The organism is Streptomyces sp. NPDC030183 (genome assembly GCF_055573455.1).
Genome location: NZ_JBVIBK010000029.1, coordinates 1 through 99,384, shown reverse-complemented (window position 1 = coordinate 99,384; position 99,384 = coordinate 1). Strand labels below are relative to the sequence as shown.

The following is a 99,384-nucleotide window of genomic DNA, read 5'->3' as shown; positions in this document are numbered from 1 at the left end:
ACTCTCGGGCTTTCCTCCGGGCGCTTCCCTTCGGTCTTGCGTTTCCGACTCTATCAGATCGTTTTCCGATCCGATTTCCTCGGTGCTTTCCAGGTCCTCGCTTTCGCGTTTCCCTTTCCGGCGGTTCCGACTCTATCAGATCCTTTCGGACCTGATTCCCAGTCAGCGGGAGCTGCCTTCGCGGCTGTTGGGCCGTTCCGACGAGTGAGACTTTAGCGGATTCCCGGCTCCCGAGCTAATCGGGGCCTGCGCCCTTTCGAACGCGGATTCCTCATTCTGCAAATACACATGCCAATGGCACGACGACGCATCGCCGATTGTTGGTGTTTACCTGCGGAATCGCTGTCCGGGGACCGACCGGGGTCGGCGCTCACGTCGGACAACCCGGAGAACACTACGGACGGGCCCAGGACGTGTCAACTCGCTGCGGGACCCTCCCCTCGCCGCGTAGCCTGACCTCCATGACTACGCGTACGTGTCACCAGCAGTGGTGGGCCGCCTGACGGCGGCCGCGCTCACGTACGCACTCAACGGCCGCCGCCCCCGGCGGCCGTTCGCGTATCTCCCTCCGAGGAGCGGCCGGCCGGCGGCGGCGGTCCTGACCAGGAGGATGAGAGATGACGCGGGTCTTCAGCGGGATCAAGCCGACCGGGCACCTGACGCTCGGGAACTACCTGGGGGCCGTACGGCGGTGGGCCGACGTCGATCAGCACCGGACGGACGCACTGTTCTGTGTGGTCGACATGCACGCCCTGACCGTGGACCACGATCCGGCGCGGGTGCGCAGGCTCAGTCGGCAGGCCGCGACCTTGCTGCTGGCGTCCGGGCTGGATCCGGAGCTGTGCACCCTCTTCGTACAGAGTCAGGTCGACGAGCACGCGCGGCTGTCGTATGTGCTGGAGTGCGTGGCCACCGACGGCGAGATGCGGCGGATGATCCAGTACAAGGAGAAGGCCGCGCGTGAGCGGGGCCGGGGTGGGAGCGTCCGGCTGTCGCTGCTGACGTATCCGGTGCTGATGGCCGCGGACATCCTGGCGTACGGAACGGACGAGGTGCCCGTCGGCGACGACCAGACGCAGCACGTGGAACTGGCGCGGGATCTGGCGGTGCGGTTCAACCAGCGGTACGGGCAGGCGTTCGTGGTGCCGCGGGCGACGCATCCCAAGGTCGGCGCACGGGTCATGAATCTGCAGGAGCCGACATCGAAGATGGGCAAGACGGACGATGTGGGGCCGGGCATCGTCTACCTGCTGGACGAGCCGGATGTCGTGCGGAAGAAGATCTTGCGGGCCGTGACGGACAGCGGGCGCGAGGTCGTCTACGACCGGGTGGCGCGGCCGGGGCTGGCCAATCTGCTGGAGATCCTCGCTGCCTGTGAAGGTGGGAACCCCGAAGACCTGAGCGGTGTATATGAATCGTACGGAGCTTTGAAGAAGGACACCGCAGAGGCCGTGGTCGAGCTCCTCAGGCCCGTACAGCAGAGGCACAAGGAGTTGTGCGCCGATCCTGCGTACGTGGAAGAGGTGTTGCGGTTGGGTGCGGAGAAGGCCAGAGGGATGGCTCGGCCGCGGGTGGACGCGGCGTACCGGGCGATCGGGTTGTCGGCCGGTTGACCGCTGTGCCGGGGGTGTGACGGCGGGGTCCCGCCCCCGGCTCTGCGGCTGGGTCGGCTGTCGCGGTCAGCTGCTGTTGCCCGAGGCCAGCTCGCGACTGCGGTCGCGGGCGGCTTCGAGCGCGGCGATCAGCGCGGCGCGTACGCCGTGGTTCTCGAGTTCGCGGATGGCACTGATCGTGGTGCCTGCCGGGGAGGTGACGTTCTCGCGGAGTTTGACGGGGTGTTCGCCGCTGTCGCGGAGCATCGTGGCCGCGCCGATGGCGGACTGGACGATGAGGTCGTGGGCCTTGTCGCGGGGCAGACCCAGGAGGATGCCCGCGTCGGTCATGGCTTCGACCAGGTAGAAGAAGTACGCCGGGCCCGAGCCTGAGAGGGCGGTGCAGGCGTCCTGCTGGGACTCGGGGACGCGGAGAGTCTTGCCGACGGCACCGAAGATCTCGTCGGCGTGCGCGAGATCGGCCTCGCTCGCGTGGCTGCCGGCGGAGATCACGGACATGGCCTCGTCGACGAGGGCGGGCGTGTTCGTCATGACACGGACGACAGGGGTGCCCGGGGCCAGGCGCTCCTCGAAGAAGGAGGTGGGGATGCCTGCCGCGCCGCTGATGACCAGGCGGTCGGCGGGGGTGTGCGGGGCGAGTTCGTCGAGGAGAGTGGCCATGTCCTGGGGTTTGACCGTCAGGATCAGGGTGTCGGCTGTCTTCGCGGCCTCCGCGTTGGTGACCGGGGTGACGCCGTAACGGGCGCGGAGTTCCTCGGCGCGCTCGGCGCGGCGGGCGGTGACCAGGAGGTCCGCGGGGGCCCAGCCGGCTCGGATCATGCCGCTGAGCAGGGCCTCGCCGATCTTTCCGGTGCCGAGGACTGCGACTTTCTGGGTCATGGTGCGGGTGCCCTCCGGGGGTGCGTCGTCCTGGGGCCATCCTCGCACCGGGCGTGGGGCTTCGGGTGGTGTGTCCGGTGGGCGGGATGCGGGGCTCGGGGGCTGCGGAGGGCGGTTACCTCGTCCGGCGCCTCAGGGTTGCCGCTCCCAGGGTCAGGACCAGGAGGGCGCAGCCGGCGACGATCGAGACGTCCCGGATGAAGGTGGCGGTCATGTCGGTGTGGAGGAGGACTTCGTTCATGCCGTCGACGGCGTAGGACATGGGGAGGACGTCGGAGATCGCTTCGAGGGCGGGGTGCATGTCCTCGCGGGCGGTGAACAGGCCGCAGAGGAGGAGTTGGGGGAAGATCACGGCCGGCATGAACTGGACGGCCTGGAATTCGGAGGAGGCGAAGGCCGATACGAAGAGGCCGAGGGCGGTGCCGAGGAGCGCGTCGAGGAGCGCGACGAGGAGCAGCAGCCAGGGTGAGCCGGTGACGTCCAGGTCGAGGAACCAGACGGCCAGGCCGGTGGCGAGGGCGGACTGGATGATCGCCAGGGTGCCGAAGGCGAGGGCGTAGCCGGCGATGAGGTCGCCCTTGCCCAGGGGCATGGCGAGGAGGCGTTCGAGGGTGCCGGAGGTGCGCTCGCGCAGGGTGGCGATGGAGGTCACCAGGAACATGGTGATCAACGGGAAGATGCCGAGAAGTGAGGCGCCGATGGAGTCGAAGACGCGTGGGCTGCCGTCGAAGACGTAGCGCAGCAGGAACAGCATCACGCAGGGGATGAGCAGCAGGAGGGCGATCGTGCGGGGGTCGTGGCCGAGCTGGCGGAGGACCCGGGCGGCTGTGGCCGTCGTACGGGAGTAGTTCAGGGCCCTGGGGCGGGGTGGGGGCGTGGCGGCGGTGGCGTCGTGGCCGGTCTGCGGGGCGGGGGTCGTGGTGGTCATCGGTTCGGCTCCTTCTGGGATGACGCTGTCGCGGCGGCCTCGTCGACCAGGTGCAGGAAGGCCGCTTCGACTGTTTCGGCGTGGTTGCGGGTGCGGAGGGCCTCGGGGGTGTCGTCGGCGAGGATCTCGCCGTCGCGCATCAGAAGGAGGCGGTGGCAGCGCTCGGCCTCGTCCATGACGTGGGACGAGATCAGGAGCGTGGCCCGGCGTTCGTCGGCGATGGCGTGGAAGAGGTCCCAGAGGTCTCGGCGGAGGACGGGGTCCAGGCCGACCGTGGGTTCGTCGAGGACCAGGAGTTCGGGGGTGCCGAGGAGGGCGACGGCCAGGGAGACGCGGTTGCGCTGGCCGCCGGAGAGGTTGCCGGCGAGGGCGTCGGCGTGGGTGGTGAGGTCCACGTCGGCGATGGCCCGGGTGACGTTCTCGTGGCGGCGGTCGGCGGCGGTGCGGCCGGGGTCGAGGATCGCGGCGAAGTAGTCGAGGTTCTGGCGGACGGTCAGGTCGTCGTAGACGGAGGGGGCCTGGGTGACGTAGCCGATGCGGGAGCGGAGGGTGGGGGCGCCGGCGGGGTGGCCCAGGACCTGGAGGGTGCCGGTGACCTTGTCCTGGGTGCCGACGATCGAGCGCATCAGGGTCGACTTGCCGCAACCGGAGGGGCCGAGCAGACCGGTGATCTGTCCGGGCGGGACCTCGAAGTCGAGGCCGCGGAGGACTGTGCGGGGGCCGCGGGTGACGGTGAGGTTCTCGGCACGGATGGCGGGAGCGGGCGGCGGGGCCGAGCGGGTCCTCTGGGGGCCGGGGGTGTTTGTCGCGGGGTCGGGGGGTGGGGGTGCGGACTTTCCGGGCGAGTAATTCATCATGTGATGAATAATGCTCCGCAGGGGTTCGGCCGTCAAGGCGCGGGGAGGGCGCGGAGGGGTGCGTCGGTGCGCGACGCTGTGCGGTGCCCTCCTGGGGCGCAGGCCGAAGGGCGCGCCGAGGGAACGCGGGGCGCGGAAGGACGTGCTGCTGGAAGCCGTGGGTGGGGCGGCGAGGGCGCCCGTGGTGTCGGTCTCGTCCAGGGGGCGTCGGCGTTCAGGCCGAGGGAGCGGCGGATGCGGGTGGTGGCGTCGGTGTTCCACCACAGGGCCAGGGCGTCGCCTGGGCGCAGGACGTGGAGCGCTTCCGGGACCGAGTGGGCGGGGTGGTCCGGTGTCAGGACTGGGCGTCTGTGCGGAAGTCGACGGAGGTGGTGGCGACCGGGAGGGCGTTGCCGTCGGCCCGGACGAGCGGGAAGTGGGCCGGCTGCTCTGGCTCAGCCTCGTGGGCGGCGCTTGGCCGGGTTGCCCGTTCGTTTGGTGGTGCGGCGGGTGTACTGGGTTAGGGCGGTGTCGTAGGTCTGGCGCTGGAGGGACTCGCCGGGGGCTTCCTTGAGGGAGCGAAGGAAGTAGGCGGCGAGGGAGCCTATGAAGCCGATGGCGAGGAGGCCGCGCAAGGAGGACTGGCGGTCGGGGTCGGGGCGCCGGGAGAACGAACCCCAGGTGTGGCCGAAGGCCAGGGCGCTGCAGACGGCGAACATGACGACGACCGTGATCGAGACGAAGCCGCCCACCGCCGCCAGTTGCAGGCCCTCGTAGGCGAGGCGCAGCACGAGGCAGGAGGCCGCCACGGCGGCGAGGGAGCCGAGGGAGACGGTCACGCGGCGTGCCGTGTAGGTGCCGTCGTGGTTCAGCCAGGTCGTCCCGAAGAACCGGATGGGTTCGGGAAGGGGGCCCTTGGGTGTCGCGGGGGCCTTGGCGGCGGAGGAGGCCCCGGGGGCCTCGGCGGTAGTGGGGGTCCTGGCGGGCTGCGGCTTCGCCCCGGTTCCGGTCTGCTTGTCGCTCACGGGTCGATTATGGCTCCGGCGCGGATGACGGCCACGGGCCGGTGAGGTTGTGCTCGGGCAGCGGCCACGGCCCGTGGGGCTGTGCCCGGACGGCACCGTGGGCCCCCGCCCCGCCTCCGCCGCCGAGCGCAAGGCGCCCCCGCCCCTATCCGTGGGCGAGGGCGCCCTCGTGTGGGCTCCGGGCCCCTTGCCGGATCAGCCGCAGCGGCCGGCCACGTAGCCGTCGGCGCCGGTGTAGACGTAGGCGTCGGAGATGTAGTCGCCGTCGCCGATGTTGTCCCAGATGTTCGTGGTGCCGTAGGGGCCGGAGATGGTCTGGCCCGGGGTCTGGCAGAAGATCGGGACCCTGGCGCCCTCGGCGAGGACGCGGACGATGCTGTAGCTGGTGCTCGGGCCGCTGCGGACGTTGACGCGGACGCCCGGGGCGACCGAGTAGTAACGGACGGCTGCCGTCGCCGTCGCGGCGGTCGCCGCCGTGGCCGTGGCCGTCCGCTCCCCCTCGGCGTCGCCCGTGATCTCGTCGACATGGTTGATGGACATGCGAAAACTCCCCCCGTTTCACCCCATGACAGCCATGGGGACCCCTTGATACCCCTGAATCAAGACACGTACACCTGTGCCTTCTTCGTACGCGGAGGCTAGCAAGCCGCCTCTGTCCCGTACGTGTCATCGACTAGGCTCCGTGCGTCGCGCGAGCGGCCGGAACAGCACGGGGGTGTGCCCATGGCGCCACAGCGGGACACCGGTTCGGGAGCGGAAGCGGAACTTCCCGAGTACGCCGGTCAGTACCGCCTGGAGTCATGCCTCGGCTCCGGTGGCATGGGCGTCGTCCATCTGGCCACCTCGACCTCCGGACTGCGGCTCGCGGTGAAGGTGGTGCACGCCGAGTTCGCCAAGGACCCCGAGTTCAGAGGCCGGTTCGAGCAGGAGGTCGCGGCGGCGCGACGGGTGAGCGGTGCGTTCACCGCGCCGGTCGTCGACGCCGACACCGACAGCGCCCGGCCCTGGATGGCCACCCTCTTCATTCCCGGTCCGACCCTCGCCGAGCACGTCAAGCGGAACGGGCCCATGGCGCCGGGGCAGTTGCGGCGGCTGATGGCGGGGCTCGCCGAGGCGCTGCGGGACATCCACCGGGCGGGCGTGGTGCACCGGGACCTCAAGCCCAGCAATGTGCTGCTCGCCGAGGACGGGCCGAAAGTCATCGACTTCGGCATCTCCCGGCCCAAGGACAGCGAACTGCGCACCGAGACGGGCAAGTTGATAGGAACACCGCCCTTCATGGCTCCGGAGCAGTTCCGGCGGCCGAGGGAGGTCGGGCCCGCCGCCGACATCTTCGCCCTCGGTTCGGTGACCGTCCACGCGGCGACCGGACGCGGGCCCTTCGACTCCGACAGCCCGTACGTGGTCGCCTACCAGGTCGTCCACGACGAGCCCGACCTCACCGGCGTACCGGAGAACCTCGCGCCGCTCGTGCGGGACTGCCTCGCCAAGGAGCCGGAGGACCGGCCCACGGCGGACGAGTTGATGCACCGGCTGCGGTCGGTGGCGGCCTCCTACGACACCCAGGCGTTCATACCGGCCCAGCGAGAGTGGCAGCGGGAGCGGGGTTCGGGTGCGGGCGGGCAGTGGAAGCGCTCCGCGCGAAACCCCCTGGCCGCTGAGGGGCCGGCGGATGCGGACGGAACGGCCGGGGCCGACGGCGGGGAGGCCGGCGGTGTTCCGGCCGACGCCACCGGGGCCGGTAACCCTCCGGCGGCTGCCAGCGGGTCCGGGAGCCCCCCGGCCGACGCCGCCGAGACCCGGGGCCGGCGTGGTCGGCCGCGCGGGCGGGCGCTCGTGGTGGCCGCCTCGCTGGTGCTGGTCGCGGGCGGGGTCCTCGGCTCGGTGCGGTGGCTCGGGGACGGCGCGGAGGCGGGCCGGGGGGAGGCCACGCCCCGGGCCACCGTGGCCGCCGCTCCCGCGCTCGAACCCTGGGCGACGAAGCCGGCGCCGAAGAAGGCGGGGGCGCCGCAGTGCGCGTACGGGGCGGGGAAGCTGGTGTGCGCGCGACCGGGGCTGGTCTCGGCGCTGGATCCGGCCGACGGCCGGGTGCTGTGGCGGCACGCCGTCACCGGGGACACCAGTGAGGCGCCCGTCGTGTCGGGCGGTCTGGTGCACGTCTCCACGGACGCGGGCGGGCGGTCGCAGGCCCTCGACCCGGCGACCGGCGAGGTCCGCTGGGAACGGGACCTGACCGCGTACAGCGGCCGGCGGTTCGTGGGCGGTGTGCTCCTGCTGACCTCGGCCGACGGCACCGTCACCGGCCTGGACGGCGCCACCGGCGACAGGCTGTGGAGCCGGGCCGTGCCGGGGCAGCGGGAGGCGTACTTCACCTCGTTCGGTGGGGACGGGCCGGCCTATGTGGCGAGCGTCACCGGTGAGGGGGCGCAGGCGCGGACGCGGGTCACCGCGGTGGATCCCGAGAGCGGGGACGTGGTGTGGGACGCGCGGCTGGACGGTGCTCTGAAGCCGGTGGGGGCCAGTGGCGGCGCCCTCTTCCTGGTGGCCAGCGGCGGGGTGTACGGCGACACGGTCGGTGTCGTCCGCCACGACCCCGGTACGGGGGCGACGGACCGGTTCACGTTGCCCGTGCGGCTGGAGCAGGCCCTCGCCGCCGTCCGCGGTGACGTCGTCTACCTGCTGGGCATCGGCGGGTCGGCCGTGGCCGTCGACATGGGGGCGCGCAAGCAGCTCTGGCGGGCCGAGACCGGGGTGGCGCAGGGTTCGGCGCCCGTCGCCGACGACCGGCACGTGTACTTCACCACCGCCGACGGGCGTCTGCTGGCACTCGACGCCCGCAAGGGCCGGCTCGCCGGGGAGACGTCCCCGCGGCTCGGCGACACCGACCGGGTCGCGGCCGCGCTGACCACTCCGGTCGTGCTCAAGGGGCGGGTCTGCGCGGGCGCGCCCGACGGCACGGTGTTCGGGGTGGACGCGGGGGACCCGGCGGGTTGGTGACCGCCCGGGCCGCCGTACCGCAAGACGCCCGAAGCCCCCCGGCCCGCCCGGCCTGCCTGGCCCGGCCTGCCTGGCCCGCCCGGCCTGCCCGGCCCGCCAAAGCTCCCCGGCCCGCCAAGCCGCCAGGGCCGCCGGGCCGCCGGGCCGCCGGGCCGCCAAGCTCACCGGCCCACCGAGCCCTTGAACCGCCAAGCCCCCCGGGCCGCCCACCGGATCTCGTCCCGGCAGCGGCCCTCCGTCGGGGTGGGTCAGCCGAGCTTGGAGACGTCGCGGACCGCGCCCTTGTCGGCGCTGGTGGCCATCGCGGCGTACGCCCTGAGCGCGGCGGAGACCTTGCGTTCGCGGTTCCTGGGGGCGTAGACGCCGTTCAGGGCCTGCTCGCGGCGGGCCAGTTCGGCGTCGTCGACCAGCAGCTCGATCGAACGGTTGGGGATGTCGATGCGGATGCGGTCGCCGTCCTCGACGAGGGCGATCGTGCCGCCGCCGGCCGCCTCGGGCGAGGCGTGGCCGATGGACAGGCCCGAGGTGCCGCCGGAGAAGCGGCCGTCGGTGATCAGCGCGCAGGACTTCCCGAGGCCGCGGCCCTTCAGGTACGAGGTCGGGTAGAGCATCTCCTGCATACCGGGGCCGCCCTTGGGGCCCTCGTAGCGGATGACGACGACGTCGCCCTCCTTGATCTCCTTCAGCAGGATCTTCTGGACGGCCTCCTCCTGCGACTCGCAGACGACCGCCGGGCCCTCGAACGTCCAGATCGACTCGTCGACGCCGGCCGTCTTCACCACGCAGCCGTCGACCGCGAGGTTGCCCTTCAGTACGGCGAGGCCGCCGTCCTTGGAGTAGGCGTGCTCGGCGGAGCGGATGCAGCCGTTCTCGGCGTCCTCGTCGAGGGAGTCCCAGCGCTCGGACTGGGAGAACGCCTCGGCGGAGCGGACGCAGCCGGGGGCCGCGTGCCACAGCTCGACGGCCTCGGGCGACGGGGAGCCGCCGCGCACGTCCCAGGTCTTCAGCCAGTCGGCGAGGGAGGCGCTGTGGACGGAGTTCACGTCCTCGTTGAGCAGGCCCGCGCGGTGCAGCTCGCCCAGCAGGGCGGGGATGCCGCCGGCGCGGTGCACGTCCTCCATGTAGTACGTGCGGTTCTTCGCGACGTTCGGGGCGACCTTCGACAGGCAGGGCACGCGGCGCGAGACGGCGTCGATCTCGTTCAGGCCGAAGGGGACGCCCGCCTCCTGGGCGGCGGCCAGCAGGTGCAGGATCGTGTTGGTGGAGCCGCCCATGGCGATGTCGAGGGCCATGGCGTTCTCGAAGGCCGCGAACGAGGCGATGGAGCGCGGGAGGACCGTCTCGTCGTCCTGCTCGTAGTAGCGGCGCGTGATGTCCATGACCGTGTTGGCCGCGTCGATGTAGAGCTGCTTGCGGGCCGTGTGGGTGGCCAGGACCGAGCCGTTGCCCGGGAGGGACAGGCCGATGGCCTCGGTCAGGCAGTTCATCGAGTTGGCGGTGAACATGCCGGAACACGAGCCGCAGGTCGGACAGGCGTTCTCCTCGATACGGAGGATGTCCTCGTCCGAGATCTTGTCGTTCACGGCGTCCGAGATCGCGTCGACCAGGTCGAGCGTGCGGACCGTGCCGTCGACGAGGGTGGCCCGGCCGGACTCCATGGGGCCGCCGGAGACGAAGACCGTCGGGATGTTGAGCCGCAGGGCGGCGTTCAGCATGCCCGGGGTGATCTTGTCGCAGTTGGAGATGCAGATCAGGGCGTCGGCGCAGTGGGCCTCGACCATGTACTCCACGCTGTCCGCGATCAGGTCGCGGGAGGGCAGGGAGTACAGCATGCCGCCGTGGCCCATGGCGATGCCGTCGTCGACGGCGATCGTGTTGAACTCGCGGGGGATGCCGCCGGCCTCGCGGATCGCCTCGCTGACGATCCGGCCCACCGGCTGGAGGTGGGTGTGGCCGGGCACGAACTCGGTGAAGGAGTTGGCGACCGCGATGATCGGCTTGCGGCCGATGTCCGCGCCCGGTACACCGGAGGCGCGCATAAGGGCGCGGGCGCCCGCCATATTGCGGCCGTGGGTGACTGTGCGGGACCTCAGCTCGGGCATCGTCGCTCGCCTCGCTCCTTCGGAGAGTTATGACTGAAGTCGAGCGTACGCCGGTCATCCAGTGGGCGGACACCTCGTCCGGATGACGGGACGGGCGTCTCGGTCTTCGGCGCCCTCGGCGGCGCCCTCCGGGGCGTCCGCGGCAGGGTGCCGTCAGGACAAGGATGCCGTCAGGCCAGGAGTGTGCCGCCAAGGCAAGGACGCCGTCAGGACAGGGGCGCCGTCAGATGGGCCTGCACCACGGGAGCCACTCGTCTGATGATCTGCTCGGCGTCCGCCGAAGCCAGTGGCTCGACCTTGATCACGTACCGGATCATCGCGATCCCCACCAGCTGCGCCGCCGCCAGCTCGGCCCGTAGTTCCCCGTCCGCGACGTCCAGCCGGCCGGCGATACGGCGGAGCACCTGGGCGGCGACGATCCGCCGGAAGACGGCGGCGGCGGTGTCGTTGTTCACGGCCGACCGCACGATCGCGAGCATGGGTGTGCGGGTCGCGGGGTTCTCCCAGACGCCGAAGAAGAAGCGGGTGAGCCGTTCGCCGACGGTGTCCAGAGGGCCGTCCTCGATAGCTCTGGGCGCCTCGACCGCCGGGGCGAAGGAGAGCGTGATGGCGGCCTCGAACACCTGCTCCTTGGTCCCGAAGTAGTGGTGCACCAGCGCCGAGTCCACCCCGGCGGCCTTGGCGATCCCCCGGACCGACGTCTTGTCGTAGCCGCGCTCGGAGAACTCCTCGCGGGCCGCGGCGAGGATGCGGTCGCGGGCGGCGGGGGCGTCGGCGGCTTCCGTACGAGGGGGCCGTCCCCGGCGGCGGGGGGTGGCCGAGGTCACGGCCGCGGGACCTTCGCGGAGGAGGCGAGGTGGAGCCGGGTGAAGGCCAGGGCCTCGGCGAGGTCGGCCTCGCGTTCGGCGCTCGACATGGCCCGGCGGGTGTTGACCTCGATCACGACATGGCCGTCGAACCCGGAGCGGGCGAGGCCCTCCAGCAGCTCGGCGCAGGGCTGGGTGCCGCGGCCCGGCACGAGGTGCTCGTCCTTGGCCGAGCCGCGGCCGTCGGCCATGTGGACGTGGCCGAGGCGGTCGCCCATGCGGTCGACCATGTCCAGCGCGTCGACGCGGGAGGTCGCCGCGTGGCTGAGGTCGATCGTGAAGTGCCGGTAGTCGTCCTTGGTCACGTCCCAGTCGGGGGCGTAGGCGAGCATCTCGCGGTCGCGGTAGCGCCAGGGGTACATGTTCTCGACTGCGAACCGCACGTCGGTCTCGTTCGCCATGCGCCAGATCCCGGTGACGAAGTCGCGCGCGTACTGGCGCTGCCAGCGGAACGGGGGGTGGACGACGACCGTGCTCGCGCCGAGCTTCTCGGCGGCCGCCCGGGCGCGCTGGAGCTTGACCCACGGATCGGTGGACCACACCCGCTGGGTGATCAGCAGACAGGGGGCGTGCACGGCGAGGATGGGGATCTGGTGGTAGTCGGAGAGGCGGCGCAAGGCCTCCATGTCCTGGCTGACCGGGTCGGTCCAGACCATGACCTCGACGCCGTCGTAGCCGAGGCGCGCGGCGATCTCGAAGGCCGTCGCCGTGGACTCCGGATAGACGGAGGCCGTGGACAGGGCGACCTTCGCATCCGGGATCCGCACCACATCTGCCACGCAGCACAGCCTAAAGGGTGGGGTTCGCCGTGTGGGGCAGGGTCGGGTTCTCGGCCGGGAGAAGGCGGCCCTCTCCGCGTCGCCCCGGGAGGCGGCCGGCGGGGGCGGCCGCGGGCCCGTCGTGGCTGCTCAGGCGCCTCACCACGTCCCCTGGGGAAGCTGCCGCCCCTCGGTTCGCGAGGGGCTCCTACGCCGTGCCCATGTGATCCAGGCGACGCAGGATGACGCCCTCGCGCAGGGCCCAGGGGCAGACCTCCAGGGTCTCCACCTCGAACAGGTCCATGGCGCCCTCGGCCACCAGCGCGCCGGCGAGGAGCTGGTTCGCGCGGCCCTCGGAGACGCCGGGCAGGGCGGCTCGCTGAGCGGTGGTCATCTCGGCGAGCTTGGGGACCCAGGACTCCAGGGACTGGCGCTTGAGGTCGCGCTGGACGTAGAGGCCCTCGGTGGAGCGGGCGGCGCCGCCGATGCGGGCGAGCTGCTTGAAGGTCTTGGAGGTGGCGACCACGTGGTCCGGGGCGCCGAAGCGGCTGAACTCGCCGACCGTGCGGGCGATCTGGGCGCGGACGTGGCGGCGCAGCGCGCGGACGTCGTCCGGGGAGGGCGGGTCGCCCGGGAGCCAGCCGGCGGTGAGGCGGCCGGCGCCGAGCGGGAGGGAGACGGCCGCGTCGGGCTCCTCGTCGATGCCGTAGGCGATCTCCAGGGAGCCGCCGCCGATGTCGAGGACGAGGAGCTTGCCCGCGGACCAGCCGAACCAGCGGCGGACGGCGAGGAAGGTCAGCCGGGCCTCCTCCGCGCCGGTGAGGACCTGGAGTTCGACTCCGGTCTCGTCCTTGACGCGGGCGAGGACGTCGTCGGCGTTGCTGGCCTCGCGGACGGCGGAGGTGGCGAAGGGGAGCATCTCCTCGACGCCCTTGTCCTCGGCGGCCTGAAGGGCTTCGTGGACGACGGCTATGAGTTTGTCGATCCCTTCGGGGCCGATGGCGCCGTCCTCGTCGAGCAGTTGGGCAAGGCGCAGCTCCACCTTGTGCGAGTGCGCGGGCAGGGGGCGCGCGCCGGGGTGTGCGTCCACCACCAGCAGATGCACCGTGTTCGATCCCACGTCGAGGACACCGAGTCTCATGTACGGAACGCTACTGCCAGTGAGGCCGTGCGCCGTCCTCGGTGCGGGCATCGGCGCCGTACCCTGGACGGGTGCCAAAGACGAAAAAGGCAAAGGCCGACAAGTCGGCAGCGGCGGGCGCGGCGGACGCCGGTTCTTCGCGGGCGAAGACGGCGACCAGACCCCCGAAACCGCGGACGGGCGCTCCGGAGCCGGACGAGAAGGGGCTCGATTTCGCGCGCGCGTGGGTGGAGTTCCCTGATCCGGCGGACGAGGAACAGGTCTTCCGCTGCGATCTGACATGGCTGACCTCTCGCTGGAACTGCGTCTTCGGCAGCGGCTGCCAGGGCATCCAGGCCGGGCGCGCGGATGACGGCTGCTGCACTCTGGGTGCCCATTTCTCGGACGAGGACGACGAGAAGCGGGTCGCCGAACATGTGGCGAGGCTCACGCCGGAGATCTGGCAGTTCCACGATGTGGGCACCAGGACCGGGTGGGTCTCCGAGGACGAGGACGGGGAGCGGCAGACCCGGCCGTACAAGGGTTCGTGCATCTTCCAGAACCGTCCGGGCTTCGCGGGCGGTGCGGGCTGCTCGCTGCACATCCTGGCGTTGCGCGAGGGGCGCGAGCCGCTGGAGACGAAGCCGGACGTCTGCTGGCAGCTGCCGATCCGGCGGACGTACGACTGGATCGACCGGCCCGACGACACCCGGGTGCTGCAGGTGTCGATCGGTGAGTACGACCGCCGCGGCTGGGGTCCGGGCGGCCATGACCTGCACTGGTGGTGCACGTCGGCGACGTCGGCGCACGGCGCGGGCGAGCCGGTGTACGTGTCGTACCGGCCGGAGCTGATCGAGCTGATGGGCAAGGCCGCGTACGACCGGCTGGTGGAGCTGTGCGAGGACCGGCTGGCGTCCCGGCTGCCGCTGGTGGCCCCGCATCCGGCGGACCCGGTGGTGCCGTAGGCCGGCCGTCGGCCGTACTCCCCCGCCGGCCTCAGGGTGCGGGCGGGGGGTCGCCGCCGCCGTCGCCCGGGGGCGGCGGGTCGGCGGGGCCGGTGGGGGCCTGGTCGGTGGGCGTCGGGGTGGGCTCCGGCTGGGCGGGGCCGGTGGGAGTGGGCTCCGGGTCGGGCTGCGGGGGCGGTGCGGTGGGTCTCGGCGGGCCCGGGTCCGGCGCGGGCGCGGTCGGGCGGGGGTCGTCCGGGGGCGCGGGGACGGGGCCGTAGCCCTCGATGGTGACGACGGCGCCCGCGGGGCCGAGGGTGACCTGCGCGGTCCAGTGGCCGGCGGGTTCGCTCAGCTGGTCCACGTACACCTTGATCGTCAGCGACTCGCCGGGTTCCAGGGTTCCCGAGGAGTGGCTGAGGTAGAGCCAGTCGGCGCCGGTGCGGGCGGACCAGGTGACCGGGGAGTCGCCGGTCGCGCGCAGGGTGATGAGGGTGGTCTCGCCGTCGTTCCCGGCGGTCACGGCGAGCGCGCCGCCGCCCTTGCCGCGGGTGACCTCCACGGAGACGTCGTCCGAGTCGTGCCGGCCCCGGCGGGCGCCGGGTTCGGCCCGGGCGCTGCCGGCGTTCTCGTACGCGCCGGAGCCGTCGCCGACGGTGCCGTCGCCGGCGCCCTGCTCCGCGCCGGAGGCGACCGCCCGGCCGTCGACGCCTTCGCCGATGAGGGGGGCGCCTCGGTAGGCGGCCCAGAGGGCGAGGACGGGGGCTGCGACGACGGTGGCGACGACCGTGGTGGTGACGGCACGCGCGCGGAGCCGGTCGCGGCGAGCGGCGCGGTCCCGGGGGTCCATGGGGAAGCCGCGCCGGTCGAACCGCGGGGCACGCGCGCGTGTGAGGTGTCCCATCGCGCCGTACAGGGCCGGGCGCGGGGCCTCCAGGACGGGCAGCGCGGCGGGGGTGACGCTGGTGCCGGGCCAGCGGCCGGGGACGGCGCGCTCGGCGGCGCGGCGGCAGACGGGGCAGTCGTCGACGTGTCGGACGAGCTCGCGGCGCAGGGTGGCGCTGAGGACGAGCTGCCGGTCGCCGGCGAGGAGGGCGACGCCGGGGCAGGCGCCGGTCTCCACGACGGCGAGGGCGGCGCCGGTGCGCTCGACCTCGCAGGCGGCGGAGGAGAGCAGTTCGCGTGCGGCGGCCGCGTCCATGCCGAGGACGTCGGCGACCTCCTGGGCGGTGAGCTGGTGGCGGACCGCGAGTTCGAGCGCCTCGCGCTGCTCGGGGGTGGTGCCGGCGGCCTCCGGCCAGGCGAGCCGGGCCAGTTCCCGGCGCCGCCGGCGCTCCTCTTCCTCGGAGAGCTGCGGTCCGGCGGTGGTCCGTGCGGCGCGCTGGGGTTCCGGGCCGTGCGGGGCGCGGCGGCCCTGGGCGTGGGTGCCGGGGCGGGTCTGCCGGGTCTCGGCGAGCTTGCGCAGACAGGACCAGCGGGCCAGCGCGTACAGCCAGGACCGGCGCCTGTCCTCGGCGTCCGGGCCGCGGCGGCGCTCGGCGAGGGCGAGGACGTCGCCCAGGGCCGCGATCGCCGCGTCGTGGTCGCACAGCACGGACATGCAGTAGGTGAACAGGCCGTCCAGGTACGGCTCGTAGCGCGCGGGCGGGCGCTGCGCCACCGCGCGCGCCGCAGCCCGATCGCGCGCCTCGCTGTGCGCCCGGTGGGCGGCGCCGGCGGTGCGGGTCGAGGTCTCCGGACTGATGCTCATCATTCGTGGACGGTAGGCGCCCGGAAGCAGCGCCTTCTCGCCTCTTGAGCACTTTTACTCCGTACGGGTGAAACGATCCCTCATAAGGGGACAGGAACCCCGGGCTCCGCCGTGCGCGCGACCGAATGTTGTGCACTTCGTTGACCGCTACAAGAAAACAGCCCTACATTCCCCCTCGGGTTCGAGTCACCCCCACGTACGAGCGCGCCACGCCCCCGTCCCCCTCCGCGTCGACAGGAGCCCCACCCCTCATGGCCTTACGCACGCGCCGCTCCACCCGCACCCTCACCGCCCTGGCCGCGGTCGTCGTCCTCTGCGCGACCGGCGCCTCCGTCTCCACCGCCGCGCCCCGCACGGGCGCCGGCCCCGTCGGGCGCCTCTCCGGCACCCTCCCCGACGGCGCCACCTGGATAGCCGACGTGCCGGAGGACTGGAACGGCACGCTGATCGTGTTCAGCCACGGCTTCGGCGTCACCGTGCCCCAGAACGCCCCCGGCGAGGCCGTACGCCTGCGCCTCCTCGAAGAGGGCTACGCGCTCACCGGCTCCTCGTACGACACCAGCGAGACGCTCTGGGCCCTGGAGAGCGCCGAGCGCGACCAGGTCGCCACGATCGCGGCGGTCACCGAGCGGATCGGCGAACCCGACCGCACCCTCTCCATCGGCCAGTCCATGGGCGGCCTGGTCAACGCCCGGCTCGCCCGCACCGGGGCCGGCGGCATCGACGGCGCGCTGGGCCTGTGCGGGCTGGTGGCCGGCGCGAACGACCTGCACGCCTACCAGCTCGACGCCGAGTACACGATCGCCCGCCTGCTGCTCCCCGGCACGCCGGTGAAACTGGTGAACTTCGCCTCCGAGGCCGAGGGCGCGGTCAGCGGCCGCCTGCTGACCGACGCCGTGGCCGCCGCACAGAAGACCCCCGAGGGCCGCGCCCGCATCGCCCTCGCCGCGGCCTACCTGAACCTGCCGACCTGGGCCGCCGGCAAGGACCGCCCCGCCGCAGGCGACCACGAGGACCAGCAGGCCCAGCAGGCATCGTGGCTGCTCCAGGGCGTCCTCAACCGGGTGGTTCCGGCCCGCCACCACGTGGAGAAGGCCCTGGGCGGCAACAACTCCGGCAACAAGGGCCTCGACTACGCGCGCGTGCTGGCGACCTCCCAGCACGCGCCGCTGGTCAAGGCCCTCTACCGGAAGGCCGACCTCGACCTGCGCGCCGACCTGCGCGAGCTGACCGCCCACGCGGACATCGCCGCCGACCCGGCCGCCGTGGCCGCCGGACAGCGCACGTCCTCCGCCGGCCAGGGCCTCGCGGTGCCGCTCCTCAACATCCACACCACCGCCGACGATCTCGTTCCCGTCGAGCAGCAGTCCCGCTTCGCCGCGCGTGTCCGTGCCTCCGGGGACGCCGCGCTCCACCGCCAGGCGTACGTGGAACGCCAGGGCCACTGCGCCTTCACCACCGCCGAGACGGTCGCCGCGCTCCACGCGGTCGAGTCCCGGCTGGACACCGGCCGCTGGGGGGCGACGGCGACGGCGGGGGCCCTCCAGAGCGCCGCGGTCGCCCTCGGTCTGGACGGCGCGGCGTACGTCCCGTACCGGGCGGCCGACCTCACGATCGGGCGGCGTCTGTAGGGGCGGGGTTCTGTGGGGGCGGGGTTCTGTAGGGGCGGGGTGGCCGTCCGTTCGGTGCCGCTTCGGTGCCGCTTCGGTGTGTGGTGGCTCGGGGGTGGTGCGTCGTTCGGACGGCGGCGGGTGCGGGTGCGTCGTGGTTGCCCGGGCGGTTCCCGCGCCCCTGGAGGGCGGGCGCCCCCGGCGGAGCGGGGGCTGTCAGTGGCCTGGGCTACGGTTCGTGCATGGCTGCCCGTACCAAGTCCGCGAAGGAACGCCCCTCCTACCGCTGCACGGAATGCGGCTGGCAGACGGCGAAGTGGCTGGGCCGCTGCCCCGAGTGCCAGGCATGGGGCACGGTCGAGGAGTACGGCACCCCCGCCGTCCGCACCACCGCGCCCGGCCGGGTCACGACCTCCGCCCTCCCCATCGGCCAGGTGGACGGGCGCCAGGCCACCGCCCGCCCCACCGGCGTCCCCGAGCTCGACCGGGTCCTCGGCGGCGGCCTCGTCCCCGGCGCGGTCGTCCTCGTCGCCGGTGAACCCGGCGTCGGCAAGTCGACCCTCCTCCTGGACGTGGCCGCCAAGTCCGCCAGCGCCGAGCACCCCACGCTCTATGTCACCGGCGAGGAGTCCGCGAGCCAGGTCCGCCTCCGCGCCGACCGCATCGACGCCCTCCACGACCACCTGTACCTCGCCGCCGAGACCGACCTGGCCGCCGTCCTCGGTCACTTGGACGCCGTCAAGCCCGGCCTCCTCATCCTCGACTCGGTGCAGACCGTCGCCTCCCCGGAGATCGACGGCGCCCCCGGCGGCATGGCCCAGGTGCGCGAGGTCGCGGGCGCCCTCATCCGCGCCTCCAAGGAACGCGGCATGGCGACCCTCCTCGTGGGCCACGTCACCAAGGACGGCGCGATCGCCGGCCCCCGCCTCCTGGAGCACCTCGTCGACGTCGTGCTGCACTTCGAGGGCGACCGCCACGCCCGCCTCCGCCTCGTACGCGGCGTCAAGAACCGCTACGGCGCCACCGACGAGGTCGGCTGCTTCGAACTGCACGACGAGGGCATCACCGGCCTCGCCGACCCCAGCGGTCTCTTCCTCACCCGCCGCGACGAGCCCGTGCCCGGCACCTGCCTCACCGTCACCCTGGAGGGCCGCCGCCCCCTCGTCGCCGAAGTGCAGTCGCTCACAGTCGACTCCCAGCTTCCCTCCCCCCGCCGCACCACCTCAGGGCTCGAGACCTCGCGCGTCTCGATGGTCCTCGCCGTCCTGGAACAGCGCGGCCGGATCGCCGCACTGGGCAAAAGGGACATCTACTCCGCGACGGTGGGCGGGGTGAAGCTCTCCGAGCCGGCCGCGGACCTGGCGATCGCCCTCGCCCTCGCGTCCGCGGCGAGCGACACCCCTCTGCCCAAGAACCTGGTGGCGATCGGCGAAGTGGGCCTCGCGGGCGAGGTCAGACGGGTCACCGGAGTGCAGCGCCGCCTCGCGGAGGCGCACCGCCTCGGCTTCACGCACGCGCTCGTTCCGTCCGATCCCGGCAAGGTTCCTCCCGGTATGAAGGTGCTGGAAGTGGCGGACATGGGGGACGCGCTGCGGGTCCTGCCACGATCCCGTCGCCGAGACGCCCCACGGGACGACGAGGACCGCCGGTAGACTTTGCCCAGGTCTCGCCCGTCCGTACGAACCACCTGTGCGAAACGGGAGCGCCCCAGAACCTGCGACCGGAGGAGTGCAGTGGCAGCCAACGACCGGGCAGCAGCTCCCGGAAAGTCCGGTGGGAGCTCCGGTGCCGATGGCCTGATGCGCGCCTCACTGAGCGCCGTGGCCCCGGGCACGGCGCTGCGCGACGGGCTTGAGCGGATTCTCCGCGGCAACACCGGCGGACTCATCGTGCTCGGCTTCGACAAGACCGTCGAGCCGATGTGTACGGGCGGATTCGTCCTGGATGTCGAGTTCACGGCCACGCGGCTGCGTGAGCTGTGCAAGCTGGACGGCGGCATCGTCCTCTCCTCGGACCTGTCGAAGATCCTGCGCGCGGGCGTCCAGCTCGTCCCGGACCCGACGATCCCCACGGAGGAGACCGGCACCCGGCACCGCACCGCCGACCGTGTGAGCAAGCAGGTCGGGTACCCGGTGGTCTCCGTCTCCCAGTCGATGCGTCTGATCGCCCTGTACGTCGACGGGCAGCGCCGTGTCCTGGAGGACTCGGCGGCGATCCTCTCCCGCGCCAACCAGGCCCTCGCGACCCTGGAGCGGTACAAGCTCCGCCTGGACGAGGTCGCGGGAACGTTGTCAGCGCTGGAGATCGAGGACCTGGTGACGGTCCGGGACGTCTCCGCGGTGGCCCAGCGGCTGGAGATGGTCCGGCGCATCGCCACCGAAATCGCTGAATACGTGGTCGAACTGGGCACGGACGGCCGTCTGCTGGCCCTCCAGCTGGACGAGCTGATCGCGGGCGTGGAACCGGAGCGCGAGCTGGTGGTCCGGGACTACGTCCCCGAGCCCACGGCCAAACGCTCCCGGACGGTCGACGAGGCCCTGTCCGAGCTGGACGCCCTCAGCCACGCCGAGCTCCTCGAACTCCCCACGGTGGCCCGGGCACTGGGCTACACCGGCTCCCCCGAGGGCATGGACTCCGCGGTCTCCCCGCGCGGCTTCCGCCTCCTGGCGAAGGTCCCCCGCCTCCCCGGCGCCATCATCGACCGTCTGGTGGAGCACTTCGGCGGCCTGCAGAAGCTGCTCGCCGCGAGCGTCGACGACCTCCAGACGGTCGACGGCGTGGGCGAGGCCCGCGCCCGCAGCGTCCGCGAGGGCCTGTCGCGCCTGGCGGAGTCCTCGATCCTGGAGCGCTACGTCTAGCCTGCGGCGGCGGCCGAACCGACCCGCCACCGGGCCCGCGACGGGTCGCGGCCTCACGCACGGCCCGCCGACCCGAAGGGTCAGTCCTTCTCCAGCACGAACGACGTCCGGCCCTTGGTGAGGCCGGGGGCCTTCGCCTCGACGAGGTAGGTGCCGGGCTTGGCCGAACCGGCGGACGGGGTGGCGCAGTTGGGTGCGCTGGGGTCGCGGTTCCACTGGACGGTGTAGGTGACCTGGTCACCGGCGGGGACCCGGAACAGCAGGCTGCCGGCGGTCTCGTGGCAGTCGTCGGACGACCAGAACGCGTCGTCCGCCCCGGTCGCCGTGATCGTCACGACCGTGTGGTCCGGCCCGAGGTCGAGCTTGCAGTCGCTGCCCGAGGAGTTGCGGGCGATCAGCTCGAACGTGGGGTCCGTACCGGGCGCGTAGGCGTTCCGTACGCTGCGCACGCTCAACTTGACCGCTGACGCGGTGCAGTTGGGCAGGCTGGACCCCGCCGGCACCTGCTCGCCGGAGCTGCTCCCCCCGCCGCTCGCGGTGCCGCCGCCGGACGAACCGCCCCCGGTGGCGCCCGAACCGCCGTCGCCGCCGCCGGACCCGGAGCCCGCCGACCCCGACCCGGACCCGGAGCTGTCGCCGCCGGAGCTCGACTCGTCGCCCGACTCGTCACGGCCGCCCGGCGCCTGGCTGATCGCGGGACCGGAACTGGAGGGCCCGGGGGTGATGGAGGGCGCGGGGTTCTTGCCGTCGGAGTCGCCCGCGTCGTTGTTGCCGTTACCGCCACCGCTGGTGACGACCCATGCGATCAGGAGGGCGAGCACGCCGAGGACGGCCAGCATGACGGCCCTCCGTCGCCAGTAGATGGTGGAGGGAAGCGGCCCGACCGGATTGCGCAGAGATCCCACGGCGCAAACTGTACGAGAGATCGAGGACTTAACCGGCCTCCCCCGCCGCCCTGAACGGCAACTTTTCCGGATCATCATCTCGGCGACCCGACTCACCGCCCTGCCAGGGAAGTTACTGGTCGCGGTCAGTAACCATAAGGGCAGATCGGACACCGTCCGTGATCACGGCGATCGGGGGTACGCAGAGTCAACTCCTGTTTCCCCGACACCCGTTCACAAGGCCGTCGCGCGATCGCTTCACACAGGCCGCCAACTCCTCCCCCTCCCAGCCCTGTTCGCGATCGCACCCCTTGCACCTCTGGCCACGATCCCGACCGCAGTCACCCCACGGCACCCGCCTGTCACAATCGACTGCGCCCCGGAGCATCTGGAGGATGACGATGGACCACACCGTGTCGCCGGTCTCGCGGCCGTTGCGAAGGCTGGGCTTCCTGACCATCGGGCTGTTCGACGAGGCGGATCCCCGGCGGGGCCATGAGTCGACCCTGGAGATCATCGAGCTGGGCGAACGGCTCGGCTTCGACAGCGCCTGGCTGCGCCACCGCCATCTCCAGTACGGCATCTCCTCCCCCGTGGCCGTGCTCGCCGCGGCCTCGCAGCGCACGAGCCGTATCGAACTCGGCACAGCCGTCATCCCGTTGGGCTGGGAGAACCCGCTGCGGCTGGCGGAGGACCTGGCGACGGTCGACATCCTGTCCGGCGGCCGGCTCAACCCCGGGGTCAGTGTGGGGCCGCCGATGCACTACGACACGATCAGGTCGGCGCTCTACCCCGACACCGCCGACGCCGAGGACTTCAGCTTCGAACGGGTCAGGCGGCTCCTCGGCTTCGTACGCGGCGAGGCGGCCACGGACTTCAGCGGCACCGAGGGGTTCGAGGTGTTCTCCGACCGGGTCCAGCCGCACTCCCCCGGGCTCGGAAGCCGCATGTGGTACGGCGGCGGCAGCCTGCGGTCGGCCCGGTGGGCCGGGGAGAACGGCATGAACTTCCTCACCAGCAGCGTGGTGAAGGCGGAACCGGAGGAGGGGGCCGGGGCCGGGTCGGTGGACTTCGGCGCGATCCAGCTCTCCCACATCCGGGAGTTCCGCGCGCATCACCCCGACGGGGAGCGGGCGCGGGTCTCGCAGGGGCTGGTCGTGATCCCCACGGACTCCGCGAGTGCGGAGCAGCGGGCACGGTACGAGGCGTACGCCGCCGCACGGCTCCCCCGGACGGCGGCGCCGCAGGGGCCAGGGCGACTGCTCTTCGCGCCGGATCTCGTGGGGACGGCCGAGGAGATCGCCGAGCGGCTGCACGCGCAGGTCGCGTTCCGCGAGGTCGACGAGGTGGCGTTCGCCCTGCCGTTCACCTTCGAACACGAGGACTATGTGCAGATCCTGACGGACATCGCGACGCGGTTGGCGCCGTTGCTGGGGTGGCCGGGCGCCCAGTAGCTCGGGTGTGCGGGTGCTTTGTCGGGTGGGGGTGCGTCGTGGTTCCTCGCGCAGTTCCCCGCGCCCCGGAAAAGCGACCGGGGCCGCGCCCCGTGCTTTTCAGATGAAGGCCGGGCCGCAGGCCCGTCCCCTTCAGGGGCGCGGGGAACTGCCCGAGAAACCACGAACCACCCGCACCCGGCGTACAACAGGTGCCCCCCACCCCCCGCCGCGCCCCCACCACCCCAGCGGAGCGACATGGCAGGATCGGACGTGCCATGACTGCACCCACCAAGCCCCAGAGCAACACCGTCGACCCGACCCCGTCCGCCTCCCCCCTGCACACCCCGGTGATCGCCTGGTTCGAGACGCACGCGCGGGACCTCCCGTGGCGGCGGCCGGAGGCCGGCCCGTGGGGGGTGATGGTCAGTGAGTTCATGCTCCAGCAGACGCCGGTCAACCGCGTCCTGCCGGTCTACGAGCAGTGGATGGCCCGCTGGCCCCGCCCCGCGGACCTCGCCAAGGAACCGCCGGGCGAGGCGGTCCGCGCCTGGGGCCGGCTCGGCTATCCGCGCCGGGCGCTGCGGCTGCACGGCGCGGCGGCGGCCATAACGGAACGGCACGGCGGCGACGTACCGAGGGACCACGCGCAACTGCTCGCGCTGCCGGGGATCGGGGAGTACACGGCGGCGGCCGTGGCGTCGTTCGCGTACGGGCAGCGGCACGCGGTGCTGGACACGAACGTCCGCCGGGTCCTCGCCCGCGCGGTCACCGGGACGCAGTACCCGCCGAACGCCACCACGGCCGCCGAGCGGAAGCTGGCCCGCGCCCTGCTGCCGGAGGACGAGGGCACGGCGTCGCGCTGGGCCGCCGCGTCGATGGAGCTGGGCGCGCTGGTGTGCACGGCGAAGAACGAGTCCTGCCACCGCTGCCCCATCTCCGCGCAGTGCGCCTGGCGGCTCGCCGGGAAGCCCGCGCACGACGGGCCGGCGCGCCGGGGCCAGACGTACGCGGGGACCGACCGTCAGGTGCGCGGCAAGCTCCTCGCCGTACTGCGGGAGGCCGTCGGCCCCGTATCGCAGGCGGTGCTCGACGGGGTCTGGGACGAGCCGGTGCAGCGGGCCCGGGCGCTCGACGGCCTGGTCTCCGACGGACTGGTGGAACCCCTCCCCGAGGGCCTCTACCGTCTCCCCCTCACCTGACGGTCGCCACAGCCGCCATGCGGCCGCACCGGGTTGCACAGCGGCGTCCGCGACGGGAATCCGTAACAGGAGTCCGTGACAGGAGTCCGTAACGGGAGTCCGTAACGGAAACCGGCGGACTCCGCTGGGGCAAAGCACCCCAGAACGGCCGCAAATCCCCCCTCGCCTTACCCCGTTCCTACTTCTGTTACACAACCGACGGACAGCCGAGCGTTCTCCGCAGGCTGCCTCGGACACCCCCGTGACAACAGCTCCGTAGCTTCTTCGACGTACCGCAGCATCACGCGGCACGAAGGAGCGGAGAACCGACGGCGCAGACCGCGCGCCGGTCGGCAAACGGGGAACGGAGGCGGTTGATCATGGCGCACGGCGAGGTGCTCGAATTCGAGGAGTACGTCCGCACCCGGCAGGACGCGCTGCTGCGCAGCGCCCGCCGGCTCGTCCCGGACCCCGTGGACGCCCAGGATCTGCTGCAGACGGCGCTGGCACGGACGTACGGCCGCTGGGACGGCATCGCGGACAAGCGTCTCGCCGACGCCTATCTGCGCCGGGTCATGATCAACACGCGGACCGAGTGGTGGCGGGCCCGGAAGCTGGAGGAGGTCCCCACCGAGCAGCTGCCGGACGCCTGCATCGACGACTCCACCGAGCAGCACGCGGACCGGGCGCTCCTCATGGACATCATGAAGGTGCTCGCTCCGAAGCAGCGCAGTGTCGTGGTGCTGCGACACTGGGAGCAGATGTCCACGGAGGAGACGGCCGCCGCCCTCGGCATGTCGGCCGGAACCGTGAAGAGCACGCTCCACCGTGCGCTGGCCCGGCTCCGCGAGGAGCTGGAGTCGCGGGACATGGAAGAGCGCGCCGCCCGCGCGTTCGCACCGAACAAGGAGCAGGAGCGTTGCGCGGCCTGAGCACAGCGGCCGGCCCCGACCGAGGGGCCAGGCAGGCAACGAAGGCGGTGATCACGGCGGTGGCCGTGCTCGCCGCCCTCGGCCTTTCCGTCTCCGCCTGCGGCACGGGCGGGACCGGCGCACGTGACGAGGGCCCGGCGGACAGCGACGCGCTGACCGGCGGCGCCGCGTCACCGGCCGTCTCCGCATCGGCCCGCGGCGACCAGCCGAGCGTGGACGAGGTCGCGCGGATGGTCCGGGCCGACCCCCATGTCGGCAAGGCGGTGAAGGCCGATCTGGAGCCCTGTGTGGCCGACAAGCCCCCGATCGACGTCATCTACGGCGATCTGACCGGCGGTTCGGCGGACGACATCGTGGTGAACGTGCTGTCCTGCGCGGACGCCGTAGGCGTGGCCTCGTACGTGTACCGCCCGGAGAAGGGCCGGTACCGCAGCGTCTTCCTCTCCGAACAGCCGCCGGTGTACGCGGAGATCGACCGGGGAGACCTGCTGGTGACCAGGCAGCTCTACGAGAACGACCGGTACGGCGACCCGTCCGCGTACCCGTCCAGCGAGGACGTGACGACCTACCGCTGGCTGAAGGACCGCTTCGTCGAACGGTCCAACACGCGCACGGAGTACAGCACCTCGGTGGGCGGCACGGAGACGGCCGCCCCCGACACACGCTGACCCGGGCCCGGCCCCTCCTCCCCCGTCACCCCCACCCCACCGATCACTACCGAGAGCGGACGAGAAGACCGGATGGCAGAGCAGACCCACGTCCTGTTCGTCGAGGACGACGATGTCATCCGCGAGGCCACCCAGCTCGCGCTGGAGCGGGACGGCTTCGCGGTCACGGCCATGCCCGACGGGCTGTCGGGCCTGGAGGCGTTCCGGTCGAACCGGCCGGACATCGCGCTCCTCGACGTCATGGTCCCCGGTCTCGACGGGGTGTCGCTGTGCCGTCGCATCCGTGACGAGTCGACCGTCCCGGTGATCATGCTCTCCGCGCGCGCCGACTCCATCGACGTCGTCCTCGGTCTGGAGGCGGGTGCCGACGACTACGTCACCAAGCCGTTCGACGGCGCCGTCCTGGTCGCCCGTATCCGCGCGGTGCTGCGCCGCTTCGGGCACGCGAGCGGCGGCGACGCCCGGGTCGAGGACGACGGGTCGGCCGGCACCGGCGGGGTCCTCACCTTCGGTGAGCTGGAGGTCGACACCGGCGGCATGGAGGTGCGCAAGGCCGGTGACCCGGTGGCGCTGACGCCGACCGAGATGCGGCTGCTCCTGGAGTTCTCGTCGGCCCCCGGCACGGTCCTGTCCCGCGACAAGCTCCTCGAACGCGTCTGGGACTACGGCTGGGGCGGTGACACCCGCGTCGTCGACGTCCATGTGCAGCGACTGCGCGCGAAGATCGGCCAGGACCGCATCGAGACGGTCCGCGGCTTCGGCTACAAGCTCAAGGCCTGAGCGGGGCCGCCGGTATGGCCATCAGGGTGATACGAGGACGGCGGGGGCCGGGAACGGGAGCCGCGGGCGGGGCCGGTTCGGACGCCGCCGGGCCGAGAGCGGGTGCGGCCGGCCGCGGGCCGGGCGGTGCGGGCATCCGGGGAGGTGCGGGCCACGGTGTCCGGGTGGGCGCCGGGGGCGGCCTCGGGGCGAGCGGCACGGATCCCGGTGCCGCCGACACGCTCTCCGGTGGCCCGGTCCCGGGCCTGCGCACCGGGCTGCGCTGGCAGCTCAGCGCCGCGATCGCGTTCGTCGGGGCGCTGGTGGCGGTCGCGCTGAGCCTGGTCGTGCACAACGCGGCGCGGGTGTCGATGCTGGACAACGCCCGGGACCTGGCCGACGAGCGCATCCAGGTCGCCCAGCGCATGTACGAGTCGGGGCGCCCGCTGAAGTCGGGGGCGTTCGGGGTGCGGATCAACGACCCCGGCATCCCTGAGGACCTGCTGGCCAAGGTGAGGGAGGGCCGCCGGGCCACGTACGTCTCGGAGGGCCCCGACGGGGTGCCCGACATCTGGGCGGCGGTGCCGTTGAAGGACAACCGGGTGCTGTCGCTGAACACGCACACGGACCACAGCTCCACGGTGCTGAGGGATCTCGACCAGGCCCTGATCATCGGCTCCATCGCCGTCGTCTTCGGCGGCTCCGCCCTCGGTGTGCTCATCGGCGGGCGGATGTCCCGCCGGCTGCGCAAGGCGGCGGCCGCCGCGAACCAGGTCGCCAAGGGTGAGACCGACGTACGGGTCCAGGACGCGATCGGCGGGGTCACGCGGGACGAGACCGCCGAGCTGGCGCGTGCGGTGGACGCCATGGCCGACACGCTGCGGCAGCGGATCGAGGCGGAGCGCCGGGTGACGGCGGACATCGCCCATGAGCTGCGGACCCCGGTGACGGGTCTGCTCACCGCGGCGGAGCTGCTTCCCCCGGGCCGCCCCACGGAACTGGTCCGCGACCGGGCCCAGGCGTTGCGGACGCTCGTCGAGGACGTGCTGGAGGTGGCGCGGCTCGACGGTGCCTCGGAGCGGGCGGAGTTGCAGGACATCATGCTCGGCGAGTTCGTGAGCCGGCGGGTGGCGGCACGGGACGCGGGGGTGCGGGTGCAGGTGGTGCACGAGTCGGAGGTGACGACGGACCCCCGCCGTCTGGAGCGGGTGCTGCTGAATCTGCTGGCCAACGCGGCGAAGCACGGCAGGCCGCCGATCGAGGTGTCGGTCGAGGGGCGGGTCATCCGGGTCCGCGACCACGGTCCCGGCTTCCCCGAGGAGCTGCTGGCCGACGGCCCGCGCCGCTTCCGTACCGGCGCCTCCGACCGGGCCGGCCAGGGCCATGGCCTCGGCCTCACCATCGCCGCCGGTCAGGCCCGGGTCCTCGGCGCCCGCCTCACCTTCCGCAACGTCCGCCCGCCGGGCGCCCCGGACTCCGTCCCGGCGGAGGGCGCGGTGGCCGTCCTGTGGCTCCCCGAACACGCCCCGACCAACACGGGCAGCTATCCGATGCTGCCGATGTCGGGGGAGCCGACGGCCTGAAGGGCAGGGGCGCGAACCCCTGCCCTTCACGAGACGGTGCCCGCGGCTTCGTCTACTCCCCCGCCACGGGCGGCGGCCCCCCGGCTCCCCGCAGCGGCACCTCCTTGACGAACACCGCGGCGACCAGCGCGAGCACGGCCACCACCGACCCCAGCAGGAACGCCGAGTGCGTGCCGGAGGCCACCGCGTACTGGTACGCCTCCCGCGCCGGAACCGGCAGCTTCGCCAGGCTCGCCGCGTCGAGCTGCGCGGACTGCTCGGTCACCTGGGAGCCCAGCGCCCCCGCCCGCTCGGCCATGACGTCCTGGACCCGGCTGTTGAACAGCGCGCCCATGATCGCGACACCGAAGGACGACCCGAGCGTCCGGGACAGCGTGGTCGTGGAGGACGCGACACCCATGTCCTTCATCTCGACGCTGTTCTGCGCCACGAGCATGGTGATCTGCATCAGGCATCCCATACCGGCACCGAGGACCGCCATGAACACCCCGGACGTCAGCCGGCTCGTGCCGGTGTCCATCTGCGCCAGCAGGAAGAGCCCCAGGATCATCAGGACGCTGCCGACGAGAGGGAAGACCTTGTAGCGCCCGCTGCCGGTGGTCACGCGCCCGGCGACCATCGACACCGCGAGCATCGCGCCCAGCATCGGCAGCAGCAACAGCCCGGAGTTGGTCGCGGACGCGCCCTGCACGGACTGCTGGTAGAGCGGGAGGAAGAGCACCGCGCCGAACATGACGAACCCGGTGATGAACCCGATCAGGGACATCAGGGTGAAGTTCCGGCTGCGGAAGATGTGCGGCGGCATCACCGGCTCGGCCGCCCTGGTCTCCACGAACAGGAACCCGACGAGCGCGGCCACACCGATCGCGGTCAGCTCCATGATGACGGCCGACCCCCACGCGTACTCGGTCCCGCCCCACGTCGTGACCAGCACGATCGCCGTGATGCCGATCGTCAGCAGCGCCGCGCCCAGGTAGTCGACGCTCCGCGCCGACCGTGCCTCACGCGACGGCTTCGGCAGATGCAGGACGACACTGACGGCGGCCAGCGCCACCACGCCGAGCGGCAGGTTGATGTAGAAGGACCAGCGCCATCCCCAGTGGTCGGTGATGGTTCCGCCGACCAGCGGTCCCGCGATCATCGCGAGGGCCATGACGCCGGCCATCATGCCCTGGTACTTGCCGCGCTCCCGGGGCGGGATCAGGTCGCCGATGATCGCCATGACCCCGACCATGAGACCGCCGGCGCCGAGCCCCTGGAGGGCGCGGAAGCCGATCAGCTGACCCATGTCCTGGGCCATGCCGCTGAGCGCGGACCCGATCAGGAAGATCACGATCGAGGTCATGAAGACGCTCTTGCGGCCGTAGAGGTCGCCGAGCTTGCCCCAGATGGGGGTGGAGGCGGCGGTCGCGAGCGTATAGGCGGTCACCACCCACGAGAGGTGTTCGAGCCCGCCGAGGTCCCCCACGATCGTCGGCATCGCGGTGCCCACGATCATGTTGTCGAGCATCGCGAGCAGCATCGCGATCATGAGGGCGAACAGCACGACGCGCACACTGCGCGGCTGCGGCCCGGCCGCGTCACCGGCCGCCCCACCGGGGGCGGCGTCACGGCCCGCGTCACGGCCCTCCTCGTCGGCCACGACGGCGGCACGCGCCGGCGCCGCGCCCGCGCCTCCCCCGGCCCCCGCGACCGCTCTGGTCGCTTCCTTCTCGGTGTCCGCGCTCATGACGGTCCTCCCATCCCCCCGGACCGCTTCCGTACTTACTTGCCGCCCGGCTAGTTGACTACACTAGGGGAAACTAGGCCCGCAACTAGCCGGTCGTCAAGTAAGTTTCGCGGGCTTGGCAGAGGCTTGACCCACCACCAGGGCCGTGGCGACGAGGAGCAGCAGGATGAGCGAGACGACAGCCGACGGCGAGACGCCTGCCGGCACCACGCCCGACGGCACGACACCTGCCGGCACGACGCCGAAACGGCATCGCCGCGGGGAGACCCGTCAGCGCATCCAGGACGTCGCCCTCGAACTCTTCGCCGAGCAGGGGTACGAGAAGACCTCGCTCCGGGAGATCGCCGAGCGCCTGGAGGTGACGAAGGCGGCGCTCTACTACCACTTCAAGACCAAGGAAGACATCCTCGTCAGCCTCTTCCAGGACCTCCAGCGCCCGATCGACGAACTGATCGAGTGGGCGGACCACCAGCCCCGCACCCTCGACACCAAGCGGGAGATCCTGCGCCGCTACAGCGAGGCCCTGGCCGACGTGGCGCCCCTGTTCCGCTTCATGCAGGAGAACCAGGCGACCGTGCGGGAGCTGAGCGTCGGGGAGTCGTTCAAGGACCGCATGTTGCGCCTGATCGACACCATCAAGGAGCCGGACGCCGCCCTGACCGACCAGGTCCGCTGCATCAGCGCCCTGTTCACCATGCACGCCGGGATGTTCGTGCTCCGGGACGTCGAAGGCGACCCCGAGGACAAGCGCAAGGCCGTCCTGGAGGTCGCCATCGATCTGGTCACCCAGGCACACACGGGCACGCCGGGCACCTGAGGGGTGAGGCGTCACACCGTCGGTCAGAGCGTGATGCCCTTGCCGCGCAGGAAGGCGACGGGGTCGACGGCGGAACCGTAGTTCGCGGTCGTACGGATCTCGAAGTGCAGGTGCGGCCCGCTGGAGTTACCGGTGTTGCCGGAGAGGGCTATGCGCTGCCCGGTCTTGACGATCTGCCCGACCTTCACCTGAACGCGGGACAGGTGCGCGTACTGCGAGAACGTGCCGTTGCCGTGCTTGACGACGACGGCGTTGCCGTACGCGGGGCCGTCGCCGGCGCCGTTGCCGCCGGCCTTCACGACGGTGCCGCCGTGCGCGGCGAAGACCGCCGTGCCGCTCTTGACGGCGAAGTCCTGGCCGCTGTGCGTGGAGTTCCACATGTTGCCGGCCTGGGCGTAGCGGGCGCTGAGCTTGTAGCCCTTGACGGGCGTGACCCACGAGGTCGCCTTCTTGGCCGCGGCGGCCTTGGCGACACCCGAGGTCTGGACGGTGCCGGCGCTCTGAGCACCGCCGGCCGCGGCCGCGACCCCGGCGCCCAGCACACCCGAGACTCCCACTCCGGCGGCGACGACGGCCGCACGGACACGAAGGACGGACATACGGGAACGGGGAGAGCGAACGCGCTGCGACATGGGGACCTCACGGGGGACGGAGACGGGGACCGGTGCCTCGGGAGGCACACGAAGACCACCCGGCGCTCAGCTGCGACCGCCGAATGGCACGTCCCTTGGTACCCGCACTTCCCCCGCCTCCCAAAACGCCCTATCTACGACTCAAGGCCGTACGAACGGCGAATCACCCCTCTCACTCCCCGATCGCCCCAAAACCGCCAAAGCCCTGCACGTCAGCCCACACCGTTCCCCACCATGCACGATAAGTCCGTTTTGCCCATTCGTGGGCCGGCCACTATTCCCTTTAGTACGTGACGCAGGCCCTATGCGGCATGTCACCGCGCCAGCGCCTCGCACCCCTCCCGAATGTGACCCGGGCTACGCCGTCCACTCACCGAATTCCGCGCGGAGTTGATTCCCCAGAAGCGCACTCAAGCGCACCGGTATGCGCGGACTCGGACAAGTGCGCTCAGGGAAGGCGCTGAGCCTTGCCCGACTTCTCTGGAAAGGCGGCTCGTACTTTCCCCGTCCGCGAGTTCCCGTGCCGCGAGTTCCCGTGCTTTCCAGGGCCCCCACGCCGCCTTCCCACGGAAAAAGGGGCTGCCCCGGGACCGAAGTCCCGGGGCAGCCCCTTTCGCTCTGATCCGCCGAGGCGGACTACGCGTCCTTGCTCAGGTTCGGACCGGCGCCGCCGGCCGCCTGCTCGATCGGCGGGACGTCGGGCAGTGCCGACTTCTCCTCACCGCGGAAGGTGAAGGTCTGGGTGTCGCCCTCGCCCTCGGTGTCCACGACCACGATGTGACCGGGGCGCAGCTCGCCGAAGAGGATCTTCTCCGAGAGCGTGTCCTCGATCTCGCGCTGGATGGTCCGGCGCAGCGGCCGGGCGCCCAGCACGGGGTCGTAGCCCTTCTTGGACAGCAGTTCCTTCGCGGACTGGGAGAGCTCGATGCCCATGTCCCGGTCCTTGAGGCGCTCGTCCACCTTGCCGATCATCAGGTCGACGATCCGCAGGATGTCGGCCTGGGTGAGCTGCGGGAAGACGACGACGTCGTCCACACGGTTGAGGAACTCGGGCCGGAAGTGCTGCTTCAGCTCGTCCGAGACCTTGTTCTTCATGCGCTCGTAGTTGGTCTTCGTGTCACCCGAGGCCGCGAAGCCCAGGTTGAAGCCCTTGGAGATGTCCCGGGTGCCGAGGTTGGTCGTCATGATGATGACCGTGTTCTTGAAGTCCACGACCCGGCCCTGGGAGTCGGTCAGGCGACCGTCCTCCAGGATCTGCAGCAGCGAGTTGAAGATGTCCGGGTGGGCCTTCTCGACCTCGTCGAAGAGGACGACGGAGAACGGCTTGCGGCGGACCTTCTCGGTCAGCTGGCCGCCCTCCTCGTAGCCCACGTAGCCGGGGGGCGAACCGAAGAGACGCGACACCGTGTGCTTCTCGCTGAACTCCGACATGTCGAGGGAGATCAGCGCGTCCTCGTCGCCGAAGAGGAACTCGGCGAGCGCCTTGGACAGCTCGGTCTTACCGACACCGGACGGGCCGGCGAAGATGAACGAACCACCGGGACGCTTCGGGTCCTTCAGACCGGCGCGCGTACGGCGGATCGCCTTCGACAGCGCCTTGACGGCGTCGTCCTGGCCGATGACCCGCTTGTGGAGTTCCTCCTCCATGCGCAGCAGGCGGGAGGACTCCTCCTCCGTGAGCTTGAAGACCGGGATGCCGGTGGCCGTGGCGAGGACCTCGGCGATCAGCTCGCCGTCGACCTCGGCGACGACGTCCATGTCGCCGGCCTTCCACTCCTTCTCCCGCTTGGCCTTGGCGGCGAGGAGCTGCTTCTCCTTGTCGCGCAGGGAGGCGGCCTTCTCGAAGTCCTGCGAGTCGATCGCGGACTCCTTGTCGCGGCGGACACCGGCGATCTTCTCGTCGAACTCGCGCAGGTCCGGCGGCGCGGTCATCCGGCGGATGCGCATCCGGGAACCGGCCTCGTCGATCAGGTCGATCGCCTTGTCCGGCAGGAAGCGGTCCGAGATGTACCGGTCGGCCAGCGTGGCGGCCTGGACGAGGGCCTCGTCGGTGATGGAGACGCGGTGGTGGGCCTCGTACCGGTCACGCAGACCCTTGAGGATCTCGATCGTGTGCGGCAGGGACGGCTCGGCGACCTGGATGGGCTGGAAGCGACGCTCCAGGGCCGCGTCCTTCTCCAGGTGCTTGCGGTACTCGTCCAGCGTGGTGGCACCGATGGTCTGGAGCTCACCGCGGGCCAGCATCGGCTTCAGGATCGAAGCGGCGTCGATGGCGCCCTCGGCGGCACCCGCACCGACCAGCGTGTGCAGCTCGTCGATGAACAGGATGATGTCGCCGCGGGTGCGGATCTCCTTGAGGACCTTCTTCAGGCGCTCCTCGAAGTCACCGCGGTAGCGGGAGCCGGCGACCAGCGCGCCGAGGTCCAGGGTGTAGAGGTGCTTGTCCTTGAGGGTCTCGGGCACCTCGCCCTTGACGATGGCCTGGGCGAGGCCCTCGACGACGGCGGTCTTGCCGACGCCGGGCTCACCGATCAGGACCGGGTTGTTCTTGGTACGGCGGGACAGCACCTGCATGACCCGCTCGATCTCCTTCTCGCGCCCGATGACCGGGTCGAGCTTGGACTCACGAGCGGCCTGGGTGAGGTTCCGGCCGAACTGGTCGAGGACCAGGGACGTCGAGGGGGTGCCCTCGGCGGGACCGCCGGCGGTGGCGGTCTCCTTGCCCTGGTAGCCGGAGAGCAGCTGGATGACCTGCTGCCGCACCCGGTTGAGATCTGCGCCCAGCTTGACCAGGACCTGGGCGGCGACACCCTCGCCCTCACGGATCAGGCCGAGCAGGATGTGCTCCGTGCCGATGTAGTTGTGGCCCAGCTGAAGGGCCTCGCGGAGCGACAGCTCCAGGACCTTCTTGGCACGGGGGGTGAAGGGGATGTGCCCGGACGGGGCCTGCTGGCCCTGGCCGATGATCTCCTCCACCTGCTGGCGGACCGCCTCGAGCGAAATCCCGAGGCTCTCCAGGGCCTTAGCGGCGACACCCTCACCCTCGTGGATCAGGCCCAGGAGGATGTGCTCGGTGCCGATGTAGTTGTGGTTGAGCATCCGGGCTTCTTCCTGAGCCAGGACGACAACCCGCCGCGCGCGGTCGGTGAACCTCTCGAACATCGTTAATCGCTCCTCAGAGCGGTCAGGCAGTAAGGGGACGCTCCCCTCTCTGTCCTTCCGCAGCTTAGTCCCGCAAGCGGGGACCGCTCATTCCAACTGCCGACACCGTCCGGTTCACCTCCGCTCTCGCGGAGACAGAAGTTGCTGCCTCCTGGGTCCCGAACGCCGACATCTGCTCCAACCCGATGGTGCGAGACGATGTTCCCGCAGGCCAGGCAGTTACCCCCACCATCAGTACGCCGATGGCGAACGTGAGACGCCCTTTCCTGCGTGTCGCCCCCTCCCACTAGGGATGTCTTACCCGTAGGGACTGACACTCCATGCCGGGTGCACCGGTTCCCTCCGCTAAGGGCGAACATCCTTGCGCCGCCACCCACCGCTGAGCACCCCCTTCCCTTGCACCCTGTGCATCCACGCCGACACCCAGCGTAACTCCGGGCCCCTTCGCGCGGTTGCTCCTGACATGGCCATCGTCCCCCTTCCCCGCCGACCGCTCGACCCGAGCGGCGTCCCGTGCGACGCGGTACGGCAGTGGTACGAGAACGATCTCGGCTGGGCGACCGTGCCCGGGACGCCCGTACACCTCATTACGGGGCTGCGCTTCGATGTGCTCGACGTCCCGGCGGAGGCGGGGTTCGCGGCGCTGCGGCATCTGGGTCCGCTGCCCGGGCCGGGCTCGCCGGTGGCGCTGCGCGGCGGGCGCATGCTGCTGCTGGTCGCGGCGGGCGGCGCGGAAGAGGTGCCGGGACTGCTGGAGTGGCTGGACTGGGGCGGCCTCGAACTGGACCTCACAGCCGTGGGAACGGGCGGTCACATCGAGGCTCCGGCGCCCACGGGGTCGGCCGGAGGGCGCGTGGGAGTGCCGTGGGGCAGCGGTTCACAGGGGGCCGCCGTATGGCTGCGGCCCCCCGAGCCGGGATGCGAGGTCGAAGCCTCGCTGCCGACGATGTCGGCGCTGGGGGGCGCCGCGGGCACCCCCGACCTCGTACGGGTGGTGGACACGGTGGCGACGCACTGCCACCGCGTCCGGCTGCGGCGCGTGAGCACCGGACCGTCCGAGTCTCAGCCGTTGGCCTTCTCGTAGGCCTCGCGGATGGCGGCGGGGACACGACCGCGGTCGTTGACCTCGTGGCCGTTCTCCTTCGCCCAGGCGCGGATGGCCGCGGTGTCCTGGCTGCCGCCGGAGGCTGCGCGGGTCTTGCCGCGTCCCCCCGAAGCACGGCCTCCGGTACGCCGACCACCCTTGACGTAGGGGTCGAGAAGGCCGCGAAGCTTGTCCGCGTTGGCGGTCGTGAGGTCGATCTCGTACGTCTTGCCGTCCAGCGCGAACGTCACGGTCTCGTCCGCCTCGCCGCCGTCGAGGTCGTCGACAAGAAGGACCTGAACCTTCTGTGCCACCGGATTTCCTTTCATCGATAACTGCGGGGCCGGGGCCTGCGGCGTGCGCCGCTGTTTCACGTCCCCTGTTATATGCAGTACTGCAGTACGTCGGAAAGCAAACCGCTTTTCCAGGAAAAACACAAACCCCTGGGAGAGACCGGGGAGAGGACGAGCAGAGACCGGGGAGCCCGGGACGGACCGAAAACATGCGCGTTTCGGACATAGGGAACCCGGGCAAGGCGCCCTCACCGGAATAGCGCTTGAGGCTCGTTCGAAGCCCGGGGTTCCTTGGCGATCGCCCGACGATCACAGATGCAGAAGCATCCGGCTGTTGCCCAAGGTGTTCGGTTTCACCCGTTCGAGACCGAGGAACTCCGCGACACCCTCGTCATAGGAACGCAGCAGCTCCGCGTAGACATCGGTGTCGACGGGCGTCTCGCCGATCTCCACGAAGCCGTGCTTCGCGAAGAACTCGACTTCGAAGGTCAGACAGAAAACCCGGCGAACACCCAGCCAGCGAGCGGTCTCCAGCAACTTCTCCAGCAACCGGTGACCGACCCCGAGTCCCTTCGCCTCCGGGTTCACCGCGAGAGTGCGGACTTCCGCGAGGTCTTCCCACATCACGTGCAGCGCCCCGCAGCCCACGACCTCCGCGTCCGCGCCGGTGCCCCGCTCCGCCACCCAGAACTCCTGGATGTCCTCGTAAAGCGTCACCGTCGCTTTGTCGAGGAGGATGCGGCGCTGGACGTAGGAGTCGAGCAGCCGGCGTACGTGCGGGACATCGCTGGTCCGAGCCCGTCGGACGGTGAGGGCTTTAGCGGTGACTTCGGGACTCTCTGCTGGCATGAGCGGACGCTATCGCCCGGGGCGATCCGGGGATTGGCCGGGGGTGCCCCTTGTTTCACCGGACGATTCGGGGGATTCGGCGCCGGTTTCAGCAGGGGTTTCGGCTTGGGCGGCGGGCGGCGTGAGGGCTTCGGGACCTTGCACGATGCGTACGGCGTCGGTGAGGGACTGCCGCTGTTCCTCGCTCATCATCCCGAAGAAGGCGACGAGAGCGGCCGCGGGGTTGTCGCTCTGCGACCATGCCTCGTTCATGAGAGCGGCCGCGTAGGCGGCGCGCGTGGAGACCGCCTCATATCGATAGGCCCGGCCTTCCGCCTCCCGGCGCACCCAGCCCTTCTGATGGAGATTGTCCAGAACGGTCATCACCGTGGTGTACGCGATGGACCGTTCCTGTTGGAGATCTTCCAGGACTTCCCGAACGGTCACCGGGCGGTTCCACTTCCACACCCGCGTCATGACCGCGTCTTCGAGTTCTCCCAATGGGCGAGGCACAGTTCCTCACGATATCCGGAGAAGGGGAACAAAAAGGGCGTACGACTCGAAAAACATACGAGTCGTACGCCGATGGGGGTGCGAGGCGCCGGGCGCCGGGCCTCAGCGGTCGCTGTCGGAGGCGGGGCGGGCGCGGTCCGCGCGGGCGAGCGCCGCGTCGACGGCCGCGTCCTCCTTGGCCTTGTTGGGGCCGCCCTGGGTCTTCACGATCACCCTGATCACACCGATGAACAGCGCGGCCATCACGAAGGGGGGCAGGAGCGCGGAGACGTAGTCCATGGGTCCAGGGTAGCCAGGGCTAGACGGCGGCCAGCTGCTGGGGCGGGTTGGCCGGCGGGGCGCCGGGCTTCCGTTTGGGCGGGAAGACCTCGCCCGGGGTGGGGACGGGTCGCCGGCTCGGCGGCGGCGCGTCGGGCCGGGGCACGGGGCCCGGCTTGTCGGCCGGCTGGGCGGGACGGGCGGGTCCGGCCGGCTTCGGGGGCTGCTCGGCGGGCTCCTCACCGGCCGCACGCGCGTGTGCCGCGCACGCGGACAGACCGCCCGGCAGAGCGGTGAGCCGGCCGCGCGCGGGGGCGCCGGCGCCGGAGCGGGAGGCCGGCACGACCACCGTCCGCGCCGCGCGCCCCGCGAAGCGGACGCGCACGTCCCGCTCCGCGAGGGGGCGGCAGCGCTCCAGAAGGGCGGCCGCCGTGGGGTTGCCGCGCAGGGCGCGCAGCGCGGCGAGGTCGTCCGGGTGGGGGCGGTACCCGGCGTCCAGGGCCTCCTCCAGGAGAGCCGCGTAGCCCGTGACCGTGCCGGGGAGCGCGGCGCGGTAGCGGGCGAGGTCGGCCAGCAGGAAGGCCCTCAGGCGGGCGTCCTCGCGGGTCGCCTCGTCGACGGACTCGGCCAGCCGGAGGCAGTCCTGGACGTCCTCCGCCGAGGCGGGACTGGGGTTCAGGGCGAGGGCGAGGGCACGACGGAGCACACGCAGCTCCTCAGCGCCGAACGCCATGCCGCCGCGGGTTCCGTGGGGCGTGGGCATGCGGCGACGATACGCGCTAATCAGACAAAAGAGGCTCGCGCGGGGGTGCGTGGCGCCGGGGACCACCCGCGTGGGGGGATCTTGATCGGGGGCCGCCTTCCAGGCCGGGGGTACGGACGTCGGCGGCTGCGGGCGCACCCCCGAGCTGGAAGGCGACCGGCGCGCCCTCAGAGACGCGACACGTTCCGCTCGTACACCAGCCGCAACCCGATCAGCGTCAACCACGGCTCGTGCTCGTCGATCACCGACGACTCGCCCAGCACCATCGGCGCCAACCCACCCGTCGCGATCACCGTCACCTCGTCCGGGTCGTCCGCCAGCTCGCGGACCATGCGGCTCACCACGCCGTCGACCTGCCCGGCGAACCCGTAGACGATGCCCGCCTGCATCGCCTCGACCGTGTTCTTGCCGATCACGCTGCGGGGCCGGGCGACCTCGATCTTGCGGAGCTGCGCGCCCTTGACGCCGAGCGCGTCGACGGAGATCTCGATGCCGGGGGCGATGACGCCGCCGACGTACTCGCCGCGCGCGCTGACCGCGTCGAACGTCGTCGCCGTACCGAAGTCGACGACGATCGCGGGGCCGCCGTACAGCTCGACCGCGGCGACCGCGTTGATGATGCGGTCGGCGCCGACCTCCTTGGGGTTGTCGGTGAGGATCGGCACGCCGGTCTTCACGCCCGGCTCGACGAGGACGGCCGGGACGTCCCCGTAGTAGCGCCGGGTCACCTCCCGCAGTTCGTGCAGCACCGAGGGGACCGTCGCGCAGATCGCGATGCCGTCGATGCCGTCGCCGAGCTCCTCGCCTAGCAGCGGGTGCATGCCCATGAGGCCCTGGAGGAGGACCGCCAGCTCGTCGGCGGTGCGGCGCGAGTCCGTGGAGATGCGCCAGTGTTCGACGATGTCCTCGCCGTCGAACAGTCCGAGGACGGTGTGGGTGTTGCCCACGTCGATCGTCAGCAGCATGACCGGTCCCCCGTCCCTACTCGGCCGCGCGCAGGTCGAGGCCGATGTCCAGGATCGGGGACGAGTGGGTCAGGGCCCCGACGGCCAGGAAGTCGACGCCGGTGTCCGCGTACGCCCTGGCGCCCTCGAGGGTGAGCCGGCCGGACGCCTCCAGCAGTGCCCGGCCCGCGACGAGGGCGACGGCCTCCTCGCACTCCAGGGGCGTGAAGTTGTCCAGGAGGATCAGGTCGGCACCCGCGTCGACGACCTCGCGGAGCTGGTGGAGGGTGTCGACCTCGACCTCGATGGGCACCTCGGGGAACATCTCGCGGACGGCCTTGAACGCCTGCGCGACTCCTCCGGCGGCGACCACGTGGTTGTCCTTGACCAGGGCCGCGTCGGACAGCGACATGCGGTGGTTGACGCCGCCGCCACAGCGGACGGCGAACTTCTCCAGGGAGCGCAGCCCCGGCGTCGTCTTCCGGGTGTCGCGGACCTTGGCCTTGGTGCCCTCCAGGGCGTCCGCCCACGCGCGCGTGGCGGTCGCGATGCCGGAGAGGCGGCACAGCAGGTTCAGGGCGCTGCGTTCGGCGGTGAGGAGGTCGCGGGTGGCGCCGGTGACGCTGAGGAGCTTCTGTCCGGCCTCCACGCGGTCGCCGTCGTCGACGTGCCGCTCGACCTCGAACTCGTCGGAGCAGGCGACCGACAGGACCGCCTCGGCGACCCTGAGGCCCGCCACGACGCCGCCCTCGCGCGCGGTGAAGTCGGCGGTGGCGCGGGCGTCCTCGGGGATCGTGGCGACGGTGGTGACGTCCACGCCGTGGTCGAGGTCCTCCTGGATGGCGACGTTGGCGATGTCCTCGACCTCGACGGGGTCGAGGCCGGCGTCGGCCAGGAGCTGGGCGAGCGCGGGGTCGAGCCCGCACTCCAGGTACTCCTCGCCCGTGAGGCCGTCGTCGGCGCCGCACGCGCAGCCGTCGCCGCAGCCGCCTCCGGAGGCGAGGGGAAGTTCGGGGGTGCTCACGTCTGTCACTGCTCCTGGTGAAACGGCCGGGTCGGGGGGAAGTCTGCGGTATCCGTGGTGTGCAGCGCGAGCGTGCGGTCCGGATTGAGCCGTACGACGATGTGGCGGCGCCAGTCGGTGTCGTCGCGCTCGGCGCGGTCCTCGCGCCAGTGGCAGCCGCGGGTCTCCTCGCGCAGCCGGGCGGCGGCGACCAGGACACGGGCCACGCACAGGAGGTTGGTGGTCTCCCAGGTGTCGACGCCGGGCTCGGCGGTCTTGCCGTTCTCGGCGAGGGCGTCGCGGGCCTGGGCGTGCAGCCGGTCCAGGGCCGCGTCGGCGGCGGCCAGCGATGCCTCGGAGCGCAGCACGCCGGCGCCCTCGGTCATGGTCCGCTGGATCGCGAACCGTACCTCCGGGGCGAGCAGCGGGTGCGCGGGCTTCTCGGCGTACGGGACGGGCTGCGGCACCCGCGCGTGGAGGCCGTTCTCGGCGTGGGCCGCGGCGATGTCGGCGGCGATGCGCTCGGCGTAGACCAGGCCCTCCAGGAGGGAGTTCGAGGCGAGCCGGTTGGCGCCGTGGACGCCGGTGCAGGCGACCTCGCCGCAGGCGTACAGGCCGGGGACGGTCGTACGGCCGTGGGAGTCGGTGCGGACGCCGCCCGAGGCGTAGTGGGCGGCCGGGGCGACCGGGATGGGCTCGGCGACGGGGTCGAGGCCGTGGGCGCGGCAGGCGGCGAGGATGGTGGGGAAGCGGTGCTCCCACATGTCGGCGCCGAAGTGCCGGGCGTCCAGGTACATGTGTTCGGCGCCCTGCTCCTGCATACGGCGCGTGATGCCCTTGGCGACGATGTCCCGGGGCGCGAGTTCGGCCAGCTCGTGCTGTCCGAGCATGAAGCGGGTGCCGGCGGCGTCGACCAGGTGGGCGCCCTCGCCGCGGACGGCCTCGGAGACCAGGGGCTGCTGGCCCTCGGCGTCCGTGCCGAGGAACAGCACGGTGGGGTGGAACTGCACGAATTCGAGGTCGGAGACCTCGGCGCCCGCGCGCAGGGCGAGCGCCACGCCGTCGCCGGTGGACACGGACGGGTTGGTGGTGGCGGAGAAGACCTGGCCCATGCCGCCGGTGGCGAGGACCACGGCGGGGGCGTGGACGGCTCCCACGCCGTCGTGCTGGCCCTCTCCCATGACGTGCAGGGTGACACCGGCGGTGCGGCCCTCGGCGTCCGTGAGGAGGTCCAGGACGAGCGCGTTCTCGATCGTGCGCAGGCCCCGCGCGCGTACCGCCTCGACGAGGGCCCGGGAGATCTCGGCGCCGGTGGCGTCGCCACCCGCGTGGGCGATGCGGCGGCGGTGGTGGCCGCCCTCGCGGGTCAGCTCCAGACCGCCTTCCTCGGACTCGTCGAAGTGGGCGCCGGTCTCGATGAGGCGGCGTACGGCGTCGGGGCCTTCGGTGACGAGGAGGCGTACGGCGTTCTCGTCGCACAGGCCGGCGCCCGCGACCAGGGTGTCGTCCAGGTGCTGGTCGGGGGTGTCGCCCTCGCCGAGGGCCGCGGCGATGCCGCCCTGCGCCCAGCGGGTCGAGCCGTCGTCGAGGCGGGCCTTGGTGACGACGACCGTCTTCAGACCCGCGGCCTCGCAGCGCAGCGCGGCGGTCAGGCCGGCGACGCCGGAGCCGACGACGACCACGTCGGCGTCGATGGACCAGCCCGGTGCGGGGGCGTGCAGTCGTATGCCTGTGCTGCTCACGAGGCGGCTCCGAAGGTCAGCGGGATGTTGTCGATCAGCCGGGTCGTCCCCACCCGGGCCGCGACGGCGAGGACGGCTTCGCCGGTGAAGTCGTCGGGGATGTCGGTGAAGTCGGACGGGTCCACCAGCGCCAGGTAGTCCAGCTCCAGCGGGGGCTTCCTGCGCAGGGCCTCGTCGAGGACCAGGCGGGCGGCGGCGCGGACGGCGGCGGGGCCGCCGGGGGCCGCCTTGGCCATGGCGTGGGCGTCGGCGGCCGCGCGGGACTCGCCGAGCGCGCTGAGGGCCTCGGCACGCGCGCGGGTGGCGGGCACCTCGCGGGCACGCGCGCGGAGCGCCTCCTGCGCGGCGTGCCGGTCCCGGCCCGCGAACAGGGCCTGGGAGAGGGCGAGGGCGGTGCGGCGTTCCTGGGCGGACAGGTAGCGGTTGCGGCTGGACAGGGCGAGCCCGTCCGGTTCCCGGACTGTGGGGACGGCGACGACGTCCACGCCGAAGTTGAGGTCCCGGACCATGCGGCGGATCAGGGCGAGCTGCTGGGCGTCCTTCTGTCCGTAGAGCGCCACGTCGGGGCGGGTGAGGTGGAGCAGCTTGGCGACGACGGTCAGCATGCCGTCGAAGTGGCCGGGGCGGGAGGCGCCCTCCAGGCGTTCGCCCATGGGGCCCGCGGTGATGCGCACCTGGGGTTCGCCGCCCGGGTAGACCTCGTCGACCGCGGGGGCGAACACGACGTCGGCGCCGGACTGTTCGGCGAGCTTGACGTCGGCGTCCAGGGTGCGGGGATAGCGGTCGAGGTCCTCGCCCGCGCCGAACTGGAGGGGGTTCACGAAGACGGTGACGACGACCTCGCCCTCGGGGCCGGCGATCTCGCGCGCGGTGCGGATCAGCGTGGCGTGGCCCTCGTGCAGGGCGCCCATGGTCATCACGACGGCGCGGCGGCCCGCACGCGTGCGTGCGTGCAGGTCGTCGGCGGTGCGCAGCACGGTGGTGGTCATCCGGCGTTCCCTTCGGTCCCGGTGGTGCCGCCTGCTCCGTTCGCGAGTACCCCGAGGAGGTCCTCCGCCAGCTCCGGCTTGAGCAGGCCGTGCGCGAGGGCCCGGTCGGCGGTGGCGCGGGCCATCGCCAGGTATCCGGCGACGGTCGCGGGGGCGTGCGCGCGCAGCTCGGCGATGTGCGCGGCGACCGTGCCCGCGTCGCCGCGCGCGACGGGGCCGGTGAGGGCGGCGTCGCCCGAGCGCAGGGCGTTGTCGAGGGCGGCGCCCAGGAGGGGGCCGAGCATGCGGTCGGGGGCGGTGACGCCGGCCGTGCGCAGCAGTTCCATGGACTGGGCGACCAGCGTCACCAGGTGGTTGGCGCCGAGGGCGAGGGCCGCGTGGTACAGCGGACGGTTCGCCTCGGCGATCCACTCGGGCTCGCCGCCCATCTCGATCACCAGCGCCTCGGCCGCCAGCCGCAGCTCCTCGGGCGCCGTGACCCCGAACGAGCACCCGGCGAGCCGCTGCACGTCCACGGCGGTCCCGGTGAACGTCATCGCGGGGTGCAGCGCCAGCGGCAGCGCCCCCGCCCGCAGCGCCGGGTCCAGCACCTTCGCGCCGTACCGCCCGGAGGTGTGCACCAGCAGCTGGCCGGGCCGTACGGACCCGGTCTCGGCGAGGCCCTCCACGAGGCCCGGCAGGGCGTCGTCCGGGACGGTCAGCAGGACCAGGTCGGCGTGGCGCAGGACGTCGGCCGGGGGCATCAGCGGCACGTCGGGCAGCAGTTCGGCGGCGCGTCGCCGGGAGGCGTCGGAGACCCCCGACACGGCCACCGGGCGGTGTCCCGCGAGCTGCAGCGACGCGGCCAGCGCCGGGCCGACCCGGCCGGCGCCCACGACGCCGACGGTGAGCCGCGCGGGGCGGTCCTTCGGCTCTGGTTGCTGGAATGTACTCACTCGCGGTGGCCTTCCCGTTCCAGTCCGCTCTGGGTACCGGACGATTTCTCGTCATGTTAACGCGATTGGTTCGGGGGTCGATCGGTTGTCCACAGGCTGTGGGTTTCCCCGCGGAGTGTCCGCAGGTCGTGGCGGTGTGAAATCCGTGGGCCCGGAGGGCGGGGCGCGGGATGATCCAGGGATGACTGACGCGGCGGACGAGACTACGGCAGGAACGCACGACGGACGGGGCCCCGGGGACCCCGAGGAGGCGGAGGAGACCGAGGCGGTGGCCGAGGGCTCCGCGGCGATCTCGCGGTACAGGCGGCGGCGGATCGCGCACCGCGCGGCGGACCGCGTGCTGTCGCGGCCGGGTGCCCTGGGGACGGTGCGGGAGCGGCTGGCCGTGCTGGACGCGGCCGGTGACGCGTACGACCTGGACGAGCCGGCGGACATCTACGGCAACGGGGTCGTCGAGGCCCTGGAGGAGCGGACGGCCGCGCTGCTCGGCACGGAGGCCGCCGCGTTCTTCCCGACCGGCACGATGGCCCAGCAGGTGGCCCTGCGCTGCTGGGCGGCCCGTACCGGGAACCCGGCCGTCGCACTGCACGCGCTGTCCCACCCCGAGGTGCACGAACGGAACGCGCTCAGCCAGCTCAGCGGGTTGCGCCCGGTCCGGCTGACGGGCGAGGCACGGCAGCCGACCGCCGACGAGGTGAGTGGCCTCGCCGAGCCCTTCGGGACGCTGATGCTCGAACTGCCCCTCCGGGACGCCGGTTTCGTGCTGCCCTCCTGGGAGGAGCTGACCGCCCTCGCCGAGGCGGCCCGCGAACGCGACGCGGTGGTCCACTTCGACGGGGCCCGTCTGTGGGAGTCCGCCACGCACTTCGGCCGCCCCGTCGACGAGATCGCGTCCCTCGCGGACAGCGTCTACGTGTCGTACTACAAGTCCCTCGACGCCTACGGCGGTGCCGCGATCGCCGGCCCCAGGACACTGGTGGACGACTTGAGGACCTGGCGGCACCGGTACGGCGGCCAGCTCTTCCACCAGTTCCCGACCGCCCTGTCGGCCCTCGTCGGACTGGAGCGGGAGCTGCCCCGGCTGCCGGAGTACGTCCGCCACGCGCGCGTGGTCGCCGCCGCGCTGAGCGAGGGGTTCGCGGAGGCGGGGGTGCCGTGGGCGCGGGTGCACCCGGAGGTGCCGCACACGCACGAGTTCCAGGTGTGGCTGCCGTACGACACCGAGGTCGTCGCGGAGGCGGCGGTCCGGCAGGGCGAGGAGACCAAGACGCTGCTGGTCGCCCGCGCCTGGGACAGGGGCGGGCCGGGGCTGGCCGTCACCGAGGTGGAGGTGCGGGCGGCGGGGCTGGAGTGGACGGCGCGGGACGTACGGCGGGCGGTCGTGGACTTCATGGCGCGGGTGAGGACGGTGCTCGGGGCGTAGGGCTCCGCATGTTCGCGGCGGGGCGGGGGCGCACGCAGGGGGCGAGGCAGGGGGCGCCCTCCGGGAGCGGGGCGGAGGTCGCGCTCCGGCGGCGGGGCGCGGGGACCGAGGCGTTCGCCGGGGTGGGGGTGTTGTCAGTGGGCGGGTGCACCATGTGGTCATGAGCGTGCGCATCGACATCACGGGGCTGCGGCCGGAGCGGGTGGCCTTCGTCCCCTCGCCCCTGGCGGAACTCGGCATGGCGCTGCACGTACTGGCCGAGCCGGGGCACCACCCGGGGCTCCAGGGCTGGGTGACGGCGGTGACCGCCCGGCTCGACGCGCATCTCGCGGACCGGATGTGCGAGGCCGACTTCCTGTGGCGTACGACGTTCTCGGACCTGTTCATGCCGTTCGCCGGCATACCCGGCCGGGACACGCTCCCCGGCGGGACGCTCGCCGAGGACCTGGACCTGCTGGACAAGCTGACGGACGACCAGTTCGTGGACGCGGGCATGGAGTTCGTCTGCACCCCCGGCTACGACTCGCGGAAGCGTGACGTGCTGTCCGACCCGGAGACGCGCCGGCTCGCCCTGGAACTGGCCGCCGCGCGGGGGCCGCGGCAGGTGCGGTTCGCGCAGCGGCTGCTGGCGGACCCGCCGGGTGTGCGGGCCTGGCTGCGTCGGTTCCTGGAGGACTGCGACGAGGCGTTCTTCGCCGAGACCTGGTCCCGGCTGCGCCACACCCTCGCCGGGGACGCCCGCCACAAGACCGAACTGCTGCGGCACAAGGGGCCCGCCGAGGCGCTGGGTGCCGTCTCCCCGTCGATCGCCCTGGACGAGGCGGCGGCGCGGGTCACCGTGGACAAGCTGGTCGAGAGCCGGACGGCCACGGAGGACGGCGGCCTTCTCCTCGTCCCGACCAGCCTGGGCCGCCCCCATCTGACGGTCCTGCACCGGTTCGGCTGGCAGCCGGTGCTCCAGTACCCGGTCGGTGCCGCCGAGCCCGCCGCCCCGCCCTCGGTCGAGCAGCTCGCCCTGCGCATGACCGCCCTGTCCCACCCCGTCCGGATGCGCCTGTGCCGCAACCTCGCCCGCAGCGCGTACACCACGGGCGAGCTGGCCCAGATGCTGGGCGTGACGGCGCCGGAGATATCCCGGCACCTCGCCGTCCTGAAGAAGGCGGGCCTCCTCACCACCCGCCGCCGCGGCCGGTACGTACTGCACCAGCTGGACGTGACGGTGGTGGCCCGCCTCGGCAGCGACTTCCTGGAAGGGCTGCTGCGGTAGGCGGGGGCGACTTTCTGGAAGGGCTGCTGCGGTAGGCGGGACGATCCGCCCCGAACAGGCTGGGCGGCCCGTGTCGGGACACCCCCGCCTCCGGCACCGCGACCGAGGAGAGCGGGCGGCGGACCATGCGGTCGGCGGGTGACTCGGTGGGTCAGCCGTGTCCGCCTGCTCGGACCAGGCCCGTCTCGTATGCCAGGACGACCACCTGGACGCGGTCGCGCAGGCCCAGCTTGGTGAGGATGCGGCCCACATGGGTCTTGACCGTGGCCTCGGACAGGACGAGGCGGGCGGCGATCTCACCGTTGGACAGGCCCTGGGCGACGAGGATCATCACCTCGCGCTCGCGTTCGGTGAGCCGCTCCAGCTCCTTGTGCTGAGGGTCGGCCGTACCCGGCAGCATCGGCGCGAACCGGTCGAGCAGGCGCCGGGTGGTGGACGGCGCCACGACCGCGTCGCCGCTGTGCACGGAACGGATCGCGGCCAGCAGTTCACCCGGCGGCACGTCCTTGAGCATGAAACCGGAGGCGCCCGCCTTCAGCCCGGAGAACGCGTACTCGTCGAGGTCGAAGGTGGTCAGGATGAGCACCTTCGGCGGGTTCGGCTCGGCGCAGATACGGCGGGTGGCCTCGACGCCGTCCAGCTTCGGCATCCGGACGTCCATGAGGACCACGTCCACGGCCGTCGACCGCACCACCTGCAGGGCCTCGACGCCGTCACCCGCCTCGGCCACGACCTCCATGTCCGGCTGGGCCGCCAGCACCATCCGGAACCCGGTGCGCAGCAGCACCTGGTCGTCGACGAGCATCACGCGGATCGCCATCGGGTCCTCTTCCGTGTCCGTGGGGGTGGTCGTGGCGTGCCGTCCGTGACAGGTGTCAGCCGGGGGCACGACCGTGTCAGTGTGCGGGCTTGAGCGGCAGGAGGGCGCTGATCCGGAAGCCGCCACCGGGCCGGGGACCCGCGTCGAGCGTGCCGCCGACCATACCGACGCGCTCGCGCATCCCGATCAGGCCGTGCCCCTGGCCGTCGACGCCGCCCTCCTCGTACAGCTCGTGCGGGGCGCCCTTGCCGTCGTCCTCGACGAGCAGACCGAGCCCGTCGTCGAAGTACACCAGCCGGACGCTCGCACCCGCGTTCGGGCCGCCGTGCTTGCGGGTGTTGGTCAGGGCCTCCTGGACGATGCGGTACGCCGTCAGCTCCACCCCGCTGGGCAGCGGGCGCGGGGTGCCCTCGATCTTGAAGTCGACGGGCAGCCCGGCGGTGCGGCACTGCTCCACGAGGTCGTCGATCTGCTCGACGTCCGGCTGCGGGACGTACTCGCCGACCTCCTGGTGCTCGCCGGTGCGCAGGACGCCCAGCAGGCGGCGCATCTCGGCGAGGGCCTGGCGGCCGGTGGAGGAGATGGTCTCCAGGGCCTTCTTCGCCTGGTCGGGGGCGGCGTCCAGGACGTAGGCGGCGCCGTCGGCCTGGACGACCATCACCGACACGTTGTGCGCGACGACGTCGTGCAGTTCACGGGCGATCCGGGCGCGCTCGGCGGCGACCGCGACCTTGGCCTGCGCCTCGCGCTCCTTCTCCAGACGGGCGGCGCGCTCCTCCAGCTGGGCGAAGTACGCCCGGCGGGTGCGCAGCGAGTCGCCGAGCACCCAGGCGAGGGCGAACGGCACCGTCAGGATGATCGCGAGCACGGCGTTGCCCAGCATGCCCACCTGCTCGTCGTCCCACCGCATCTGCGCCAGCGGCGCCGCGCACAGACCTCCGGCCAGGGCGAACCGCGAGGCCCAGCGGGCGCCGTTCGCCGCGACCGTGTAGATGACCACCAGCATCGCGAAGTCGGCCGGGATCATGGGCACGTCGAAGAACAGTTGCGCGATGCCCGCGGCGGCGGCCAGCACCAGCATCTTCTCCGGCATACGCCGACGCAGGGCGACCGACAGGCAGAGGGCCAGCGTGATCGGCACGAGCGCGGAATCGGTCGCGCCCACCGCGTAGTCGGAGTGGATCGGTCCGCCCAGCACGGACATCCCGAGCAGGATGAAGGCCCAGAAGGCGTCGACCCATGTCGGGTGCCTGCGGAGGAAGTCATAGAGGCGCTGCACGTAACCCAGCGTAGGGAAGCGCGCGGCACGGCGGGGTCAACCGGAGGGCCGATCCATGACAGGGCCAAGTACTCCCCAAGGTGGAGGCGGCATAGCCTCTGGCGGCGAGGGATCATCTGAAGGCCCGGGAGGGTACGTGGTGTACGACCGCGGGTGGCGGTCCTGGCGCGCGGCCACCGAGGAGGCGCTGTACGGGGCCCACGGCTTCTACCGGCGACCGGAGGGGCCCGCCGGGCACTTCCGGACCTCCGTGCACGCGTCCGCGCTCTTCGCGGGGGCCGTGGCGCGGCTGCTGTGCCGCGTCGACGAGGCACTCGGGGGGCCGCGCGAACTGGCGTTCGTGGACATGGGCGCGGGGCGGGGCGAACTGGTCGGCGCGGTCCTGGCCGCGCTCCCCGCGGACGTGGCGGACCGCACGCGCGCGTACGCCGTCGAGATCGCCGAGCGGCCGGACGGTCTGGATCACCGCATCGAGTGGCGCGCGAAGCCGCCGGAGCGGATCACCGGGCTGCTGTTCGCCAACGAGTGGCTGGACAACGTGCCGGTGGACGTCGTGGAGGTGGACGCGGCGGGCACGGCCCGGCTGGTCCTGGTGCGCGCGGACGGCGGGGAACGGCTCGGGGAGGCGGTCGGCGGCGAGGAGGCGGCCTGGCTGGAGCGGTGGTGGCCGGTGGCCGGCGAGGAGGGGCTGCGGGCGGAGATCGGGCTGCCCCGGGAGCGTGCCTGGGCCTCGGCGGTCGCGGGCGTCGAACGGGGCCTCGCGGTCGCCGTCGACTACGCGCACCTCGCGGACGCCCGGCCGCCGTTCGGGACGCTGACCGGCTTCCGGGAGGGCCGGGAGACGACGCCCGTGCCGGACGGTTCGTGCGACATCACCGCCCATGTCGCCCTGGACGCCTGCGCGCTGCCGGGAGCGCGGCTGCTGACCCAGCGCGCCGCGCTGCGCGCCCTCGGCGTCACCGCCGGGCGCCCCCCGCTGTCCCTGGCGGCAACGGACCCCACGGCTTACGTCCGCGCCCTCGCGGCCGCCGGCGAGGCCGCCGAACTCACCGCGCCGGGCGGCCTCGGCGACTTCGGCTGGCTGATCCAGCCGGTGGGCATCCCGGACCCGTTGGAGGCCGACCGCGCGGGGTAGCGCTACGCCGCTTCGTACCGCTTGCCTGTCCCTACTTGTCGATGTCTCCCACCACGAAGAACATCGACCCCAGGATCGCCACCATGTCGGCCACCAGGGTCCCCGGCAGCAGTTCGGTGAGGGCCTGGATGTTGTTGTACGAGGCCGAGCGGAGCTTCAGCCGGTACGGGGTCTTCTCGCCCTTGCTGACGAGGTAGTAGCCGTTGATGCCGAGGGGGTTCTCGGTCCAGGCGTAGGTGTGGCCCTCGGGTGCCTTGAGGACCTTGGGGAGGCGCTGGTTGATCGGGCCGGGCGGCAGCTCGGCGAGACGGTCCAGGCAGGCGTCGGCGAGGGCGAGGGAGACATGGGTCTGCTCCAGCAGGCACTCGAAACGGGCGAGACAGTCGCCCTCGTCGCGGGTGACGACCTTGAGGACGTCCTGGAGCTCCCCGTACGCCAGGTACGGCTCGTCGCGCCGCAGGTCGAAGTCGACCCCGGACGCGCGGGCGATCGGCCCGCTCACCCCGTACGCGTGCACGGCCCGGGGGGACAGGACGCCCACGTCACGGGTACGGCCCCGGAAGATCTCGTTGCCCAGGACGAGGTCGTCGAAGACGCCCATGCGGGAGCGGACGTCCGCGACGGCGGCACGCGCGCGTGCGGTCCAGCCCGCCGGGAGGTCCTCCTTGAGGCCGCCGACGCGGTTGAACATGTAGTGCATGCGCCCGCCGGAGATCTCCTCCATGACGTTCTGGAGCTCCTCGCGCTCCCGGAACGCGTAGAACACGGCGGTGATGCCGCCGAGCTCCAGCGGGTACGAGCCGAGGAACATCAGATGGTTCAGGACCCGGTTCAGCTCGGCGAGGAGCGTACGCATCCAGACCGCCCGCTCCGGAACCTCCATGCCGAGCATGCGTTCGACGCCGAGGACGACGCCCAGCTCGTTGGAGAAGGCGGAGAGCCAGTCGTGGCGGTTGGCGAGCATGATGATCTGGCGGTAGTCGCGCGCCTCGAAGAGCTTCTCCGCGCCGCGGTGCATATAGCCGATCACCGGCTCCGCGTGCGTGATGCGCTCGCCGTCGAGGACGAGCCGCAACCGCAGCACACCGTGCGTGGACGGGTGCTGCGGTCCGATGTTCAGCACCATGTCCGTGCTCTCGGCGGCACCGCCGATACCGACCGTCGTCTGTCTGGTCTCCGTCGGAGGAGTCATGGACACAGTCTGTCGTACGTACGCTGGCGGAATGGAGACGGGGACCGTGGAGGACGGCGCCGAGCGGGCGCAGGGCGAGCCGGTGTGGACGGGACTGCCGCGCGGGCTGCTTCGGATGAGACGACTGCTGCTGGTGGTGTGGCTGGGCTCGGTCACCCTCGGTACGGCGGTCCTGCTGGGCTGGCTGGCCGGCCCCGGATGGGCGGCGTTCGCGCTGCTGCCGCTGGGCCTGCTGCTGTGGGGCTGGCCGATGCTGGGGCGCAACTGGCGCTCCTGGCGGTACGCGGAACGGGCCGACGACCTGCTGATCAGCCGGGGGGTGCTGTGGCGTGAGGAGACGGTGGTGCCGTATGGGCGCATGCAGTTGGTCGAGGTGACCTCCGGCCCGGTCGAACGGCACTTCGGGCTGGCGAGCGTGCAGCTCCACACGGCCGCGGCCGCCACCGACGCCCGGATCCCCGGCCTCGACCCCGAGGAGGCGGAACGCCTGCGCGACCGGCTGACCCAACTCGGCGAGGCCCGATCGGCGGGGCTGTGACCGTGCCGACCCCTGGCGCCGACGACGCCGTGAGCACGACGAGGGACACGCCGGCCGACGCGGAGGAGCGGCCCGCTGAGGCCGGTGGCCCGCCGAGCACGGTGGGCGAGGAGATCTCCGGCGGAGCCCAGGCGGCCGTCGTGGAGCAGCGGCTGCATCCGGTGACGCCGTTGCGGCGGGCCTGGGCACCGGTGGCCGTGGTCATCGGCTGGGCGGCGCACGATCCCGACGGCGCCCAGCGCCAGCTCACCCGGCTGGATCCGTCGACCCTTCTGCTCGGGCTGGCCGTGCTGGTGCCGGCTGCCGCCCTCTACGGCTTTCTGACCTGGTGGTTCACCCACTTCGCGGTGACCGAGAGCGAGCTGCGCATCCGTACCGGCCTGCTGTTCCGCCGTACCGCGCACATCCGCCTCGAACGCATCCAGGCCGTCGATGTCACCCGGCCCCTGCTGGCCCGGATCGCGGGCGTCGCGAAACTCCGACTCGACGTCGTCGGGACCGACAAGAAGGACGAGCTGGCGTACCTGGGCGAGGGCACCGCCCGCGCGCTGCGGGCCGAACTCCTCGCCCGCGCGGCCGGTTTCGCCCCCGACACCGCGCAGGACGTCGGTGAGGCGCCCGCACGGCAGCTGCTGAAGGTCCCGCCGGGCGTCCTGGCCGTCTCCCTGGTGCTCACCGGCGCCACCTGGGGGACCCTGGTGGCGGCGGTCGTCGTGCCCTCGGTGCTGTGGATCACCACGGAGAGCCTGTGGACGGTCCTCGCGACCGCGCTGCCGCTGCTCGGCGCGGCCGGGGCGAGCAGCGTGGGCCGGTTCGTCGCCGAGTACGACTGGACCGTGGGCGAGTCCCCGGACGGCCTCCGCATCGACCACGGGCTCCTCGACCGCGCGCACGAGACGGTTCCGCCAGGCCGCGTGCAGACCGTACGGATCGTGGAGCCGCTGCTGTGGCGGCGGCGCGGATGGGTCCGGGTCGAGCTGGACGTTGCCGGGTCCTCGAACTCCGTGCTCATACCGGTCGCGCCGCGCGAGGTCGCCGAGTCCGTGATCGCCCGGGTGCTGCCGGGGGTGAACGTCCCGGACACCACGGCGCTCGTACGGCCGCCGGCGCGGGCGCGGTGGTGCGTGCCGCTGTGGTGGAAGGGGTACGGGCTCGCCGTCACCGACACGGTGTTCGCCTCGCGGGAGGGCCTGCTGCGGAGGCGGTTGGCGCTGGTGCCGCACGCCAAGGTGCAGAGCGTACGGCTGGCGCAGGGGCCCTGGGAGCGGTTCAAGGGTGTCGCCGACGTCCATGTCGACACCGGCGCGAACAAGACGGTGACCGCCCGTCTGCGCGACGCCCACGAGGCGGCGGCACTCCTGCACGCCCAGGCCGAACGCTCCCGAACGGGACGGCGGGAGGCGCTGCCGGACAGGTGGATGGCGTAGGGCTCCGGGGCCGGACCACGAACGCCGGAAACACCGAGGCCGCCCAGCGCGTGGCGTGGGCGGCCTCGGGGTGCCGGCCGGTGTTGACCGGCGTCGACCGGTGTTGATGGGTGTTGACGGGTGTTGACCGGCAGGGTTGGACCCGGTGGCGTCAGGACGCCGCTGTCCGCAGCCCCTGGAGGTCGATCTGCTCCGTCTCGTCGTGGGCCGTGAGGTCGATGACCTGGCTCACCCCACGGGCCGCCTCGTCCATGCGCTTGAACTGCGCCTCGGACTCGGCCTTGTGCAGCGCGAGCGCCTCCTGCCCGACCACGTCGGCGAGGTCCTCGTTCTGCACGGCCTCGATCACGTCCGACTCCTTCTGCGTACCGAAGAAGTCGAACCCTCCCTCGACCGCCGTCCGCCGCATCGGCGCCGCCGGTACGTAGGCCACGGCGGTCGGCACGGTGAAGTGACCGGTCGGCCGCGCCGACGGCGGCGCGGGCCGCACGGGCTCGGGCGCCAGCTCCGACTGCGCGGGGACGGGCGCGGCCGGAACGGGGGCCGCCGGTGCGGGAGCCGCCGGGGCGGGCTGGGCGGCCGCGTGCTCATGCCCGTCGACCGCCCCCGGCTTCCCCGCCGGGTCGTCCTCCTCGGCGGACACCACGGGCACCCGCTCCGCCGCCGTGTCGCCCTCGGCGGAACGTCCCTGCCGGGTGCCACCGCCGTTCGGCCCGTCCGGGTCGTCCTCCGGCGAACCGCCCTTGCCGGAACCATCCTTCACGGGCAGCACCTTGGCGGTCTCGTCCCCGGCCGCACCACCGGACTCACGCCTGTCGCCGGCCCCACCCGAGGGGACGGCCTGACCCGGCTGGCCGGACCGGCCCGGCTCGGCGGGCTCGGCGGACTCGGCGGGCTCGGCGGGCTCGGCGGACTCGACGGACGCGGCGACAGCCTCGGCGCCGACCTGGTCCTGGTCCTGGGACTGGTCCCGGTCCTGGCCCTCGTCGGCGTCATCCCCGTCCGTGTCGTCGGCCCCCTCGGCCTGGGCTCCCGCCGGGTTCTCGTCGCCGGTCCCCGTCTCGGCGTCGACCATGACGTCCGCGTCGCTCTCCGCACCGGAGCCGCTCTCCGCCCCCGCCTTCACCGCGGTCCCGGTCCCGGTCCCGGCTCCGGTCTCGCCCTCGGCCGCGTCCTTCGCCGCCCCCCGCTGGGTGATGATCCGCTCCAGCGCCGAGTTCGCCCGCAGCCACAGCGAGGAACCAGCGGGCGAGAACACCCCGGACGCGGGCTTCCCGCCCTCGCCCGCCACGTCATCGGCGTCGAGGTCGACGTCGGCACCGGCACCGGCACCGGCACCGGCACCGGCACCAACCGCTCCCGTACCCCCGCGCGTCCCCCAAGGCGCCCCCGTGGCCGGAACTCCCTGCGGCGGCACCGGCGAGGCGTGGCCCCCGCCGCCGGCCGTCAGTTCCCGCGCCCCCTCCGGGACCGTCGCCTCGATCTCCAGCAGGCGGCGGCCCTCCAGGGCGCTGGCCCGCTCGGTCTCGGCGGTGGCGTACCGGCGCAGCAGCGCGGCGTGTTCGTTGCGGAGGTTCGCCAACTCGGCGCGCTTGGCGCGGAGCTTGTGCTCCAACTTGGTGCGCAGCTCGCGGGACTCCTCCAGGTCCGTCTCCAGTTCGGCGACCCGCTCCTCGTGGCGCCACTCGTCGCTCGCACGCGCGCGCGTGAGGTCGGCGACGCGTTTGCCCGCCTCGACGTCCCAGCGGCGCATGACCGCGGCGCCCACGGCCGCCGTGGCCGCGGCGAGCGCCGCGAGGACCCTGAGCACCGCCGGCTCGGAGAACACCCAGGGCCCGAGGGCGCAGACGAGCGAGACGCCTGCGATCGCCGTGGGGGGCAGCAGCCTGTGCAGAGGCGGTGAATGGCGGTGACGTCCACGTGGCATGGCCAGAAACTTACCGCGCGTAGGCGAATCATGGTGCCCCGGGCCGTAAAAACTCAGCCGTCCCGCTCAGCTCTCACAAGCCCTCACAGGCTTGCCCACCACCAGGGCACCCTTGCGCCCACCGGCGGCTCCTCTACTCGATCAACTCCCTTCTTTCCAGATATGCCTTGGCCACATCACGCTCATTCACCCCCCGCGCAATTCCCCGGAATTGCCGACCGGCCCGAAGCCCGCGCCTCACCCTCCCGGGCCCCGCCCCTCCCCGTCCCCGGACCCCGCCCCTCACCGTCCCCGGACACTGCCCTTCGCCGTCCCCGGACCCCGCCCCTCACCGGTCGCTGAGCCGTCCGCTGATCCACTGCAACGTCGCCGGAATCTCCCGGCGCCACGTGTTGAAGTTGTGGCCGCCGCTGTCGAGGATGATCGACGAGATCCGCGTCGGCTGCTTCTCCTCCGCCAGCGCGATGAAGTCCAGCGTGGCCCGGTAGTTGGTCTCCCCCTGTTTGCTGCTGGTGACCAGGAGAGAGGTGTCGGGCGCCGGCCGGTGCTTGAGGTACCAGAACAGATCGGCCTCGTTCCGAAGCGTCTTGTTCCCCTGGAATAGATCGCCGGTGGTCGGGTCGATCGGCGCCTTGTAGTACGGCGACAGTCCGGCGCCGGCGGCGTACGTCCCTGGGTGGTGGACCGCGAGCTTCAGCGCGCAGTACCCGCCCGTGGAGTCACCGATGACGCCCCAGCTGCCGGGCTTCCTGCCGACCCGGTAGTGATGGCCGACCGCGTCCGGCAGGTCCCGGGCGAAGAACGTCTCGGTCTGCGGCCCGCCCGGTACGTCCACGCACTCGGTGTCGCGCGGCGGCGCCACGGTCGGCCGCAGCATGACCAGGATCATGGGCTGCGCCGTGCCGTCGCGGGACAGCGCGTGGGCCGTCTGCGGGAAGTGCAGCCCCTTCATGAGCGCCTCGGCGGTGCCCGGGTAGCCGGTGAGGACGACGGCGGCCGGGAAGCTGCGGGTGCGGTACCGGGGCTGGAAGTACTCCGGCGGCAGATAGACGTACGCCGGGCTGGCGATCCGTGAGGTGCGGCCCACGATCTCCACTTTCTGGATCTGACCGCCGACCTCCGGCCGGCCGCCGCCCTTCACGTTCACCTGCTGGGTGTCGAGGACACGCAACGGACCGCCGGTCCGGGCGTCGTCGTGGTCGACGACCACCCCCGGGGCGGTCTCCTGCCCGAAGAGGTCGGCCCAACTGGCGTAGAACCCGAAGGCCTGGTTCGTGCCGAGGCCGATCGCCGCGAAGAGCACGACCTGCGTGGCCAGCAGCGCGCCGATCCGTCCGCACACCGCCCGCCAGCCCCGCCGTGCCAGCTTCGGCCACAGCCACACCGTTCCGACGAACAGCAGCACGGCGGACATCACCGCCAGCACCAGCACTGTGTCGCTCGTAAGACCCATCGGGTTGTCCCCCGCCGTTCTTTCTTTGCCTGTCTTTCCCTGCCCTTTGGTTCAGCTTTCCGATGGAGAGTGAACCTCCGTGGCCAAGCCACCGTCCTAGAGGGCGCAATGTCGCCGGATGCCGGAAAAGGCACCGGATCCAAGGTCTCTCGCGGAACTATGGGATGCGATGTCTGTCAGGACAGATGGGGAAATGTCGGGTGGGGTTCCGGTCCGTTCGGGCCGACTCCCCCTGAGCGCCGCTCGCCGCGCACGCGGTCTGCTGCGCGGGCCGCGCCCCGAGGCGGTGCCCGCGCTGGTCGCCCGGGCCTGCACGCTCGTCGGACTCGTGGACGTCGCCGCCGGCGTGTTCCCCCGCTTCCGGCACAGCCGTATGCACGCGCTGGCGGAGGTACTGCCGGGCGCCCTGGGCCCGTTCGCCGCGGCGATGTCGCTGAGTGTCGGGGTCCTCCTCCTGCTGCTCGCCCATGGGCTGCGGCGGCGCAAGCGCCGTGCCTGGCGCGCGGCCGTCGTGCTGCTCCCGGCCGGGGCGATCGCCCAGTTCACCTACCGCCACTCGATCGTCGGCGTCCTGGTCTCCCTGGCGCTGTTCGTCCCGCTGCTGCGCCACCGCGACGAGTTCCGTGCCCTGCCCGACCCCACCAGCCGCTGGCGGGCGCTCGCCAACTTCATGCTGATGGGCACCGGTTCGATCCTCCTCGGCCTGGTCGTCGTCAGCGCCCACTCCGGGCGCATGGTGGGCGACCCGAGCCTCGCCGACCGGCTCGAACACGTCATCTACGGCCTCTTCGGCTTCGAGGGCCCGGTCGCCTACGCCGGCAACACCTCCTGGACGGTCGCCTTCTCCCTGGGCGCCCTCGGTCTGCTGACCGCCATCACCACCATCTACCTCGCCTTCCGCCCCGAGCACCCGGCGGCCCGCCTCACCTCCGACGACGAGGCGCGGCTGCGCGCCCTGCTGGCCAGGCACGGCGGCCGCGACTCCCTCGGCCACTTCGCGCTTCGCCGGGACAAGGCGGTCGTGTTCTCACCGAGCGGCAAGGCAGCGGTGACGTACCGCGTGGTCTCCGGGGTGATGCTCGCCAGCGGCGACCCGATCGGCGACGTCGAGGCATGGCCCGGCGCCATCGAACGCTTCATGGACGAGGCCAAGGCCCACTCCTGGACCCCCGCCGTCATGGGCTGCTCCGAGACCGGCGCCGAGGTGTGGACCCGCGAGACCGGACTCGACGCCCTCGAACTGGGTGACGAGGCGGTGGTGGACGTCGCGGATTTCTCCCTCGCCGGACGCGCGATGCGCAACGTGCGTCAAATGGTGAAGCGCATCGAGCGCCTGGGTTACGAAACCCGGGTACGGCGCGTCCGTGACCTCGGCGAGGCCGAGCTGGACCGGATCCGCCGCGCCGCCGAGGACTGGCGCGGCACCGACACCGAGCGCGGCTTCTCCATGGCACTGGGCCGCATCGGCGACCCGGACGACGGCGACTGCCTGATCGCCACCGCCCACAAGGCCGACGAGACGCCCGGCCCCTACGGCGACCTGAAGGCCGTGCTCCACTTCGTGCCCTGGGGGCCCGACGGCGCCTCCCTCGACCTGATGCGCCGCGACCGCTCCGCGGACCCCGGCATGAACGAACTCCTCATCGTCGCGGCCCTCCAGGCGGCCCCCCGCCTGGGCGTCCAACGTGTCTCCCTGAACTTCGCGATGTTCCGCTCGGCCCTGGCCCGCGGCGAGAAGATCGGCGCGGGCCCCGTCCTGCGCGCCTGGCGCGGTCTGCTCGTCTTCCTGTCCCGCTGGTTCCAGATCGAGTCGCTGTACAAGTTCAACGCCAAGTTCCGCCCCCGCTGGGAACCCCGCTTCGTGGTCTACGCCGCCTCCCGCGACCTGCCGCGCATCGGCCTGGCCGCCATGCAGGCCGAGGGCTTCGTCAACCTGGCCCTCCCCCGCGTCCTCCGTCGCCGCCCCAGGCCCCCGGCCCCCTGCGCCCACGCCGGCCGCCACCCCGACCTGAACGAGACAACGGCCCAACCGGTCTGACCCACCCCCACGCCCCACCCCGAACAGCCTGAGCGAGAGCCCCCGACCACCCCGTGCCGGGGGGCTCTCGCTCAGGTCGTCAGAGGATCGACGGGGTCAGGCGGCCCGCGCCGCGCCCCCGTTGGTGTCGTCGTCCTCCGGGAGCTTGCACACGCGCTCCAGGAAGAAGGCGGCCGCTATGACGCCGATACCCGCGAGGACGGAGAAACCGGCGTAGATGGCCTGGTCGCGGCGGGCCGGCACCTCCAGCGACTCCAGGAGGAAGACCCCCACCCCGCCGTACATCCCGCAGACGAGGGCGGCGACGAGGGCGCTGGCCTGGCCGAAGACGACGGCGCGGGCGGCCATCAGGGGGTCGACCCCCTTGGCGCCGGGCTGCCGCTCCCGCTGGGCCTTGAGCCGGCTGCGGATGGAGAGCGCGGTGGCGGTGAGGACGACGGCGATCAGGGCGAGGACGATGGGCGCGGCCAGCGGCACGCTCGGCAGCGTGCCCACCGAGTTCCACAGCCGGGCCCCGGCCCAGGACAGCACCCCCGCCACGACGAACACCGTGGCCAGCGTCCTGATGCGCAGCTCTTTCACGATGCCCTTTCGACGAGCCTGGTGGTCCACGGACACCGGGACCCAGGGGCGTCGGACGGTCGGTCCGAGCGAGGGTCCCGGCGGCGTCGGGTGACGAGCCCGACCCGGTAGACCTTAACGACTACTCGGGCAGGTGGAGTTCCAGGTCGGCGCGGGGCGACACGCCTTCGCGGGTGAGGTCGTCGAGGAGCCGGGCCACCGGACCGCGCCCGGCGAGCTGTGCCTCGGGCTCCACGTCGTGCCAGGGCGCGAGGACGAACGCCCGCTCATGGGCGCGCGGGTGCGGCAGGGTCAGTACGGGGTCGTCGGAGACCACGTCGGCGTAGGCGACGATGTCCACGTCCAGCGTGCGCGGCCCCCACCGCTCGTCGCGGACCCGGTGGAACGCCTCCTCGACGGCCTGGGCCCGCTCCAGGAGGGACGACGGGGGCAGGGTGGTCTTCAGGACGACGACCGCGTTGAAGTACGACGGCTGGCTGCCCGGCGCGACACCCCACGGCTCGGTCTCGTACACCGGCGAGACGGCCTTGACGCGGACGCCGGGTGTGTCCTCCAGCGCGTCGATGGCGCCCTGCAGGTTCTCCAGACGGTTGCCCAGATTGGAGCCGAGGGAGATCACGGCGCGCCGGGGGTTCTGAAGGGTCGTGTCGGCCTCGTCCACCTGGCGCACCACGGAGGCGGGCACCGGCTGGACGGTCGGGTCGCTCTGACCCCCGGTGAAGAACGCGGTCATACTCGGCTCCGGGTGATGGTGACGGTCACGTCGTCGAAGGGGACGGTGATCGGGGCGTTCGGCTTGTGGACGCTCACCTCGACCTCCTGGACCCCCTCGTGCCCGAGGCAGGCCCGGGCGATGCGCTCGGCGAGGGTCTCGATGAGGTTCACCGGCTCGCCCTCGACGAGGGCGACGACCTCCTCCGCCACGATTCCGTAGTGCACGGTCTTCGTCAGGTCGTCGTCGGCGGCGGCCGGTCGGGTGTCCAGGCCCAGCGTGAGGTCCACGACGAAGGTCTGGCCCTCCTCGCGTTCGTGCGGGAACACCCCGTGGTACCCCCGGGCCCTCAGGCCGCGCAGCGCGACACGATCCACGCGAATCACTCCTGCAATCGTCGGTATCGGCCGGTGTCCTCCGGGTGCGGTCGGCACACCGGCCACCTCGAATCTACCTGCAGGCACTGACAGCGCCTGCCCGGGTAAGGCCGCGCCCACTCCCTGAGGGGAAGGGTTCACCGGGCGTTTCCCGCAGGGAACACCATGGCTCACGGGCAGGGCGCCGCCCATACCCGCACGGCCGTGTTCCCCGTCACGTCACGGCCCGTCCGCCGGCGCCCGCCAGCCGCCCGTGCGCCCTCCGTCCGTCAGGAGGGTGACTCCTCGCCCTCGTCGTCGGAGGACTCGGTGAGGACGGGAGAGGCGTGGTGGGACCAGAGCCGCCAGCCGTCCGCCGTACGGCGGAACACATTCGTGGCGACGACCAGCTGCCCGACGAGCGGCCCCAGCTCGTCGCTGCCGTCCGGTGCAGGCGCGCCGCTGAGGATGTTCTCGGTGCAGGTCACCAGCGCGGTGTCCCCGGTGACGGAGACATGCACGTCGGTGAGGAAGAACTGGATGTACTCGGTGTTCGCCATGATCAGCGCGTACGACCGCAGCACCTCCCCGCGGCCGGTGAGCACCGGCCAGCCGGGGTGCACGCAGGAGATCACGCCCGTCTCGGCGGGGTCGTGGTACTCCTCGTCCACGCCCAGGTCGGCGGGGTCCAGCCAGAGCGAGGAGAGCGTCTCGAAGTCGCCCTGCTCCATCGCCTCGTAGAACGCCGTGTTGGCGAGTTCGACCTGCTCGACGTCGGTGTGGGCGGAACTCACCGCTCCCGGGCCCCTTCGATCGCGCGGGCGACGCGGACGGCGTCGGCGGTGGCGCGCACCTCGTGCACGCGGACGGCCCAGGCGCCCTGCTGGGCGGCGATGGCCGAGACGGCGGCGGTGGCGGCGTCGCGTTCCCGCGCGGGCGGCGGTGACCCCTCGGGCCCGGCCAGCACCCGCCCGAGGAACCTCTTGCGGGAGGCGGCGACCAGCAGGGGGTGGCCGAGCCCGTGCAGGCGGTCGAGGTGGGCGAGCAGCGCGAGATCGTGCTCGGCGTCCTTGGAGAAGCCGAGTCCAGGGTCGACGATGACGCGGTCGGGGGCGACACCACCCTCCAGAACGGCCTCCACGCGCGCGTGCAGTTCGTCCACCACCTCGGCGACGACGTCCTCGTACACGCCTCTGACGTTGCCGCCTTCCAGGAAGCCGCGCCAGTGCATGACCACGAAGGGGGCGCCGGCGTCGGCGACGACCGGGATCATGGCGGGGTCGGCGAGACCGCCGCTGACGTCGTTCACGAGGGCCGCACCGGCCGCCAGTGCCTGCTCGGCGACGGAGGCGCGCACGGTGTCCACGGAGACGGTGACGCCTTCGGAGGCCAGGCCCCGCACGACGGGGACGACCCGGCGCAGTTCCTCGCTCTCGTCGACGCGGGTGGCGCCCGGGCGGGTCGACTCACCGCCCACGTCGACCAGGTCGGCGCCTTCCGCGACCAGCTCCAGTCCGTGCTTGACGGCCGCCGTGGTGTCGAACCAGCGGCCGCCGTCGGAGAAGGAGTCCGGGGTGACGTTCACGACGCCCATGACCGCGCAGCGGTCCCACGGGGGCATGCCAGCCACTAGGCCGCGCCGGTTCAGCTCGCTCATGCGACAAGCGTAGGCCCCCGGGCGCGGGCCGTGGTCAGCCGCTCCCGCCGCCGGGACCGGTCAGCGGGCCATGATGAGGCTCATCGCCTCGTTCCGGGTGGCGGCGTCCCGCAGCTGGCCGCGCACCGCCGACGTGAGGGTCTTGGCGCCGGGCTTGCGGATGCCCCGCATCGACATGCACATGTGCTCGCACTCCACGACCACGATCACACCGCGCGGTTCCAGGATCTCCATCAGCGAGTCGGCGATCTGCGTGGTGAGTCGTTCCTGCACCTGCGGGCGGCGGGCGTAGACGTCCACGAGGCGGGCCAGCTTGGACAGCCCGGTGATCTTTCCACTGGTGGCCGGGATGTACCCCACATGAGCGACGCCCCGGAACGGGACCAGATGATGCTCACATGTCGAGTACACCTCGATGTCCTTCACGAGCACCATCTCGTCGTGCCCGATGTCGAACGTCGTGGTCAGCACGTCCTCGGGCTTCTGCCACAGCCCCGCGAAGATCTCCCTGTACGCACGCGCCACCCGCGCCGGCGTCTCCCTGAGCCCCTCCCGGTCCGGGTCCTCCCCGACCGCGATCAGCAGCTCTCGTACGGCGTTCTCGGCGCGCTTCTCGTCGAACTCGCCGATGGTGCCCTCGCCGTCCAGCGTCACGGGGTCGGTCATGTGGTGCCTCGCTCCTGCAGCCTGTGACGCGTGCGGCTGACGCGTCTGTTTACGGCCATATGACAGTGCCGCGCCCCCCAGGCTAAAACCAGGGGGGCGCGGCATCCATTCCGGGCCTGGTGAGGCGGCCGCGGCCGGGAGCGGTGGCTTCCGGTGGCCGGATCTCATCGGGTGGGCGTCAGCTCTCGGGACGCTCCTCCGGGGTCGGCTCGACGGTGGACTTGGCGGTGATCGCCGGCGTCGCGCCGTTGGCGCCGTTCGTCAGTGCGAGCTCCTTGGGGGAGAGCACCGGCGGACGGGTGGAGGGGGTGCGGCGGGAGGAGCCGGTCCAGGCGGGCCGGGGCGGACGCTTGACGATGGGGGCGAAGATCTCGGCGATCTCCTCCTTGCCCAGCGTCTCCTTCTCCAGCAACTGGAGCACCAGGTTGTCGAGGACGTCGCGGTTCTCGACCAGGATCTCCCAGGCCTCGTTGTGCGCGTTCTCGATGAGCTTCTTGACCTCTTCGTCCACGAGCGCGGCGACCTCTTCCGAGTAGTCGCGCTGGTGAGCCATCTCACGGCCGAGGAACGGCTCGGTGTTGTCGCCGCCGAACTTGATGGCGCCGAGACGCTCGGTCATGCCGTACTGGGTGACCATCGCGCGGGCCAGGTTGGTGGCCTTCTCGATGTCGTTCGCGGCGCCGGTGGTCGGGTCGTGGAAGACCAGTTCCTCGGCGGCGCGGCCGCCCAGCATGTAGCCGAGCTGGTCGAGCATCTCGTTGCGGGTGGTCGAGTACTTGTCCTCGTCCGGCAGGACCATCGTGTAGCCGAGGGCACGGCCGCGGGACAGGATGGTGATCTTGTGGACCGGGTCGGAGTTCGGGGAGGCCGCCGCGACCAGGGCGTGGCCGCCCTCGTGGTACGCGGTGATCTTCTTCTCCTTGTCCGACATGATCCGGGTCCGCTTCTGCGGGCCCGCGACCACGCGGTCGATCGCCTCGTCCAGCATCTGGTTGTCGATCAGCTTCTTGTCGCTGCGGGCCGTCAGGAGGGCGGCCTCGTTCAGGACGTTGGAGAGATCGGCACCCGTCATGCCGGGGGTGCGGCGGGCGACGGCGGACAGGTCGACGTCGGGCGCGACCGGCTTGCCCTTCTGGTGGACCTTGAGGATCTCCAGGCGGCCCTGCATGTCCGGCCGGTCGACGGCGATCTGCCGGTCGAAGCGGCCGGGGCGCAGCAGCGCCGGGTCGAGGATGTCGGGGCGGTTCGTCGCGGCGATGAGGATCACGCCGCCCTTGACGTCGAAGCCGTCCATCTCGACGAGGAGCTGGTTCAGGGTCTGCTCGCGCTCGTCGTGTCCGCCGCCGAGGCCGGCGCCGCGGTGGCGGCCGACCGCGTCGATCTCGTCGACGAAGACGATCGCGGGGGCGTTCGCCTTGGCCTGCTCGAAGAGGTCGCGGACACGGGATGCACCGACACCGACGAACATCTCGACGAAGTCGGACCCGGAGATCGAGTAGAAGGGGACGCCCGCCTCGCCGGCGACGGCGCGCGCGAGGAGCGTCTTGCCGGTGCCGGGCGGGCCGTAGAGCAGGACGCCCTTGGGGATCTTGGCGCCGACGGCCTGGAACTTGGCGGGCTCCTGGAGGAACTCCTTGATCTCGTGGAGTTCCTCGACGGCCTCGTCCGCGCCGGCGACGTCGGCGAACGTCGTCTTCGGGGTGTCCTTGGTGATGAGCTTGGCCTTGGACTTCCCGAAGTTCATCACCCGGGAGCCGCCGCCCTGCATCTGGTTCATCAGGAACAGGAAGACGACGACGATGAGGACGAAGGGGAGCAGGGACAGCAGGATGCCGACGAAAGCGTTCTGCTTGGTCGGGGAGACCGTGTAGCCGTCGGGGATCTGCTTGTTCTGGTACTTGTCCTGCAGGGTGTTGGCGAGGGTGGCGCCCTGGTCGCCGATGTAGCTCGCCTGGATCTTCGAGCTGCCCTCGATCTTCTCGCCGTCCTTGAGCTGGACCTTGACGGTCTGCTCTTCGCCGGTGGTCAACTTGGCTTCTTGGACCTTGTTGTCATTGATCGCCTGGACGACCTGGCCCGTGTCCACCGTCTTGTAGCCGCCGGACGAGCCGACGACCTGCATCAACACGACCACGGCAAGGACGGCCAGCACGATCCACATGACTGGCCCACGGAAGTATCGCTTCACGTCCATCCATACGGAGCGGTGCCGCCCCGTCCCTCCTGCCATAGTGAGTTTGATAAAGACTGTTCTTCGGACGGTACCCCAGCATTGTCACCCGAAGCCGCGTAGGACCGATGGCACCTCGTCCTCGCATGCTCCAACGGCTTGAAACCTGCTGGGGTTCCCGAGCGTCTCAGTAAGACTGCCCCGTGCGCGTGACGCGGGGGCTCAGCCGCCGTAGACGTGGGGCGCGAGCGTACCGACGAACGGGAGGTTGCGGTACTTCTCGGCGTAGTCGAGGCCGTAGCCGACGACGAACTCGTTCGGGATGTCGAAGCCGACCCACTCGACGTCGATGGCGACCTTGGCGGCCTCCGGCTTGCGGAGCAGCGTGCACACCTTGAGGGAGGCGGGCTCGCGGGAGCCGAGGTTGGAGATCAGCCAGGACAGGGTCAGGCCGGAGTCGATGATGTCCTCGACGATCAGGACGTGCTTGCCCTTGATGTCGGTGTCGAGGTCCTTGAGGATCCGCACCACGCCGGAGGACTGGGTGCCCGCGCCGTAGGACGACACGGCCATCCAGTCCATGGTGACCGGGGTGGACAGCGCCCGGGCGAGGTCCGCCATGACCATCACCGCGCCCTTGAGCACGCCGACGATCAGCAGGTCCTTGCCCGCGTACTCCGCGTCGATCTTCGCTGCCAGCTCGGCCAGCTTGGCGTCGATCTCTTCCTTGGTGATGAGCACCTGCTTGAGGTCGGCACCCATGTCTTTCGCGTCCACCCGCATCACTTTCGGTCGTCCCAGGGCCGCCGCCGGACGTTCCTCCCCTGGGGGCGGGGGCCCGGTGAGGGGCCCCTTCGGCGTCCGGTTTCAGCCTTGCCGAATCACCAGTCTGCCACCCTGACGCCGGGCGACGACCCGGCCGGGGAGATTGATGGCCCCCTGGCCGCGCCATCCGGTGATGAGCCGGTCGATCTCCTCGATGTGGCGGGCGAAGAGGGAACCGGCAGGCGCACCGGCCTCGATGGCGGCGCGGCGCAGGATGCGGCGGCGTACGGCGGGCGGCAGGGCGTAGAGCTTGGCGCACTCCAGGAGGCCCGCGGCGTCGCGGACGGAGGCTTCCGCCTGGCGGGCCCAGGCGTCGAGGGCGTCGGCGTCGTCACGGGAGAGCTGGGCCGTACGGGCGAGGGCCTCGACGACGCCCTTGCCGAGGGCCTTCTCCAGGGCGGGCAGGCCCTCGTGGCGGAGTCGGGAGCGGGTGTAGGCGGGGTCGGCGTTGTGGGGGTCGTCCCAGACGGGGAGGGACTGGACCATGCAGGCCTTGCGGGCGGTCTGGCGGTCGAGTCCGAGGAAGGGGCGGCGGTAGCGGCCGCCGGCCCCCGAGACCGCGGCCATGCCGGACAGGGAGCGGATGCCGGAGCCGCGGGCGAGGCCGAGGAGGACGGTTTCGGCTTGGTCGTCGCGGGTGTGGCCGAGGAGGACGGCGCTGGCGCCGTGGCGTTCGAGGGCGGCGTCCAGGGCGGCGTAGCGGGCATCGCGGGCGGCGGCTTCGGGACCCCCGTCGCGGCCGACGGTGACGGCGACGGACTCGGCGGGGTCGAGGCCGAGTTCGCGCAGGCGCAGGACGACTTCCTCGGCGCGCAGATCGGAGCCGGGCTGGAGTCCGTGGTCGACGGTGATGCCGCCGGCGCGGATGCCGAGCTTGGGCGCCTCGAAGGCGAGGGCGGAGGCGAGCGCCATGGAATCGGCGCCGCCGGAGCAGGCCACGAGCACGAGCGGCGGGAGGGCGGGCTCGTGCGGGGTGGTCCCGGCGTCGGCGGAGACCGGGCGGGGGGCCGGGGTCCGGTCGGAGGGCGTCGGGGCGGGCACGGCCTCGGGGGGTGCGGCCGTGAGGGGCGTGGACGCCGGTCGTGCGCCGGTGAGGGGTGTCGCGCCCGGGGTGGTGAAGGCGGGCGTGCGAGGGGTGGTGTTCGTGTTGTGTTCGGTGAGGAGGTCGTGGAGTACGCGGCGCACCGCCAGGCGTATCGCCGCGACCGCGGGGTGGGGACCCATGTCCGGTTCCCTTCACGAAATTGTCGGGGGTGAGCCCGAGGTCGGTCACTCAGAGTGTGTAGATGGTGACAGAACCGGGCCGTTCCCCGAGCATTGCACGCCTACCCATGGCTCACGGTCCCTCGGACGGGTGATTGGAGGGGCGTTCGCCTGCCGTCGGCCGGATTCGTTCACCACGCTCGCGCGCGGCTCACGACTCCGCCTTGCGGTGCACCCGTGCGACCCAGTCCGCGGGTTTGGCGATCTCCGCCTTGGTCGGCAGGGTGTTCGGTGAGGTCCACACGCGGTTGAAACCGTCCATGCCGACCTGTTCGACGACGGCTCGTACGAAGCGTTCGCCGTCCCGGTACTGCCTGAGTTTGGCATCCAGACCGAGCAGCTTGCGCAGGGCGAGGTCCAGGCGTGAGGCGCCCTTCGCGCGGCGCTGCTGGAACTTCTCGCGGATCTCGGAGACCGACGGGACGACCGCGGGACCCACGCCGTCCATCACGAAGTCGGCGTGTCCCTCCAGGAGGGACATGACGGCGGTGAGACGGCCGAGGATCTCGCGCTGGGCGGGGGTCTGCACCAACTCCACGATCGAGTGACCGTCGTCGCCGACCTCTCCCTCGGGGCGTCCTCCGGCGAGTGACTGGGCGGCCTCCCGGATGCGCTCCAGGACCGTCATGGGGTCGACCTCGGTCTCCTGCAAGAACGACTGGATTTCGCCCTCGAGGTGGTCGCGCAGCCAGGGGACGGCCGTGAACTGGGTCCGGTGGGTCTCCTCGTGGAGGCAGACCCAGAGGCGGAAGTCGTGCGGCTGGACGTCGAGTTCGCGCTCGACGTGCACGATGTTCGGGGCGACCAGCAGGAGGCGGCCGCCGCCGTTCTCGCCCGCCGGGAAGTCGCGGCTGGCCGGGGCGAACGTCTCGTACTGGCCGAGGACCCGGGAGGCCAGGAACGACAGCAGCATGCCGAGTTCGACGCCGGTGACCTTGCCGCCGACGGCGCCCAGCACGGCACCGCCGGGGGTGCCGCTGCGACGTTCCTGCATCTTCTCCAGCAGCGGTTTGAGCAGTTCCCGGAACCCGGCGACGTTCGCCCGGACCCAGCCCGGGCGGTCGACGACGAGGACGGGTGTGTCGTCGGCCTCGTCGGGGAGCATCCGCGTGAACGCGCGGACGTGCTCCTCCGACGCCTTCGCGTGTCGGCGCAGCTCGGCGACGATGGCCCGGGCCTCGTCGCGGCTCACGTCGGGGCCCGGCCGCACGAGCCGGGTCGCGGTCGCCACCGCGAGATTCCAGTCGACCATCTCGGCACCACCGATGCGCGTCATGCTGTCAACCGTACGGGAGCGCTGCCGCTTGGGGCAGGCCGCGCCAGCGGTGGGGGGTCCTCGGGCTTGTGGGCGGCCGCGCGGCGCTGGGGTTGGCGGCGCGTTTCCCCGCGCCCCTCTGGGGCCTTCGGCCCATCAGGGGCGCGGTCCTTCCCACGGGTCAGCGGCAGCCGCAGTCCGCCAGGGCTGAGGCCGCGGTGTCCAGGGCCGCCTGGGCCGGGTCGCGGCTGGGTGTGTCCGTGGCCATGAAGGCGAAGGAGAGGAGGCGGCCGTCGGCGTCGACGACCGTGCCGGCGAGGGTGTTGACGCCGGTCAGGGTGCCGGTCTTGGCGCGGACGACTCCCGTGCCGGTGGAGTCGGCTGGGTAGCGGGTGCGCAGGGTGCCGGTGAAGCCGGCGACGGGGAGTCCGGTGAGGACCGGGCGGAGTTCGGGGTGGGAGGGGGACGCGGCGGCGGCCAGGAGCGCCGTGAGCACGGTGGGGCTCAGCCGGTCGCCCCGGCTCAGGCCGCTGCCGTCGGCGAAGGCGATGTCGCCGAGGGGGACGTCGAGCTTCTTGAGTTCCTTCTTGATCGCCGCGCCACCGCCCTCGAAGCTGGCCGGTTCGCCGGCGGCGAGGGCGACCTGGCGGGCCAGGGCCTCGGCGATGTCGTTGTCGCTGTGGGTGAGCATGCGCTCGACCAGGGTGGACAGGGGCGCGGAGGAGACGGAGGCGATCTCCTCGGCCTTCCGGGAGGCCGTGACGGGGCCCGTGGCGGGGCTCTTGGCCGTCTTGATGCCGCGGTCCTCCAGGAGGTCGGCGAAGGCGCGCGTGGCGTCCGCCGGTGGGTCGAGGCTGCGATCGGCGGTGCCGCTGGTGGAGTCGTTCAGGCGGGCCTCGTCGACCATGAGGGCGGTGACGGGGGCCAGGTTGGCGTCGCGGCCGATGGTGTGGAGCTCGGGGCCGTCGTAGAGGGACGTGTCGTAGGCGAGCGTGATCTCGTTCAGGTGACGCTTGTCGAGCGCGGCGGCGGTCCGGTCGGCGAGGGTGCGCAGGCTCGCGTAGCCGTCGGCGTCCTTGTGGGCCGTCAGGGTGGGGTCGCCGCCGCCGACGAGGACGACCTCGTCCGAGCCGGGCTCCAGGACGACCCGGGTCTCGATGCGGTGGTCCGGGCCGGCCGCCGAGAGGGCCGCCGCGGCCGTGGCGATCTTGGTGGTGGAGGCGGGGGTCAGGGCGTCGTCGGCGCCCTTGCCGTACAGCAGCTCTCCGGTCTTGACGTCGACGACGGCGGCCGCGCGGCGGGGGCCGAGCGCCGGGACGTCCAGGAGCGGGTCGAGGACGGCGGCGAGGGCGGCGCCGCCGGGCATGGAGTCCGCGCCGGAGGCGCCCCCCAGGCCGGTCAGCACGGAGGCGGCGCTCGGCGCGGGCTTGGGCGCCCCCGGGGCCGCCCCGGACGACGTACCCGAACCACGTCCGTGATCTGCGCCACCCTCGCGACCGCGCGATGCGGCCCAGTCGCGCTCGGCCGTACGCTGACCGGTGGAGTCCCAGGGCCCGGCGGCGAAGACGGCGCCGGCCGAGAGCACCAGCCCCAGGGTGGCGGCACCCGCGGTGAGCTGGAGGTTCGTGAGGTTCTTCGCGCTCCCCGCGAGTCGCGAAGAGCGCGCGCCGACGGCGCTCGTGACGCGTACCGCACCGGGTTTCACCACCTGTGCGACGCGCGCGGCACCGGGTTTCACGGCGTGCGTCATCCGCACGACACCCAGTTTCACGGCTCGCGCGACCCGCACCACATGCGGTCTCGCGGCCCGCCAGACCTTCGGCTCGGGCACGACCACCAGCCCCTTTCGCGATCACACACCTGCGTGAGGGACACTTAACCACCAGAACTATGTGTTGATCATGGAGGAGCCACCGGTGGAGTTCGACGTCACGATCGAGATTCCGAAGGGTTCGCGGAACAAGTACGAGGTGGACCACGAGACCGGTCGGATCCGCCTGGACCGTCGGCTCTTCACCTCGACCAGCTACCCGGCCGACTACGGCTTCGTCGAGAACACCCTCGGCGAGGACGGCGACCCGCTGGACGCGCTGGTCATCCTGGAGGAGCCGACCTTCCCCGGCTGCCTCATCAAGTGCCGCGCGATCGGCATGTTCCGGATGACCGACGAGGCCGGCGGCGACGACAAGCTGCTGTGCGTCCCGGCGTCCGACCCGCGGGTGGAGCACCTGCGTGACATCCACCACGTCTCGGAGTTCGACCGCCTGGAGATCCAGCACTTCTTCGAGGTCTACAAGGACCTGGAGCCCGGCAAGTCCGTCGAGGGCGCCGACTGGGTCGGCCGCGCCGAGGCCGAGGCCGAGGTCGAGAAGTCGTACAAGCGCTTCAAGGAGCAGGGCGGTCACTGACCTCCCCGCCTTGCAGGCCGTTGAACCGAACGGGCCGCGTGTCCCCTCGTGGGACGCGTGGCCCGTTCGCGTACCGGTGTGTGGTGCCGCGCATACTGAGGCGTACTGGAGCTGTCGTACAGGGAGCGCCGCGGAGTGGGAGTGACGGGACGCGAGGACCGCAAGCCGGTGTCGGACGAGGCGGGCAGCGCCTTCGCCGCCGTGAGAGCGGCGGCCCAGGCGGGCCCTGTTCCGGCGATCGACGGCGAGTCGTCGGTGACGTCGGAGTTCGCGATCCCCGCCGGGCTGGACGTGCCGCCGGCCGCGATGGAGCCGGAGTCGCAGACGACCTCGGAGTTCGCGCTGCCGCACGGGCTCGCACCGCCCGAGCCGCCGGCCGGTGATCAGGAGGGGTCGGCGTTCAGCACACCGCGGACGTACCGCGCCAAGCACGCGCCGCCCGCGTTCACGCCGGCGGGCGGCATCCCGGCCGTCAGCCTGACCAAGGACGCGCCCTGGCAGGACCGGATGCGGACCATGCTGCGGATGCCGGTGGCGGAGCGGCCCGCGCCCGAGCCGGTACGGGCGGAGGGCGAGTCGGGGCCCGCCGTGCCGCGGGTGCTCGACCTGACGCTGCGCATCGGGGAACTGCTGCTCGCGGGCGGCGAGGGCGCGGAGGACGTGGAGGCGGCGATGTTCGCCGTCTGCCGGTCCTACGGCCTGGACCGCTGCGAGCCGACGGTGACCTTCACGCAGCTGTCGGTGACGTACCAGCCCTCCCTGGTGGACGACCCGGTCACCGCGTCGCGGATCGTACGGCGCCGGGCCACGGACTACACACGGCTCGCGGCGGTCTTCCGGCTGGTGGACGACCTCAGCGACCCGGAGAACGTGATCTCGCTGGAGGAGGCGTACCGGCGGCTCGCGGAGATACGGCGCAACCGGCACCCGTATCCCGGCTGGGTGCTGACGGCCTCCAGCGGACTGCTGGCGGGCGCCGCGTCCACGCTGGTGGGCGGTGGCGTCGTCGTGTTCGTCGCCGCGGCGCTGGGGGCCATGCTGGGCGACCGGCTGGCGTGGGTGTGCTCGGGGCGGGGGCTGCCGGAGTTCTACCAGTTCCTGGTGGCGGCGATGCCGCCGGCCGCGATCGGGGTGACGCTGACCGTGGCCCATGTGGACGTGGAGGCCGCCGCCGTCATCACCGGTGGGCTGTTCGCCCTGCTGCCCGGGCGGGCGCTCGTGGCGGGCGTCCAGGACGGGCTGACCGGCTTCTACATCACCGCCTCCGCCCGGCTGCTGGAGGTCATGTACCTCTTCGTGGGCATCGTGGTGGGGGTGCTGCTCGTCCTGTACTTCGGGGTGAGTCTGGGGGCGCAGCTGAACCCGGACACGGAGCTGAGCACGGCCGAGCGGCCCCTGCTCCAGCTCGCCGCGTCGATGCTGCTGTCGCTGACCTTCGCGGTCCTGCTCCAGCAGGAACGATCCACCGTGCTGGCGGTGACCCTCAACGGCGGGGTGGCCTGGTCGGTGTACGGGGCGATGCACTACGCGGGCGGGATCTCGCCGGTGGCCTCCACGGCCGTCGCGGCGGGTGTGGTGGGGCTGTTCGGGCAGTTGCTGTCCCGGTACCGGTTCGCGTCGGCGCTGCCGTACACGACGGCGGCGATCGGGCCGTTGCTTCCGGGTTCGGCGACCTACTTCGGACTGCTGGCGTTCGCGCAGAACGACGTGGACGCGGGCCTGGTGTCGCTGACGAAGGCGGCGGCGCTGGCCATGGCCATCGCGATCGGGGTGAACCTGGGCTCGGAGCTGTTCCGGCTGTTCCTGCCGGGGGCGGCCCGGGCGGGACGCAAGGCGGCGAAGCGGACGCGGGGGTTCTGAGCGCCCGCCGCCCGGGGGTGCCGCGCGGACGCGACGGCGCCCCCGGATCACGATCGCGGGGGCGCCGGTGCGCGGTGGCGCGGTGCGGTCAGTACCGCGGGTAGTTCTGGCCCTGGTAGCCCTGGTTCTGGCCCTGGTTGTGGTCCTGCGGGTACTGGTTGCCCTGGGGGTACTGCGGGGCGTACGGCTGCTGCGGGGGCTGCTGGTAGCCGTAGTCCTGGTGGCCGCCGTTGTCGTAGCCCTGGTTCGGATAGCCCTGGTTGTCGTAACCCTGGTTGTCGTAGCCCTGCTGCTGGTCGTACCGCTGCTGGTGCGGGGCCTGTTGGGGGTAGGGCTGGGTCTGGTCGGCGGAGGGGACGCGGCGCAGCTGGGTCGTCGCGTCGTCCATGACCGGGGCGGCCTGGGCCTGTTCGTGCTGGGTCTGTCCGTGCTGGGTCTGTCCGTGCTGGGTCTGTCCGGGCTGGTTCTTCTTGGCCTTACGGGCCTTCAGCACCTCGATGATGATCGGGAGCACCGAGATGAGGACGATGAGGATCAGCATCGCCTCGATGTTCTTGCGGACGAAGTCGATCTGACCGAGCCAGGCGCCCAGCAGGGTGACGCCCGCGCCCCAGAGGACGCCGCCGACGACGTTGAAGATCAGGAAGGTGCGGTACTTCATGCCGCTGACGCCGGCGATGATCGGCGTGAAGGTGCGCACGATGGGCACGAAGCGGGCCAGGACGAGGGACTTCGGGCCGTGCTTCTCGAAGAACTCGTGGGCCTTGGTGACGTTCTCCTGCTTGAACAGGCGCGAGTCGGGCCGCTTGAAGAGGGCGGGCCCGACCTTCTTGCCGAACATGTAGCCCGCCTGGTCGCCCAGGATCGCCGAGACGCAGATCAGCACGATGGCCGCCCACAGCGGGAAGTCCAGCACATCGGTCGCGATGAGCATGCCGGCCGTGAACAGCAGCGAGTCACCCGGCAGGAAGAACCCGATGAGGAGGCCGGACTCGGCGAACACGATCACGAGCAGGCCCCAGATCCCGAACGAGTCGAGCAGGTAATCGGGGTCCAGCCAGCTCGGTCCGAGGGCGATCGTCGTCACGGTTCCGGGCTCCTGGGGGGTGAGAGACAAGTGAGGACCTGTGGGCGGGGACCCATAGGGGTGACCAAAGCTATCAACGCACGGTCACCCCCCTGGGTTCCACAAGCTCCTCCAGAGTGCCCTGTGCCCGTCCCGGGGCCAAGCCGCGTGGTCAGGGGCGCGGACGGGCGGCGTTGGCCGCGATCGCCTCCTTCAGATGCTCGGCGAGCCCCGGGCGCATGGAGTCGTAGAACGCCTTGAACCGCTCGTCGCCGACGTACATCTCGCCGAGGGACCGGTGCATGTCGTAGGGGCACTCGTAGAACCAGCGGCAGATGTGCCGGCGGTGCTCCTCGGCCATGTCCATCGCGGCCTCGCCGGTGGGCGGCTCGCCGGCGGCCATCAGGGCGTCGTAACGCTCGCCCCAGTCGGCCACCTCGGCCTGCATGCGTTTCCAGTCGTCCTTCGTGTACGAGGCGGCCCGGCGCTGCGACTCGGCGTACGCGTCCGTGCCGCCCCAGCGCTCCTCGGCCTCCTCGGCGTACTGCTCGGGGTCCTTGTCCCCGAAGACCTCGAACCGCTCCTCGGGAGTGAGGTTGATGCCCATTTTGCGTGCCTCCATGGCGTGCTCCACGGCCGCGGCCATCTTCTGCAGTCTCTCGATCCGGGCGGTCAGCAGCTCGTGCTGGCGGCGCAGGTGCGCCCGCGGGTCCGCGTCCGGGTCGTCGAGCAGGGCCGCGACCTCGTCGAGGGGGAAGCCGAGCTCCCGGTAGAACAGGATCTGCTGGAGTCGGTCGAGGTCGGCGTCGCTGTACCGGCGGTGCCCCGCGTGGGTGCGTTCGCTCGGTACGAGCAGGCCGATCTCGTCGTAGTGGTGCAGCGTGCGCACCGTGATCCCGGCGAACCCGGAGACCTGTCCGACGGTGTGGCTCATGCTTCGCTCCTCCTTTCCGGTGACACGGTCCAGACTGGGTCCTCACGTCACGTGAGGTGCAAGTCCGCGTGAGGTGCGAGTCCGCGTGAGGTGCGAGTCCGCGTGAGGTGCGGGGCCCCCGGAGCCGACCTACCGTCGAAGGCATGCCCCTGCACCGATGGGACCCCCTCGCCCCGGACGACCGGCGGCACGACCGCGATCGGCGGCGGATCGCCGTCAACCCCTTCTACGCCGCGGCCGACCCCGTCGCCGGGATGGCGCAGGCCCCGCCCAGGCACCGGCTTCCCGACGGTCCGCTGACGCCCTCCACGGCGTACCAGCTGGTCCACGACGAACTCATGCTGGACGGCAACGCGCGGCTGAACCTCGCCACCTTCGTCACCACCTGGATGGAGCCGCAGGCCGCCGTCCTGATGAGTGAGTGCCGGGACAAGAACATGATCGACAAGGACGAGTATCCGCGCACGGCCGAGCTGGAGCGGCGCTGTGTGGCGATGCTCGCCGATCTGTGGCACGCGCCGGACCCGGCCACGGCCGTCGGCTGCTCGACCACCGGGTCCAGCGAGGCGTGCATGCTCGCCGGGATGGCCCTCAAACGGCGGTGGTCGCGGCGCAACGCCGACCGCTACCCCTCGCGGGACGCGCGGCCCAATCTGGTCATGGGCGTCAATGTGCAGGTCTGCTGGGAGAAGTTCTGCACCTTCTGGGAGGTGGAGGCCCGGCAGGTGCCCATGGAGGGCGACCGGTTCCATCTCGATCCGGCGGCTGCCGCCGCGCTGTGCGACGAGAACACCATCGGCGTGGTGGGCGTCCTCGGGTCGACCTTCGACGGGTCCTACGAGCCGATCGCCGAGTTGTGCGCGGCGCTCGACGAGTTGCAGGAGCGCTCGGGGCTCGACGTGCCCGTGCATGTCGACGGGGCGTCGGGCGCCATGGTCGCGCCGTTCCTCGACGAGGACCTGGTGTGGGACTTCCGGCTGCCGAGGGTGGCGTCGATCAACACCTCCGGGCACAAGTACGGGCTGGTGTACCCCGGTGTGGGCTGGGCGCTGTGGCGGTCGCCTGCCGAACTGCCCGAGGAGCTGGTGTTCCGGGTGAACTACCTGGGCGGCGACATGCCGACCTTCGCGCTGAACTTCTCGCGGCCGGGCGCCCAGGTCGTCGCGCAGTACTACACCTTCCTGCGGCTGGGCCGCGAGGGGTTCCGGGCGGTGCAGCAGTCCACGCGGGACGTCGCCACCCGGCTCGCGGAACAGGTGGCCGGATTCGGTGACTTCAGGCTGCTCACCCGCGGCGACGAGCTGCCGGTGTTCGCCTTCACCACCACCGACGACGTCACCGCGTACGACGTGTTCGACGTGGCGCGCCGGTTGAGCGAGCGGGGCTGGCTGGTGCCCGCGTACACGTTCCCGGAGAACCGGCGGGACCTGTCCGTGCTGCGTGTGGTGTGCCGCAACGGGTTCTCCTCCGATCTCGCCGAGCTGTTCGTGGAGGACCTGGGGCGGCTGCTGCCCGAACTGCGCAAGCAGCCGCACCCGTTCACCCGCGACAAGGCCGCCGCGACGGGCTTCCACCACTGAGGCGGGCCGCCACGGCGCCGGGCTACGTGCTCAGGCGCGTGAACCGCCGTACCGCCAGGGGGAAGAAGACGGCGGTCAGGGCCAGGGGCCAGGCCACGGCGAGGAGGCCGGCGTGCTCAGCGGCCCAGGACGCGGAGGCGGCACCTCCCTCACTGCCGAAGAGGTCGCGGACCGCCGTGGCCGTCGCCGAGAGAGGGTTCCACTCGACGGCGGCGCCCAGCCACGTCGGCATGGTCTCGGGGACGGCGAAGGCGTTGGAGAGGAAGCCGACGGGCCAGACCAGGATCTGCACGGCCTGCACCATCTCCGGCCTCCCGGCGACCAACGCGAGGTGGATGCCGATCCACAGCATGGCGAAGCGGAACAGGAGCAGCAGGCCCACGGCCGCGAGGAGCGCCCCGGGCCCGCCGTGCGCGCGCCAGCCGAGCGCGGACCCGACGCCGAGCATCACGGCGAGGTTCAGCGCGGACTGGAGCATGTCGGCGGTCGCGCGGCCCACCAGGACGGCGCCGCTCGCCATCGGCAGGGACCGGAAGCGGTCGATGACGCCCTTGTCGAGGTCCCGGGTGACAGCGATCATGGTCCCTTCCAGCCCGAACGCCATGGTCAGCGCGAGCATGCCGGGGACCAGGTAGGAGACGTAGTCGCCCTCGACGCCGCGGCCGCCACCGAAGAGGTAGCCGAACATCAGCAGCATCATCACGGGGAAGACCAGGGCGACGAGGGCCTGGACCGGCCGCCGCGCCCAGTGGGCGAGTTCACGGCGGGTCATGGTCCAGGAATCGGTGAGCGCGTACGGGGTCACACGGCCTCCTTCACTCGGTGGTGCCCGCCCCGGTCGTCCCCGGTGAGGTGCAGGAACACCTCGTCCAGCGTGGGACGGCGCAGCGCGATGTCCTCGGCCTCGATCCCGGCGTCCTCCAGGGCCCGTACGACGCCGGCCAGGGCCCTCATGCGGTCGGTCACGGGGGCGCTGAGGCGGCGTCGGTCGGCGTCCACCAGGACGTCGTGCTCGGGGACCGGCAGCAGGGCGAGGGCGGCGGGGAGTCGTCCGGCGTCGCGCAGGACGACATCGATGCGGTCACCGCCGGTCAGGCGCTTCAGCTCGTCGGGGGTGCCGTCGGCGACGACCCGGCCGCCGTCGACGACCGCGATGCGGTCGGCGAGCTGATCGGCCTCCTCCAGGTACTGGGTGGTCAGCAGGACCGTCGTGCCACCGTCGACGAGGGAGCGGACGGAGTCCCACACCTCGGCCCGGCCGCGCGGGTCGAGGCCGGTGGTCGGTTCGTCGAGGAAGAGCACCTCCGGTTCGGCGATCAGGGTCGCGGCGAGGTCGAGGCGGCGCCGCATGCCGCCGCTGTACTGCCGGACCGGCTTGCGGCCGGTGTCGGTGAGCCCGAAGCGCTCCAGGAGTTCGCCGGCGCGCACGCGCGCGTGGCGGCCGCCCAGGTGGTGGAGGCGGCCGAACATCTCCAGGTTCTGCCGGCCGCCGAGTTCCTCGTCGAGTGCCGCGTGCTGACCGAGCAGGCCGATGCGCGGGCGCACCTCACGCGCGTGTGCCACCACGTCGTGCCCCGCGACCCGGATGCGGCCGGCGTCGGGGCGCAGCAGGGTGGACAGGATCCGGACCAGGGTCGTCTTGCCCGCCCCGTTGGGCCCGAGCACTCCGTGCACCGTGCCGGACGCGACCGTGAGATCGAGCCCGTCCAGCGCCTTCTTCTCGCCGTACCTCTTGAGTGCGCCCTCGACGGTGATCGCCGTGTCGGTCACTGGCCCCACTCCTCATCGCTAGTCAAGTTTGACTACAGGGTCAGCGTAAGGCCGCGACCAGCATTGGTCAAACTTCATTAGCGGCGGTCCCCCGGATGCCTCTGTCCCGTCGCGTACGGGTTCTCCTGGCCCTCGGTCAGGACACCGACGAAGGGTTCGCCCTCGCCGGCGAAGGTGTAGGCGCCGCCGCGGATGCGCTCGATGAGACCACGGGTCCACTCGGCGCCGGCGTCGGCGGAGTGGACCCAGAAGTTCATGATCTCGCCGATGTGGCCCAGCTGTCCGGGTCCGTCCTCGGGGGTGTAGTGGTCGGTGACCGCGGCCCGCCACCGCTCGATGGTCCGCACCCGCTCCGTGAGGAGTGCCAGCACCTCCTCGCGGTCGAGGTCGACCATGAAGCCGAGCGCCGCGGAGAGCACGTCCGGCTTCTGGTCGTGGGCGAGGAGGGACTCCCGGAGCAGGCCGAGGTACTCGGCGGTGCCCTTCTCCGTGATCTCGTACTCGGTGCGCGGCGGGCCGCCGGCGGTGGAGGGGGCGATCTCGTGCGCGTGCAGCAGTCCCTGTTTCGCCATCTGCTTCAGGGCGTGGTAGATCGAGCCGGGCTTGGCGTTGGACCACTCGTGCGCGCCCCAGTACTCCAGGTCGTTGCGCACCTGGTAGCCGTGGGCCCGCCCGTGCTGGCGCACCGCGCCCAGCACGAGAAGACGGATCGCTGACATGGGGCCCAGCGTAGGACCCCGCGGGGTCAGCCCCAGCTGCCGCCCTGCTCCTTCGCCACCAGCTCGAAGGCGGTCGCCCCGTCCAGCGACTCCCGGATGATGTCGGCGTGCCCGGCGTGCCGGGCCGTCTCACGGATCAGGTGCAGACACAGCCAGCGCATCGAGAGCGTCTCGTCCTGCGGGTGCCAGGGCGCCGCCGGCAGTTCGAAGGTCTCGTCGAGGCTCGGCACCGCACGGATGAACGCCTCCGTCTCGGCGGCCACCTTCTCGTAGTACGCGAGTTGCTGCTCGACGGTCTCGTCGCCGACGAGGGTGAAGCACTCGTGCCAGTTCGACTCGTCCCGCTGCACCGCCGCGGGCTCGCCCTTGGCGCGGGCGATCCAGCCCTGCTCGACCTCGGCGACATGCTTGACGAGCCCGGCCAGGGACAGTTCGCTGGCGCTCGGCCTGCTGACGGCCTGTTCGTCGGTCAGCCCGAGAAGCGTGCGCCGCAGACCGCCGCGCTGCTCCGCCAGGAAGGCCAGCAGCGCCCCCCGCTCGTCGCCCTTCGCCTCTGCCTGCACGTGCGTGACCATGACGGCCGCCTTTCGTCGGGTCCGGGCTCCGGTGAGCCCCTCTGACACCTCCGAAGCTACGGGCCCTTGCGGACAGGTACGGTCCGCAAGTAAGCGAGGCGTGCGAAACCCGGTGGCTGATCAGCCGGACGGCGTCAGAACGGGAAGCGGCTGCGGCCGTGCTGGATCGAGATCCACTTCTGGGTGGTGAACGCCTCCACCGTGGTCTCGCCGCCCAGGCGCCCGAGACCGGAGTGCTTCTCCCCGCCGAAGGGCACGATCGGCTCGTCGTGGACGGTGCCGTCGTTGACGTGGAACATCCCGGTGTCGATCCGCTGGGCGAAGCGCACGCCCCGCTCGACGTCCCCCGTGTGGACGGCGCCGCTGAGGCCGTACGGGGTGTCGTTGACGAGGCGGACGGCCTCCTCCTCCCCGTCGAAGGGGACGAGGAAGGCGATGGGGCCGAAGATCTCCTGCTGGAGGAGGGGGGAGCCGGCCGGGAGGCCGGTGAGGACGCTCGGCCCGACCAGGTTGTCGGTGGTGGTGCCGCGGACGAGGGCCGTGGCGCCCTGGGCGATCGCCTGGTCGACGACCGCGGTCAGGGCGTCGGCCTGCGAGGAGTTGATGACGGGGCCGATGACCGTCCCCGGGTCGCGCGGGTCGCCGGTCTTCAGGGCCTTCACCTTCGCCACGAACTTCTCGGTGAACTCGGCCTGGACGGAACGGTCCACCAGGACGCGGTTCGCGGCCATGCAGACCTGGCCCTGGTGGACGTAGCGGGAGAAGACCGCCGCGTCGACCGCGTAGTCGACGTCCGCGTCGTCCAGCACCACCAGCGCGCTGTTGCCGCCCAGTTCGAGGACCACCCGCTTGAAGTGCGAGGCGGCGACGGTGGCGACATGGCGGCCGACCTTGTCGGAGCCGGTGAAGGAGATGACCTTGGGGATCGGGTGCTCGATGAAGGCGTCACCGATCTCCGCTATGTCGGTGACGACGACGTTCAGCAGACCGGCCGGCAGGCCCGCCTCCTCGAAGATCTTCGCGACCAGTGTGCCGCCGGTGACCGGGGTGTCCTCGTGCGGCTTCAGCACCACGCCGTTGCCGAGGGCGAGGGCCGGGGCGACCGACTTGAGGGACAGCAGGAACGGGAAGTTGAAGGGGCTGATCACACCCACGACACCGACCGGCACGCGGTAGAGCCGGTTCTCCTTGCCGTCGACCGGCGAGGGAATGATTCTCCCCTCCGGGCGCAGCGCCAGCTGAATCGATTCGCGCAGGAACTCCTTGGCGAGGTGCAGTTCGAAGCCGGCCTTGAGGCGCGTCCCGCCCAGCTCGGCGGTGATCACCTCCGCGATCTCCTGCTCACGCTCCTCGACGACCCGCAGGGCCTTCTCGAACACGGCGCGGCGGACATAGGCGTTGGTGTCGGCCCACTCCCGCTGGGCGTCCCGCGCGGCCCGGTACGCCTCGTCCACCTCGTCGACCGTGGCGATCGTGATGGACGCGAGCTTCTCACCGTCGTAGGGGTCGAAGTCGATGATGTCCCAGGAGCCTGTTCCCGGGCGCCATTCACCGCCGATGTACTGCTGGGCGAGATCGGTGAAGTAGGACGACATGTGAACCCTCAATCCCTCGCGGCCGGGGCGGACACCCGTACGCACACGACAGTGCATGACGATGTGATCACGCGTCATCGTACGTCTGTGCACGGGGAGTTGAGAGGCGATCCCGGAGACTCACGGGTGCTCACGGGGGACTCACGAGAGGGCTCACGAGGCGGCCGACAGGCCTCAGGACAGCTGGAGCAGGCCCCGCAGCAGGTCGCGGCTCTCCGCCGGGGACGGGCTGTCGTTCTGCAGCTGCTTCATCGCCCGCTCGTACTGGGCGACGTCCTCGCGCTTGTCCAGGTACAGCGCGCTGGTGAGCTGTTCGAGGTAGACGACGTCCGAGAGGTCGGACTCGGGGAAGCTGAGGACCGTGAAGGCACCGCTCTCGCCGGAGTGGCCGCCGAAGCTGAACGGCATCACCTGGAGGCAGACGTTCGGGCGCTCGGAGATCTCGATCAGGTGCTGGAGCTGACCGCGCATCACCTCGCGGTCGCCGTAGGGGCGGCGCAGGGCGGCCTCGTCGAGGACGCAGTGGAACTCGGGGGCCCGCTCGGAGACCAGGTACTTCTGCCGTTCCATGCGGACGGCGACCCGCTTGTCGATCTCGGCGTCGCTCGCGTCCTTCATCCCGCGGGCCACGACGGCGTGGGCGTACGCCTCGGTCTGCAACAGGCCGTGCACGAACTGCACTTCGTAGGAGCGGATGAGGTGGGCGGCGGCCTCGAGGCCGACGTAGGTGGGGAACCAGCTGGGCAGGACGTCCGAGTAGCTGTGCCACCAGCCCGCGACGTTCGCCTCCTTGGCGAGGGAGAGCAGGGAGGTGCGCTCGGCCTCGTCGGTGACGCCGTAGAGGGTCAACAGGTCCTCCACGTCACGGGTCTTGAAACTCACCCGGCCCAGCTCCATACGGCTTATCTTCGACTCGGAGGCCCGGATCGAGTACCCGGCCTTCTCCCGGGTGATCCCCTGTGCCTCGCGCAGCCGCCTGAGGTGCGAGCCCAGCAGCATCCGCCTCACCACCGACCCGCTCGATTCACCGGCGCCCACGTTCGTCCAGCCTCCCCAACTTCTTCAAGGGCCGCAGTCTGCCACTAAACCACTCCGATCCGCACTCGTGCGGTTACAGAAATGGAAAGTCTTCAACACCTGGGGCGGTTGGGACGGAACGGGGCCGGGGGCCCAGGTGCTCGACGCGCGGTCGAGCGGCCGTCGAAGGCGGCACGCGCTGTCGGTGGAACGCGCGGAAAACCGCCGGTGGGTCGCCCGTTGACACCCGGAATCCGGGAACTCGGGGACAGAAGAAATGTCCAGGAAACGGTATCGCCGGGTCCATTTCGGGCGCGTGCACGTGCATCTGCCCTTGCATCTGCTGTACGCATCGGAAACCATGGTCCCCGCGCCACCGCTGCATCGCTACGACCGCGAACACCCGGGAGTGCCTCGCATGGGGACGAATGGATCGACCATGCTCGAACCCTTACGGCAGGGGCTTCCGCCACTCGATCCCGCGACCGTGTCCGACGCCGCGTCCTGCGCCCTTCCGCCCCGCTACGAAGCGGTGCGCGAGGCACGGCAGTTCACCCGTTGCACGCTCGACCAGTGGCACATGGGTGAGCGGTTCGACGACATCTGTCTCGTGGTCTCGGAACTCGTCACCAACGCGCTGCGGCACGGCCTGCCCCCGGCCAAGGGGCACTCCCCCGCCCAGGACCCTCCCGTACGTCTGCATCTGATGCGCTGGACGGAGCGACTGGTGTGCGCGGTGCGCGACCCCAGCCACGACAGCCCCGTCGCACGCGACTCCGAGGACTTCTCGGCGGAGTCGGGGCGCGGACTGTTCCTGGTCGACTCCTTCGCGGACAGCTGGGGCTGGCACCCGCTGGCCGGCACGCTCAGCGGCAAGGTCGTGTGGGCGCTGTTCCGCGTACCGCCCACCGGAGGGTGCTCCTCCGAGCGCTGATGAACCGCGGCGTACCTCCACGCCGCGGTTCTACGCGTGTCACACCGCCGACCGGCCCGCCGTGAGCGGGCGTCAGCGGATCAGGTGGTCGAACTCACCGTCCTTCACACCCAGCAGCATCGCCTCGATCTCGGCGCGGGTGTAGACGAGCGCGGGCCCGTCCGGGAATCGCGAGTTCCGTACCGCCACGTCACCGCCGGGCAGTCGCGCGAACTCCACGCAGTTCCCCTGCGAGTTGCTGTGCCGGCTCTTCTGCCAGGCCACCGCGTGGAGCTCCGTCAGCTCCGTCGCGGCCATGCCGTTGTACACGTCATCCACGCCGTACACGTCGTGGTCCACAGGTCGCTCCCCGGGTGGTGCAGTGGTTGCGCTCGATGCGCATTGGCACTGGTGTGGCCAGAGTTGCAGTAGTCAACTGCCCCGGATCATAGCTTCGTTCACGTGCCGGTGCATGAGCCGATGCACCTGCGCATGCACGGTCAGATGCACGTGCACGTGGGGTGGTGCCGCGGTTACAGCACCTGGGGCACTAGAGAGACGCGTCCTGGGGCGTTCCTGTTCCCTTTCGCAGGTCACGTCTTCACCTCTCCGTACGTGGCGCGGCTCCCGAAGGTTCACGGGGCCCGTCGACGGCGGAATTCCGGATCGCACAGATTGGCGGAAAAGGAACGGCCCCCGGCGAGGGAGTGGGTCCTCGCCGGGGGCCGGGTGGGGGGTGGTCAGCGTGAGGAGTACGGCAGGAGCGCCATCTCCCGGGCGTTCTTGATCGCGCGGGCCAGCTGCCGCTGCTGCTGGGCGGTGACACGGGTGACCCGGCGGCTGCGGATCTTGCCGCGGTCGGAGATGAACCGGCGCAGCAGGTCGGTGTCCTTGTAGTCGATGTAGGTGATGCCGGCCTGGTCCAGGGGATTGGGGCGGGACTTGGCGGGCTTGCGCTCGGGCTTGCGGGCCATGGGTCAGACCTCCAGGAAGGTGTCGAAGGGGCGCGGCAGCCGTTCCCAGGCTTCGCGCCCGGCGGCGTACTCGGCGTCGGTGAGCAGGCAGGACTCCAGCAGCCGTTCGAGCCCGTCGCGGTCCAGGCCCGGCGAGGTGAAGACCAGGTGCTGACAGCGGTCGCCGTGCTCCGGGTGCCAGTCGAGGGCCGCGGCGGCGCGGCGGACCGGGGGCACCATGTCCCAGGCCGCGTCCGGCAGCGAGGCGAGCCACGGGCCGGCCGACTCCACGCAGAGGGCGCCCCCGGCGGCGTCCCAGTGCAGCAGGGTGTCGGGACGCTCGGCCAGCCAGAACCTGCCGCGGCTGCGGGCGGCCGCGCAGCACAGGTCCTCCAGGGCCGCGTACAGGCGCTCGGGGTGGAACGGGCGGTGGCGGCGCCAGACGAGGGTGGTGACGCCGTGCTCGTCGGCGTCGGTGGGGAGCAGGGCGCAGGCGGGGTGCTGGGCCGCGGCGGCGGCCTCCACGTCGAACCCGGCGAGCGCGGCGGCGAGCAGGGCCGGGGAGCGCCGTGGGGCTTGCCGAGAGCTGCCGGGTGCGGGTGCGTCGTGGCCGGTCGCGCGGTTCCCCGCGCCCCTCTCAGGGCCTGCGGCCCCTTCGAGCACGCCGCCCCGTTCCCCTATGGGCACCCGTAGCGCCGTCGGGTGGAGTTGGGCGAGGAGGGCTCGGTCCTCGTCATCCGCATCCTCCGAGTCGAGCACGGCGAGGACGGGGGCGTACTCCAGCTGGCGGGCGAAGGTGTCGGCGACGGTGCGCTGGTCGGTGGGGGCCGCGGCGAGGCCCGCCTCGGCGAGGTCGTCGCCGTTGCCGAGGTAGGGCAGCAGGAGGGCGGGGTCGACCGCCGTGATCACCGAGGTCAGCGGCAGTCCGCTCGCGGCGACGACCTCGGCCATGGCCTTCGGCTCGACCGAGTCCCAGAGTTCGACCACCGCGAGGCGGGTGAGACCCGCCCCGGCGAGGCGCTCCAGTTCGGGGACGAGGTCCTCGCGCAGCGCGCAGCAGGCGCAGTCGTTGACGAGCGGGGTCTCGCCGGTGGAGACGAGCCCCGCGGCGTCCCGGATGGTCCGCAGGACCGTGCCGTCGACGGCGGTGGACAGGTCGTGGTGCAGCGCGACGCTGCCCGGGACCCCGGCGAGCAGCGCCTCGACGGCGGCCCGCCGGGCGTCGGCGTGGAGCCCGCCGACGATCGCGACAGACAGCTGGGTCACGTCGGTCAGCCCCGCTTCTTCCCGTACCGCTTCTCGAACTTCTCCACACGGCCCGCCGTGTCCAGCACGCGCGCGGTGCCCGTGTAGAAGGGGTGGCTGACGTTCGAGATCTCGACGTCGACCACGGGGTAGGTGTGGCCGTCCTCCCACTCGATCGTCTTCTCGCTCGTCATCGTCGAGCGGGTGAGGAAGGCGTGGTTCGCGGCGCGGTCCCGGAAGACGACGGGCCCGTAGGAGGGGTGGATGTCCTTCTTCATGGTGGTCAGCGCTCCTCTCGGAAGTCGACGTGACGGCCCGCCATCGGGTCGTACTTGCGCAGCGTCAGCCGGTCCGGGTCGTTCCGGCGGTTCTTGCGGGTGACGTACGTGTAGCCCGTGCCGGCGGTGGACCGGAGCTTGATGACCGGGCGGAGTTCGTTGCGTGCCATGCTGGTATCTTACTGAAAATGAATTCCATTTACACCAGCGAGCAGAGAGAGGTGCATCACCCTTGTCCGCCCACTGCATGCTGACCGGCGCCCAGCCCGGCTTCGGCAACCGCATCTCGCACTCCCACCGGCGCACGTCCCGGCGCTTCGACCCGAACATCCAGTCAAAGCGGTACTGGCTGCCGAGCGAGAACCGGTACCTACGGCTCCGGCTGAGCGCCAAGGGGATCAAGACCGTGGACGTCATCGGCGTCGAGGCGGCCGTCGCCCGGATCCGCGCCCGGGGGGTGCGGGTCTGATGGCGAAGAAGAGCAAGATCGCGAAGAACGACAAGCGGCAGGAGATCGTCGCCCGGTACGCCGCCCGGCGCGCCGAGCTGAAGGAGATCATCCGGCGGCCGTCCTCCACGGACGCCGAACGGGAGGCGGCGCGCCGGGAATTGGGTCGGCAGCCGCGCGACGCGAGCCCGACGCGGGTCCGCAACCGGGACAGCGTGGACGGCAGGCCGCGCGGCTACTTCCGCGCGTTCGGGCTGTCCCGGGTGAGCCTGCGGGAGCAGGCGCACGCCGGGTATCTGCCGGGGGTGCGCAAGTCGTCCTGGTGAACGGGCGGCCCTCGCGGGCGGTGCCGTCGTCAAGGGTTCGCGGGGTTCTCACAGTTCCCGGCGGGCCGGTGCCGAGGGGCTCCTGGTAGCTTGCCGCTGTCGCCGCGGCGACCGGATCCGGCCATACCTTGGGGAGACCTCAGTGACTACGGCGATGACGGCAAGGACCGCGACGAGGGGGACGTGGACCCGCCGGGGCGTACGGGCCGGGGCCGCGGCCGCCGGACTGGCGGCCGCGCTCGTGCTGACCGGGTGCAGCAGCGACGACGGCGACTCCGCGGCGAAGGAGCCGACGGCCACCCCCACGGCGACGGACACGGCCGACGGCGGCACCGACTCCGGTGGCTCCACCGGCGGCGACAAGAAGCTCCAGGGCAACTGGCTCGCCACGACCGGCGGCAAGCCGGTCGCCCTGTTCGTGAACCGTGACGAGGCCGCGCTGTTCGTCGTCGGCGGCACGGTGTGCAGCGGCAAGGTGTCCGACGAGGCGGACATGCAGATGATCGAGCTCAAGTGCACCGACGGCACCAAGGACCGCACCTCCGGCATGATCGACTCCGTGACCGCCAAGTCCCTCACGGTCACCTGGGAGGGCAAGGTCGGCGAGGAGACGTTCCAGAAGACCGAGGGCGCGCTGCCCTCGGGCCTGCCGACGGATCTGCCCACGGCGGCGTCGGGGTCCTAGCAGGGCCTACCGCCTGTCTCCGGTTCGCGTCCGGCTCCGGGCGGCGGGATCGTACGGGTCCCGGTCCGGGGCGGCGGATCATGAGGCGTACGGGCCGTGGAACCCCGGGGTTCCACGGCCCGTTCGTCCCTTCACACCAGCACTGGCTGCGACAGCCACGAACCTCACGGGAACTCCATGCGTACCGCTCCGACCGCCATCGCCGCCGCGCTCCTCGCGGCTCTCACACTGACCGCCTGCGGCGGGGACGGCGGGGGTGACACCGGCGACGGGGGCGAGACCGCCGCCACCGCCTCCCCCTCCGGCGGCAGCGGCAAGGGCTCCGCGTGCGTGGCCGCCGAGTCCGCGTTCGAGGTGGGCCCCAGCAGTGCCGCGCCGGCCGCCGGTGACGAGGGCGCCGTACCGGTCACCGTCACCAACAAGAGCGGCGCCCCCTGCACGGTGAAGGGGCTCGCCCACGTCGAACTCGTCGCCGGCGGGAAGTCCTGGCCGCTCACACCGCAGGAGGGCGCGGCCGAGGACACCGAACTGACCCTCGCCGAGGGCCAGTCGGTGACCTTCACCATCGCGTACGTGCGCGGGGTCGCCGGTGACGCGCAGAAGAGCGCCGACGTGGAGAAGCTGAGCTTCAGCCTGCCGGGTGAGAAGAAGGTCAACACCTACGACTGGCCGGACGCCGAGGTCGCCGTCCAGTCGGGCGGCACGCTGGACGCGACGGTGGGACCGTTCACGCCGGTGGGTGACTGAGCCTTCCCCGGGGCGCCCGGTCGCGCTCATGAAGGGAGCCGGGGTCTCACCCGGACCTGGGCGCGGTCGGCCGCCTCGGCGCCCTGGTGCCAGCCGGCGGCGTCGCTGACGCCTCGTACGCGGGTGGTGACGGTGTCCGGGAACATCCGGGTGAACCGGTCGCGGACGGCGACACCGCGGGCGGCGAGCACGGGCAGGAGGTCCTGTTCCGTGGCGCCGTCGCCCTCGGTCCGTTCGGTCCGTTCGGTCCGTTCGACCTCCGCCTCGGCGGCCGCCGCCAGCCGGTCGCCTATCCGGTGGGCGTAGGCGGCCAGGAACGACTGCCGGAAGGTCTTGGTCCGTTTCCGGCCGCCCTTGCGCTGGGCCGCCTCCGCCTTCGTCATGGCGGTGGTGGCCTGGACGAGGAGCGAGGTGTAGAGCAGCTCGACGGACTCCAGGTCCGCCTCGAAGCCGACGACCGTGGAGAAGCCGAGGGCCTCGTTCCACACCGCCTCGCAGCGGTTCGCCCGGGCGACGGCGTCGAGGAGCACGGCCTTGGCCGTCTCGTACGGCGCGTCCACCCCGATCCGGCAGGCGCCGGGCGCGTCCTTCGCGTGCGTTCGGGCCGCCAGCAGCGCCTCGTCGATGCTGTGCCGCGCCATCAGCTCCTGCGCCTTCGCGCTCAGCGCCTCCGCCTCCTCGGGGAAGCCGGTGGCCTCCGCCTTGGCGAGCAGGGCGCGGATCCGGGTGAGCATCCGGGACTCGGGGTGGTGGGACGGGTGGGCGCCGGTGTCCCGGGGGCGGTCCAGGGGTTCCAGGGTGGGCAGGCGCAGGAGCAGGCGGTACAGCTCCAGGGCGGTGGTGGCCCGCGAGAAGCGGTCGTCGCGGGGCCCGCCGCCGGACACGGGCCCGGGGTCGGCGAGGGCCCTCGCCTCGTCCAGCTGCGCGGCCCAGCGGGGGCTCGGGGCCTGCCGCCGTCCACCGCCGGGCGCCCGCCCGTCCTTCTGTCCGTCGTCCCGTTCGTGCTCGTGCTCGTGCTCGTGCTCGTCGACGATGAGGCGTGCGGCCAGGCGTACGTGGGCGTCGTCCAGCTCGCGCCGGACCAGGCGTACGACGTCGGCGGGCTGCCAGCCGCGTCGCCAGGCGCCCGCGACGAACTCCCGGCCGCGCCGGGCGACCTCCGCGTCGGTCGCCGGGTCGGCGGCGAGCAGGGAGGCGCCGGTGTCGAGGGCGGCGTCGGTGTCGGCGTAGAGGGCCGCCTCGAAGGCGCGGTGCACCGTGCTGGTCGTACTCACGTGTTCGATCGTGTCATGGCGGGGGCGGGGGTAGGGCTGGCACTACCCCGGGACGCCCTCCAGTGGTCGTGTGCCGGCGGACCGCCGACGGTTCGCTTGGAGCATGACCAGAACAGAGGGAACGGGCACGTCAGGGACGCCGACGGTGTCGGGGGTGTCGGGGGTACCGGGATCGTCGGCCGCCGAGGGCTCGGCGGCTGTGCGGGTGCGGGGGCTGCGGCGGGTGTACGGGGACGTCGTCGCCCTGGACGGGGTGGATCTCGACTTCGCCGCGGGGACCTTCACGGCGGTGATGGGGCCGTCGGGGTCGGGGAAGTCGACGCTGTTGCAGTGCGCGGCGGGGCTGGACCGGCCGTCGGGCGGGACGGTGCGGGTGGACGGGGTCGAACTGGGCGGGCTGGGCGAGCGGCGGCTGACCCTGCTGCGCAGGGACCGGATCGGTTTCGTCTTCCAGTCCTTCAACCTGCTTCCCTCGCTGACCGCCGCCCAGAACGTCGCCCTGCCGCTGCGCCTGGCCGGGCGGCGCCCGTCGCGGGGCTCGGTGCGTGCGGCGCTCGACCGGGTGGGGCTCGGCGAGCGGGCCGGGCACCGTCCGGCCGAGCTGTCCGGCGGGCAGCAGCAACGGGTGGCGTTGGCGCGGGCGTTGATCACCCGGCCCGCGGTGCTGTTCGGTGACGAGCCGACGGGCGCTCTCGACACCACGACCAGCCGCGAGGTGCTGGGCCTGCTGCGCGAGCTGGTGGACCGGGAGGGGCAGACCACGGTCATGGTCACGCACGACCCGGTGGCGGCGTCGTACGCGGACCGGGTGGTGTTCCTCGTCGACGGCCGGGTGAGCGGCGAGCTGACCGCGCCGTCCGCGGAGAGGGTGGCGGCGCACATGGCGGGGCTGGAGACAGGGGTGGCCGCCGCGACCGGTGCCGCCGGTTCGGGCGGCGCGGTGTGCGCGGCCGGTGGGAGGTCGTCGTGCTGAGTCTCTCGTCGTTGCGGGCGCGGTGGGCCGCGCTGGTGGGGTCGTTCGTGGCCGTCGCGCTGGGGGTGGGGGTCGTGGCGGTCATGGGGCTGGGGGTCGCCGCGACCCTGGATCCGCCCGTGCGCGCGCCGGAGCGGTTCGCCTCCTCCCCCGTCGTCGTGGCCGGCGTCGACACGGTGACGGTCGAGGTGGAGCGGGGGCCCGGTACCGCGCGGGTGTCGAAGAAGCTGGACCGTCCACACCCTGTGGACGACCGGCTGCTCGCCGAGCTGCGGGAACTGGGGCCGGTGCGGACGGACGGCACGGGGGCGCGGGACGCCGTCGGGGTGGACGCGCCCGTCGCCGACGTACGGGCCGTCGTGGGCGACCGGGCCCGGGTGCTGACGGGGGACGACCGGCGGCGGGTCGACCCGTCGTACGAGCGGGACGCGGAGGCGCTCGTCGCCGTCAACTCGCTGCTGGGCACGGCCGCCGGGGTCACCGCCTTCGTGTCGGTGTTCGTGACGGCGTCGACCTTCGCCTTCGTGGTGGCCCTGCGCCGACGGGAGTTCGGGCTGCTGCGGATGGCGGGCGCGACACCGGGACAGGTGCGGCGGCTGCTGCTCGGCGAGGCGTTGTCGGTCGGCGTCACGGCGTCGGCGGCGGGCTGCGCGCTGGGCCTGTGGGGTGCGCCCCTGCTGATCCGGGAGCTGGTGGTGGGCGGGGTGGCGCCGCCGTGGTTCGCGCTGCCGGAGTCGGTCGTGTGGCCGTACCACGCCGCGTTCTGGACGGGGGTGTCGGTGGCGTTCACGGGGGCGTGGGTCGCCGCGCGGCGGGCCGGGCGGATCGGTCCCGTGGAGGCGCTGCGGGAGGCGTCCGTGGACACGGCGGTGCTGCCCAGGTCACGGCGGGTGATCGGTGTTGCCCTGCTGGTGGCCGGTCTGGGGCTGCTGGCCTGGAAGGTGGGCACGGACCCGGCGGAGCTGCTGAAGCGGAAGACGTACACGACCCAGCCGATGCTGCTGATCACCGCGGTCGCGGCGCTCGCGCCGCTGCTCGTGCGCCCCCTCGTACGGCTGGTGGGCGCTGCCCTGCCCGGCGCGGTCGGTCTGCTGGTCCGCGAGAACGCGGCCACGTCCGTACGGCGCACCGCGGCCGTCGCGGCCCCGGTCCTGGTGACCGTGGCGCTGGCGGGCTCGTTGCTGGGCTCGTCCGCGACGGTGGCCGCGGCGAAGGCGGCGGAGGCGGAGGCCAGGACGCGGGCGGACTTCGTCGTGACGGGCCCGGCGGGCGGGCTGGGCGCGTGGGCCGGGTGGCCCGGGTCCGGTGGGGCGAGCGGCGCCGGGGCGGCTGCGCGGGCGCGGGGGGCGGTCGCGCCGGGCACGTCGATCGTGTCGGCGTCGGCCTCCACCGCCGTGTACGTGAAGGAGGAGGGGACCGCGTTCGTACGGTCCGACGCGCGGGCGGTGTCGGACGTGGCGGCGTTCGCGGCGGTGTCGCGGCTGCCGGTGGTCGCCGGTGACGTACGGGACCTCGACGACCGTTCCCTCGTCGTGAACGAGGAGTGGGAGCGGCCCGAGGTGGGCCGGGCGGTACCGGTGCGGCTCGGTGACGGGCGCCCCGCACGGCTGCGGATCGTGGCGGTGCTCGCGCGCGGGACCGGCGACAACGGGGCGTACGTGACCGCCGCGAACGCGGGCGGCGCGGGGGTGGACCGGGTCGAGGTACGGGTCAGGGGCGGCGCCGACCAGGAGGCGGTCGGGGCGGCCCTTAGGGCGTCCGGGACCGGCGGGCGGGTGTGGTCCGCCGGGGAGTGGCTGGAGGCCAACCGGCCGAAGAGCGGGGCCCAGACCCGGCTCGGACTCTTCGTGGTGCTGGGGATCGCCCTGGTGTACGCGGCGATCTCACTGGCCGGGACGCTGCTCATGGCCACGTCGGCGCGCGGGGCCGAGCTGCGGTCGCTGCGGCTGGCGGGGGCCACGCGGGGCCAGGTCCGGGTGGTGGTGGCGGGCGAGGCCCTGGTCGCGGTGACGGTCGGGGCCCTCCTCGGGGCGGCGGTCTCGGCGGTCAACCTGGCCGGGCTGACGGGGGCGTTGGGGTTGCTGGGGGCGCCGGTCTGGTTCTGGCCGGGCACCTAGCAGAGTGTCAACTTCGGGTTGACGCCCACGGGGTGTCAACTTACGGTTGACACATGACGACCAACTCACGCGTCACGGCATCCGTGCGTCTCGACGACCTCATCGAAGCCATCAAGAAGGTTCACCCGGAACCGCTCGACCAGCTCCAGGACGCGGTGATCGCCGCCGACCACCTCGGGGACGTGGCCGACCATCTGATCGGTCACTTCGTGGACCAGGCCCGGCGTTCCGGCGCGTCCTGGACGGAGATCGGCAAGAGCATGGGGGTGACCCGGCAGGCGGCGCAGAAGCGGTTCGTGCCGAAGGCCGAGGCCGACCTCGACCCCAACGCCGGCTTCGCCCGCTACACGCCCCGGGCCCGCAACACGGTCATGGCCGCGCACAACGAGGCCAAGGCCGCGGGCAACACCGAGGGCCTGCCCGCCCACCTCGTCCTCGGCCTCCTCGCCGAGCCGGAGGGGCTCGCGGCCAAGGCGATCGTCGCGCAGGGGGTGTCGCCGGAGGCGGTGCGGGAGGCGGCGACGGCGGTGCTGCCGCCGGCCGCGGCCGAGGTGCCCGAGCTGATCCCGTACGGCTCCGACGCCAAGAAGATCCTGGAACTCACGTTCCGAGAGGCGCTGCGGCTCGGCCACAACTACGTGGGCACCGAGCACATCCTCCTCGCGCTGCTGGAGTTCGAGAACGGGGAGGGCGTCCTGAGCGGTCTGGGCGTCACCAAGGCGGCGACCGAGGAGGACGTGGCGAAGGCGCTGCGGGCGGTGACGGAGGGGTAGGAGGAGGGCCGCTCTTCGGGTGCGGGTGAGTGGGGGCCTGGTCCCGCGGTTCCCGCGCCCCTGAAGGGGGACGGCCTCGGAAGCGGGACGGCCTCGGAAGCGGGACGGGCCTGCGGCCCGCCCTTCATGGAAAGCACGGGGCGCGGCCCCTGCCACCTTTCCCCCCGAGCTGCTCGGCGCCCATTGTCAGACCCCCTTGCGACACTCACCCCATGACCGACCGGTGGGCTCTCGCTCCGACCGAGGACGGCGGCGTCGAGATCGCCCCCCTCGGGCCGGACGGGCTGCCCGCCGGACCCGTCGTGCGGGAGCCCGACCTCGCGGAGGCGGTCCGGCGGCGGGAGCCGGACGTCGGGCGGTGGGTCTGGCGGGCCACCGCCGAGATCTACCCCCGGCTGCTCGCCGACGGCGTCCGCGTCGAGCGGTGCTACGACGTCGAGGACGCCGAGACCCTGCTCCTCGGGCACGAGGGCCGCCTCGGCGAACCCCGCTCCGCGGCCGCCGCCCTGGCCCGCCTCCGCCACACCCCGGTCCCCCCTGACCCGCCCCCGCGCTCCGCGGAACCCGGCGCCCAGCCGTCCCTCTTCGAGCCCCGCCCCGTCCACGTCCCCCTCGCCGACCTCATCGAGGTCTACGCGGACCAGCAGCGACGGCACGACGCCACCGCCCACCCGGACCGGATGCGGCTGCTGACCGCCGCCGAGTCGGCCGGGATGCTCGTCGCCGCCGAGATGAACCGCGCCGGGCTGCCCTGGCGGGCGGACGTCCACCGCCAGGTCCTGCACGAACTGCTCGGCGAGCGGTACGCGGGCGGCGGCGAGCCGCGCAGGCTTGCCGAACTGGCCGACGAGGTGTCGCAGGCGTTCGGGCGCCGTGTGCGGCCCGATCTTCCGGCCGACGTCGTCAGGGCGTTCGGACAGGCGGGGATCAGGATCCGCTCCACCCGGCGCTGGGAGATCGAGTCCCTCGACCACGCGGCCGTGAAGCCGCTCCTGGAGTACAAGCGGCTGTACCGCATCTGGGTCGCGCACGGCTGGTCCTGGCTCCAGGACTGGGTCAGGGACGGCCGTTTCCGGCCCGAGTTCCTCGCCCACGGCACCGTGACCGGCCGGTGGGTCACCAACGGCGGGGGCGCGCTCCAGATCCCGAAGGTGATCCGCCGCGCCTGCGTCGCCGACCCCGGCTGGCGCCTCGTCGTCGCCGACGCCGACCAGATGGAACCCCGGGTACTGGCCGCGATCTCCCGCGATCCGGGGCTCATGGAGGTCGCCGGACGCGGCACCGACCTCTACCAGGCCGTCTCCGACCGTGCCTTCTCCGGCGACCGCGACCAGGCCAAGCTCGCCGTCCTCGGCGCCGTGTACGGGCAGACCTCCGGGGACGGCCTCAAGCACCTCGCCGCGCTGCGCCGCCGCTTCCCCAGAGCCGTGCAGTACGTCGACGACGCGGCACGCGCGGGCGAGGAGGGCCGACTCGTGCGGACCTGGCTGGGGCGTACGTGCCCGCCGGCGGCCGGGGCCTCCGACGCGGCGGGCGAGGAGGCGGGAATCCCCCAGGCCGACGCCGCGCCCGAGGGCGGGGCCGACGGCGGCGACCGGGAGCAGACGACCGAGTGGGTGCCCGGGTACGCCTCCACCAACTCCCGGGCCCGTGGCCGCTTCGCCCGTAACTTCGTCGTCCAGGGCAGCGCCGCCGACTGGACGCTACTGCTCCTCGCCGCGCTCCGGCGGGCCCTCGTCGACATGGCCGCCGAGCTGGTCTTCTTCCAGCACGACGAGGTGATCGTGCACTGCCCGGAGGAGGAGGCGGACGCGGTGGTGGCCGCCATCCGGGAGGCGTCGGAGCTGTCGGCACGGCTGACGTTCGGCCGGACGCCGGTGCGGTTCCCGTTCACCACGGCGGTGGTGGAGTGCTACGCCGACGCGAAATAGCAGCGGGAGCGGCAGCGGCCGTGGCGCGGGTGGCGCCCGGCCCGGCCAGACCCGGCCCGGCCCGGCGGACAGGGCCGGGAAGCGGTCGTGGCCCCCGGCCGGTTCCTCTCCCCATCGTCGCTCCTGGCCGTCACTCCTCCCCCAGCAGGCGGCGCAGTTCGACCGTCACCGTCGAGTCCGTGCCGTCCAGGACGGCCAGGGCGCGGCGCCAGGCGCCCCGCGCCTCCTCCAGCCGCCCGCCGGCCGCCAGCAGCAGCCCCCGCTGGTGCCGGGCGAGGCCGACGGTGTACTGGTCGGCGCGGCGGTCGGCGAAGTCGAGGAGGACGGCGCACTCGCGGTCGGCCCGGTCGTTCCGGCCCAGTTCCCGCAGGGCCCGGACCAGGCCGAGCCGCGTCTTGGACTCGCCCTGCCAGTCCTCGTCGTCGCCGAGGACGCGCAGGCTCTGCTCGAAGCTGCGGACGGCGGCGGCCGGTTCGCCGAGCCGGAGGTGGGCGTAGCCGATGTTGCAGTGCGCGGTGTGCCGGACGACGACGCTGTCGGCGATCTCGCCGAGGGCGAGACTCCGCTCGTGGTGGGCGATGGCGGCCCGTGCGTCGGTGTGCTTGACCAGGTTGCCGAGATGACTGAAGGTGACGGCCTCGCCGTAGGGGTCGCCGAGCTGCCGGGACAGCTCCAGGCTCTCCCGCAGGGCCTCCTCGCTCTCCTCGTACCGGCCGAGACTCTCCAGCACGAGCCCCCGGTTGTTGAGGCACCGCCGTACGCACGACACGACGCCGAGCTTCCGCCACAGCGTCAGTCCCTGGTCGTTGAGGTCGAGGGCGTCCGAGGCGCGGCCGGACATGAAGTGCAGCCCCGCCCGGTCGGTCAGCGCGAACGCCTCCGCCTCGTCGTCCCCCAGCGACCGCGCCACGTCCAGGGCGTGCCCGCCGAGCACGTCCAGCTCGGCCAGTCGGCCGCCCCGGTGCAGGTAGGGGAAGAGATGGCGGACGAGGGCGGGGGTGTAGGCCGCGGTCCCGCCGCCGCGGTTGCCGTCGCGGTTGCCGTCGCGGTCGCTGTCGCCGGATGCGTGGGAGCAGCGCTCCACGAGGGCGACGATGTTGGGGAGTTCGCGGTCACCCCAGGCGAACGCCTCCTCGGCGGAGGCGAAGGGTTCGGTGTCCGTCGCCGCCGGTTCCGTGGGGGTCGTACGGAGCCGCTCGTCGCGTTCGTAGCCCGGCGGGAGCAGTGCCAACAGGTTCTGCCGGGCGCGGGCGGCGTACCAGCGGAGGGCTTCGGTGGTCTCGCCCGCGACCGCCGCCCCGCTCGGGTCGCCCGCGCCGTCGCCTGCCCCGTCGCTCCTCCCCTCGCTGGTCCGGGTCCCGTCGGCCGTCCCGTCGTTCCTCCCGTCGGCCGTGTCTTCGGCTGCCCGGGGGCCGGCCGGGCCGGCGAGTTCGCGGGCGAAGTGCCGTACGAGGTCGTGCGGGACGTAGCGGCCGAACGTCGTCTCCTCCAGCAGGGCGACGTCGACGAGGCGGTCGAGGGCGGCCTCGGCACGGCGTTCGTCGGTGCCGCCGAGGTGGGCCAGGAGGGGGGCGCCGTAGGCGGGCAGGTCGAGGGCGCCGATGAGGCGGAGTGCGTGGGCGGCGTCGCGGTCGGCCTCGCGGTCGGAGGCGCGCAGGGCCTCGTGGGCGACGGCGAGGGAGCGGCGGACACTCAGGTCGTCGTATTCGAGGTGGTGCAACCGGCTCTCGGTGGCGGCCAGTTGGTGCGCGAGCGCGTCCGGGGTGAGCGCGCGGCGGGCGGCGAGGCGGGCGGCGACGACTCGGAGGGCGAGCGGGAGCCGTCCGGTGAGTTCGACGAGGGGGTGCGCGGCGTCGAGCCCGGCCGCGCGTCCGGAGGCGGCGCGCAGCAGGGCGGCGCTCTCGTCGTCCGACAGCGGGGCGAGCGGGAAGCGGTGGGCGCCGTCCAGCGCGGTCAGCGGCGAACGGCTCGTGACGATCACCGCGCACCCGGCCCCGGCCGGCAGCAGCGGGCGTACCTGCGCGGCGTTCGCGGCGTCGTCCAGCACCATCAGCGTGCGGGTGGGCGCGAGCGTCGAGCGGAGCAACGCGGCCGCCGCGTCCGGGTGTTCCGGGATGCGGCGCGGGTCCGTGCCGAGGTCGCGCAGGAGGGAGGCGAGGGCCTGGGCCGGGGTGAGGGGGGTCATGCCCGGGGTCGCGCCGTGCAGGTTGACGTACAGCTGGCCGTCCGGGAAGCGGTCGGCCAGTTCGTGGGCGAGATGGAGGGCGAGGGCGCTCTTGCCCACCCCGGCCATGCCGCTGATCACGACGGGTTCCGCCGACGCCGGGCGCCTCGGGGCGCGGGAGGGGGCGTGGCCGCCCGGCGGGCGCGGATCGTGGGCGGCGGACCGCGCGGCTTCCCGTACGCCCTGACCACGGGGTACGCCGTGGACACCGGGCAGGCCACGACCACCGCTTACACCATGACCACCGGGTAGGCCGTGACCACCGGGTACGCCGTGACCACCGGCCGGCGTGGTCACGGCGAGGGCCGCGCGCAGCTCGGCCAGGACGCGTCGGCGTCCCGTGAAGTGCGCGGGCGGCGGGGGGAGTTGGGCCGGGCGCGGGGTTTCGGGGGCGGGCCGGACGGCGATCGGCTGGTCCGGGGGCCCGTCCTCGCCCTCCCTGAGGATCTCCAGATGGGCCTCGCGCACGGCGGGGCCGGGATCCACGCCGAGTTCGTCGCGGAGACGGTCCCGGAGGTCACGGTGCACGGCGAGCGCCTCGGCCTGACGGCCGGTGCGGTGCAGGACGAGCATGAGGAGACGGTGGAATGCCTCGCGCAACGGGTGTTCGGCGACCAGGGCGGCGAGTTCGGGGGCGAGGGCGGTGAGGGCGTGGGCCCCGCCGTGGCCCGCGTGGCCCGCGGAACCGCCGTGGCCCGCATGGCCCGCATGGCCCGCATGGCCGCCGTGGCCAGCATGGCCCCCGTGGCTCGCAGGAGCGTCGGCGCCGGTGCGCGCGAGGTGGAGTTCGGCGTCGTAGCGGCGTTCGAGGAGGAGCAGCCGCGCCTCCTCCAGGCGTTGGACGAAGGCGTGCGCGCCGAAGTCGCCGGCGGACAGGCCGCCGAGCGGGGTGCCGCGCCAGAGGGCGAGCGCGGCGGTGGCCTCGCGGACGGTGCGGGCCCAGTCGCCGGCGGCGTGCGCGGCGCGTGCGGCGGCGGCGCGCGCCTCGAAGACCCGGACGTCCAACTCGCCCTCGTCGACCCGCAGAAGATAGCCGGGGGGTACGGCGCGCAGCCGGTCGGGATCGTCGAGGAGCCTGCGCAGCCGGGTCACGTGGTTCTGGAGGGACGCCTGCGCGGACGGCGGCGGCGACCCGTCCCACAGCACGTCCTTCAGCGCGTCGACGGAGACGACCCGGCCGGGTTCGAGGAGCAGGGCGACGAGGAGGGCGCGCACCTTGCCGCTGCCGACGGGACGCGGGGCACGGGCGGGCCGCTCGTCGGCACGCGCACCCTGACCGCTCGGGTTTCCGGCGGAACTACCGTCGCGAGACGCGTAGTTGGGGACGCGGCCGGGGCGGGGGTGGTCCGAGGCGTCGCCCTCGGCGTCGTCGTCGGGCGTGGTGGAGGCGTCGTACAGCACCGGCGGACCCAGCAGTCCGAACCGCAGCCCGTCCCGCATAGCGTCCGTCCGCTGCCTTCCCGCGCCGTCGTACCGGACCGCGCCCCCCGGCGACTCGCGTCGGCCCGCGCCGACTCTTCCACGGCTTCCGTGCGGTCCCGGTGGGACCGTTGGGCACATGTTAGCGATCCGTTGGCGGGACCTGATGTGATCACTTCATCGGAACCGGCGCCGACGGCGCACGCGGACGACGCGTAGCTCGGGGGAGCGCCGCCGCCGCTGCCGGGTCCGAAAACGCGCGGTTGCCCCGGTCGGTGGAGGTGAACGACCGGGGCATTCGTGTGTGGGGGCGCGCCTGCCGGCGCTTGCGCGGGCCGACAGCCGTAGTGGGGCGGCGTCCGCCACTCCACAGGCAGGCCGGCCCGGGCGTCATGGGCCTGACAGGCCGGACCTTCCCCCGGACTACAGCACAGGCGGGCGGCCCAGTCGCGTGAGGCGCCACACGGTGCGCCAGCGCATGGGGCGGCGTTCGCCGCCGGACTCGCGCCAGCCCTCCATGAACCCGCCGAACCACGCGCGCAGCCCGCCCGCGGAGCGGGTCCGCAGCAGGGTGATGAGCACCCACACCCCCAGATGGACGGGGATGAGGAGCAGCGGAAGCCTGCGGCGGGCCAGCCAGACGCGGTTGCGGGCGTTGACCCGGTAGTAGATGGCGTGCCGGGCGGGCGAGGTCTTCGGGTGCTGGAGAAGCAGTTCGGGGGCGTAGCGCACGGTCCAGTCGGCGTCGATCGCCCGCCAGGCCAGGTCCGTCTCCTCGTGCGCGAAGAAGAACTCGGCGGCCCAGTCGCCCGTCTCGCGGAGCATGGCCATGGAGAGGGCGTGTCCCCCGCCGAGGAAGCCGGTGACCGGCCCGCCCCGCAGGGGGTCCTTGGCGCCGACCCTCGGGACGTGCCGCCGCTGGGTCTCGCCGTTCTCGTCGGCGATCCGGAAACCGACGATGCCGAGGCCCGGTTCGGCGACATACAGGTCCCGTACGCGGCGCAGGACGTCGGCGTCGACGAGGAGTCCGTCGTCGTCCAGTTCGACGACGATGTCGACGTCCCCGAACTCACGCAGCCGTTCGAGGGCCACGTTCCGGCCGCCGGGGCAGCCGAGGTTCTCGTCCACCTCGATCAGGGTGACCTCGCCGGGGAGGCCGAGCCGCTCGGCGAACTCCGGCAGCGGGCACCCGTTGCCCACGACGACGATGCGCGCGGGCGCCAGGTCCTGCTTGGCCACGGACGCGAGCAGCGCGTCCACCTCAGCGGGCCTGTTCCCCATCGTCACCACGGCGACGGCGACCCGAGGCCCCTCCTCCGCGTCCGTCACGACACCAACCCCATCCCGTCGACCGACCATCCGAGACAGCCGACGAGCCCCCGCGACCGACCGACTGATTACCGCCGGATGCTAGCCGTTCACGCCCGCGACTTCTCAGGGACGCCCCAAGTACGCGCTTGTCGCGGGCTGCTACCTCTTCCCGGTGCCGCCCCGCCGTTCCTCCCTCCGGCGTACGAACTTGAGCCCCGACCAGTCGTCGCCGAGGGCGGCGACCTTCACGTCGACGACGCCGAGGGGGAGGAAGAGGTCGCGCAGGGCGTTCTCGGTGATGTCGCTGGTGTGGCCGGCCGCCCTGCGGGGCCAGGCGACCCAGAGCACGGCCGGGTCGGCGAGGTCCGCGACCAGTCCCGGCCCCTCGGCGGCGAGATCACCGTGCGCCCGGTAGAACGCGACGACGACATCGGCGCCCCGCGGCCCGCCCCCGCCGACGTCGCACCCTTCCGGCAGCCCCGGGATCTCCCACTCGTCCGGCGCGTGCAGCAGCCGTACCCGCTGCCCCGCCTTCACCCCGATCTTCCTGGCGAGCGGCGTACCGGAGTACCCGCCCCCACCCGAACCACCGCTCATGCCCGACCCTCCGGGGATAGGAGACACCCACCTCTACCCTCCCGGCGCGGCAGAACCGCGTCAGCGACACAACCCGGCCGGCCCGGACGGACGGCCAGAAGGGACCGGACGGCACCTAGGTCTAAGTCACCGGCATTGGAGCTAGGTCCAATGCCGGTGACTTAGATGGTGTGTGGTCTGGAGATCGTGAGGACTGCCATGGCTGGTGGCGGCAGGTTGCGGTGTTCGGCTCGTTTGAGGGGC

The 99,384-nt window shown here is 72.3% G+C and carries 89 protein-coding genes; 32 read left to right on the top strand and 57 right to left on the bottom strand.

Annotated elements, in window-relative coordinates:
• The first annotated feature begins 617 nt into the window (after nt 1-617).
• Nucleotides 618-1,613 (top strand): tryptophan--tRNA ligase, encoded by a 996-nt coding sequence (trpS, locus tag ACZ4Z2_RS30535; RefSeq protein ID WP_468080388.1) that lies wholly within the window; start codon nt 618-620, stop codon nt 1,611-1,613.
• 66 nt (nt 1,614-1,679) lie between these two features.
• Here the strand turns inward: trpS and proC are convergent, their stop codons facing one another.
• The 5 genes from proC to ACZ4Z2_RS30510 all read right to left on the bottom strand — a co-directional run bounded on the left by proC (nt 1,680) and on the right by ACZ4Z2_RS30510 (nt 5,821).
• A complete protein-coding gene (gene proC, locus ACZ4Z2_RS30530; protein WP_468080387.1) occupies nt 1,680-2,492 on the bottom strand; it encodes a pyrroline-5-carboxylate reductase in 813 nt (270 codons plus the stop codon).
• Between the two features lie 115 nt (nt 2,493-2,607).
• Nucleotides 2,608-3,420, bottom strand: coding sequence for an ABC transporter permease (locus tag ACZ4Z2_RS30525; protein ID WP_468080385.1), 813 nt, complete (start codon nt 3,418-3,420; stop codon nt 2,608-2,610).
• Nucleotides 3,417-4,277 carry an ABC transporter ATP-binding protein gene (locus ACZ4Z2_RS30520; protein ID WP_468080384.1) on the bottom strand — a complete coding sequence of 287 codons (861 nt, stop codon included), beginning with the start codon at nt 4,275-4,277 and terminating at the stop codon, nt 3,417-3,419. The genes ACZ4Z2_RS30525 and ACZ4Z2_RS30520 overlap by 4 nt, the downstream gene beginning before the upstream one ends.
• Nucleotides 4,278-4,711: 434 nt before the next feature.
• The gene (locus ACZ4Z2_RS30515) at nt 4,712-5,281 is read right to left on the bottom strand and encodes an EamA/RhaT family transporter (protein WP_468080382.1); all 570 of its coding nucleotides are present in this window, start codon (nt 5,279-5,281) and stop codon (nt 4,712-4,714) included.
• A 195-nt stretch (nt 5,282-5,476) separates the two neighbouring features.
• On the bottom strand, nt 5,477-5,821 hold the full coding sequence (locus ACZ4Z2_RS30510) for an SH3 domain-containing protein (RefSeq protein WP_468080380.1): 345 nt from the start codon (nt 5,819-5,821) through the stop codon (nt 5,477-5,479).
• Between the two features lie 183 nt (nt 5,822-6,004).
• On the opposite strand from ACZ4Z2_RS30510, the gene ACZ4Z2_RS30505 reads away from it, so the two are divergent.
• Nucleotides 6,005-8,278 carry a protein kinase domain-containing protein gene (locus ACZ4Z2_RS30505; protein ID WP_468080379.1) on the top strand — a complete coding sequence of 758 codons (2,274 nt, stop codon included), beginning with the start codon at nt 6,005-6,007 and terminating at the stop codon, nt 8,276-8,278.
• 248 nt (nt 8,279-8,526) lie between these two features.
• Here the strand turns inward: ACZ4Z2_RS30505 and ilvD are convergent, their stop codons facing one another.
• The 4 genes from ilvD to ACZ4Z2_RS30485 form a co-directional block, all read right to left on the bottom strand.
• Complete coding sequence (ilvD, locus tag ACZ4Z2_RS30500) at nt 8,527-10,380, bottom strand: dihydroxy-acid dehydratase (protein WP_468080377.1); 1,854 nt, start codon at nt 10,378-10,380, stop codon at nt 8,527-8,529.
• Nucleotides 10,381-10,586: 206 nt separating this feature from the next.
• Nucleotides 10,587-11,207: a TetR/AcrR family transcriptional regulator gene (locus ACZ4Z2_RS30495; RefSeq protein ID WP_468080376.1), complete on the bottom strand. Its 621-nt coding sequence runs from the start codon at nt 11,205-11,207 to the stop codon at nt 10,587-10,589.
• Complete coding sequence (locus ACZ4Z2_RS30490) at nt 11,204-12,013, bottom strand: sugar phosphate isomerase/epimerase family protein (protein WP_468080394.1); 810 nt, start codon at nt 12,011-12,013, stop codon at nt 11,204-11,206. Before ACZ4Z2_RS30490 ends, ACZ4Z2_RS30495 begins: the two co-directional genes overlap by 4 nt.
• Nucleotides 12,014-12,212: 199 nt before the next feature.
• On the bottom strand, nt 12,213-13,145 hold the full coding sequence (locus tag ACZ4Z2_RS30485; RefSeq protein ID WP_468080374.1) for a Ppx/GppA family phosphatase: 933 nt from the start codon (nt 13,143-13,145) through the stop codon (nt 12,213-12,215).
• 71 nt (nt 13,146-13,216) lie between these two features.
• Between ACZ4Z2_RS30485 and ACZ4Z2_RS30480 the strand changes: the two genes are divergently transcribed.
• Complete coding sequence (locus ACZ4Z2_RS30480; protein ID WP_468080373.1) at nt 13,217-14,089, top strand: DUF3109 family protein; 873 nt, start codon at nt 13,217-13,219, stop codon at nt 14,087-14,089.
• A gap of 31 nt (nt 14,090-14,120) precedes the next feature.
• Here ACZ4Z2_RS30480 and ACZ4Z2_RS30475 read toward each other — a convergent pair whose 3' ends face one another.
• Complete coding sequence (locus ACZ4Z2_RS30475; RefSeq protein ID WP_468080372.1) at nt 14,121-15,821, bottom strand: BACON domain-containing protein; 1,701 nt, start codon at nt 15,819-15,821, stop codon at nt 14,121-14,123.
• Between the two features lie 248 nt (nt 15,822-16,069).
• Between ACZ4Z2_RS30475 and ACZ4Z2_RS30470 the strand changes: the two genes are divergently transcribed.
• From ACZ4Z2_RS30470 to disA, 3 genes are all read left to right on the top strand, one after another.
• Nucleotides 16,070-17,449 carry an alpha/beta hydrolase gene (locus tag ACZ4Z2_RS30470; protein ID WP_468080371.1) on the top strand — a complete coding sequence of 460 codons (1,380 nt, stop codon included), beginning with the start codon at nt 16,070-16,072 and terminating at the stop codon, nt 17,447-17,449.
• Nucleotides 17,450-17,670: 221 nt separating this feature from the next.
• Entirely contained in the window at nt 17,671-19,080 is a 1,410-nt protein-coding gene (gene radA / locus ACZ4Z2_RS30465) for a DNA repair protein RadA (protein WP_468080369.1), read from the top strand.
• A gap of 81 nt (nt 19,081-19,161) precedes the next feature.
• Nucleotides 19,162-20,286, top strand: a complete 1,125-nt coding sequence (gene disA, locus ACZ4Z2_RS30460) for a DNA integrity scanning diadenylate cyclase DisA (RefSeq protein ID WP_055542252.1) — start codon at nt 19,162-19,164, stop codon at nt 20,284-20,286.
• 80 nt (nt 20,287-20,366) lie between these two features.
• On the opposite strand, the gene ACZ4Z2_RS30455 is transcribed toward disA, so the two are convergent.
• Nucleotides 20,367-21,191 (bottom strand): hypothetical protein, encoded by an 825-nt coding sequence (locus tag ACZ4Z2_RS30455; RefSeq protein ID WP_468080368.1) that lies wholly within the window; start codon nt 21,189-21,191, stop codon nt 20,367-20,369.
• 374 nt (nt 21,192-21,565) lie between these two features.
• Here ACZ4Z2_RS30455 and ACZ4Z2_RS30450 point away from each other — a divergent pair, with 374 nt between their 5' ends.
• From ACZ4Z2_RS30450 to cseC, 6 genes are all read left to right on the top strand, one after another.
• Nucleotides 21,566-22,624 (top strand): LLM class flavin-dependent oxidoreductase, encoded by a 1,059-nt coding sequence (locus ACZ4Z2_RS30450; protein WP_468080367.1) that lies wholly within the window; start codon nt 21,566-21,568, stop codon nt 22,622-22,624.
• Between the two features lie 257 nt (nt 22,625-22,881).
• Nucleotides 22,882-23,805 (top strand): HhH-GPD family protein, encoded by a 924-nt coding sequence (locus ACZ4Z2_RS30445; protein ID WP_468080365.1) that lies wholly within the window; start codon nt 22,882-22,884, stop codon nt 23,803-23,805.
• A 359-nt stretch (nt 23,806-24,164) separates the two neighbouring features.
• Nucleotides 24,165-24,716, top strand: a complete 552-nt coding sequence (locus tag ACZ4Z2_RS30440) for a SigE family RNA polymerase sigma factor (RefSeq protein WP_468080363.1) — start codon at nt 24,165-24,167, stop codon at nt 24,714-24,716.
• Nucleotides 24,704-25,384: a hypothetical protein gene (locus ACZ4Z2_RS30435; protein WP_468080362.1), complete on the top strand. Its 681-nt coding sequence runs from the start codon at nt 24,704-24,706 to the stop codon at nt 25,382-25,384. Before ACZ4Z2_RS30440 ends, ACZ4Z2_RS30435 begins: the two co-directional genes overlap by 13 nt.
• A 72-nt stretch (nt 25,385-25,456) precedes the next feature.
• Nucleotides 25,457-26,164, top strand: coding sequence for a two-component system response regulator CseB (gene cseB / locus ACZ4Z2_RS30430; RefSeq protein ID WP_468080360.1), 708 nt, complete (start codon nt 25,457-25,459; stop codon nt 26,162-26,164).
• 14 nt (nt 26,165-26,178) lie between these two features.
• On the top strand, nt 26,179-27,726 hold the full coding sequence (gene cseC, locus ACZ4Z2_RS30425; protein WP_468080359.1) for a two-component system sensor histidine kinase CseC: 1,548 nt from the start codon (nt 26,179-26,181) through the stop codon (nt 27,724-27,726).
• A 52-nt stretch (nt 27,727-27,778) separates the two neighbouring features.
• Here cseC and ACZ4Z2_RS30420 read toward each other — a convergent pair whose 3' ends face one another.
• The gene (locus ACZ4Z2_RS30420) at nt 27,779-29,455 is read right to left on the bottom strand and encodes an MDR family MFS transporter (RefSeq protein ID WP_468080357.1); all 1,677 of its coding nucleotides are present in this window, start codon (nt 29,453-29,455) and stop codon (nt 27,779-27,781) included.
• 166 nt (nt 29,456-29,621) lie between these two features.
• Here ACZ4Z2_RS30420 and ACZ4Z2_RS30415 point away from each other — a divergent pair, with 166 nt between their 5' ends.
• Entirely contained in the window at nt 29,622-30,272 is a 651-nt protein-coding gene (locus ACZ4Z2_RS30415) for a TetR/AcrR family transcriptional regulator (RefSeq protein ID WP_468080356.1), read from the top strand.
• A 23-nt stretch (nt 30,273-30,295) separates the two neighbouring features.
• Here the strand turns inward: ACZ4Z2_RS30415 and ACZ4Z2_RS30410 are convergent, their stop codons facing one another.
• On the bottom strand, nt 30,296-30,904 hold the full coding sequence (locus tag ACZ4Z2_RS30410) for a M23 family metallopeptidase (protein WP_468080355.1): 609 nt from the start codon (nt 30,902-30,904) through the stop codon (nt 30,296-30,298).
• Nucleotides 30,905-31,540: 636 nt separating this feature from the next.
• Nucleotides 31,541-34,066: an ATP-dependent Clp protease ATP-binding subunit gene (locus ACZ4Z2_RS30405; RefSeq protein WP_055538661.1), complete on the bottom strand. Its 2,526-nt coding sequence runs from the start codon at nt 34,064-34,066 to the stop codon at nt 31,541-31,543.
• Between the two features lie 463 nt (nt 34,067-34,529).
• Between ACZ4Z2_RS30405 and ACZ4Z2_RS30400 the strand changes: the two genes are divergently transcribed.
• Nucleotides 34,530-35,150: an SCO3374 family protein gene (locus ACZ4Z2_RS30400; RefSeq protein ID WP_468080354.1), complete on the top strand. Its 621-nt coding sequence runs from the start codon at nt 34,530-34,532 to the stop codon at nt 35,148-35,150.
• Here the strand turns inward: ACZ4Z2_RS30400 and ACZ4Z2_RS30395 are convergent.
• The 10 genes from ACZ4Z2_RS30395 to ACZ4Z2_RS30350 all read right to left on the bottom strand — a co-directional run bounded on the left by ACZ4Z2_RS30395 (nt 35,129) and on the right by ACZ4Z2_RS30350 (nt 43,418).
• On the bottom strand, nt 35,129-35,464 hold the full coding sequence (locus ACZ4Z2_RS30395) for a histone-like nucleoid-structuring protein Lsr2 (protein WP_468080352.1): 336 nt from the start codon (nt 35,462-35,464) through the stop codon (nt 35,129-35,131). The genes ACZ4Z2_RS30400 and ACZ4Z2_RS30395 overlap by 22 nt on opposite strands.
• 288 nt (nt 35,465-35,752) lie before the next feature.
• Complete coding sequence (locus ACZ4Z2_RS30390; protein WP_468080350.1) at nt 35,753-36,292, bottom strand: amino-acid N-acetyltransferase; 540 nt, start codon at nt 36,290-36,292, stop codon at nt 35,753-35,755.
• Between the two features lie 9 nt (nt 36,293-36,301).
• Nucleotides 36,302-36,772, bottom strand: a complete 471-nt coding sequence (locus ACZ4Z2_RS30385) for a BlaI/MecI/CopY family transcriptional regulator (protein WP_468080349.1) — start codon at nt 36,770-36,772, stop codon at nt 36,302-36,304.
• A gap of 114 nt (nt 36,773-36,886) precedes the next feature.
• Nucleotides 36,887-37,063, bottom strand: coding sequence for a hypothetical protein (locus ACZ4Z2_RS30380; protein ID WP_468080348.1), 177 nt, complete (start codon nt 37,061-37,063; stop codon nt 36,887-36,889).
• Between the two features lie 19 nt (nt 37,064-37,082).
• Nucleotides 37,083-37,775, bottom strand: coding sequence for a hypothetical protein (locus ACZ4Z2_RS30375; RefSeq protein ID WP_468080392.1), 693 nt, complete (start codon nt 37,773-37,775; stop codon nt 37,083-37,085).
• Between the two features lie 197 nt (nt 37,776-37,972).
• Nucleotides 37,973-38,770: a type III pantothenate kinase gene (locus tag ACZ4Z2_RS30370; RefSeq protein ID WP_468080347.1), complete on the bottom strand. Its 798-nt coding sequence runs from the start codon at nt 38,768-38,770 to the stop codon at nt 37,973-37,975.
• Between the two features lie 16 nt (nt 38,771-38,786).
• Nucleotides 38,787-39,773, bottom strand: a complete 987-nt coding sequence (nadC, locus tag ACZ4Z2_RS30365; protein ID WP_468080346.1) for a carboxylating nicotinate-nucleotide diphosphorylase — start codon at nt 39,771-39,773, stop codon at nt 38,787-38,789.
• 5 nt (nt 39,774-39,778) lie between these two features.
• Nucleotides 39,779-41,494: an L-aspartate oxidase gene (locus ACZ4Z2_RS30360; RefSeq protein WP_468080345.1), complete on the bottom strand. Its 1,716-nt coding sequence runs from the start codon at nt 41,492-41,494 to the stop codon at nt 39,779-39,781.
• Nucleotides 41,491-42,483, bottom strand: coding sequence for a pantoate--beta-alanine ligase (gene panC, locus ACZ4Z2_RS30355; RefSeq protein ID WP_468080343.1), 993 nt, complete (start codon nt 42,481-42,483; stop codon nt 41,491-41,493). Before panC ends, ACZ4Z2_RS30360 begins: the two co-directional genes overlap by 4 nt.
• Nucleotides 42,480-43,418 carry a Rossmann-like and DUF2520 domain-containing protein gene (locus ACZ4Z2_RS30350; protein ID WP_468080341.1) on the bottom strand — a complete coding sequence of 313 codons (939 nt, stop codon included), beginning with the start codon at nt 43,416-43,418 and terminating at the stop codon, nt 42,480-42,482. Before ACZ4Z2_RS30350 ends, panC begins: the two co-directional genes overlap by 4 nt.
• Nucleotides 43,419-43,599: 181 nt before the next feature.
• Between ACZ4Z2_RS30350 and ACZ4Z2_RS30345 the strand changes: the two genes are divergently transcribed.
• Both ACZ4Z2_RS30345 and ACZ4Z2_RS30340 read left to right on the top strand, forming a co-directional pair.
• Nucleotides 43,600-44,841, top strand: a complete 1,242-nt coding sequence (locus ACZ4Z2_RS30345; RefSeq protein ID WP_468080339.1) for a threonine aldolase family protein — start codon at nt 43,600-43,602, stop codon at nt 44,839-44,841.
• Between the two features lie 160 nt (nt 44,842-45,001).
• A complete protein-coding gene (locus ACZ4Z2_RS30340) occupies nt 45,002-46,108 on the top strand; it encodes a DUF5937 family protein (RefSeq protein WP_468080337.1) in 1,107 nt (368 codons plus the stop codon).
• A gap of 151 nt (nt 46,109-46,259) precedes the next feature.
• On the opposite strand, the gene ACZ4Z2_RS30335 is transcribed toward ACZ4Z2_RS30340, so the two are convergent.
• Entirely contained in the window at nt 46,260-46,928 is a 669-nt protein-coding gene (locus tag ACZ4Z2_RS30335) for a response regulator (RefSeq protein WP_468080335.1), read from the bottom strand.
• 76 nt (nt 46,929-47,004) lie between these two features.
• On the bottom strand, nt 47,005-48,207 hold the full coding sequence (locus ACZ4Z2_RS30330; RefSeq protein ID WP_468080334.1) for a sensor histidine kinase: 1,203 nt from the start codon (nt 48,205-48,207) through the stop codon (nt 47,005-47,007).
• A 55-nt stretch (nt 48,208-48,262) separates the two neighbouring features.
• Between ACZ4Z2_RS30330 and ACZ4Z2_RS30325 the strand changes: the two genes are divergently transcribed.
• The gene (locus tag ACZ4Z2_RS30325) at nt 48,263-49,342 is read left to right on the top strand and encodes an SAM-dependent methyltransferase (protein WP_468080332.1); all 1,080 of its coding nucleotides are present in this window, start codon (nt 48,263-48,265) and stop codon (nt 49,340-49,342) included.
• 31 nt (nt 49,343-49,373) lie between these two features.
• Here the strand turns inward: ACZ4Z2_RS30325 and ACZ4Z2_RS30320 are convergent, their stop codons facing one another.
• Nucleotides 49,374-50,534 (bottom strand): NADH-quinone oxidoreductase subunit D, encoded by a 1,161-nt coding sequence (locus ACZ4Z2_RS30320; RefSeq protein ID WP_468080330.1) that lies wholly within the window; start codon nt 50,532-50,534, stop codon nt 49,374-49,376.
• Nucleotides 50,535-50,565: 31 nt separating this feature from the next.
• Here ACZ4Z2_RS30320 and ACZ4Z2_RS30315 point away from each other — a divergent pair, with 31 nt between their 5' ends.
• Nucleotides 50,566-51,072, top strand: coding sequence for a PH domain-containing protein (locus tag ACZ4Z2_RS30315; RefSeq protein ID WP_468080328.1), 507 nt, complete (start codon nt 50,566-50,568; stop codon nt 51,070-51,072).
• A 29-nt stretch (nt 51,073-51,101) separates the two neighbouring features.
• A complete protein-coding gene (locus ACZ4Z2_RS30310; protein WP_468080326.1) occupies nt 51,102-52,499 on the top strand; it encodes a PH domain-containing protein in 1,398 nt (465 codons plus the stop codon).
• A gap of 151 nt (nt 52,500-52,650) precedes the next feature.
• Here ACZ4Z2_RS30310 and ACZ4Z2_RS30305 read toward each other — a convergent pair whose 3' ends face one another.
• Both ACZ4Z2_RS30305 and ACZ4Z2_RS30300 read right to left on the bottom strand, forming a co-directional pair.
• Entirely contained in the window at nt 52,651-54,426 is a 1,776-nt protein-coding gene (locus ACZ4Z2_RS30305) for a hypothetical protein (protein WP_468080324.1), read from the bottom strand.
• A gap of 328 nt (nt 54,427-54,754) precedes the next feature.
• Nucleotides 54,755-55,879, bottom strand: coding sequence for an alpha/beta hydrolase (locus tag ACZ4Z2_RS30300; protein ID WP_468080323.1), 1,125 nt, complete (start codon nt 55,877-55,879; stop codon nt 54,755-54,757).
• Nucleotides 55,880-56,072: 193 nt separating this feature from the next.
• Between ACZ4Z2_RS30300 and ACZ4Z2_RS30295 the strand changes: the two genes are divergently transcribed.
• Nucleotides 56,073-57,917, top strand: a complete 1,845-nt coding sequence (locus ACZ4Z2_RS30295; RefSeq protein WP_468080321.1) for a phosphatidylglycerol lysyltransferase domain-containing protein — start codon at nt 56,073-56,075, stop codon at nt 57,915-57,917.
• 96 nt (nt 57,918-58,013) lie between these two features.
• Here ACZ4Z2_RS30295 and ACZ4Z2_RS30290 read toward each other — a convergent pair whose 3' ends face one another.
• The 11 genes from ACZ4Z2_RS30290 to dacB all read right to left on the bottom strand — a co-directional run bounded on the left by ACZ4Z2_RS30290 (nt 58,014) and on the right by dacB (nt 69,240).
• Nucleotides 58,014-58,499, bottom strand: coding sequence for a DUF3180 domain-containing protein (locus ACZ4Z2_RS30290; RefSeq protein ID WP_468080320.1), 486 nt, complete (start codon nt 58,497-58,499; stop codon nt 58,014-58,016).
• Between the two features lie 121 nt (nt 58,500-58,620).
• Nucleotides 58,621-59,232 carry a 2-amino-4-hydroxy-6-hydroxymethyldihydropteridine diphosphokinase gene (folK, locus tag ACZ4Z2_RS30285; RefSeq protein ID WP_468080318.1) on the bottom strand — a complete coding sequence of 204 codons (612 nt, stop codon included), beginning with the start codon at nt 59,230-59,232 and terminating at the stop codon, nt 58,621-58,623.
• Entirely contained in the window at nt 59,229-59,588 is a 360-nt protein-coding gene (folB, locus tag ACZ4Z2_RS30280; RefSeq protein WP_468080316.1) for a dihydroneopterin aldolase, read from the bottom strand. The genes folK and folB overlap by 4 nt, the downstream gene beginning before the upstream one ends.
• A gap of 269 nt (nt 59,589-59,857) precedes the next feature.
• The gene (locus ACZ4Z2_RS30275) at nt 59,858-60,361 is read right to left on the bottom strand and encodes a nuclear transport factor 2 family protein (protein ID WP_468080315.1); all 504 of its coding nucleotides are present in this window, start codon (nt 60,359-60,361) and stop codon (nt 59,858-59,860) included.
• Nucleotides 60,358-61,224 (bottom strand): dihydropteroate synthase, encoded by an 867-nt coding sequence (gene folP / locus ACZ4Z2_RS30270; RefSeq protein WP_468080313.1) that lies wholly within the window; start codon nt 61,222-61,224, stop codon nt 60,358-60,360. The genes ACZ4Z2_RS30275 and folP overlap by 4 nt, the downstream gene beginning before the upstream one ends.
• 60 nt (nt 61,225-61,284) lie before the next feature.
• Nucleotides 61,285-61,890, bottom strand: a complete 606-nt coding sequence (gene folE, locus ACZ4Z2_RS30265) for a GTP cyclohydrolase I FolE (RefSeq protein WP_468080311.1) — start codon at nt 61,888-61,890, stop codon at nt 61,285-61,287.
• 178 nt (nt 61,891-62,068) lie between these two features.
• On the bottom strand, nt 62,069-64,084 hold the full coding sequence (gene ftsH, locus ACZ4Z2_RS30260) for an ATP-dependent zinc metalloprotease FtsH (RefSeq protein WP_468080309.1): 2,016 nt from the start codon (nt 64,082-64,084) through the stop codon (nt 62,069-62,071).
• A 198-nt stretch (nt 64,085-64,282) separates the two neighbouring features.
• Nucleotides 64,283-64,843, bottom strand: a complete 561-nt coding sequence (gene hpt / locus ACZ4Z2_RS30255) for a hypoxanthine phosphoribosyltransferase (RefSeq protein WP_055523757.1) — start codon at nt 64,841-64,843, stop codon at nt 64,283-64,285.
• Nucleotides 64,844-64,927: 84 nt separating this feature from the next.
• The gene (gene tilS / locus ACZ4Z2_RS30250; RefSeq protein WP_468080307.1) at nt 64,928-66,109 is read right to left on the bottom strand and encodes a tRNA lysidine(34) synthetase TilS; all 1,182 of its coding nucleotides are present in this window, start codon (nt 66,107-66,109) and stop codon (nt 64,928-64,930) included.
• 190 nt (nt 66,110-66,299) lie between these two features.
• Nucleotides 66,300-67,424 (bottom strand): zinc-dependent metalloprotease, encoded by a 1,125-nt coding sequence (locus tag ACZ4Z2_RS30245; protein ID WP_468080305.1) that lies wholly within the window; start codon nt 67,422-67,424, stop codon nt 66,300-66,302.
• Nucleotides 67,425-67,584: 160 nt separating this feature from the next.
• Nucleotides 67,585-69,240: a D-alanyl-D-alanine carboxypeptidase/D-alanyl-D-alanine endopeptidase gene (dacB, locus tag ACZ4Z2_RS30240; protein WP_468080303.1), complete on the bottom strand. Its 1,656-nt coding sequence runs from the start codon at nt 69,238-69,240 to the stop codon at nt 67,585-67,587.
• Between the two features lie 79 nt (nt 69,241-69,319).
• On the opposite strand from dacB, the gene ACZ4Z2_RS30235 reads away from it, so the two are divergent.
• Both ACZ4Z2_RS30235 and ACZ4Z2_RS30230 read left to right on the top strand, forming a co-directional pair.
• Nucleotides 69,320-69,811: an inorganic diphosphatase gene (locus tag ACZ4Z2_RS30235; RefSeq protein WP_055520960.1), complete on the top strand. Its 492-nt coding sequence runs from the start codon at nt 69,320-69,322 to the stop codon at nt 69,809-69,811.
• Between the two features lie 141 nt (nt 69,812-69,952).
• Nucleotides 69,953-71,671: a threonine/serine exporter family protein gene (locus tag ACZ4Z2_RS30230; protein ID WP_468080301.1), complete on the top strand. Its 1,719-nt coding sequence runs from the start codon at nt 69,953-69,955 to the stop codon at nt 71,669-71,671.
• Between the two features lie 88 nt (nt 71,672-71,759).
• On the opposite strand, the gene ACZ4Z2_RS30225 is transcribed toward ACZ4Z2_RS30230, so the two are convergent.
• Entirely contained in the window at nt 71,760-72,758 is a 999-nt protein-coding gene (locus ACZ4Z2_RS30225; RefSeq protein ID WP_468080299.1) for a DedA family protein, read from the bottom strand.
• 151 nt (nt 72,759-72,909) lie between these two features.
• Nucleotides 72,910-73,671, bottom strand: a complete 762-nt coding sequence (locus ACZ4Z2_RS30220; RefSeq protein WP_468080297.1) for a MerR family transcriptional regulator — start codon at nt 73,669-73,671, stop codon at nt 72,910-72,912.
• Nucleotides 73,672-73,814: 143 nt separating this feature from the next.
• Between ACZ4Z2_RS30220 and ACZ4Z2_RS30215 the strand changes: the two genes are divergently transcribed.
• On the top strand, nt 73,815-75,251 hold the full coding sequence (locus ACZ4Z2_RS30215) for a glutamate decarboxylase (protein ID WP_468080296.1): 1,437 nt from the start codon (nt 73,815-73,817) through the stop codon (nt 75,249-75,251).
• A gap of 22 nt (nt 75,252-75,273) precedes the next feature.
• Here ACZ4Z2_RS30215 and ACZ4Z2_RS30210 read toward each other — a convergent pair whose 3' ends face one another.
• From ACZ4Z2_RS30210 to ACZ4Z2_RS30185, 6 genes are all read right to left on the bottom strand, one after another.
• On the bottom strand, nt 75,274-76,023 hold the full coding sequence (locus tag ACZ4Z2_RS30210) for an ABC transporter permease (protein WP_468080390.1): 750 nt from the start codon (nt 76,021-76,023) through the stop codon (nt 75,274-75,276).
• 29 nt (nt 76,024-76,052) lie between these two features.
• Nucleotides 76,053-77,021, bottom strand: coding sequence for an ATP-binding cassette domain-containing protein (locus ACZ4Z2_RS30205; RefSeq protein WP_468080294.1), 969 nt, complete (start codon nt 77,019-77,021; stop codon nt 76,053-76,055).
• Between the two features lie 77 nt (nt 77,022-77,098).
• A complete protein-coding gene (locus tag ACZ4Z2_RS30200; protein ID WP_468080292.1) occupies nt 77,099-77,740 on the bottom strand; it encodes a PadR family transcriptional regulator in 642 nt (213 codons plus the stop codon).
• A 26-nt stretch (nt 77,741-77,766) separates the two neighbouring features.
• Nucleotides 77,767-78,315, bottom strand: a complete 549-nt coding sequence (locus ACZ4Z2_RS30195; protein WP_468080290.1) for a DinB family protein — start codon at nt 78,313-78,315, stop codon at nt 77,767-77,769.
• 134 nt (nt 78,316-78,449) lie between these two features.
• On the bottom strand, nt 78,450-79,910 hold the full coding sequence (locus ACZ4Z2_RS30190; protein ID WP_468080288.1) for an aldehyde dehydrogenase family protein: 1,461 nt from the start codon (nt 79,908-79,910) through the stop codon (nt 78,450-78,452).
• Nucleotides 79,911-80,084: 174 nt separating this feature from the next.
• Nucleotides 80,085-80,909, bottom strand: a complete 825-nt coding sequence (locus tag ACZ4Z2_RS30185; RefSeq protein WP_468080287.1) for a helix-turn-helix domain-containing protein — start codon at nt 80,907-80,909, stop codon at nt 80,085-80,087.
• A 436-nt stretch (nt 80,910-81,345) separates the two neighbouring features.
• Here ACZ4Z2_RS30185 and ACZ4Z2_RS30180 point away from each other — a divergent pair, with 436 nt between their 5' ends.
• Nucleotides 81,346-81,861 carry an ATP-binding protein gene (locus ACZ4Z2_RS30180; RefSeq protein WP_468080286.1) on the top strand — a complete coding sequence of 172 codons (516 nt, stop codon included), beginning with the start codon at nt 81,346-81,348 and terminating at the stop codon, nt 81,859-81,861.
• A 72-nt stretch (nt 81,862-81,933) separates the two neighbouring features.
• On the opposite strand, the gene ACZ4Z2_RS30175 is transcribed toward ACZ4Z2_RS30180, so the two are convergent.
• The 5 genes from ACZ4Z2_RS30175 to rpmG form a co-directional block, all read right to left on the bottom strand.
• A complete protein-coding gene (locus ACZ4Z2_RS30175) occupies nt 81,934-82,200 on the bottom strand; it encodes a DUF397 domain-containing protein (protein WP_107465361.1) in 267 nt (88 codons plus the stop codon).
• Between the two features lie 380 nt (nt 82,201-82,580).
• The gene (rpsR, locus tag ACZ4Z2_RS30170) at nt 82,581-82,814 is read right to left on the bottom strand and encodes a 30S ribosomal protein S18 (RefSeq protein WP_468080284.1); all 234 of its coding nucleotides are present in this window, start codon (nt 82,812-82,814) and stop codon (nt 82,581-82,583) included.
• Nucleotides 82,815-82,817: 3 nt separating this feature from the next.
• A complete protein-coding gene (locus ACZ4Z2_RS30165) occupies nt 82,818-84,059 on the bottom strand; it encodes a CobW family GTP-binding protein (RefSeq protein WP_468080282.1) in 1,242 nt (413 codons plus the stop codon).
• Nucleotides 84,060-84,064: 5 nt separating this feature from the next.
• Entirely contained in the window at nt 84,065-84,316 is a 252-nt protein-coding gene (locus ACZ4Z2_RS30160; RefSeq protein ID WP_055520974.1) for a type B 50S ribosomal protein L31, read from the bottom strand.
• A gap of 5 nt (nt 84,317-84,321) precedes the next feature.
• Nucleotides 84,322-84,486: a 50S ribosomal protein L33 gene (gene rpmG / locus ACZ4Z2_RS30155; RefSeq protein WP_052836384.1), complete on the bottom strand. Its 165-nt coding sequence runs from the start codon at nt 84,484-84,486 to the stop codon at nt 84,322-84,324.
• A gap of 62 nt (nt 84,487-84,548) precedes the next feature.
• On the opposite strand from rpmG, the gene rpmB reads away from it, so the two are divergent.
• From rpmB to ACZ4Z2_RS30135, 4 genes are all read left to right on the top strand, one after another.
• Nucleotides 84,549-84,785, top strand: a complete 237-nt coding sequence (gene rpmB, locus ACZ4Z2_RS30150) for a 50S ribosomal protein L28 (RefSeq protein WP_468080280.1) — start codon at nt 84,549-84,551, stop codon at nt 84,783-84,785.
• Nucleotides 84,785-85,090 (top strand): 30S ribosomal protein S14, encoded by a 306-nt coding sequence (rpsN, locus tag ACZ4Z2_RS30145; protein WP_468080279.1) that lies wholly within the window; start codon nt 84,785-84,787, stop codon nt 85,088-85,090. Before rpmB ends, rpsN begins: the two co-directional genes overlap by 1 nt.
• A gap of 154 nt (nt 85,091-85,244) precedes the next feature.
• Nucleotides 85,245-85,775 carry a hypothetical protein gene (locus tag ACZ4Z2_RS30140; protein WP_468080277.1) on the top strand — a complete coding sequence of 177 codons (531 nt, stop codon included), beginning with the start codon at nt 85,245-85,247 and terminating at the stop codon, nt 85,773-85,775.
• 177 nt (nt 85,776-85,952) lie between these two features.
• Entirely contained in the window at nt 85,953-86,522 is a 570-nt protein-coding gene (locus tag ACZ4Z2_RS30135; protein ID WP_468080275.1) for a DUF4232 domain-containing protein, read from the top strand.
• 26 nt (nt 86,523-86,548) lie between these two features.
• Here ACZ4Z2_RS30135 and ACZ4Z2_RS30130 read toward each other — a convergent pair whose 3' ends face one another.
• Complete coding sequence (locus ACZ4Z2_RS30130) at nt 86,549-87,796, bottom strand: DUF2786 domain-containing protein (RefSeq protein ID WP_468080273.1); 1,248 nt, start codon at nt 87,794-87,796, stop codon at nt 86,549-86,551.
• 103 nt (nt 87,797-87,899) lie between these two features.
• On the opposite strand from ACZ4Z2_RS30130, the gene ACZ4Z2_RS30125 reads away from it, so the two are divergent.
• From ACZ4Z2_RS30125 to ACZ4Z2_RS30110, 4 genes are all read left to right on the top strand, one after another.
• Nucleotides 87,900-88,769, top strand: a complete 870-nt coding sequence (locus tag ACZ4Z2_RS30125) for an ABC transporter ATP-binding protein (protein ID WP_468080271.1) — start codon at nt 87,900-87,902, stop codon at nt 88,767-88,769.
• Nucleotides 88,763-90,886: an ABC transporter permease gene (locus tag ACZ4Z2_RS30120; RefSeq protein WP_468080270.1), complete on the top strand. Its 2,124-nt coding sequence runs from the start codon at nt 88,763-88,765 to the stop codon at nt 90,884-90,886. Before ACZ4Z2_RS30125 ends, ACZ4Z2_RS30120 begins: the two co-directional genes overlap by 7 nt.
• A 53-nt stretch (nt 90,887-90,939) precedes the next feature.
• A complete protein-coding gene (locus ACZ4Z2_RS30115; protein WP_468080269.1) occupies nt 90,940-91,659 on the top strand; it encodes a Clp protease N-terminal domain-containing protein in 720 nt (239 codons plus the stop codon).
• A 212-nt stretch (nt 91,660-91,871) separates the two neighbouring features.
• Nucleotides 91,872-93,590 carry a bifunctional 3'-5' exonuclease/DNA polymerase gene (locus ACZ4Z2_RS30110; RefSeq protein ID WP_468080268.1) on the top strand — a complete coding sequence of 573 codons (1,719 nt, stop codon included), beginning with the start codon at nt 91,872-91,874 and terminating at the stop codon, nt 93,588-93,590.
• 130 nt (nt 93,591-93,720) lie between these two features.
• Here the strand turns inward: ACZ4Z2_RS30110 and ACZ4Z2_RS30105 are convergent, their stop codons facing one another.
• From ACZ4Z2_RS30105 to ACZ4Z2_RS30095, 3 genes are all read right to left on the bottom strand, one after another.
• On the bottom strand, nt 93,721-97,254 hold the full coding sequence (locus tag ACZ4Z2_RS30105) for an AfsR/SARP family transcriptional regulator (RefSeq protein WP_468080266.1): 3,534 nt from the start codon (nt 97,252-97,254) through the stop codon (nt 93,721-93,723).
• A 402-nt stretch (nt 97,255-97,656) separates the two neighbouring features.
• The gene (locus tag ACZ4Z2_RS30100; RefSeq protein ID WP_468080265.1) at nt 97,657-98,592 is read right to left on the bottom strand and encodes a glycosyltransferase family 2 protein; all 936 of its coding nucleotides are present in this window, start codon (nt 98,590-98,592) and stop codon (nt 97,657-97,659) included.
• Between the two features lie 111 nt (nt 98,593-98,703).
• Entirely contained in the window at nt 98,704-99,141 is a 438-nt protein-coding gene (locus ACZ4Z2_RS30095) for a DUF3052 domain-containing protein (protein WP_468080264.1), read from the bottom strand.
• Nucleotides 99,142-99,384 lie beyond the last annotated feature (243 nt).

Bases quoted from the DNA above. Each gene is read 5' to 3' on its own strand.
- ACZ4Z2_RS30370 (WP_468080347.1), bottom strand. From the start codon at position 38,770: ATGCTGCTGACGATCGACGTGGGCAACACCCACACCGTCCTCGGACTG.
- ACZ4Z2_RS30245 (WP_468080305.1), bottom strand. From the start codon at position 67,424: ATGACGCGCATCGGTGGTGCCGAGATGGTCGACTGGAATCTCGCGGTG.
- ACZ4Z2_RS30405 (WP_055538661.1), bottom strand. From the start codon at position 34,066: ATGTTCGAGAGGTTCACCGACCGCGCGCGGCGGGTTGTCGTCCTGGCT.
- ACZ4Z2_RS30375 (WP_468080392.1), bottom strand. From the start codon at position 37,775: ATGGCGTTCGGCGCTGAGGAGCTGCGTGTGCTCCGTCGTGCCCTCGCC.
- ACZ4Z2_RS30295 (WP_468080321.1), top strand. From the start codon at position 56,073: ATGTCGGGTGGGGTTCCGGTCCGTTCGGGCCGACTCCCCCTGAGCGCC.
- hpt (WP_055523757.1), bottom strand. From the start codon at position 64,843: ATGCGGGTGGACGCGAAAGACATGGGTGCCGACCTCAAGCAGGTGCTC.
- ACZ4Z2_RS30400 (WP_468080354.1), top strand. From the start codon at position 34,530: ATGGCCATCGTCCCCCTTCCCCGCCGACCGCTCGACCCGAGCGGCGTC.
- ACZ4Z2_RS30100 (WP_468080265.1), bottom strand. From the start codon at position 98,592: ATGGTCGGTCGACGGGATGGGGTTGGTGTCGTGACGGACGCGGAGGAG.
- ACZ4Z2_RS30220 (WP_468080297.1), bottom strand. From the start codon at position 73,671: ATGAGCCACACCGTCGGACAGGTCTCCGGGTTCGCCGGGATCACGGTG.
- ACZ4Z2_RS30185 (WP_468080287.1), bottom strand. From the start codon at position 80,909: ATGCTGCTGGGCTCGCACCTCAGGCGGCTGCGCGAGGCACAGGGGATC.
- ACZ4Z2_RS30110 (WP_468080268.1), top strand. From the start codon at position 91,872: ATGACCGACCGGTGGGCTCTCGCTCCGACCGAGGACGGCGGCGTCGAG.
- ACZ4Z2_RS30210 (WP_468080390.1), bottom strand. From the start codon at position 76,023: ATGACCCGCCGTGAACTCGCCCACTGGGCGCGGCGGCCGGTCCAGGCC.
- rpmG (WP_052836384.1), bottom strand. From the start codon at position 84,486: ATGGCACGCAACGAACTCCGCCCGGTCATCAAGCTCCGGTCCACCGCC.
- ACZ4Z2_RS30320 (WP_468080330.1), bottom strand. From the start codon at position 50,534: ATGACTCCTCCGACGGAGACCAGACAGACGACGGTCGGTATCGGCGGT.
- ftsH (WP_468080309.1), bottom strand. From the start codon at position 64,084: ATGGACGTGAAGCGATACTTCCGTGGGCCAGTCATGTGGATCGTGCTG.
- ACZ4Z2_RS30200 (WP_468080292.1), bottom strand. From the start codon at position 77,740: ATGTCAGCGATCCGTCTTCTCGTGCTGGGCGCGGTGCGCCAGCACGGG.
- ACZ4Z2_RS30095 (WP_468080264.1), bottom strand. From the start codon at position 99,141: ATGAGCGGTGGTTCGGGTGGGGGCGGGTACTCCGGTACGCCGCTCGCC.
- ACZ4Z2_RS30390 (WP_468080350.1), bottom strand. From the start codon at position 36,292: ATGCCAGCAGAGAGTCCCGAAGTCACCGCTAAAGCCCTCACCGTCCGA.
- ACZ4Z2_RS30470 (WP_468080371.1), top strand. From the start codon at position 16,070: ATGGCCTTACGCACGCGCCGCTCCACCCGCACCCTCACCGCCCTGGCC.
- ACZ4Z2_RS30315 (WP_468080328.1), top strand. From the start codon at position 50,566: ATGGAGACGGGGACCGTGGAGGACGGCGCCGAGCGGGCGCAGGGCGAG.
- ACZ4Z2_RS30475 (WP_468080372.1), bottom strand. From the start codon at position 15,821: ATGATGAGCATCAGTCCGGAGACCTCGACCCGCACCGCCGGCGCCGCC.
- panC (WP_468080343.1), bottom strand. From the start codon at position 42,483: ATGACCACCACCGTGCTGCGCACCGCCGACGACCTGCACGCACGCACG.
- ACZ4Z2_RS30525 (WP_468080385.1), bottom strand. From the start codon at position 3,420: ATGACCACCACGACCCCCGCCCCGCAGACCGGCCACGACGCCACCGCC.
- ACZ4Z2_RS30115 (WP_468080269.1), top strand. From the start codon at position 90,940: ATGACGACCAACTCACGCGTCACGGCATCCGTGCGTCTCGACGACCTC.
- ACZ4Z2_RS30510 (WP_468080380.1), bottom strand. From the start codon at position 5,821: ATGTCCATCAACCATGTCGACGAGATCACGGGCGACGCCGAGGGGGAG.
- ACZ4Z2_RS30450 (WP_468080367.1), top strand. From the start codon at position 21,566: ATGACGATGGACCACACCGTGTCGCCGGTCTCGCGGCCGTTGCGAAGG.
- ACZ4Z2_RS30345 (WP_468080339.1), top strand. From the start codon at position 43,600: ATGACTGACGCGGCGGACGAGACTACGGCAGGAACGCACGACGGACGG.
- folE (WP_468080311.1), bottom strand. From the start codon at position 61,890: ATGACCGACCCCGTGACGCTGGACGGCGAGGGCACCATCGGCGAGTTC.
- proC (WP_468080387.1), bottom strand. From the start codon at position 2,492: ATGACCCAGAAAGTCGCAGTCCTCGGCACCGGAAAGATCGGCGAGGCC.
- rpsR (WP_468080284.1), bottom strand. From the start codon at position 82,814: ATGGCCCGCAAGCCCGAGCGCAAGCCCGCCAAGTCCCGCCCCAATCCC.
- cseC (WP_468080359.1), top strand. From the start codon at position 26,179: ATGGCCATCAGGGTGATACGAGGACGGCGGGGGCCGGGAACGGGAGCC.
- ACZ4Z2_RS30160 (WP_055520974.1), bottom strand. From the start codon at position 84,316: ATGAAGAAGGACATCCACCCCTCCTACGGGCCCGTCGTCTTCCGGGAC.
- ilvD (WP_468080377.1), bottom strand. From the start codon at position 10,380: ATGCCCGAGCTGAGGTCCCGCACAGTCACCCACGGCCGCAATATGGCG.
- tilS (WP_468080307.1), bottom strand. From the start codon at position 66,109: ATGGGTCCCCACCCCGCGGTCGCGGCGATACGCCTGGCGGTGCGCCGC.
- ACZ4Z2_RS30505 (WP_468080379.1), top strand. From the start codon at position 6,005: ATGGCGCCACAGCGGGACACCGGTTCGGGAGCGGAAGCGGAACTTCCC.
- ACZ4Z2_RS30125 (WP_468080271.1), top strand. From the start codon at position 87,900: ATGACCAGAACAGAGGGAACGGGCACGTCAGGGACGCCGACGGTGTCG.
- ACZ4Z2_RS30440 (WP_468080363.1), top strand. From the start codon at position 24,165: ATGGCGCACGGCGAGGTGCTCGAATTCGAGGAGTACGTCCGCACCCGG.
- ACZ4Z2_RS30300 (WP_468080323.1), bottom strand. From the start codon at position 55,879: ATGGGTCTTACGAGCGACACAGTGCTGGTGCTGGCGGTGATGTCCGCC.
- ACZ4Z2_RS30325 (WP_468080332.1), top strand. From the start codon at position 48,263: ATGACAGGGCCAAGTACTCCCCAAGGTGGAGGCGGCATAGCCTCTGGC.
- ACZ4Z2_RS30520 (WP_468080384.1), bottom strand. From the start codon at position 4,277: ATGATGAATTACTCGCCCGGAAAGTCCGCACCCCCACCCCCCGACCCC.
- ACZ4Z2_RS30135 (WP_468080275.1), top strand. From the start codon at position 85,953: ATGCGTACCGCTCCGACCGCCATCGCCGCCGCGCTCCTCGCGGCTCTC.
- cseB (WP_468080360.1), top strand. From the start codon at position 25,457: ATGGCAGAGCAGACCCACGTCCTGTTCGTCGAGGACGACGATGTCATC.
- folP (WP_468080313.1), bottom strand. From the start codon at position 61,224: ATGAGCGAGCTGAACCGGCGCGGCCTAGTGGCTGGCATGCCCCCGTGG.
- ACZ4Z2_RS30140 (WP_468080277.1), top strand. From the start codon at position 85,245: ATGACGGCAAGGACCGCGACGAGGGGGACGTGGACCCGCCGGGGCGTA.
- ACZ4Z2_RS30380 (WP_468080348.1), bottom strand. From the start codon at position 37,063: ATGGACTACGTCTCCGCGCTCCTGCCCCCCTTCGTGATGGCCGCGCTG.
- ACZ4Z2_RS30190 (WP_468080288.1), bottom strand. From the start codon at position 79,910: ATGTCGTCCTACTTCACCGATCTCGCCCAGCAGTACATCGGCGGTGAA.
- trpS (WP_468080388.1), top strand. From the start codon at position 618: ATGACGCGGGTCTTCAGCGGGATCAAGCCGACCGGGCACCTGACGCTC.
- ACZ4Z2_RS30305 (WP_468080324.1), bottom strand. From the start codon at position 54,426: ATGCCACGTGGACGTCACCGCCATTCACCGCCTCTGCACAGGCTGCTG.
- radA (WP_468080369.1), top strand. From the start codon at position 17,671: ATGGCTGCCCGTACCAAGTCCGCGAAGGAACGCCCCTCCTACCGCTGC.
- ACZ4Z2_RS30420 (WP_468080357.1), bottom strand. From the start codon at position 29,455: ATGAGCGCGGACACCGAGAAGGAAGCGACCAGAGCGGTCGCGGGGGCC.
- ACZ4Z2_RS30105 (WP_468080266.1), bottom strand. From the start codon at position 97,254: ATGCGGGACGGGCTGCGGTTCGGACTGCTGGGTCCGCCGGTGCTGTAC.
- ACZ4Z2_RS30335 (WP_468080335.1), bottom strand. From the start codon at position 46,928: ATGGCGATCCGCGTGATGCTCGTCGACGACCAGGTGCTGCTGCGCACC.
- ACZ4Z2_RS30195 (WP_468080290.1), bottom strand. From the start codon at position 78,315: ATGGTCACGCACGTGCAGGCAGAGGCGAAGGGCGACGAGCGGGGGGCG.
- ACZ4Z2_RS30340 (WP_468080337.1), top strand. From the start codon at position 45,002: ATGAGCGTGCGCATCGACATCACGGGGCTGCGGCCGGAGCGGGTGGCC.
- ACZ4Z2_RS30215 (WP_468080296.1), top strand. From the start codon at position 73,815: ATGCCCCTGCACCGATGGGACCCCCTCGCCCCGGACGACCGGCGGCAC.
- ACZ4Z2_RS30180 (WP_468080286.1), top strand. From the start codon at position 81,346: ATGGGGACGAATGGATCGACCATGCTCGAACCCTTACGGCAGGGGCTT.
- folK (WP_468080318.1), bottom strand. From the start codon at position 59,232: ATGACCGCGTTCTTCACCGGGGGTCAGAGCGACCCGACCGTCCAGCCG.
- ACZ4Z2_RS30415 (WP_468080356.1), top strand. From the start codon at position 29,622: ATGAGCGAGACGACAGCCGACGGCGAGACGCCTGCCGGCACCACGCCC.
- ACZ4Z2_RS30445 (WP_468080365.1), top strand. From the start codon at position 22,882: ATGACTGCACCCACCAAGCCCCAGAGCAACACCGTCGACCCGACCCCG.
- rpsN (WP_468080279.1), top strand. From the start codon at position 84,785: ATGGCGAAGAAGAGCAAGATCGCGAAGAACGACAAGCGGCAGGAGATC.
- ACZ4Z2_RS30410 (WP_468080355.1), bottom strand. From the start codon at position 30,904: ATGTCGCAGCGCGTTCGCTCTCCCCGTTCCCGTATGTCCGTCCTTCGT.
- ACZ4Z2_RS30485 (WP_468080374.1), bottom strand. From the start codon at position 13,145: ATGAGACTCGGTGTCCTCGACGTGGGATCGAACACGGTGCATCTGCTG.